112 protein-coding genes are annotated in these 107,379 nt (G+C 58.7%); 61 read left to right on the top strand and 51 right to left on the bottom strand.

The window, feature by feature from the left end:
- The 3 genes from E2L05_RS07040 to E2L05_RS07030 all read left to right on the top strand — a co-directional run.
- On the top strand, positions 1-734 hold a 734-nt coding region (locus tag E2L05_RS07040), incomplete at its 5' end, for an IS256 family transposase (protein WP_133342215.1).
- Positions 695-1,552, top strand: coding sequence for an SDR family NAD(P)-dependent oxidoreductase (locus E2L05_RS07035; protein WP_341776738.1), 858 nt, complete (start codon positions 695-697; stop codon positions 1,550-1,552). The genes E2L05_RS07040 and E2L05_RS07035, both read left to right, overlap by 40 nt.
- Before the next feature lie 104 nt (positions 1,553-1,656).
- Positions 1,657-2,160 (top strand): hypothetical protein, encoded by a 504-nt coding sequence (locus E2L05_RS07030; RefSeq protein WP_133342214.1) that lies wholly within the window; start codon positions 1,657-1,659, stop codon positions 2,158-2,160.
- Between the two features lie 413 nt (positions 2,161-2,573).
- On the opposite strand, the gene yghX is transcribed toward E2L05_RS07030, so the two are convergent.
- Positions 2,574-3,470, bottom strand: a complete 897-nt coding sequence (gene yghX / locus E2L05_RS07025; protein ID WP_133342213.1) for a YghX family hydrolase — start codon at positions 3,468-3,470, stop codon at positions 2,574-2,576.
- A gap of 176 nt (positions 3,471-3,646) precedes the next feature.
- On the opposite strand from yghX, the gene E2L05_RS07020 reads away from it, so the two are divergent.
- The 11 genes from E2L05_RS07020 to E2L05_RS06970 all read left to right on the top strand — a co-directional run bounded on the left by E2L05_RS07020 (position 3,647) and on the right by E2L05_RS06970 (position 12,778).
- Positions 3,647-4,519, top strand: a complete 873-nt coding sequence (locus E2L05_RS07020; protein ID WP_133342212.1) for a TIGR01459 family HAD-type hydrolase — start codon at positions 3,647-3,649, stop codon at positions 4,517-4,519.
- A 67-nt stretch (positions 4,520-4,586) separates the two neighbouring features.
- Positions 4,587-5,021 (top strand): MaoC family dehydratase, encoded by a 435-nt coding sequence (locus tag E2L05_RS07015; RefSeq protein ID WP_133342211.1) that lies wholly within the window; start codon positions 4,587-4,589, stop codon positions 5,019-5,021.
- Between the two features lie 15 nt (positions 5,022-5,036).
- Positions 5,037-5,966, top strand: a complete 930-nt coding sequence (locus tag E2L05_RS07010; protein WP_133342210.1) for a bifunctional riboflavin kinase/FAD synthetase — start codon at positions 5,037-5,039, stop codon at positions 5,964-5,966.
- Between the two features lie 21 nt (positions 5,967-5,987).
- Positions 5,988-6,458: a YcgN family cysteine cluster protein gene (locus tag E2L05_RS07005; protein ID WP_133342209.1), complete on the top strand. Its 471-nt coding sequence runs from the start codon at positions 5,988-5,990 to the stop codon at positions 6,456-6,458.
- Entirely contained in the window at positions 6,458-7,504 is a 1,047-nt protein-coding gene (locus E2L05_RS07000; RefSeq protein ID WP_133342208.1) for a threonine aldolase family protein, read from the top strand. The genes E2L05_RS07005 and E2L05_RS07000 overlap by 1 nt, the downstream gene beginning before the upstream one ends.
- A gap of 124 nt (positions 7,505-7,628) precedes the next feature.
- The gene (locus tag E2L05_RS06995; protein WP_133342207.1) at positions 7,629-7,940 is read left to right on the top strand and encodes a co-chaperone GroES; all 312 of its coding nucleotides are present in this window, start codon (positions 7,629-7,631) and stop codon (positions 7,938-7,940) included.
- A gap of 54 nt (positions 7,941-7,994) precedes the next feature.
- Positions 7,995-9,638, top strand: coding sequence for a chaperonin GroEL (gene groL, locus E2L05_RS06990; RefSeq protein ID WP_133342206.1), 1,644 nt, complete (start codon positions 7,995-7,997; stop codon positions 9,636-9,638).
- 158 nt (positions 9,639-9,796) lie between these two features.
- Positions 9,797-10,153, top strand: coding sequence for a hypothetical protein (locus tag E2L05_RS06985; RefSeq protein ID WP_133342205.1), 357 nt, complete (start codon positions 9,797-9,799; stop codon positions 10,151-10,153).
- Positions 10,154-10,167: 14 nt separating this feature from the next.
- Positions 10,168-11,316, top strand: a complete 1,149-nt coding sequence (locus E2L05_RS06980; RefSeq protein ID WP_133342204.1) for a hypothetical protein — start codon at positions 10,168-10,170, stop codon at positions 11,314-11,316.
- 101 nt (positions 11,317-11,417) lie between these two features.
- Positions 11,418-11,903 (top strand): GNAT family N-acetyltransferase, encoded by a 486-nt coding sequence (locus E2L05_RS06975; protein WP_133342203.1) that lies wholly within the window; start codon positions 11,418-11,420, stop codon positions 11,901-11,903.
- Positions 11,900-12,778: a DMT family transporter gene (locus tag E2L05_RS06970; protein ID WP_133342202.1), complete on the top strand. Its 879-nt coding sequence runs from the start codon at positions 11,900-11,902 to the stop codon at positions 12,776-12,778. The genes E2L05_RS06975 and E2L05_RS06970 overlap by 4 nt, the downstream gene beginning before the upstream one ends.
- Here the strand turns inward: E2L05_RS06970 and E2L05_RS06965 are convergent.
- Complete coding sequence (locus E2L05_RS06965; RefSeq protein WP_133342200.1) at positions 12,744-13,199, bottom strand: NUDIX domain-containing protein; 456 nt, start codon at positions 13,197-13,199, stop codon at positions 12,744-12,746. The two genes, E2L05_RS06970 and E2L05_RS06965, sit on opposite strands and share 35 nt — an antisense overlap.
- A gap of 62 nt (positions 13,200-13,261) precedes the next feature.
- On the opposite strand from E2L05_RS06965, the gene E2L05_RS06960 reads away from it, so the two are divergent.
- The gene (locus E2L05_RS06960; RefSeq protein WP_133342198.1) at positions 13,262-14,410 is read left to right on the top strand and encodes an alpha-D-ribose 1-methylphosphonate 5-triphosphate diphosphatase; all 1,149 of its coding nucleotides are present in this window, start codon (positions 13,262-13,264) and stop codon (positions 14,408-14,410) included.
- Here E2L05_RS06960 and E2L05_RS06955 read toward each other — a convergent pair.
- The 3 genes from E2L05_RS06955 to E2L05_RS06945 all read right to left on the bottom strand — a co-directional run bounded on the left by E2L05_RS06955 (position 14,407) and on the right by E2L05_RS06945 (position 16,260).
- Complete coding sequence (locus E2L05_RS06955; protein ID WP_133342196.1) at positions 14,407-15,480, bottom strand: 5-(carboxyamino)imidazole ribonucleotide synthase; 1,074 nt, start codon at positions 15,478-15,480, stop codon at positions 14,407-14,409. The two genes, E2L05_RS06960 and E2L05_RS06955, sit on opposite strands and share 4 nt — an antisense overlap.
- Positions 15,473-15,961, bottom strand: coding sequence for a 5-(carboxyamino)imidazole ribonucleotide mutase (purE, locus tag E2L05_RS06950; protein ID WP_133342195.1), 489 nt, complete (start codon positions 15,959-15,961; stop codon positions 15,473-15,475). The genes E2L05_RS06955 and purE overlap by 8 nt, the downstream gene beginning before the upstream one ends.
- An 80-nt stretch (positions 15,962-16,041) precedes the next feature.
- Positions 16,042-16,260, bottom strand: coding sequence for a YdcH family protein (locus E2L05_RS06945; protein WP_133342194.1), 219 nt, complete (start codon positions 16,258-16,260; stop codon positions 16,042-16,044).
- Between the two features lie 171 nt (positions 16,261-16,431).
- Between E2L05_RS06945 and E2L05_RS06940 the strand changes: the two genes are divergently transcribed.
- Complete coding sequence (locus tag E2L05_RS06940) at positions 16,432-16,851, top strand: Hsp20 family protein (protein WP_133342193.1); 420 nt, start codon at positions 16,432-16,434, stop codon at positions 16,849-16,851.
- Positions 16,851-17,093, top strand: a complete 243-nt coding sequence (locus tag E2L05_RS06935) for a DUF1150 family protein (protein WP_133342192.1) — start codon at positions 16,851-16,853, stop codon at positions 17,091-17,093. The genes E2L05_RS06940 and E2L05_RS06935 overlap by 1 nt, the downstream gene beginning before the upstream one ends.
- A gap of 39 nt (positions 17,094-17,132) precedes the next feature.
- On the opposite strand, the gene E2L05_RS06930 is transcribed toward E2L05_RS06935, so the two are convergent.
- The gene (locus E2L05_RS06930; RefSeq protein WP_133342191.1) at positions 17,133-17,408 is read right to left on the bottom strand and encodes a hypothetical protein; all 276 of its coding nucleotides are present in this window, start codon (positions 17,406-17,408) and stop codon (positions 17,133-17,135) included.
- 114 nt (positions 17,409-17,522) lie between these two features.
- Positions 17,523-18,473: a thioredoxin-disulfide reductase gene (trxB, locus tag E2L05_RS06925; RefSeq protein ID WP_133342190.1), complete on the bottom strand. Its 951-nt coding sequence runs from the start codon at positions 18,471-18,473 to the stop codon at positions 17,523-17,525.
- Positions 18,474-18,660: 187 nt separating this feature from the next.
- Here trxB and E2L05_RS06920 point away from each other — a divergent pair, with 187 nt between their 5' ends.
- Complete coding sequence (locus E2L05_RS06920; protein ID WP_133342189.1) at positions 18,661-19,161, top strand: Lrp/AsnC family transcriptional regulator; 501 nt, start codon at positions 18,661-18,663, stop codon at positions 19,159-19,161.
- 262 nt (positions 19,162-19,423) lie between these two features.
- On the opposite strand, the gene pgeF is transcribed toward E2L05_RS06920, so the two are convergent.
- The 3 genes from pgeF to lgt are packed head-to-tail and all read right to left on the bottom strand — an operon-like array spanning position 19,424 to position 22,139.
- Positions 19,424-20,182 (bottom strand): peptidoglycan editing factor PgeF, encoded by a 759-nt coding sequence (pgeF, locus tag E2L05_RS06915; RefSeq protein WP_133342188.1) that lies wholly within the window; start codon positions 20,180-20,182, stop codon positions 19,424-19,426.
- Entirely contained in the window at positions 20,179-21,249 is a 1,071-nt protein-coding gene (locus E2L05_RS06910; protein WP_133342187.1) for a class I SAM-dependent methyltransferase, read from the bottom strand. The genes pgeF and E2L05_RS06910 overlap by 4 nt, the downstream gene beginning before the upstream one ends.
- A complete protein-coding gene (lgt, locus tag E2L05_RS06905; RefSeq protein ID WP_133342186.1) occupies positions 21,246-22,139 on the bottom strand; it encodes a prolipoprotein diacylglyceryl transferase in 894 nt (297 codons plus the stop codon). Before lgt ends, E2L05_RS06910 begins: the two co-directional genes overlap by 4 nt.
- 93 nt (positions 22,140-22,232) lie before the next feature.
- Between lgt and E2L05_RS06900 the strand changes: the two genes are divergently transcribed.
- Both E2L05_RS06900 and E2L05_RS06895 read left to right on the top strand, forming a co-directional pair.
- Positions 22,233-22,478 (top strand): accessory factor UbiK family protein, encoded by a 246-nt coding sequence (locus E2L05_RS06900; protein ID WP_133342185.1) that lies wholly within the window; start codon positions 22,233-22,235, stop codon positions 22,476-22,478.
- A 53-nt stretch (positions 22,479-22,531) separates the two neighbouring features.
- Positions 22,532-23,767 carry a TIGR03862 family flavoprotein gene (locus E2L05_RS06895; protein WP_133342184.1) on the top strand — a complete coding sequence of 412 codons (1,236 nt, stop codon included), beginning with the start codon at positions 22,532-22,534 and terminating at the stop codon, positions 23,765-23,767.
- Positions 23,768-23,773: 6 nt separating this feature from the next.
- Here the strand turns inward: E2L05_RS06895 and E2L05_RS06890 are convergent, their stop codons facing one another.
- Positions 23,774-24,388 (bottom strand): enoyl-CoA hydratase/isomerase family protein, encoded by a 615-nt coding sequence (locus tag E2L05_RS06890; RefSeq protein WP_133342183.1) that lies wholly within the window; start codon positions 24,386-24,388, stop codon positions 23,774-23,776.
- Positions 24,385-25,140 (bottom strand): SDR family oxidoreductase, encoded by a 756-nt coding sequence (locus E2L05_RS06885; protein ID WP_243721897.1) that lies wholly within the window; start codon positions 25,138-25,140, stop codon positions 24,385-24,387. The genes E2L05_RS06890 and E2L05_RS06885 overlap by 4 nt, the downstream gene beginning before the upstream one ends.
- Positions 25,141-25,244: 104 nt before the next feature.
- Between E2L05_RS06885 and E2L05_RS06880 the strand changes: the two genes are divergently transcribed.
- On the top strand, positions 25,245-26,693 hold the full coding sequence (locus E2L05_RS06880) for a DUF2125 domain-containing protein (RefSeq protein ID WP_165971705.1): 1,449 nt from the start codon (positions 25,245-25,247) through the stop codon (positions 26,691-26,693).
- Between the two features lie 34 nt (positions 26,694-26,727).
- On the opposite strand, the gene E2L05_RS06875 is transcribed toward E2L05_RS06880, so the two are convergent.
- Entirely contained in the window at positions 26,728-27,657 is a 930-nt protein-coding gene (locus E2L05_RS06875; RefSeq protein WP_133342178.1) for a transferrin-binding protein-like solute binding protein, read from the bottom strand.
- A gap of 206 nt (positions 27,658-27,863) precedes the next feature.
- Here E2L05_RS06875 and E2L05_RS06870 point away from each other — a divergent pair, with 206 nt between their 5' ends.
- Both E2L05_RS06870 and E2L05_RS06865 read left to right on the top strand, forming a co-directional pair.
- Entirely contained in the window at positions 27,864-29,210 is a 1,347-nt protein-coding gene (locus tag E2L05_RS06870) for a TldD/PmbA family protein (RefSeq protein WP_133342176.1), read from the top strand.
- A complete protein-coding gene (locus E2L05_RS06865; protein ID WP_133342175.1) occupies positions 29,197-29,988 on the top strand; it encodes a 3'(2'),5'-bisphosphate nucleotidase CysQ in 792 nt (263 codons plus the stop codon). Before E2L05_RS06870 ends, E2L05_RS06865 begins: the two co-directional genes overlap by 14 nt.
- Here E2L05_RS06865 and E2L05_RS06860 read toward each other — a convergent pair.
- Complete coding sequence (locus E2L05_RS06860) at positions 29,985-30,893, bottom strand: VPLPA-CTERM sorting domain-containing protein (RefSeq protein ID WP_133342173.1); 909 nt, start codon at positions 30,891-30,893, stop codon at positions 29,985-29,987. The two genes, E2L05_RS06865 and E2L05_RS06860, sit on opposite strands and share 4 nt — an antisense overlap.
- Positions 30,894-31,341: 448 nt before the next feature.
- Between E2L05_RS06860 and E2L05_RS06855 the strand changes: the two genes are divergently transcribed.
- From E2L05_RS06855 to lpxK, 3 genes are read left to right on the top strand one after another with little or no spacing between them, the layout of a single operon-like run.
- Positions 31,342-31,578 (top strand): DUF4170 domain-containing protein, encoded by a 237-nt coding sequence (locus E2L05_RS06855; RefSeq protein WP_133342172.1) that lies wholly within the window; start codon positions 31,342-31,344, stop codon positions 31,576-31,578.
- 8 nt (positions 31,579-31,586) lie between these two features.
- Complete coding sequence (locus E2L05_RS06850) at positions 31,587-32,882, top strand: 3-deoxy-D-manno-octulosonic acid transferase (protein WP_133342170.1); 1,296 nt, start codon at positions 31,587-31,589, stop codon at positions 32,880-32,882.
- The gene (gene lpxK, locus E2L05_RS06845; protein ID WP_133342168.1) at positions 32,882-33,877 is read left to right on the top strand and encodes a tetraacyldisaccharide 4'-kinase; all 996 of its coding nucleotides are present in this window, start codon (positions 32,882-32,884) and stop codon (positions 33,875-33,877) included. The genes E2L05_RS06850 and lpxK overlap by 1 nt, the downstream gene beginning before the upstream one ends.
- A 3-nt stretch (positions 33,878-33,880) precedes the next feature.
- Here lpxK and E2L05_RS06840 read toward each other — a convergent pair whose 3' ends face one another.
- Together E2L05_RS06840 and E2L05_RS06835 are read right to left on the bottom strand one after the other, a co-directional pair.
- Positions 33,881-34,507 carry a DsbA family protein gene (locus tag E2L05_RS06840; RefSeq protein ID WP_133342167.1) on the bottom strand — a complete coding sequence of 209 codons (627 nt, stop codon included), beginning with the start codon at positions 34,505-34,507 and terminating at the stop codon, positions 33,881-33,883.
- 13 nt (positions 34,508-34,520) lie between these two features.
- Positions 34,521-35,042 (bottom strand): DUF721 domain-containing protein, encoded by a 522-nt coding sequence (locus tag E2L05_RS06835; RefSeq protein WP_133342165.1) that lies wholly within the window; start codon positions 35,040-35,042, stop codon positions 34,521-34,523.
- An 80-nt stretch (positions 35,043-35,122) separates the two neighbouring features.
- Here E2L05_RS06835 and mutY point away from each other — a divergent pair, with 80 nt between their 5' ends.
- A complete protein-coding gene (gene mutY / locus E2L05_RS06830) occupies positions 35,123-36,196 on the top strand; it encodes an A/G-specific adenine glycosylase (RefSeq protein WP_133342164.1) in 1,074 nt (357 codons plus the stop codon).
- Here the strand turns inward: mutY and E2L05_RS06825 are convergent.
- Positions 36,177-37,112, bottom strand: coding sequence for a pirin family protein (locus E2L05_RS06825; RefSeq protein ID WP_133342162.1), 936 nt, complete (start codon positions 37,110-37,112; stop codon positions 36,177-36,179). The genes mutY and E2L05_RS06825 overlap by 20 nt on opposite strands.
- A gap of 25 nt (positions 37,113-37,137) precedes the next feature.
- On the opposite strand from E2L05_RS06825, the gene E2L05_RS06820 reads away from it, so the two are divergent.
- Positions 37,138-37,356 (top strand): hypothetical protein, encoded by a 219-nt coding sequence (locus E2L05_RS06820; protein WP_133342160.1) that lies wholly within the window; start codon positions 37,138-37,140, stop codon positions 37,354-37,356.
- Between the two features lie 48 nt (positions 37,357-37,404).
- On the opposite strand, the gene E2L05_RS06815 is transcribed toward E2L05_RS06820, so the two are convergent.
- Positions 37,405-38,856, bottom strand: coding sequence for an aldehyde dehydrogenase family protein (locus tag E2L05_RS06815; RefSeq protein ID WP_165971704.1), 1,452 nt, complete (start codon positions 38,854-38,856; stop codon positions 37,405-37,407).
- A gap of 126 nt (positions 38,857-38,982) precedes the next feature.
- Between E2L05_RS06815 and serB the strand changes: the two genes are divergently transcribed.
- Together serB and E2L05_RS06805 are read left to right on the top strand one after the other, a co-directional pair.
- Positions 38,983-39,858 (top strand): phosphoserine phosphatase SerB, encoded by an 876-nt coding sequence (gene serB / locus E2L05_RS06810; protein WP_133342157.1) that lies wholly within the window; start codon positions 38,983-38,985, stop codon positions 39,856-39,858.
- A gap of 156 nt (positions 39,859-40,014) precedes the next feature.
- Positions 40,015-40,545: an invasion associated locus B family protein gene (locus E2L05_RS06805; protein WP_133342156.1), complete on the top strand. Its 531-nt coding sequence runs from the start codon at positions 40,015-40,017 to the stop codon at positions 40,543-40,545.
- Positions 40,546-40,599: 54 nt separating this feature from the next.
- On the opposite strand, the gene E2L05_RS06800 is transcribed toward E2L05_RS06805, so the two are convergent.
- Positions 40,600-41,265, bottom strand: coding sequence for a VPLPA-CTERM sorting domain-containing protein (locus E2L05_RS06800; protein WP_133342154.1), 666 nt, complete (start codon positions 41,263-41,265; stop codon positions 40,600-40,602).
- Between the two features lie 195 nt (positions 41,266-41,460).
- Here E2L05_RS06800 and rlmN point away from each other — a divergent pair, with 195 nt between their 5' ends.
- The 3 genes from rlmN to E2L05_RS06785 all read left to right on the top strand — a co-directional run bounded on the left by rlmN (position 41,461) and on the right by E2L05_RS06785 (position 46,265).
- A complete protein-coding gene (rlmN, locus tag E2L05_RS06795; RefSeq protein ID WP_133342152.1) occupies positions 41,461-42,642 on the top strand; it encodes a 23S rRNA (adenine(2503)-C(2))-methyltransferase RlmN in 1,182 nt (393 codons plus the stop codon).
- A 178-nt stretch (positions 42,643-42,820) separates the two neighbouring features.
- Positions 42,821-45,793 carry a hypothetical protein gene (locus E2L05_RS06790; protein ID WP_133342151.1) on the top strand — a complete coding sequence of 991 codons (2,973 nt, stop codon included), beginning with the start codon at positions 42,821-42,823 and terminating at the stop codon, positions 45,791-45,793.
- Positions 45,783-46,265 carry a hypothetical protein gene (locus E2L05_RS06785; protein WP_133342149.1) on the top strand — a complete coding sequence of 161 codons (483 nt, stop codon included), beginning with the start codon at positions 45,783-45,785 and terminating at the stop codon, positions 46,263-46,265. Before E2L05_RS06790 ends, E2L05_RS06785 begins: the two co-directional genes overlap by 11 nt.
- Here E2L05_RS06785 and E2L05_RS06780 read toward each other — a convergent pair.
- The 3 genes from E2L05_RS06780 to E2L05_RS06770 form a co-directional block, all read right to left on the bottom strand.
- Positions 46,262-47,584 (bottom strand): ABC1 kinase family protein, encoded by a 1,323-nt coding sequence (locus E2L05_RS06780; RefSeq protein ID WP_133342148.1) that lies wholly within the window; start codon positions 47,582-47,584, stop codon positions 46,262-46,264. The genes E2L05_RS06785 and E2L05_RS06780 overlap by 4 nt on opposite strands.
- 75 nt (positions 47,585-47,659) lie before the next feature.
- Positions 47,660-48,592 (bottom strand): VOC family protein, encoded by a 933-nt coding sequence (locus E2L05_RS06775; RefSeq protein ID WP_133342146.1) that lies wholly within the window; start codon positions 48,590-48,592, stop codon positions 47,660-47,662.
- A gap of 161 nt (positions 48,593-48,753) precedes the next feature.
- Positions 48,754-49,644, bottom strand: coding sequence for a LysR family transcriptional regulator (locus tag E2L05_RS06770; RefSeq protein ID WP_133342145.1), 891 nt, complete (start codon positions 49,642-49,644; stop codon positions 48,754-48,756).
- A gap of 103 nt (positions 49,645-49,747) precedes the next feature.
- Between E2L05_RS06770 and E2L05_RS06765 the strand changes: the two genes are divergently transcribed.
- From E2L05_RS06765 to E2L05_RS06725, 9 genes are all read left to right on the top strand, one after another.
- Positions 49,748-50,245 carry a lactoylglutathione lyase family protein gene (locus E2L05_RS06765; protein WP_133342143.1) on the top strand — a complete coding sequence of 166 codons (498 nt, stop codon included), beginning with the start codon at positions 49,748-49,750 and terminating at the stop codon, positions 50,243-50,245.
- Between the two features lie 107 nt (positions 50,246-50,352).
- The gene (locus E2L05_RS06760) at positions 50,353-50,934 is read left to right on the top strand and encodes a hypothetical protein (protein WP_133342142.1); all 582 of its coding nucleotides are present in this window, start codon (positions 50,353-50,355) and stop codon (positions 50,932-50,934) included.
- A gap of 76 nt (positions 50,935-51,010) precedes the next feature.
- A complete protein-coding gene (locus E2L05_RS06755; RefSeq protein ID WP_133342141.1) occupies positions 51,011-51,622 on the top strand; it encodes a ribonuclease D in 612 nt (203 codons plus the stop codon).
- A 5-nt stretch (positions 51,623-51,627) separates the two neighbouring features.
- Positions 51,628-52,593, top strand: coding sequence for a KpsF/GutQ family sugar-phosphate isomerase (locus tag E2L05_RS06750; protein WP_133342140.1), 966 nt, complete (start codon positions 51,628-51,630; stop codon positions 52,591-52,593).
- A gap of 3 nt (positions 52,594-52,596) precedes the next feature.
- Complete coding sequence (lptC, locus tag E2L05_RS06745; RefSeq protein ID WP_133342139.1) at positions 52,597-53,196, top strand: LPS export ABC transporter periplasmic protein LptC; 600 nt, start codon at positions 52,597-52,599, stop codon at positions 53,194-53,196.
- Entirely contained in the window at positions 53,193-53,726 is a 534-nt protein-coding gene (locus tag E2L05_RS06740; protein WP_243721896.1) for an LptA/OstA family protein, read from the top strand. The genes lptC and E2L05_RS06740 overlap by 4 nt, the downstream gene beginning before the upstream one ends.
- Positions 53,723-54,475 (top strand): LPS export ABC transporter ATP-binding protein, encoded by a 753-nt coding sequence (lptB, locus tag E2L05_RS06735; RefSeq protein ID WP_133342138.1) that lies wholly within the window; start codon positions 53,723-53,725, stop codon positions 54,473-54,475. Before E2L05_RS06740 ends, lptB begins: the two co-directional genes overlap by 4 nt.
- Before the next feature lie 239 nt (positions 54,476-54,714).
- A complete protein-coding gene (gene hpf, locus E2L05_RS06730) occupies positions 54,715-55,290 on the top strand; it encodes a ribosome hibernation-promoting factor, HPF/YfiA family (RefSeq protein ID WP_133342137.1) in 576 nt (191 codons plus the stop codon).
- Positions 55,291-55,321: 31 nt separating this feature from the next.
- Entirely contained in the window at positions 55,322-55,786 is a 465-nt protein-coding gene (locus tag E2L05_RS06725; protein WP_133342136.1) for a PTS sugar transporter subunit IIA, read from the top strand.
- A 97-nt stretch (positions 55,787-55,883) separates the two neighbouring features.
- On the opposite strand, the gene galU is transcribed toward E2L05_RS06725, so the two are convergent.
- The 4 genes from galU to E2L05_RS06705 all read right to left on the bottom strand — a co-directional run bounded on the left by galU (position 55,884) and on the right by E2L05_RS06705 (position 59,267).
- On the bottom strand, positions 55,884-56,780 hold the full coding sequence (galU, locus tag E2L05_RS06720) for a UTP--glucose-1-phosphate uridylyltransferase GalU (protein WP_133342135.1): 897 nt from the start codon (positions 56,778-56,780) through the stop codon (positions 55,884-55,886).
- Between the two features lie 133 nt (positions 56,781-56,913).
- Positions 56,914-57,708: a 3-deoxy-manno-octulosonate cytidylyltransferase gene (locus E2L05_RS06715; protein WP_133342134.1), complete on the bottom strand. Its 795-nt coding sequence runs from the start codon at positions 57,706-57,708 to the stop codon at positions 56,914-56,916.
- A 2-nt stretch (positions 57,709-57,710) separates the two neighbouring features.
- Positions 57,711-58,508 carry a 3'(2'),5'-bisphosphate nucleotidase CysQ gene (gene cysQ, locus E2L05_RS06710; protein ID WP_133342133.1) on the bottom strand — a complete coding sequence of 266 codons (798 nt, stop codon included), beginning with the start codon at positions 58,506-58,508 and terminating at the stop codon, positions 57,711-57,713.
- Positions 58,509-58,601: 93 nt separating this feature from the next.
- Positions 58,602-59,267 (bottom strand): alpha-ketoglutarate-dependent dioxygenase AlkB, encoded by a 666-nt coding sequence (locus tag E2L05_RS06705; RefSeq protein WP_133342132.1) that lies wholly within the window; start codon positions 59,265-59,267, stop codon positions 58,602-58,604.
- Between the two features lie 356 nt (positions 59,268-59,623).
- Between E2L05_RS06705 and dnaK the strand changes: the two genes are divergently transcribed.
- From dnaK to radC, 3 genes are all read left to right on the top strand, one after another.
- Positions 59,624-61,537 (top strand): molecular chaperone DnaK, encoded by a 1,914-nt coding sequence (gene dnaK, locus E2L05_RS06700; protein WP_133342131.1) that lies wholly within the window; start codon positions 59,624-59,626, stop codon positions 61,535-61,537.
- A 74-nt stretch (positions 61,538-61,611) separates the two neighbouring features.
- Entirely contained in the window at positions 61,612-62,766 is a 1,155-nt protein-coding gene (gene dnaJ, locus E2L05_RS06695) for a molecular chaperone DnaJ (protein WP_133342130.1), read from the top strand.
- A gap of 49 nt (positions 62,767-62,815) precedes the next feature.
- Positions 62,816-63,586 carry a RadC family protein gene (gene radC, locus E2L05_RS06690; protein WP_133342129.1) on the top strand — a complete coding sequence of 257 codons (771 nt, stop codon included), beginning with the start codon at positions 62,816-62,818 and terminating at the stop codon, positions 63,584-63,586.
- 18 nt (positions 63,587-63,604) lie between these two features.
- Here the strand turns inward: radC and E2L05_RS06685 are convergent, their stop codons facing one another.
- The 5 genes from E2L05_RS06685 to dapD form a co-directional block, all read right to left on the bottom strand.
- Positions 63,605-64,888 (bottom strand): lytic murein transglycosylase, encoded by a 1,284-nt coding sequence (locus E2L05_RS06685; RefSeq protein ID WP_243721895.1) that lies wholly within the window; start codon positions 64,886-64,888, stop codon positions 63,605-63,607.
- Between the two features lie 99 nt (positions 64,889-64,987).
- A complete protein-coding gene (rnr, locus tag E2L05_RS06680; RefSeq protein WP_133342127.1) occupies positions 64,988-67,267 on the bottom strand; it encodes a ribonuclease R in 2,280 nt (759 codons plus the stop codon).
- 163 nt (positions 67,268-67,430) lie between these two features.
- The gene (gene dapE / locus E2L05_RS06675; protein WP_133342126.1) at positions 67,431-68,609 is read right to left on the bottom strand and encodes a succinyl-diaminopimelate desuccinylase; all 1,179 of its coding nucleotides are present in this window, start codon (positions 68,607-68,609) and stop codon (positions 67,431-67,433) included.
- Positions 68,610-68,646: 37 nt separating this feature from the next.
- Positions 68,647-68,973: a hypothetical protein gene (locus tag E2L05_RS06670; RefSeq protein ID WP_133342125.1), complete on the bottom strand. Its 327-nt coding sequence runs from the start codon at positions 68,971-68,973 to the stop codon at positions 68,647-68,649.
- A 72-nt stretch (positions 68,974-69,045) separates the two neighbouring features.
- Complete coding sequence (gene dapD / locus E2L05_RS06665; protein WP_133342124.1) at positions 69,046-69,873, bottom strand: 2,3,4,5-tetrahydropyridine-2,6-dicarboxylate N-succinyltransferase; 828 nt, start codon at positions 69,871-69,873, stop codon at positions 69,046-69,048.
- Positions 69,874-69,959: 86 nt separating this feature from the next.
- On the opposite strand from dapD, the gene E2L05_RS06660 reads away from it, so the two are divergent.
- Positions 69,960-70,790, top strand: a complete 831-nt coding sequence (locus tag E2L05_RS06660) for an LOG family protein (RefSeq protein WP_133342123.1) — start codon at positions 69,960-69,962, stop codon at positions 70,788-70,790.
- 218 nt (positions 70,791-71,008) lie between these two features.
- Here E2L05_RS06660 and E2L05_RS06655 read toward each other — a convergent pair whose 3' ends face one another.
- Positions 71,009-71,350, bottom strand: a complete 342-nt coding sequence (locus tag E2L05_RS06655; protein WP_133342122.1) for a DUF2853 family protein — start codon at positions 71,348-71,350, stop codon at positions 71,009-71,011.
- Positions 71,351-71,526: 176 nt separating this feature from the next.
- Here E2L05_RS06655 and msrA point away from each other — a divergent pair, with 176 nt between their 5' ends.
- Positions 71,527-72,195 (top strand): peptide-methionine (S)-S-oxide reductase MsrA, encoded by a 669-nt coding sequence (gene msrA / locus E2L05_RS06650; protein ID WP_133342121.1) that lies wholly within the window; start codon positions 71,527-71,529, stop codon positions 72,193-72,195.
- 60 nt (positions 72,196-72,255) lie between these two features.
- Here msrA and E2L05_RS06645 read toward each other — a convergent pair whose 3' ends face one another.
- The gene (locus E2L05_RS06645; protein WP_133342120.1) at positions 72,256-74,514 is read right to left on the bottom strand and encodes an NADP-dependent malic enzyme; all 2,259 of its coding nucleotides are present in this window, start codon (positions 74,512-74,514) and stop codon (positions 72,256-72,258) included.
- A 106-nt stretch (positions 74,515-74,620) separates the two neighbouring features.
- Between E2L05_RS06645 and E2L05_RS06640 the strand changes: the two genes are divergently transcribed.
- Together E2L05_RS06640 and mutS are read left to right on the top strand one after the other, a co-directional pair.
- Positions 74,621-75,124 (top strand): GNAT family N-acetyltransferase, encoded by a 504-nt coding sequence (locus E2L05_RS06640; RefSeq protein ID WP_133342119.1) that lies wholly within the window; start codon positions 74,621-74,623, stop codon positions 75,122-75,124.
- Positions 75,125-75,284: 160 nt separating this feature from the next.
- Complete coding sequence (gene mutS / locus E2L05_RS06635) at positions 75,285-77,900, top strand: DNA mismatch repair protein MutS (protein WP_133342219.1); 2,616 nt, start codon at positions 75,285-75,287, stop codon at positions 77,898-77,900.
- Here the strand turns inward: mutS and E2L05_RS06630 are convergent.
- Together E2L05_RS06630 and hrcA are read right to left on the bottom strand one after the other, a co-directional pair.
- Positions 77,897-78,499, bottom strand: a complete 603-nt coding sequence (locus E2L05_RS06630; RefSeq protein ID WP_133342118.1) for a nucleotide exchange factor GrpE — start codon at positions 78,497-78,499, stop codon at positions 77,897-77,899. The genes mutS and E2L05_RS06630 overlap by 4 nt on opposite strands.
- 11 nt (positions 78,500-78,510) lie before the next feature.
- On the bottom strand, positions 78,511-79,581 hold the full coding sequence (gene hrcA / locus E2L05_RS06625) for a heat-inducible transcriptional repressor HrcA (protein ID WP_133342117.1): 1,071 nt from the start codon (positions 79,579-79,581) through the stop codon (positions 78,511-78,513).
- Between the two features lie 90 nt (positions 79,582-79,671).
- Between hrcA and rph the strand changes: the two genes are divergently transcribed.
- From rph to E2L05_RS06605, 4 genes are read left to right on the top strand one after another with little or no spacing between them, the layout of a single operon-like run.
- Positions 79,672-80,385 (top strand): ribonuclease PH, encoded by a 714-nt coding sequence (gene rph, locus E2L05_RS06620; protein WP_133342116.1) that lies wholly within the window; start codon positions 79,672-79,674, stop codon positions 80,383-80,385.
- Complete coding sequence (gene rdgB, locus E2L05_RS06615; RefSeq protein WP_133342115.1) at positions 80,382-80,990, top strand: RdgB/HAM1 family non-canonical purine NTP pyrophosphatase; 609 nt, start codon at positions 80,382-80,384, stop codon at positions 80,988-80,990. The genes rph and rdgB overlap by 4 nt, the downstream gene beginning before the upstream one ends.
- A complete protein-coding gene (hemW, locus tag E2L05_RS06610) occupies positions 80,950-82,152 on the top strand; it encodes a radical SAM family heme chaperone HemW (protein ID WP_133342114.1) in 1,203 nt (400 codons plus the stop codon). The genes rdgB and hemW overlap by 41 nt, the downstream gene beginning before the upstream one ends.
- A gap of 2 nt (positions 82,153-82,154) precedes the next feature.
- Positions 82,155-82,508, top strand: coding sequence for a YbaN family protein (locus tag E2L05_RS06605; RefSeq protein ID WP_133342113.1), 354 nt, complete (start codon positions 82,155-82,157; stop codon positions 82,506-82,508).
- Here E2L05_RS06605 and E2L05_RS06600 read toward each other — a convergent pair.
- The 7 genes from E2L05_RS06600 to hemJ all read right to left on the bottom strand — a co-directional run bounded on the left by E2L05_RS06600 (position 82,483) and on the right by hemJ (position 89,839).
- Positions 82,483-83,388, bottom strand: coding sequence for a ParB/RepB/Spo0J family partition protein (locus E2L05_RS06600; RefSeq protein ID WP_133342112.1), 906 nt, complete (start codon positions 83,386-83,388; stop codon positions 82,483-82,485). The two genes, E2L05_RS06605 and E2L05_RS06600, sit on opposite strands and share 26 nt — an antisense overlap.
- Before the next feature lie 10 nt (positions 83,389-83,398).
- Positions 83,399-84,199 (bottom strand): ParA family protein, encoded by an 801-nt coding sequence (locus E2L05_RS06595; RefSeq protein WP_133342111.1) that lies wholly within the window; start codon positions 84,197-84,199, stop codon positions 83,399-83,401.
- A complete protein-coding gene (rsmG, locus tag E2L05_RS06590) occupies positions 84,192-84,806 on the bottom strand; it encodes a 16S rRNA (guanine(527)-N(7))-methyltransferase RsmG (protein WP_133342110.1) in 615 nt (204 codons plus the stop codon). The genes E2L05_RS06595 and rsmG overlap by 8 nt, the downstream gene beginning before the upstream one ends.
- Entirely contained in the window at positions 84,799-86,670 is a 1,872-nt protein-coding gene (mnmG, locus tag E2L05_RS06585) for a tRNA uridine-5-carboxymethylaminomethyl(34) synthesis enzyme MnmG (RefSeq protein ID WP_208016234.1), read from the bottom strand. The genes rsmG and mnmG overlap by 8 nt, the downstream gene beginning before the upstream one ends.
- A 3-nt stretch (positions 86,671-86,673) precedes the next feature.
- A complete protein-coding gene (gene mnmE, locus E2L05_RS06580; RefSeq protein WP_133342108.1) occupies positions 86,674-87,960 on the bottom strand; it encodes a tRNA uridine-5-carboxymethylaminomethyl(34) synthesis GTPase MnmE in 1,287 nt (428 codons plus the stop codon).
- Between the two features lie 19 nt (positions 87,961-87,979).
- Positions 87,980-89,263 (bottom strand): transcription termination factor Rho, encoded by a 1,284-nt coding sequence (gene rho / locus E2L05_RS06575; RefSeq protein WP_394346538.1) that lies wholly within the window; start codon positions 89,261-89,263, stop codon positions 87,980-87,982.
- A 123-nt stretch (positions 89,264-89,386) separates the two neighbouring features.
- Positions 89,387-89,839 carry a protoporphyrinogen oxidase HemJ gene (gene hemJ, locus E2L05_RS06570; protein ID WP_133342107.1) on the bottom strand — a complete coding sequence of 151 codons (453 nt, stop codon included), beginning with the start codon at positions 89,837-89,839 and terminating at the stop codon, positions 89,387-89,389.
- 391 nt (positions 89,840-90,230) lie between these two features.
- Here hemJ and E2L05_RS06565 point away from each other — a divergent pair, with 391 nt between their 5' ends.
- From E2L05_RS06565 to dnaQ, 4 genes are read left to right on the top strand one after another with little or no spacing between them, the layout of a single operon-like run.
- Positions 90,231-90,842 carry a Maf family protein gene (locus tag E2L05_RS06565; protein WP_133342106.1) on the top strand — a complete coding sequence of 204 codons (612 nt, stop codon included), beginning with the start codon at positions 90,231-90,233 and terminating at the stop codon, positions 90,840-90,842.
- Positions 90,839-91,672, top strand: coding sequence for a shikimate dehydrogenase (locus tag E2L05_RS06560; RefSeq protein WP_133342105.1), 834 nt, complete (start codon positions 90,839-90,841; stop codon positions 91,670-91,672). The genes E2L05_RS06565 and E2L05_RS06560 overlap by 4 nt, the downstream gene beginning before the upstream one ends.
- Positions 91,669-92,262 carry a dephospho-CoA kinase gene (gene coaE / locus E2L05_RS06555; RefSeq protein ID WP_279512627.1) on the top strand — a complete coding sequence of 198 codons (594 nt, stop codon included), beginning with the start codon at positions 91,669-91,671 and terminating at the stop codon, positions 92,260-92,262. Before E2L05_RS06560 ends, coaE begins: the two co-directional genes overlap by 4 nt.
- Complete coding sequence (gene dnaQ, locus E2L05_RS06550) at positions 92,255-92,962, top strand: DNA polymerase III subunit epsilon (RefSeq protein WP_133342104.1); 708 nt, start codon at positions 92,255-92,257, stop codon at positions 92,960-92,962. The genes coaE and dnaQ overlap by 8 nt, the downstream gene beginning before the upstream one ends.
- A gap of 20 nt (positions 92,963-92,982) precedes the next feature.
- On the opposite strand, the gene secB is transcribed toward dnaQ, so the two are convergent.
- Positions 92,983-93,483 (bottom strand): protein-export chaperone SecB, encoded by a 501-nt coding sequence (secB, locus tag E2L05_RS06545; RefSeq protein ID WP_133342103.1) that lies wholly within the window; start codon positions 93,481-93,483, stop codon positions 92,983-92,985.
- Between the two features lie 62 nt (positions 93,484-93,545).
- Positions 93,546-94,046 carry an FxsA family protein gene (locus tag E2L05_RS06540; RefSeq protein ID WP_133342102.1) on the bottom strand — a complete coding sequence of 167 codons (501 nt, stop codon included), beginning with the start codon at positions 94,044-94,046 and terminating at the stop codon, positions 93,546-93,548.
- Between the two features lie 107 nt (positions 94,047-94,153).
- On the opposite strand from E2L05_RS06540, the gene E2L05_RS06535 reads away from it, so the two are divergent.
- The 4 genes from E2L05_RS06535 (at position 94,154) to E2L05_RS06520 (ending at position 98,155) form a co-directional block, all read left to right on the top strand.
- On the top strand, positions 94,154-94,822 hold the full coding sequence (locus E2L05_RS06535) for a Tim44/TimA family putative adaptor protein (protein ID WP_133342101.1): 669 nt from the start codon (positions 94,154-94,156) through the stop codon (positions 94,820-94,822).
- A 21-nt stretch (positions 94,823-94,843) separates the two neighbouring features.
- On the top strand, positions 94,844-95,476 hold the full coding sequence (locus tag E2L05_RS06530) for a Smr/MutS family protein (RefSeq protein WP_133342100.1): 633 nt from the start codon (positions 94,844-94,846) through the stop codon (positions 95,474-95,476).
- A gap of 62 nt (positions 95,477-95,538) precedes the next feature.
- Positions 95,539-96,840: an ATP-dependent protease ATPase subunit HslU gene (gene hslU / locus E2L05_RS06525; protein WP_133342099.1), complete on the top strand. Its 1,302-nt coding sequence runs from the start codon at positions 95,539-95,541 to the stop codon at positions 96,838-96,840.
- Positions 96,841-96,922: 82 nt separating this feature from the next.
- Positions 96,923-98,155, top strand: a complete 1,233-nt coding sequence (locus E2L05_RS06520) for an MFS transporter (RefSeq protein WP_133342098.1) — start codon at positions 96,923-96,925, stop codon at positions 98,153-98,155.
- A 1-nt stretch (position 98,156) separates the two neighbouring features.
- Here the strand turns inward: E2L05_RS06520 and hslV are convergent, their stop codons facing one another.
- The 7 genes from hslV to E2L05_RS06485 form a co-directional block, all read right to left on the bottom strand.
- Complete coding sequence (hslV, locus tag E2L05_RS06515; RefSeq protein ID WP_133342097.1) at positions 98,157-98,717, bottom strand: ATP-dependent protease subunit HslV; 561 nt, start codon at positions 98,715-98,717, stop codon at positions 98,157-98,159.
- A 64-nt stretch (positions 98,718-98,781) separates the two neighbouring features.
- Positions 98,782-99,396, bottom strand: coding sequence for a response regulator transcription factor (locus E2L05_RS06510; RefSeq protein WP_133342096.1), 615 nt, complete (start codon positions 99,394-99,396; stop codon positions 98,782-98,784).
- A 112-nt stretch (positions 99,397-99,508) separates the two neighbouring features.
- Positions 99,509-102,133 (bottom strand): hybrid sensor histidine kinase/response regulator, encoded by a 2,625-nt coding sequence (locus E2L05_RS06505; RefSeq protein WP_133342095.1) that lies wholly within the window; start codon positions 102,131-102,133, stop codon positions 99,509-99,511.
- A gap of 23 nt (positions 102,134-102,156) precedes the next feature.
- Positions 102,157-102,663, bottom strand: coding sequence for a molybdopterin-dependent oxidoreductase (locus E2L05_RS06500; protein WP_243721893.1), 507 nt, complete (start codon positions 102,661-102,663; stop codon positions 102,157-102,159).
- 202 nt (positions 102,664-102,865) lie between these two features.
- On the bottom strand, positions 102,866-103,186 hold the full coding sequence (trxA, locus tag E2L05_RS06495) for a thioredoxin (RefSeq protein ID WP_133342094.1): 321 nt from the start codon (positions 103,184-103,186) through the stop codon (positions 102,866-102,868).
- Positions 103,187-103,235: 49 nt separating this feature from the next.
- Entirely contained in the window at positions 103,236-106,649 is a 3,414-nt protein-coding gene (gene addA / locus E2L05_RS06490) for a double-strand break repair helicase AddA (protein ID WP_133342093.1), read from the bottom strand.
- Positions 106,646-107,379: PD-(D/E)XK nuclease family protein (locus E2L05_RS06485; protein ID WP_208016233.1), on the bottom strand; the 734-nt coding region annotated here is incomplete at its 5' end. The genes E2L05_RS06485 and addA, both read right to left, overlap by 4 nt.

The following is a 107,379-nucleotide window of genomic DNA, read 5'->3' as shown; positions in this document are numbered from 1 at the left end:
TCTACATCTGGGCTGATGGTGTCTACTTCCGCCCACGAATGGCTGAAGAAAAACAATGTGTCCTGGTGTTGATCGGCGCGGATGAATGGGGTCGAAAGGAAATCATCGGCCTTGCTGATGGCTACCGCGAAAGCACCCAAAGTTGGCGAGAACTGCTGCTTGATCTGCAACGACGCGGGCTCACCCACGCGCCTGACCTTGCCATTGGTGACGGTGCTTTGGGGTTCTGGCATGCGCTACGCGAGGTCTTTGGTGCCACGAAAGAACAGCGCTGCTGGTTCCACAAGACCGGCAATGTTCTGAACGCGATGCCGAAGTCCGTTCAGGCCAAAGCCAAAGGTCATCTGCACGATATTTGGCAGGCCGAAACCCGCGTGGATGCCGAGGCGGCCTTCGACTTCTTCGTCACAACCTACGGCGTAAAATACGACAAGGCCGTCGCTAAATTGACCAAAGACCGCGACGTGCTCTTGGCATTCTATGACTTCCCCGCTGAACATTGGAAGCACATCCGCACAACCAATCCCATCGAAAGCACCTTCGCCACGGTGCGGCATCGCACTGGTAAAACCAAGGGGTGCCTCAGCCGTAAAACCGGGCTCGCCATGGCCTTCAAGCTGATGATGTCAGCCCAGACAAAATGGCGCAAACTCGATGGTGCCAACCGCATGCCCGAAATCATCGAAGGGATTGAATTCAAGGACGGGATCAAGCAACTTCAAAGTGCCGCCTGATCACGCCGTCACCAACTTTCGGGCATAGCTCGGAGAAATCCGTCGCCGCCGTGAAGGAGCTGAAGCAGGAGTTCGGCGCCGCAGCGCCCGTGCGCTTCGTCCGCATGGACCTCGCGGAGCAGGCTTCCGTCCGCATGGCCGCCGAAGAGGTGTTGAAGACCACCCCGCGCATCGACGCGCTGATCTGCAACGCCGCCATCGCACAGGTGCCGACCCGCAAGCTGACGTCTGACGGATTCGAGAGCCAGCTCGGCACCAACCACTACGGCCACTTCACTCTGTGCGGCATGCTGTTCGACCGCATCGAAGAAACGAAGGGCCGGATCGTCGTCGTCGCCAGCCTTGGCTACAACATGGGACTGAAGACCATCCGCTTCGACGACATGAACTGGGACAAGGGCTATGGCGCAAATACCGCCTACAGTCAGAGCAAGCTGGCGCAGATGATGTTCGCCTACGAACTTCAGGACCGGGCGAAGGCCGCCGGCCGGAATGTGGATATCTATGTCTGCCACCCCGGCTCATCCGCGACCTCGCTGATCTCGACCAGCGGCAGCCGGACGATGCGCTTCGTCTGGTGGCTGATGACCAAGACGCCGATGGTCCAGACCGCCGAGCGGGGCGCCTATCCGGAGGTGATGTGCGCGACCGAGGAGGCGCTCACCGAGCAGCGCGCGCTCTACGGTCCTACTGGGGCCAGAGAGTTCGTCGGCCCGGTCGGCCGCGGCACGCTGAACGCCCACGCTTACGACAAGCCGGTCATGGTCAGGCTGTGGGAGCGGTCTGAGAAGGACACCGGGTTCAGCTGGAGCCTGTAAGGGCTTCGCATTCCACCGAGACTGATGAGGCGGGGCATGGGCCGATAGGCACATCGTGCCGACCCCTCCGATACCTGAAACTGCATTTGGCGAGGGCCGAGAACGTGGACATCGTGAAAACGGTAACTGATTGGACAAGAGCCGAAATGCTCTCCTCCGGTTTCTTCATCCTGTTTGGCCTGTCCTTTCTCGTGGCGAGCTTGGGGTTCTGGCAACTGGGTAGGACCGACATGGCAAGGGCTTATGTCGTCCCTATGCTGGTGGCGGGCACACTGATCCTCATTATAGGGGTCGGCCTGTTCTTCCCCAGCCAAGCCCGGTTGAAGAGCGTCTCAGCGGCATACGCTACCGATGCCACCGGATTCATCGCTGACGAAAGCGCGCGCGCCGATAGGGTCTTGAACGCGTATCGGATCGCGGTGTTCAGGGTCATCCCACTGATCATCGCCGCCTGCGGGCTGGCGATCCTCTACTTCGAGACGCCCCTTTGGCGGACAAGTCTGATCACGACCATCGCCATGATGGCGGTCATCCTGGTGGTCGACACCAACGCCAATGCGCGGCTGGAAGGCTATCGGGGGCAGCTCGCCTCGACCGAAAAACCCTAACCGCTCGCGATGTAAAGCGGACGTCTGCACCACGTTCAGCTACGGTCTGGTATCCACCACCGGATTTCTCGATCCCAAGGTCGCACTACAGGTGGCCACTGGGCTTGCTCCGACCGCAAAGCGTTCGATACCGCAGGACGGACACGGTTTCTCATGACTTGCGCGCGCTTCCATCTCGGAAATCGCCTCCTTCTTTCGCCCGAGATTCATGGGCATCACCTGGGCGCGCTGGACTTGGGCAAGGTTCAGATCTACGAGCGCATCCAGAGACGTTGGAAGTTGTGATGTAGCAATAGGTATCTTCCCATAGGCTTCACGGAAGAAGGTTGGCCTATTGTCTGAAACAACAAACGCGCCAACACGGTTTGCGGACACCCCCTTTAATTTTGCGTCAAACTCACACCGCGCCAGCCTCAGTTCAGGGTGTCAGCAAAGAAATTGAGCGTCCGGTCCCAAGCCAGTGTTGCCGCTGCTTCGTCATAACGGGGCGTCGTGTCGTTATGAAAACCGTGATTCACATTTGGGTAGAAATGCACACTGAACTGTTTTTGGTTGGCCTTCAGCGCATCTGAATACGCCTCCCACCCTGCGTTGATCCGCTCATCCAACCCAGCATACTGGATCATCAGCGGTGCTGAAATTGCCGGAACATCCTCGGCAGCGGGTTGGCGACCGTAGAATGGAACAGACGCGGCAAGATCAGGATACGCAACGGCCAGCGCGTTGCATACACCGCCACCGTAGCAGAACCCTACCGCCCCGACCTTTCCCGTGCTTCCCGAATGATCACGAAGATGCTCAAACGCTGCGAAAAAATCTTCCATCAGTTTTGCACCGTCTAGGGTGCGCTGCATCTCGCGCCCCTCTTCATCGGTGCCCGGATACCCGCCCAACGGGGTCAGCCCATCTGGGCCGAAGGCAAGATAACCGGCCTTGGCCGCACGCCGCACCACATCTTCGATATAGGGGTTCAGGCCGCGATTCTCGTGAACGACCAAAACAGCGGGAAGCGGCCCGGTCGCGCCTGCCGGTTTGGCCATCAGACCGCGAATCGTGCCATGGCCATCCGGGCTTTCATACTCTTCGATCATGGTTTCGATGTCTGGATCATCTGGCGCAACCTGTTGTGCCAAAGCATAATTGGGCGCCAGCTGTTCCAAGAGCATTGCCCCGGTCACACCTGCGGCAGCGTATTTTCCGGCCCTGCTGATGAATTCGCGCTTGGTCATCTTGCCATGAACATAGCCGTCAAAAATTTCGAGGATCCGGGGGTCGAAATCACTGGCTTTCTTGCGAGTCGGTTCGGTCATTATTGGCTCCCATGCTGTGCTTTGAGCACGCTAGCACGGGACCGTCGCGCATCAAGTTGACATTCCCGTGCAGAGTCCGATCGCACGGCACGGCTGGTCACCGGCTACCGTCTTTGGCATAGAGGGGCCGGGCGGCACTATTTGCCCACCCGGCACCCTACCGACCAGAGGCACGCATGACCCGCATCATCGATTCCCTGTCCGACATATCCGCCAGCTATGACGCCGTCTTTTGCGACCTTTGGGGTTGCCTTCATAATGGGGTAAACGTGTTTGACAGCGCCGTGGCCGCACTTCAGGCGTTCCGCGCCAGTGGCGGCAAGGTGATCCTGGTAACGAACTCACCCCGCCCGCGCGATCAGGTTGCGGCACAACTCGACGGTTTGGGCGCGCCACGAGATTGCTGGGACGATATCGCCACCTCGGGGGACAGCGCTCAAGCGGCGATGGTGCATGGGATCGTGGGGCAAAAAGTGTTCCACTTGGGACCAGAGCGCGACATGAGCTTTTTCACCGATCTGGCTGAGGATCTTCCGACACCGGAATTCACACTTGTACCGCTGGACGAAGCCGACGGAATTGTGTGCACGGGCCTGCTGGATGACACCACCGAAACGCCCGACGACTATCGCGGACAACTTCTTTTGGCCAAAACGAAGGGCTTGAAGATGCTCTGCGCTAACCCTGACATCATTGTAGATAAGGGGGATAGCCGGATCTATTGCGCAGGCGCTTTGGCGCAACTTTACACGGAAATGGGCGGTGAAAGCCTGTATTTCGGGAAACCGCACCCACCGATTTACGACCTGGCGCGGCGGCGCCTGTCGGCTTTGGCCAAGGTATCTGACGACCGCATTCTTGCCATAGGGGACGGGCCGGGCACTGATCTGGCCGGCGCCATGGGCGAAGACATTGATTTCCTGTTTGTGACCGGCGGCATTGTGGCCGAGCAGACCGGCACTGACCGGCAACCCGACCCGGATAAGCTCAAGGCGTTCTTGCAGCAGGAACGCCTTGCCACAACATTCTCTGTCGGGCACCTGCGCTGACTGGCCGCGTGTTCGCACCATCCTGCGCGCAATAATGATGCGCCAAACTAAGCTGGAGCGTACGAATATGAGTAGCAGTGAAATTGGCACCGTATTTCTTGAAGATCTGGAAATCGGTATGTCGCGCAGCATCAGCAAGGTGATGGATGATGCCACCGTTCGCGCCTTTGCCGAGGTTAGCGAAGACCGCAATCCGATTCATCTGGACGATGCGGCAGGCGCCGCCTCTATCTTCAAAGAACGCATTGCACACGGGATGCTGGTCAGCAGCTTGTTTTCGGCACTGCTTGGTGAACGGCTGCCCGGTCAGGGGTCGATTTATCTGGGCCAGTCCCTGAAGTTCCTTGCCCCCGTGCCGCTTGATTCTGAAGTTACGGCAACTGTCACCGTGACCGAGATCAAGGAAACACGCCGTCGCGTCACTTTGGATTGCGAAGCGTGGGTTGGCGATACGCAGGTGATTTCTGGCAGCGCAACGGTGTTGGCACCGTCGCGGGGATAGGATACGCCACCGGCGATGCGGACCTTCACACGCCATACGAACCTGCCACCAGATGCTCGCGGAGCAAGTGCCGCGATCGGCAATTTCGATGGCGTGCATTTGGGACACCGGGCTGTGATCGACCTTGCTCTCAAAGAAGATACGCCCCTTGGCGTCGTGACGTTCGACCCCCACCCACGTGAGTATTTCCGTCCGGACACCCCTGCGTTCCGGCTGATGACACCCGCAACCAAAGCACACCGGCTGGACAAGATCGGCGTCGATCTGTTGTACGCGTTGCCGTTCGATGCCGACCTTTCCGCCCTGACTGCCGAAGAGTTTGCCCGCGACGTGATCAAGGGCGGCCTTGGGCTTAAGCACGTCGTTGTCGGGGCGGATTTCTGCTTTGGAAAAGGTCGAATGGGCACCGCCGCTGATCTGGTGCGGTTTGGCAAAGAGTTGGGCTTTGACGTCACCATTGCCGAGCTGCAGAGCTTTGAAACAGGCGAGCCGGTTTCTTCAACCCGGATCCGTGATGCGCTGAGTGATGGCAAGCCGCGTGATGCCGCCGCGATGCTCGGTCACTGGCACAGAATCGAAGGACCGATTCTGCATGGCGAGAAACGGGGCCGGACCCTTGGGTATCCGACGGCAAACATGTCTCTCGCCGGACTGCATCCACCTGCCTTTGGCGTCTATGCCGTGCTGGTGGATGTGCTGGATGGCCCGCATGCGGGGCTGTATCACGGCGTTGCGTCGCTGGGCGTACGCCCGATGTTCGGCGTAAACACCCCCAATTTTGAAACCTTCATCTTTGATTTCTCGGGCGATCTTTATGGGTCAACCCTGTCCGTTGCCTTGGTGGATTTCCTGCGCCCGGAATTGAAATTTGACGGTCTGGACGCACTTGTTACTCAGATGGATGATGACAGTGCGCGCGCGCGTCTGATACTTGCCGCGCTATGACGCGTGAGCTTTGGGGACAGGATGACAGATGACCCGATAGATCGCCGCGGCCTGCGTCCCCGTTTTTGGGAACGTCACCCTCTGCACAAGCTCACGAGCCAAGAGTGGGAAGCTCTGTGCGACGGCTGTGGAAAGTGCTGCCTGAACAAGCTGGAAGACGCCGATACCGGAGATGTCTATTTTACGCGCATCGCGTGCCGCTTGCTTGACGATCAAACCTGCCGCTGTGGTCAGTACGAGACCCGCAAACAGTTTGTGCCTGAATGCGTGGTGCTTAAACCAGAGACACTAAAGGACGTGGCGTACTGGCTGCCCTCCACATGCGCCTACAAGCTGCTGCACGAGGGTGGCAAACTGTACGACTGGCACCCACTTATTTCTGGAACGCCGGACAGCGTGCATGACGCCGATGTGTCAGTTAAGGGCTGGACCCTCCCCGAATACGAGGTGCCAGAAGAAGACTGGGAAGAGCATATCATCGAGGATCTGTAATGCATTTCGCTTCTGACAATTCAGGGCCCGTGCATCCACGCGTGATGGCCGCTCTGACTGCCGCAAACCAAGGGTATGCGGCTTCCTATGGGGCCGATCCGATCATGGACCGGGTCCGGGACCGAATTCGCGAAACGTTCGAAGCCCCCGATGCAGCGGTGTATCTGGTTGCAACGGGCACGGCTGCTAACGCGCTGATCCTTGCGTGCCTTACGCAGCCCTGGCAAACCGTGTTTTGCGCACGGCACGCCCACATCCAAGAAGATGAATGCGCCGCACCAGAGTTTTACTCAAATGGGGCAAAGCTGACCCTTGTTGATGGCGGCGACGGCAAGATGGACCCGGACTCTTTGCGCGCGACCATCACCGCAGAGCAATCACGCGGGGTGCACGGGGTACAACGCGGGCCAGTGTCAATTACTCAGGCGACCGAAGCGGGCACCGTCTATAGCTTGGATGAAATTCGCGCGCTCACATCCATCGCCAAGGATTTCGGCTTGCCCGTACATATGGATGGCGCACGCTTTTCCAACGCGCTGGTCAGGCTTGGCTGTTCGCCAGCAGATATGACGTGGCGCGCGGGTATCGACGCGCTCAGCTTCGGCGGCACCAAGAATGGGTTGATGGGCGTCGAGGCTGTCGTTCTATTCGATCCGGAAAAGGCATGGGAATTCGAACTACGCCGCAAACGCGGGGCGCATCTGTTTTCCAAGCATCGCTACCTTTCGGCCCAAATGGACGCCTATCTTGAAGACGGACTGTGGCTTGACCTTGCCAGCAAGGCGAACGCTGCCGCTGACCGGCTTAGCAGCATGCTAAAAACCCTTGGCGTGCAACCGGATCACGCGGTTCAGGCCAATATGGTCTTTGCCCGCTGGCCGCGTGCCACCCACCAGCGGCTTCAAGATGCCGGAGCGAAGTACTACCTCTGGTCTGGATCGCTTGAAGGGGCCGACCCGGATGAGCAGTTGAGCGCGCGACTCGTGTGCGATTGGTCCACACAAGACAGCAGCATTTCGCAATTTGCCGAACTATTTCGCGGCTGACCCGATTTTTTTGATCGTGATGCTTCTTGACGCCTGAATGTGCGCTGTCTATCTACCCCTCGTTAGCACTCACCCCGTGTGAGTGATAATGGTAGAGAAACACTGAGCTAAGGAGCCTCAGAAGATGGCATTCAAACCGCTTCACGATCGCGTTCTGGTCCGCCGCGTCGAATCCGACGAGAAAACCAAGGGCGGTCTGATCATCCCCGACAGCGCCAAAGAAAAGCCAGCCGAAGGCATCGTCGTCGCATGTGGCGATGGCGCACGCAAAGATAGCGGCGAGCTGATCGAAATGGCTGTCAACGCTGGTGACAAAGTTCTTTTCGGCAAGTGGTCGGGCACGGAAGTGACCGTCGACGGCGAAGAGCTGCTCATCATGAAGGAAAGCGACATCCTTGGTGTAATCACCGACGATGCAGCGGCTGCCGCAGCCTGAAGGCCAGCGCGCATTATCCCCTTTCCACAATCGTAATCCTGAAAGGAATTTTTCATGGCCGCTAAGGAAGTGAAATTCGACATCGACGCCCGGAACCGGATGCTGAAAGGCGTCAACATTCTGGCCGATGCCGTCAAAGTGACGCTGGGCCCCAAAGGTCGTAACGTCGTTATCGACAAATCGTTCGGCTCGCCCCGGATCACCAAGGACGGTGTCAGCGTCGCCAAGGAAATCGAACTGGAAGACAAGTTCGAAAACATGGGCGCGCAAATGGTCAAAGAAGTGGCCAACCGCACCAATGACGAAGCAGGCGACGGCACCACGACTGCCACCGTTCTGGCACAAGCCATCGTCAAAGAAGGCATGAAATCGGTTGCCGCTGGCATGAACCCGATGGACCTGAAGCGCGGCATCGATATGGCGACACTCAAAGTCGTCGACGCGATCAAGGCAGCGGCACGTGACGTGACCGGCACCGACGAAGTCGCACAGGTTGGCACCATCTCCGCCAACGGCGAAGCGGAAATCGGTCGTCAGATCGCAGACGCAATGCAAAAGGTTGGCAACGACGGCGTAATCACCGTTGAAGAAAACCGCGGCACCGTGACCGAGACAGACGTTGTCGAAGGCATGCAGTTCGACCGTGGCTACCTGAGCCCCTACTTCGTGACCAACTCTGACAAGATGATTGCAGAGCTGGAAGATTGCCTCATCCTGCTGCACGAGAAGAAACTCTCCTCGCTGCAGCCAATGGTTCCCCTGCTCGAGTCCGTGATCCAGTCGCAAAAGCCGCTGCTGATCATCGCGGAAGACGTAGAAGGCGAAGCACTGGCGACCCTCGTGGTCAACAAGCTGCGCGGCGGCCTGAAAATCGCAGCCGTAAAAGCGCCTGGCTTTGGCGATCGTCGCAAGGCAATGCTTCAGGACATCGCAATTCTGACCGGCGGTCAGGTCATCAGCGAAGATCTGGGCATGAAGCTTGAGTCCGTGACCATGGACATGCTGGGTTCCGCCAAGAAAGTTTCCATCACCAAAGACGAAACCACCCTCGTCGATGGTGCCGGTGACAAGGCAGAGATCGAAGCACGCGTCAGCCAGATCCGTCAGCAGATCGAGGAAACAACCTCGGACTACGACCGTGAAAAGCTGCAGGAACGTGTTGCCAAGCTGGCAGGCGGCGTTGCAGTCATTCGCGTTGGCGGCATGACCGAAACCGAAGTGAAAGAGCGTAAAGACCGCGTCGACGACGCACTGAACGCGACACGCGCAGCGGTTCAGGAAGGCATCGTTGTCGGCGGCGGCGTGGCTCTGGTTCAGGCTGGCAAAGTTCTCGAAGGTCTGACCGGCGAAAACTCCGACCAAAACGCAGGCATCGCGATCATCCGCAAGGCACTGGAAGCACCGCTTCGTCAGATCGCTGAGAACGCGGGCGTCGACGGCGCCGTCGTTGCCGGCAAGATCCGCGAAAGCAGTGACGCCTCCTTCGGCTTCAACGCACAGACCGAAGAATATGGCGACATGTTCAGCTACGGCGTGATCGACCCCGCAAAGGTTGTCCGCACCGCGCTGGAAGATGCTTCGTCGGTTGCAGGTCTGCTGATCACGACCGAAGCCATGATTGCAGACAAGCCGTCCAAAGACGGCGCACCTGCAGGTGGCGGCATGCCCGACATGGGCGGCATGGGCGGCATGATGTAATCATCGCCCCTGTGACACGTGTCACAAGGTTTAGGGGTCGCCTTCGGGCGGCCCCTTTTTTATGGCCGTGCAGCTTGACCGCGCAGACCAAACCGGCGCCATTAAATTTAAACGGTGCCCGTTTTCCCCATCGCAGTCAGCCACATTGAAGCGTATGCTTGACCGGAACCCCACATCCAGTTGGCATCATGTCCCGCAAAGACCCACGTCGCGCCTATTCCGTCCGGCTTCCGCCGCCTGTTCTGCGACGTATTCGGGCGCGGCAGGCGCATAGCCGGGGCCGCCGCCTCATGGACACAGCCCGCGTCATGCTTGTGAAAGCACTTTCTCAAGACACGCCCATGCGTGCGACCTGCGGCGCAATTGCGGCCACTCTTCAACCCCGCTTGCTTCAACTTCCCGCCGCAGACCGCGCAAAACTTACCGCATTGGCGCAAGAAACCGGACTTCGGGAAGAGCAGTTGATCTGCGAATTACTGTTGGCCAGCGAAGACCCAGCAACGCCGGACCGCTGACAAAGGAGCCTACAATGCGTCATCTATCCATCGCCCTGATATGCCTTGCCATGGCGCTGCCTGCCTCCGCACAATCAACAGACAGCAGCACGTTTGAACTTGGCGGCGACCGCTTTATGGCGGGTCAAAGCGTGGTTTCCACCGATCAGGTTGAAAGCGATATTTTCGCCGCCGGTGAACGGGTCAGTTTACGCGCGTCTGTTGGCGGAAACGCTCATACTGCCGGGCGGATCGTGTCAGTGGACGCCCCCGTCCAAGGCAGCGCCTATGCTGCGGGCTATTCGGTGAGCATCACAGGCAGCATTGGCGGCAATGTGAGTGTCGCGGGCGCAGAGCTTCGCCTTCTTGGACCCATCTCAGGCAATCTACGCGGTTCAGGGTCTGAAGTGACGGTCTCGGGGGATGTCGGCGGCAGCGCGCTTCTGGCCGCAGGCGACCTGAGGCTGGATGCAGAGATCGGCGGCGATCTGGTTGCCATGGTGGACACGATCGACTTCACAAACGGCGCGACCGTTGCTGGCCTGGTCACTATCTATGCCGAAGATCCCGGCTCTGTAGCCGTGCCTTCCTCCGTCGCTTCCGCTGATCGGGTCACTATTCGCCACAACGATCACCCCGACGTGGATGCCGAAATTCCGCAAACACTCAAAGACATGGGGCGCCGCAGTATCGGTGCGGCCATTGGTGGGTTCCTTGTCGGCGTGCTGATCGTGGCTGCCACTGCTGCCGCAGCCGTTGCTATGGCACCCAACGCCGTCGCCGCCGTGCGCGCCCGCGCGCTGGCCCGCCCACTCGCCTGCATGTTAACCGGCTTCATCGCAATGTCCGCTCTCGCCGGATCGGTGCTCGTACTGGCCATCACCGTGATCGGATTGTTGCTTGTACCGGTTGCGATAGCGCTGCTGGCCGGAATGATTTTTGCCGGGTATGTGGCTGGGAGTTACGTGCTTGGTGTTGGCCTTTGGCGCGCACTCGGCCGCGACATACCGGCAGAAACGCTTCACAAGGCCGGTCTGGCGGTGCTTGGTGCCGCAGCCGCAGGTGTTGCAGCGCTTATCCCAGTCATCGGCTGGCTCGGCTGGTTTGCCTTGGTGTTCTTGGGTCTTGGCGCTGTGACTGCACCCTTTCTTGCCCGCACAACGACCCTTGCGACCACTCGGTGATCTAAGAATTGGGCGGCGCGCAAAGATCGCCCCCTTTCCTTCGACTTTCCTTGAAAGGCCGTTCAGGCGACCCTACAAAAAGTAAACAGAGAAGTGATGACATGCTGAAGATCAGGCCCCTGCAATCAGACGACAAGACTGATCTTTCAGTTCTTCTGATATCCACATTCGACCAACCCAACGAGTTGAACCTTGTGCGGGCCCTCCGAGAGCAAGACAAGTGCGCGCTGGAACTTGTGGCCGTCGATGACACCGGTCTCGTCGGTTACATTTGCCTATCGAAGCTTGATGCACCGCAAGGCTGGCTTGCTCTTGCCCCGATGTGCGTCAGAAACGAAAATCAGGGCACAGGTGTTGGGCGGGAAATGGTTCTCTATGCCTTGGATCAGGCCCGCCAAATGCACTTCGACGCGGTCGTAGTCGTGGGTCACCCGGACTATTACAAGCGTCACGGGTTCGTGTTTGGTGGCCCTGTTCACTTGTCCTCGCCGTATCCAGAGGACTATACGGGGCTCTATCTTATCCACCCGGGCATCACTGAGACAGAGCATCGGCTGGTTTACCCAGAGCCTTTTGACAACGTATGATCCGCCCACCACAATCTGCCCTGCAACTCGCACCCATCTGTGCGGTCATTCTGATCGCCTTTGCGGCGAATTCGGTCCTCAACCGGATGGCGCTTGTTTCGGGTGACACTGGTCCCGCCGCGTTTGCAGCGCTTCGCATCCTGTCTGGCGCTGCGATGCTCGTCTTTCTGGTGATGCGCGGGAAAGGCGGCGTGCGGCGCCTCGCAACAGGGCTTCGCTGGCAAAACGCCGCCGCTTTAGCGACCTATGTTCTTGGTTTTTCGTTTGCCTATGTGACGCTGGACGCCGGTCTGGGAGCATTGATCCTGTTTGGCGTCATTCAAATCACCATGTTCGCCGGAAGCATTTTGGCACGCGAAGACATTCCCCCGCGCCGGTGGCTTGGTGCAGGGTTGGCGTTTTTCGGACTGGTCTGGCTTCTGCTGCCATCGGGCAGCACCGCCCCACCCCTTGCCGGCGCTGCCATGATGACCGTCGCGGCCATAGGCTGGGGTGTCTTTTCACTTCAGGGGCGGGGCGCAAAAGATCCGCTTGCGATCACCGCGGGCAGCTTCACGCTTGCCATAATTCCCGGCTTGGCGGTGCTTGCCTTCACTGGTCTTGACGGGATCAACGCACAAGGCGCGGCACTGGCTGTTGCGTCCGGCGCGATCACCTCTGGGCTGGGGTATGCGTTGTGGTACCGGCTTCTGCCCCAGATCGACTCCAGCATTGCAGCCGTTCTTCAACTGACCGTGCCGGTCATCGTGATGGTGGGCGGGATGATCTTCCTGAGCGAGGCGATGACCCTGCGCCTATTGATTGCCACCCTACTCGTTCTGGGCGGTGTCGCCCTTGCCGTCACCTCGCCATCCGCTCCAGCGCGCCGGGGGTAATCGCGGGTGCGTCCCCGAATGCCAGATGCTGCAATACATCGGGCTTGAATCGCACCGAAGGCAGGGCCGCCTCGGAAAAGAACTGGCGTTTCGTCACAATCCCCTCTGGATCACGCCAAGCGCAATCAAGGGTTCCCGAAACAATCCCTGCCCGAAAGAACATCTCGACCTGATGAAACCCCGTGTCCGGATTGTGAAATTCGGACACGTGGCAGAGCGTGCCCACGGCGATGATCAGACCCGTTTCCTCAGCCACCTCGCGGCGCAGATTGTCGGCCAATGATGCGCCGCACTCCACGCCGCCGCCGGGCGCGCACCACAAATCGCTGACTCCCCCTGGATACGCATTCACCAGCAGTAGCTTGCCGTCTTGAACGATAACGGCACGCACGGCGAGGCGGGGGGGAGCGACTGAAAGCATCTGCAATCATTGGCCACAGATCCGGGGTTGCGCAAGCCGCCTGCACGAGGCAGATCGCAGGGATGAGCGTTACGGACTTCACATTTCACGGCGGTACGGTGCTGCGCCCCGCAGGGCCGGACGGCGACCCGTTGCACGTGGCTGGCGGGCTTATAGCCGACACCGCAAACGAGCGCTCTGTGGATTTGACGGGCTGGACCCTGTGCCCCGGTATTGTCGACGCCCATGGCGACGGGTTCGAACGACACGTGGCAGTGCGGCGCGGCGCACTGACCGCAATGGATCACGGCCTGATCGCGACAGAAGCAGAACTGGCCGCAAACGGGATCACGACCGCCTATCTCGCACAATTCTTCAGTTGGGAGGGAGGGTTGCGCAGCCCCGACTTTGCGGCACGCGTGATCGCGGCTTGGAAAATCGCGGCCCCGCAGGTGGCCACGGATTTGCGCCTGCAACTCCGCCTTGAAACGCACATGATCGATGAATACCCCCAAGCCGAGGCGCTGATCGACGATGCCGGGATCGACTATGTCGTGTTCAACGACCACTTGCCACATGACCGCCTTGCCGCAGGGCGAACGCCGCCGCGCCTGACCGGACAAGCCCTGAAGGCCGGGCGGAACCCTGACGCGCATCTGGCGTACCTTCGAAAACTGCACAACCTGCGGGACGATGTGCCAGAAGCCTTGGCTGCGCTGGCAGACAGGCTGATCGCGCGCGGCGTGCGGATCGGCAGCCACGACGATCGAACCGCGCAAGCACGGCAACGAGCCCGCGACATTGGTGCCTCCGTAGCCGAGTTTCCCGAAACCCATGACGCCGCAGCAGCGGCGCGTCGGGGCGGTGACGGGATCGTTCTGGGCGGGCCAAACGTGGTGCGCGGGGCGAGCCATGCAGGAAACATCAGCGCGCGAACGCTCGTGGCCGAAGGGCTGTGCGATGCGCTGGCGTCTGACTATCACTATCCGTCACCGCGCCATGCGGCGCTGACCTTGGCGCGGGAAGGGATCTGCGACTTGGCGAACGCGTGGCGCCTTGTGTCAGACGGCCCGGCCAAGGTGCTTGGCCTGAACGATCGCGGAAGGTTGGAAACCGGATTGCGGGCCGATCTGGTCATTCTTGATCCCGAAACGGGCCGCGTCGGCGCAACATTGGCGGCGGGGCGCATCACATACCTTGCAACGCCCCTCGCCGAACGGTTCTTCGCTTAACGCAGCGGCGTGACCCGGTTCACATGGCCCATCTTGCGACCTGTGCGCGCTTCGGCCTTGCCATAAAGATGCACGGCCGTGCCGGTCTCGCCAGCCAAGGCCAGCCACCGATCCGCATCGTCTCCGATCAGGTTCTCCATCACCGCGTCTGCGTGGCGCGCACCATCGCCCAATGGCCAACCGGCCACCGCACGAATGTGCTGCTCGAACTGGTCCACGGTGCAGGCGTTTTGGGTCCAGTGACCGGAATTGTGCACGCGCGGTGCGATTTCATTCACAACCAGCCCCGCCTTGGTCACGAACAGTTCCACCCCCATCACACCGACATAGTCGAGCGCATTCAGGATACGCGCTGCCAAAAGGACGGCATCGGTGCGTTGGCTTGGCGTCAGGCGTGCGGGCACTGTCGTGGTGCGCAAAATGCCGTCTTCGTGCAGGTTCTCGCCCGGATCAAAGCAAGCAACAGAGCCATCCAGCCCGCGCGCACCAATCACTGACACTTCGTGCGAGAAGTCGACGAACCCCTCAAGGATCGCGGGGGCGCCTTTCAGACTGTCCAGCGCAGCCTGCGCATCACCGTCAGCCATGATCCGCGCCTGCCCCTTGCCGTCATAGCCAAAGCGCCGTGTCTTGAGGATCGCAGGCGCGCCCACCGCCGCCAACGCAGCGGTCAGATCGTCCGGCCCGGCCACATCGTGAAACGGCGCAGTGACAAGACCAAGCTGGTTCAGAAACTGCTTTTCGGTCAGCCGGTCCTGCGACACGGCCAGCGCCTTGCGGCCTGGATGCACGGGCCGAAGCCCTTCGAGGATATCCAACGCGGCGGTCGGGATATTCTCAAACTCATAAGTAATCACATCGACCGCCGCGCCAAAGGCCGCCAAAGCTTCCGCATCATCATAGGCCGCGATGGTGGCTGCATCGCACACCTGCTGCGCCGGGCCGTCCGCGACCGGATCAAAAACATGAGTGCGCAGACCAAGCCGCGCGGCGGCAAGTGCCAGCATCCGGCCAAGCTGACCGCCGCCAAGAATGCCGATGGTCGCGCCGGGGAAAAGCGGATCAGTCATCAGTGGGTTCCTCAGGAATGGAGGCGGCAAGATCTGCACGCCATTCGTCCAGCCGCACTGCAAGCTCTGCGTCTTGCGTGGCCAGAATTCCGGCAGCCATAAGCCCCGCGTTCGTCGCCCCGGCCACACCGATCGCCATGGTGGCGACGGGAAATCCGCGCGGCATCTGCACGATGGAATAAAGCGAGTCCACCCCGCTCAGCGCACGGGTCTGGATCGGCACACCCACAACCGGCACCCGCGTCTTTGACGCCATCATTCCCGGAAGATGGGCCGCGCCGCCGGCACCGGCAATGATTACCTTCAATCCTCGATCCACGGCCGTTTTGCCGTACTCCCACAACCGGTCCGGCGTACGATGCGCAGACACGATGCGCGTCTCGTAGGACACGCCAAGAGCATCAAGAATATCAGCCGCATGCTTCATGGTCGGCCAATCCGATTGACTGCCCATGATAATACCCACGTGTACTTGTGCCATTCGCGCCCCTGTTCGGTACGTCCCAATTCAGGACGCCGACTATACTGACTGATTGGGGGGCTGCAATCGCGGCAGGGCCGTCAGGCGATGATATCTGGCAGAAGCTGATCCTCGATCGCGCTAATCCGGTCTTTCAGTTGCAATTTCTGCTTCTTCAGACGGCGCACGGTCAGATGGTCACTCCGCCCGGATTCTTGCAAGGCGTGGATCGCCTCATCAAGGTCGCGGTGTTCCCGGCGCAGCACCTCAAGCTTTACCCGCAAGACGTCATTATGTGTCATCTGCCCGAAAGCGTTCATTCACGATGTCCCACATCCATGCCAACATATGCGAGGGTACTCAATAATCGGCTGCGTGAAAAGCCTTGTCGCAGCCCGTAATCTTGCAACGCGATGGCAAACTGCCCATATCTAAACCTCGCCGCTGATCTTTCGGGGCAAAAACACAGTCGCTTTCTCAAGGACGTGTCCATGACAAAACTCACTTTGGGGACTCACCCCTTTCTGCTCGGGTTCGAGCAACTTGAACGGCTGGTCGAACATACCGCAAAGACGGGAAATGACGGCTATCCGCCCTATAACATCGAACAGACGTCTGAACGGTCTTACCGCATCACTCTGGCAGTTGCCGGCTTTGGGGAAAGCGACCTCGCAATCACCGTGGAAAACCGCCAACTGGTGGTCCGCGGGAGGCAACAGGATGACGGAAGCGACCGGACCTTCCTGCATCGTGGCATTGCCGCGCGCCAGTTTCAGCGCAGCTTTGTCTTGGCCGATGCAGTAGAAGTCGAAGGCGCTTCGATGGAGAACGGATTGTTGCACATCGATTTGCATCGCGCCGTGCCGGACACGGTCATGCAGCGGATCGAAATCAGAAAAGGAGCATCGTGATGGACACACCTCATGAAACCGCCAACACACCTGTAATCGACGCAGCGCAAGACCGCATCGTTTACGTCAGGCCCGTCGATATCGACGATCTTCCTGACGAGGTCCGCGAGCAGGTCACTGGATCGGAAAACATTTTCGCGGTCCACGCCACCAACGGGGATCGGCTGGCATTGGTAAGCGGGCGCGACCGTGCGTTCGTTCTGGCGCGCCAAAACGACATGCGACCAGTGCACGTACACTGATTTCGTGCGCCGCCGTCATGCAGATGGCGGCCACAAACCTTAGCGATCAGGCTGACTCAACAGATCCGAAGCCGCATCGGCTTTGCCGTCAACTGTCGCAGGCCCTTCTATATCCCCAAGAAATTCTTGCTCGGCTTCAAAACGAGGTTGAAGGATTTCATCGTCTTCGTCCGCGCCATCCATTGCACTGCCGGGAAGATCAACCTCAATACACTCTAGGCCGCAGGTGGTTTCCCCCGGCATGAGCGACGCGGCCCGCACAGGTGCCGACAGCCCCCAGATCACAAGCCATACAGCCGCCAGAGCTGCACCCATCGCACACATTCTCTGGCAAAACAGATTAGTCATGGAGCAGCGGTAAAGGCTCAGGCGGGGGCCTGTCAAATGACTTGATCTGTATTCACGCCATGATTGTGTGGGTCGTCCGGATCAGCCCTCGGCATCGGCTTCGGCCAGAAACCTCTCCGCCTCCAGCGCGGCCATACACCCCATCCCGGCACTTGTGACGGCCTGGCGATACACGTGATCCGTGAGGTCCCCTGCTGCGAAAACCCCCGGAATGGACGTGGCCGTGCTGTCAGCCTTGGTGACAACATAGCCGCCCGAATGCAGTTCGAGCTTGTCAACGACAAGCTGCGAAGCCGGGGCATGACCAATCGCGATGAACACCCCTTTGCACGGAACTTCGGTGATCTCCCCGGTGGTCACATGCTTTGCTCTGACGCCCTCAACGCCAAGCGGCTCATCCGTCCCGGTGATTTCGTCCACACCGTGATCCCAAAGAACTTCAATCTTGGGGTGCTTGAGCAGCCGGTCCTGAAGGATTTTTTCCGCCCGTAGACTGTCACGACGATGAATCAGGGTCACTTTCTCTGCGAAATTGGTCAGAAACAACGCTTCTTCAACGGCTGTATTTCCGCCGCCAACAACAACGACCTGCTGCCCGCGATAGAAGAACCCGTCGCAGGTGGCGCACGCCGAAACGCCGAAACCTTGGAATTTCTGTTCGGATGGCAGACCAAGCCATTTTGCTTGCGCGCCCGTGGCAAGGATCAGCGCATCAGCAGTGTATGTTGTGCCGCTATCGCCCTGCGCTGTGAAAGGGCGCTTTGACAGGTCGACCGACGTAATGATGTCACCGATAATTTCTGTGCCAACGTCGCGGGCGTGCGCCTCCATGCGGACCATCAGATCGGGACCCATGACGCTTGTGTCGCCCGGCCAGTTCTCGACATCGGTGGTTATGGTCAGCTGTCCACCCGGCTGGATGCCTTGTACCAGAACAGGGTTCAGCATCGCACGTGACGCATATACAGCGGCGGTATACCCGGCAGGGCCGGACCCGATAATAAGCACGCGGGTGTGTTTCGTCTCGGCCATGTGGCTTCCCTTTCACTTCGGACTGCGGGGATATAAGCAGTTCGGCGCGTCAGGAAAAGGTGAAAGCAAAAGCAAACGTAAATTGACGATATCGTGAATTTTCACAAAGGCACCCCGCGTCACAGCGAAAGAATATTGCGCCCGCCCGCACGATTGATTACGGTCCCACCAACAAGGAGAGGCAAAAATGGCCGTAACGAAGCTTGATCCAATAGACCGCAAAATCCTTGCAGAGCTTCAGGCCGATGGCCGGATGACGAATGTCGAACTGGCAAAGCGCGTTGGCATCTCTGCACCGCCGTGCCTGCGCCGCATGCGGACGCTGGAAGAAGCAGGATTCATCCGCGGCTATCATGCCGATGTGGACAGTCGGGAATTGGGATTCGAAGTTCAGGTCTTTGCAATGGTCGGCTTGCGCAGCCAAGCCGAGGTGGATCTATCTGCATTCGAGACCCGCTGCCATGACTGGCCATTGGTCCGCGAATGCCACATGCTGAACGGCGAGGTGGATTTCGTCCTGAAATGCGTCGCCCCTGACTTGAGCAGCTTTCAGAGCTTTCTGACAGGTGAACTGACCTCCGCCGATAACGTGGCCAGCGTGAAAACATCGCTTGTGATCAGAACAGCAAAAGACGATCCTGGCGTTCCATTTGAAGTTCTTGAGAGCCGCCTGAGCCGAAGCGCGTGAACGCCGGCAGAATCGGCACTGTACGGCGAAACAGAAAAGACCGTCCGACGGCGGTCGGACGGTCCCTATACCTGAACTTTTTACTCACACCATCAGAAACAACCCGGTACAAAAACACACGACTGGGTAACCAATAGTTAACGCTGACACATCATCCTACATACTTTGGACTATGTGTTTCCCGCTCTTCTGATAACCAAGCATTACGACAAAAGTAAGACAAAATTGCTGCGGCGCAGAAGTTTTTTGCGAGAAAACCGACTTAAAGCCTAATTGTTGATATCAATCTGCCGTAATCTGCCTGTTTATTGTGCACACTTCGTCTGAAAGAGTAAAACTGGCTTGGATTGGCATAGGTGCAGTGGCGCAACCATTCCGCTTCGGCAACCCCAGCCTGCCGCAAACGATACAGGGCGAATCCCGGCAAATCGAAATGCATCCGATCGCCATTACCCCCCGCAAAAAAGCGACCATAGTCGGCATTTTCCGCCATGAACGTTTCAAAAAACTCAGGCCCAACCTCATAGGCGCTTTGCGATATCGTCGGGCCTACAACTGCGACAGTGCGGTCCGGTCGCGCGCCAAGGCTGCCCATGGCATCCAGTGTCGCCTCCAGAACCCCGCCTATCGCACCTTTCCAACCCGCATGGGCCGCCCCGACAACACCCGCGTCGATATCGGCGAAAAGAACCGGGGCGCAATCGGCTGTCAGGATCGAAAGTACCAACCCGGGGTTCGACGTTACGATCGCATCCGCCTTTGGGGGCACCATCGGCTTTTCGTCTTCTGCGACAACTGCAATCGCCGAATGAAACTGGTGCACACCGCGCAGATCACACAAATCGGCCTGCATCGCCTGAGCAACGCGGCGGCGATTGATGGTCACTACCTCTGATTGGTCAGATGATCCGCGCCCGCAATTCAACCCCTCGAACACCCCCGAAGACGCGCCCCCACGTCTTGTGAAGAACCCGTGTCGCAACGGAGACAAAGTATCGGCCGTGATGATTTCAAGGGTCATGGCGTCAATCCGGGGAAAGGCGGCGCTGTGGTCGGTGTAAAGGCAATCGCTTTAAAGAGTGATCCCATTTCTTCCGGATGCGTCAAGCGTCGATGTGCCGCCACATGCCCCGCAAGTGCGTCACCGGTCAGCGGACCGGCAAGTGCCTGCGCACGAGGCGTCATGCCTAAAGATTCAAGAAACACACCTTGCGGCACCATCCGGCTCGCCTGCACGCCCTGCCCGACTGCAGCCAAGGCCAACGCTTGAAAATCCACATGCGCCGTCAAATCTGCCTCGCCCGGCGCTGCCAGTGGGTTCACGGGCTGGTGCCCTTGCACCGCCTGAAACGTGTCGCCCTTTGACTGCCAATCGCCATAGTCCACAATCAAGGCAGCCCCGCCCTGTGCCGCAATTCGCGCCGAAATCTCACCCGCTATTGCCGTTGCCGGGGCACACGTCTCGACAATATCGCCCACGCCAGTGTCGGCCAGCCGATGCGCCAAAGCCTCCAGCGACACGGGGGAAGTCAACCCAAAGCCCAGCCCCTCTGGCCCCGCCGTAACCTGCCGTTCGGACCAGCCCTTTGCCATCCGTTCGAATTGGCGGATCGGCAAAGCATCGAAAAACTCGTTCGCAATCAGGAATAAAGGCAAATCCGGCAGGCCGCTTATGTCGTCGTGCCACTTGGGTCTGGCATCTTTCAGCGTTTCTGCCTGCCGCGCGCGCAACACTGGCGACGCCTCGACCAAGTGCACCTCTGCCGCCTGTATGAAGCCCGGAACAGCCCGGCCTACGCGCAAAATATCAGCCATCAAGGTTCCGCGCCCCGGCCCCAGCTCAGCTAAGGCAAAGGCAGTCGGCGCGCCCTGATCCAACCACGCCTGCGCCAATGCCAAGCCAATCATCTCGCCAAACATCTGAGTGATCTCAGGCGAAGTGGTGAAATCTCCCGCTGCTCCCAAAGGGTCGCGCCCCGTGTAATACCCATGCTCGGGATGCAGCAGGCATTCGGTCATGTATTCGGCAATAGTGATCGGTCCCGTTGCCGCGATCCGCCGCTGCAGCATATCCCCCAAAGCCGTCATGCCGGACGCCGCGCCAACGCAAGACCCAGCACAATCAGCCCCGCCGCCACCATCGGAAGCGACAAAAGCTGCCCCATCGTTATGCCGGCATCCCCGAACCGGAACACGTGACCCCAAGGGTTATCCGGCGTCACGAATTGCGCATCGGCTTGGCGGAAATGCTCAACCGTGAACCGCGCAAGGCCGTAGCCCGTCAGAAACACGCCCGTCACCTGCCCCGGCACCTTGAGGGCGCCTCGCGCAAAAACCAGCCCCACAAGAACCGCCCCCAAAAGCAGCCCCTCAAGCCCCGCCTCATAAAGCTGCGAGGGATGGCGCGCACACGGGCTATCCCAACCCGGCGGGCAGGTCTGCGCCGCATCACCGGGAAAAACCACGCCCCACGGCAGTGTCGTCGGTCGCCCCCAAAGCTCTGCGTTGATGAAATTCGCGATCCGGCCCAACAGCAGCCCCGTCGGCGCCGCAAGAGCCATGGCATCAGCCACCTGCGCCGCCCGAAGTCTGTGATGCCAACAAAACAGCGCCCCGGCGACGATCACGCCTGCCAAACCGCCGTGAAAAGCCATACCGCCTTGCCAAACCTTCAGAATTTCAAGTGGATTGGAAAGGTAATATCCCGGCTGATACAGCAAGACGAACCCCAGCCGCCCGCCAAGCACGACGCCCAGCACGACCCAGGTCAGCAGCGCCTCGGCCTGCTCGCGGCTCATGGGCGGGGTGTTTGCTGGCCATAGTTCGGGCCGGGCCAGCACCCGCCTCACGATCCACAAACCGATCAAAAGCCCCGCGATATACGCCAACGCATACCAGCGCAGCGCCAGCGTAAAGCCGCCAAGTTCGATCGAAAACAGCTCGGGCCCGATGTCGGGAAAGGGGATCGAATAAACCATGTGCGGCACATGGCAATCGGCGCACCGGGAAGTCAACCTTGAGGTTTGGCCCTTGGCGCTCCATATGTTTCACAACAACGTATGGAGCCGAATATGCAGTCCCAGAACAAGATTCTCGATGACCTGTCGCAATTGATGACCAATGCCATGGGAGTCGCCCAAGGTGCCCGCGAAGAGGCGGAAACAGCCCTGAAGGGTATGTTGGACCGGTGGCTTGCCGACCGCGAATTCGTCACACGCGAAGAATTCGACGCAGTGCGCGCCATGGCCCAGAAGGCCCGCGAAGAAAACGATGCTCTCAAGGCCCGGCTTGACGCGCTAGAAGCCGACAAGTCTTAAGCCTTCAACGACCGCATCCAGCGCGCGGGCGCAAACAACAAAGGCGGCGCAGGATGACGACCCAAAACGAACAAACCGGCGCGCTGGTCATCGGGGCTGGCCCTGCCGGGCTCATGGCGGCAGAAGTGCTCGCAGCAACTGGTCGGCCTGTGCTGGTCGTCGATCGCAAACCGTCGGTGGCGCGCAAGTTCCTGATGGCCGGGCGGTCCGGCCTGAACCTGACCAAGCACGAAGACATCGGTGACTTTTCCGCCGCCTATGGCGATGCGGCAAGCTGGCTCGACCCGATGCTTCGCGTCTTTGGCCCCGCTCAAGTGCAAAGTTGGGCAAAAGGGCTGGATCAACCCCTGTTCACTGGCTCAACCGGCCGGGTCTTTCCACAAGCCATGAAAGCCTCGCCGCTTTTGCGCGCATGGCTGGCGCGACTCGACGGCGCCGGGGTCACGATCAGACCCCGCTGGCGCTTTGACGGGTGGGATGGCACCGCCGCCCGCTTTGACACGCCGGGCGGCCCGGCGCAGGTCAGTGCCGATGTCACCGTACTGGCCATGGGCGGGGCAAGTTGGGCGCGGCTGGGATCAGACGGCGCTTGGACAAACGCTCTGGAACAGGCTGGCGCGGCGTGCACACCCTTCGCCGCTTCCAATGTCGGCCTGCGCGTCAATTGGTCCGACCACATGCGCCCCCATTTCGGCCAGCCCGTCAAAGGGGTCGCGCTTGACGCGGGAAACGCCCGTCATCGCGGCGAATTCGTCATCTCGGAACGCGGCCTCGAAGGCGGCGGCATCTACGCCGTGTCTGCAGCGGTGCGCGCGGATACCCCGATAACCCTTGATCTTCTCCCTGATCTGGACGTTGACACCGTGACAGACCGGCTGTCGCGCCCGCGCGGCAAGCAAAGCCTGACAAGCCACTTGCGCAAGACCCTGCGCCTGCACCCCGTCTCGCTTGCTCTGGCTCGCGAATGGGCAAGCCCGCTCCCATCGGACCCGGCTGCCCTTGCCCGCACCCTCAAGGCCGTGCCCCTGCGCCATAACGGCCCCCGCCCCCTGGACGAAGCGATCAGCACCGTGGGCGGCCTGCCCAAAACCGCGCTGACCGAAGGGTTGATGCTGAAAGCGCGCCCGGGCGTGTTTTGCGCGGGCGAGATGTTGGATTGGGATGCCCCGACCGGCGGCTATCTGCTGACCGGCTGTTTCGCGACGGGCCGTTGGGCGGGGCTTGCGGCAGCCGATTGGCTTACCGGCGAAACAGTGACAGGCGCAGCGCACAGCCCGCGCCTGCACTGACACCGCTCAGGCCCGCGTCAGCGCCTTGATCCCGGCAATATGCGACGGCTCGGCCTCCAGCGCCGCCTGTGACAACTCTGCCACCTCAGCATCCAGATCATCCCGCGCAACGATTCGATCCACCAAGCCAAACGTAAGCGCCTCGGGCGTGGTCAGTTTGGCCGCCCCCATCAGGATCAGCTTCGCGCGCGCCGGGCCAACCAACGCCGCCAATCGCGCCGGGTCCGACGGCTGCGGCAGAAACCCCAACTTCATCACCGGGTAAAAGAACTTCGCGCCCTCAACTGCGATCCGCAAATCACAGGCCAAGGCCATGCCAAACGCACCGCCCGCCAACGTTCCGTTCAGCGCCGCAATAGAGAGCCCGTCGAACCGCGCAATCGCCGCCGACAGCCGTTCCCACACAGGGTCAGTGGCCAGCCCCGCCTTTGCCGCCTCCAGATCAGCGCCAGCGCTGAACACCTTGCCAGTCCCGCTCAACACCAGAACTTTTGCGTTGCCCTGCGCCGCTTCGGCGAAATCGGCCAGCTCTGCCAACATCGCCCCGGTCACAGAATTGGCTTTGTCCGGCCGGTCGATGATCGCCTGCCACAGCGCACCGTCGCGCGCGGTGCGGATCATGTGCCCAGCCCCATGGCCGCCCTGATACTGGCATCGCGCAACGACACTTCCTGACCCAGAAACGCATCGCCCCCCGACCCAGCCAGCCAGACCAACGCCTGCGCGGGCCAGTCCGGCGAAATATGCTCTGACCGGTCCATCTGCGAAATCGCCCCGATCCCGCTGGCGCGAATGTCGCCCTGCATGTCAGTGTCCACGGTGCCGGGGCTCAGCCCGATGGCCCGAATTCCCAGCGCGCGCCCCTCCAGATCGGCAGACCGCGTCAGCATCGCCGCCGCCGCCTTGGACGCGCAATAAGCGCTCCACCCCTCCAGCGGGCGTGACGCCGCGCCAGACGAAACGGTCAGGATCGTGCCGCCACCCTGTTCGGCCATCACATCCCAAGCCGCACGCATACCATGATATACACCGTTCACGTTTATCTCCTGTGTCTTTGCCCATGCCTCGGGGTCCGTGTCTCCAAACGGGGCGATCGGATCGATCACACCGGCATTGTTGACCAAGACGTCCAGCCGCCCAAACGTGCGCACCGCGACCTCGACGGCGGCTGCAACCTCGCGGTACCGAGATACATCACACGGAATCGCCAAAGCCGCACTGCCCAGCGCGCCCGCCAGGTCCGACAGTGCACCGCTTGACCGCGCCACAAGCGCAACCTGCGCCCCTTGTGCTGCAAAAGCACGCGCAGTCGCAGCGCCAATTCCCCTGCTTGCGCCTGTGATGAGAACAGTTTTTCGTGATCCTTCGCTCAAGTGCTCTTTCCTCTGCGGGCCGTATGGGCCAGTTTCGCGACAACAGCGCAACCTTGGCCCAGCCGACACGCGCATGCAACGCACCCGCCGGAAAGGATGCCAAAATGATTTCCACCCGCTCCCTGCTGCTCGCCACGACGATGGCCCTGCCAGTTCCCGCCTATGCCGACCTGACCCCCGAAACCCTGTGGCAGGACTGGCAAGACCGCGCCGCCGCAGCAGGGCGCAGCCTGTCCGCCGAAGTTGAACAGGGCGCTGCGCTGACCCTGCGCGGCCTGACCGTGACACGCCCGCTCGGGGACGGAACAGTCACCGCAACCTTTGACCGGATGGACCTGACCCAAGCCGGGCCAGACGTGCAAGTATCCCTGCCGGGCAACCAGGAAATCACCGTGACAGCCAATCCCGGCGAAGGCGGCGAAAGCATTGCAGTCTTCTCGCTTGGCGATGGCCCTCTGACCGCGCTTGCCAAGGACGCAACAGGCGAGCCGACCTATACGCTCAACGCAGACACTCTGACGGCTACCCTTTTGTCACTTACCCAGAATGGCGAAGAGGTCGACGCGGACATGCGCGCAGATCTGTCCGGCCTTGGCGGCACAGTATCGGGCCTGTCCGGTGGGGACGCACCGCTTGTGGCGGACCTGACCGCAGATGCCGTCGCCAGCGAACTGATCGTGCGCGACCCGGCAACCGGCGGTGAAGTCCGCAACACCGCCACTCAGCAAAACGTCGCCATGCGGGCGGAACTGTCCGGCTCCCAAGGCGATTGGTCAATGATTGCCCGCCTTGAAAGCACCGACAGCACATCGGTGAGCCTGCAATCCAGCCCCGAAGGCAGCTTTGAAACTGACAGCAAGCAGGACACCAGCCGCCTTGCTCTCACGCTCACCGACCTGCGCGCCGATTACACGGCGGCCCTGACCGGCATGGTAACGACCGTGAGCGGCTCAATCGTGCCGATGGGTCCGCTTTCGATTGTGATGGGCGCGGCGAACCTGAGCCTTTCCCTTCCGACCGGCCCTGCCGATGGCATCCAAACCGCACGCGTCGCCATCGACCTCAAGGATGCCACCATGGGCGACTCGATCTGGGCCATGCTTGACCCACGTGGGGCATTGCCCCGCGATCCGGGACAACTTTCCCTAACCGCCGAGGCAGACCTTGAAATGATCGATGTACTGGCACCCACCGCGCTGCCAGGCGACGAATCCGTTCCATCCCTCGCACCGCGGGCTGTGCGGATTGAAACCCTTGCGCTGGATCTGGCCGGCGCAACACTTGGCGGCACCGGAGCCTTCACCATCCCCGAAGGTCCGGGCGGCGTTCCGAACATCGCTGAACCAATCGGCGCGCTGGACCTTCAGGCCACAGGTCTCGCAGGTCTGTTGCAGCAAGCCATCGCAGGCGGGATCGTGAGCGCCCAACAGGCAATGGGAGCACAAATGATGCTGGGCATGTTCGCAGTTCAGGGCAACGGCGACACCTTTACCAGCAAGGTCGAAACCGGCGCCGGTGGCACGCTGTTCGTGAATGGCAACCAACTGCGCTAAGCCTGCGGGGGGGCGGCGTATCCGCCCCCATTCGTCATTGCGCCTGCCGGACCGCGCCAAATGCCCCGAAATACTCGCCCAGTTCGACGCCATCTCTGGCACTGAACGTCCCTCCGACCTCGTCGGCATTGGGACCATAGAAGTGACCGGTCACATCGACCACCCCGACAGATTGAACCTCACCCTGACCCGAGGTGACCGAACCGGAAAGGCCTGTACCGGTCACGGTCAAGGTCCCGCTCAGGTCAAGCTCCTCCGCGGATATCGGGCCGGTGACGTCAAGACCGTCACGCATTGTATTGGTCGTTGTAAAATCGGCCGTTGCGAAATCTGTTGTTATTGTCAGATCCGCCGCCGTATTCGAAACAGCTCCGCCCAAATTTGAAAATCCACGCGCCTGCCCTTTGAATTCGGCCGTCGCGGACCCCGGCGAAGGCATCCCGCCAAGCGGCGTTTGGCTACCACCACTGACTGCGCCCGCAAGCCCTGCGTCAGGGCCTTCCTGCCACAAGCCAAATGTCTGATAGGCGAATCCGCCCGCAACAGGATCGTTGAAACTGACCAACGCCCCCGTCGACACGTCTTTGGCAGTCACGATCCCATCCGAGATGCTGATCGTGTCGCCCTGCCGGGTATCGACATCCATGGAAAACCCACCGATCGTGCCACGCGCGGCAATCACCGCGCCGTTCAGCACGTCGAAAGACACGGTGCCATTCTGCACCTCGGGCGATCCCAACGTGCTGCCGCCCGAGTTCGGTTGAGATACAAAATTGGCGACACGCGCATCAACCGGCACTGTAAACGTCTGGATCACAGGGGCCGTGGGCACGCTGTCCCTTTCAGCCTCTGGCAGATCTGTTCCGCTGTCGCTGCGCGTCGTCGAACCGCCACACGCCGTCAACGTGGTCAAGACGATCAACACGATCACGCCGCGTTGCGCTATGTCGTTTCCAGCCTTCATGCCAAGCTCCCAAGTTAGTCTGCACCGCACGTCTTGCGGATCACCCTTACTGCGACCTTCGGAACGAATTTACTGGAAAAGATGAGGTGCCCACCGCAGAACTGTATGTCTCCGTGCGGCAAACGCAATGGAAAGCCTTCACCGCCCCATGCTTGCACGCCCTTCCCAGCCGGTCTACCTGTTATGAACACCAAGCGGAGCTGCGCATGACCTCTACTCTTCAGGGCTTGACCCAAGCCCTTCTCGATGCCGCCAAAAAGGCAGGCGCAGATGCAGCAGACTCATTGGTCGTCCGCGGCACATCTGTCGGAGTGGGAGTGCGCGACGGACGCCTTGAAGAGGCGGAACGCTCCGAAGGTATCGATCTGGGCCTGCGCGTCATGGTTGGACGCCGCCAAGCCTGCGTGTCTGCCTCGGACAGCTCTCCTGACACAATGGCCTCCATGGCCGAACGCGCTGTGGCCATGGCCCGAGAAGCGCCAGAAGATGCGACCATCGGCTTGGCCGAACAAGACCAACTGTCGCCCCTGCGCGACGCCGCCGGGCTGGACCTTGCCGATACCTCACCCGAGCCGGACCCAGAAACGCTGAAAGAGGCGGCACTCGCGTGCGAAACCGCCGCGAAAGACATGCCCGGCATCAGCCAAATCGACCAATGCAGCGCCGGCTATGGCCGCCGAGAGATGTTTCTTGCCGCCACCAATGGGTTTTCTGGCGGCTACGCCCGCACCAATCACAGCATGTCCTGCGTGGCGATCACGGGTACCGGCGCCGATATGGAGCGGGACTTTTTCGGCGATGCACGGCTGCACCGCGCCGACCTGCTGTCTGCGGACGTGATCGGGCGTACTGCCGCCGAACGCGCCTTGGCCCGTGCCGGTGCGCGCCAACCCAAGACGGGACGCTACCCGGTGCTCTACGATGAGCGCATCTCGGCATCGCTGATCGGGCACCTTCTATCCGCAATCAACGGCGGCACCATCGCGCGCGGCGCAAGCTGGCTGCAAGACGGCATTGGCCAATCCGTGCTGCCCGACGGGATGGACCTGATCGAAGACCCGCACCGCCCCCGAATATCTGGCTCGCGCCCGTTCGACGCCGAAGGCCTGCCAACCGCCCGCCGCGCCATCGTTTCAGACGGCATCCTGACCGGATGGGTGCTTGATCTCGCCACGGGGCGCAAACTCGGGATGCACAGCACCGGCAACGCCACCCGCAGCGCCGCAAGCCCGCCAAGCCCCGCGGCAGGAAACCTTGCTCTCACGCAAGGGCCGAAATCTCAGGCCGACCTGATGAAAGACATGGGCACCGGCCTTCTTGTCACCTCCATGATCGGGGCAACCATCAACCCCACCACCGGGGACTACTCGCGCGGCGCATCAGGGCTTTGGGTCGAAAACGGCCAGCCGGTCTATCCGGTCAATGAATGCACCATCGCGGGCAATCTGCGCGATATGCTGCGCGCCATGATCCCCGCCAATGACGCCCGCAAACACCTGTCTCGCGTTGTGCCATCTCTGCTTGTGGAAGGAATGACCATTGCAGGCGCGTGACACGGATCAAGCCCGCGCCGACCTTGCCCTTTTACTTGATGCCGCCCGCGCCGCCGCCGACCTTGCGCTTGGCTTTCACGGCAAGGACCCGCAAGTCTGGCACAAACCCGACGAAGCTGGCCCTGTCAGCGAAGCCGACCTCGCTGTCGACACGCTGCTGCGCGACCACCTGACCGCAGCGCGCCCGAGCTATGGCTGGCTCTCTGAAGAAACTCCCGACAGCCCAGCGCGCCTGTCGTGCCCGGCCAGCTTTATCATCGACCCGATCGACGGCACGCGCGCCTTCGTGGCTGCCGAAAAAGGCTGGGGGCATTCGCTTGCCATCGCCCATGGCGGACAGGTCACCGCCGGCGTCGTTCTCATGCCGCTTTTGAACAAATGCTACACGGCGGCGCTGGGCTGCGGCGCCCACCTCAACGACACCCCCCTCACCGCCAGCACAAACACCGACCCGGATGCCGGTAAAATGCTCGCCCGCCGCCCGCAGATAACCGACGATCTCTGGCCCGGCGGCCCGCCCGCCATGAAACTGGAGCATCGCTCCCCCATGGCCTACCGGCTCGCCTGCCTGGCCGAAGGGCGCTTTGATGCAACCTTCGTGCCCAAACCAATCTGGGAATGGGATCTGGCCGCCGGCGCACTTCTACTGACCGAAAGCGGCCACGCTGCGACCGATCCGAACGGCGCACCGCTTCAGTTCAACGCAAAACACCCCCGTGCGCCCGGCCTGCTCGCCGCCAACCCGGCCCTGCACGCTCAGCTTCTGGCCCGGCGCTAACGGTTGTCCGCGCGCCGCAGCACCGCAAGACCCACCAGCCCCGCAAACAGCATCGGCAACCCGGCAGGCAAGGGCACAGCCGCCATCTGCGGCGCAAACCCAACCGCATTGCTCTGGCGGAACCCGGTCGCCATCGTCACAGACTGCCCCGCCGCCACCGTCACAGTCATTACATAGCGGCTCTGGGCGGTCAGCCGCGCCACCGTATCGCTTCCGTCGCCAATGGCCGTCGCACTCCCCCCGAAGAACACACCGTCAATGCCCCCCGAATTGGGCAGGAACAGCTCTGACACCTCCGCCCCCGGCGCACTGTCCTCCCGCGTCACCAGATACGGCGCCACCGGAAAATACGTCACCGAAGACCCGACCCCCAAATCAAACAACATCTCAAACCCGCCCGATGTACGCGCAAACCCGTCATCCCCATCGAACGACGCCACCATCTCTGCCTCGAATAGACCGGCAATATTAAAAGAGATCGTCCCAATCGTCGTGTTGTCGAACCGATACGACCGCCCGTGTACATGGCTTGACGATCCCGACGCCGCCACCGGATCGTTCGCAAGAAACACCTCCGCATGACCGTCCTGCACAACCGCCCGCCGCGTGATGTCAAACTCGCCTTCGTCCGGGTCATCCTCCACCGTGATCGAAAAATCCAACCGGCCCACCGCGAAATCACCATTGCCCAGATTGACGGTCGTATCGCTCTGCGTTGACAAAACCGGCAGCGGTGGGTCCGCAAACGGGTTGCCCACCTGAAAACTCGACCCGGTGCTGTTGGTGAAACCGGGGTCATCCACCGCGCTGGCCACGTCACTTTCAATCACCAGCGTCGACGACAAGTTCGCAATGTCGATCCCGGTTGGCGACTGCCCGCTGTTAATCACAAAACTATGACTCATACTCAAATCAGAGATCGCCGAAACCGGCGCAGCCTGCGCAGCACCAGAAACAAGTAACACCATCGAGCAAAGGAAAATACCGTGTCGGGTCATGGGGGCTTACCCTCTCTATTGATCTAGAAAATGGAACGGCCCTCAGGGTCGACGGCCAAATTATTGACCTTGGGTAACACAAAACAGCCCAAAACGGCAGCTTTCTGAAAAGCCCCCAACTCTACGACGTGCCCTGCCGCGCCCGCCGCACCTGACCCGCGCCATGTTGTGCACCTGCGCACAGCGATCTTGGCCCGCCTTACGCCGCGCCCAGCGCATCCAGACTCCTACGCGATTCCTACATAACTCTTACGCATGTCATACACCGCCGCCTCGCCGAAATTCGTGCTTCCTTGACCCGATGCCGCAAATGCACAATGGTCCCCGCATAACGCCCATTTGAAAGGTCACGCCCATGCCCCAGCGCCTTCACCTCGTCTTCGGCGGCGAACTTGTGGACCCCGCCAAGACCGTGTTCAAGGACACGGATGCCATTGATATCGTTGGGATGTTTCCCGACTACGCCTCGGCCCACGAAGCGTGGAAAGCCGCCGCGCACCGCACTGTGGACGACGCCCATATGCGCTATTTCATCTCGCATATTCACCGGATGCACGAAGACGCCGATGATGACGCGGAAAACGAAGCGTAATCAATAAGATGGGCCGCAGTTTCGCCCTTTGGGCCTACCTCTCCCTGACCTCTCGCGCCGCCGCGGCGGGCGAAAGACGGCTGGCCAAACGGCTGGCCGAGGGCAAAGAGGATCCGGCCCGCATCGGCGAACGCCGCGGCCTGCCAAGCCTGCCCAGACCGGACGGAAAACTGGTCTGGTTCCACGCCGCCTCGGTCGGAGAAAGCTTGTCTTTGCTGGAGGTTATCCGCCGCCTGCGCGAGTCCGATCCAACGCTGAAAGTGCTGGTGACAACCGGAACGGTTACCTCATCCGATCTGCTGCGTCAGCGCCTTCCCGACGGTGCGGTGCACCAGTTTATCCCTCTCGACATCGGCCCCTTCGTGACCCGCTTCCTGGATCACTGGAAACCAGATCTCGCAATCTGGACCGAAAGTGACCTCTGGCCGGGCCTGATCACACAGACCCACGCCAGAAATATCCCCCTCCTTCTCATCAACGCCCGAATGTCTGATCGCAGTGCAAAACGCTGGCGGCGCTTTCTTCCGGGTGCCGCCCATTCGCTTTTGCAACGATTTCAGGCAGTTCAGGCACAAGATCGCGCGACAGGGCGCGCACTTTTGAAGCTGGGTTTGCCCCGCCACCGGCTGGAAGTGACCGGCACCTTGAAGGAAGGCATGCCCCCGCTGGAGTGCAACGAGTCTGATCGCGCTCGCTTTACCAAGCTGCTGGAAGGGCGTCCGGTTTGGGCGGCGGCCTCCACCCACGAAGGCGAAGAGGAGATCATCGCCGAAGCCCAGATCACCGCTGCGCGCGGGGCGCTGCGCCTGCTGTGCATCCTCGTGCCGCGCCACCCGGACCGGGGCGATGGCATCGTCGACATGCTCAAGGCGCGCGGCCTGCAAGTGGCACAAAGATCCAAGGGTGAAGAGCCAGGACCAAACACGTCGATTTTCGTGGCCGACACAATGGGCGAGTTGGGCCTTTGGTACCGGCTTGCACCGCTGAGTTTCGTGGGCGGTTCCCTGACCGAAATCGGCGGACACAACCCATTTGAGCCTGCCTCGCTTGGCTCTGCCATTATCCACGGGCCCTTTGTTGCGAACTTCAGAGATGTCTATGACAGGCTGAGCGCGGCAGGCGGATCGCGGCAAGTCACCGACGCGGCATCGCTTGCTTGCGCTGTTGCAGAGTTGTCCCAACCGGACCGCCGCGCCCCAATGGCATTTGCAGCGTGGGAGTTGGGATCAGCGGGCGCCGAAGTCACGGACAAAGCCCTGAAGCTGATCCAGTCGACACTCGCCGATACGCGGCAGGACGCCTGATGCAGCCCCCCGTCTTTTGGCTGAACCCACCTGAAAGCCCCGGTTTTGCCGCGCGCCTGCTGACGCCACTTGGCGCGCTGTATGCCGCAGGGACTGCGCGGCGCTTGGCGAAGGGAACACATTGGCGGGCGGATATTCCCGTGATTTGCGCAGGAAACCTGAACGCCGGCGGAACAGGCAAGACCCCCACGGTTATCGCTCTTTTGGAAAAATTGCGCGACAGGGGCATTGCCGCTTGGGTCGTCTCGCGGGGCCATGGCGGGCGCCTCGAAGGTCCGGTTCAGGTTGATCCAGCGCAGCACAACGCCGACGATGTTGGCGATGAGCCATTGTTGTTATCAGCCTTCGCGCCTGTGATCGTTGCCCGCGACCGCGCTGCTGGCGCGCGCATGGCGCAAGACAATGGCGCACAGGCGATCGTGATGGATGACGGGTATCAGAACCCCGCTCTTTTTCAGGATTTGTCGATTGTCGTGGTGGATGCGGCCAGCGGGTTTGGCAATGGCCGTGTCATCCCGGCGGGCCCTTTGCGAGAGCCGGTTCAAACAGGCCTGGCCCGCGCAGATTTGGTGCTGTCCATAGGAGGGAGCGCCGCACAAACCGCTTTTTCCGAACGATGGGGGAAGGTTCTACCCTGTGCGCATACTGTGGCGGAACTTGCACCGCTGCAGACCGGGATGGACTGGAAAGGTCTGCGCACACTGGCATTTGCGGGGATCGGCATGCCGGAAAAGTTCTTTGCCACGTTGCGCGGGCTTGGGGCCGATGTTGTGCAGGCAGTCCCGCTGTCTGACCATCAGGAACTGCGCCCTTCGCTTCTGTCGAGGTTAGAGCAGGACGCGCGCACCAAAGGTCTGCAACTTGTGACGACCGAGAAAGACGCGGTGCGCCTTCCCCCAGAGTTTCGGCCAAAAGTGCTCACCCTGCCCGTGAGGCTGACCAGTCCCGATTGGTCGCTGATCAATGCCGAATTGGACAGGGTTTTGACGCGTTAAAACTCAGCCGTCTTCGCCAAGCTTTTCATCGAGCAATTCGGAAAAGTCGGCGTAAGACATGTTTGAATAAAGCTCGCCATCAATCACGAAAGACGGCGTGCCCTCGATCTTGTCCTTCTCGACATGCTCTTGGTACCATGCAACCAGCGTCTGCGCCTTTTCGCCATCGCTCAGGCAGGCATCAAGCTGCTCTTCGTTCAGCCCTGCACTCAACCCGATGCGGCGCAGGTTGCCAGCCACGGCGGCAGGATCGCTTCCTTGGGTCCAGTCGCGCTGACGTTCGTAAATCTGGTCCGCGACGCCAAAATACCGCATCTCACCGCCGCAGCGCGCCACCATCCCGGCCCAAAGACCGTAGCGGTCGAAATACACCTCGCGATGGACAAATTTGACTTTGCCCGTGTCGATGTAGTTTTCCCTGATCTGTGGAAGAACTTCTTTGTGGAATGTCGCGCAGTGCGGGCACGTGAACGACGCATACTCAACCACGGTCACAGGCGCATCGGCCTGCCCCATCGTCATGTCGACAATCGTGCTGGTATCTACGTCCTGCGCCGGCGCTGCCAGCGGGACAAAGGTCATCGTGGCCGCAACAAGCGCGGGCAGCACGGGGGCAAAAAGGTTGCGCATCAGAAAGTCTCCTTCAGGTGTTCTTTGTCATCACGCGCGCGCCAAGACCGGCAAGCGCGGCCCGCAGGGCAGGATCGCTGACATCTTTTGTCATCGCGGCGCCGACCTGCGTTGCGCCCTCTGACGGGGCGTCTGGATGTTTCGGTTTGGATTCGAACGGGGTCTGGCCTTCGGCAAACCCGTCTGCGGCTGTTTGTGTAATCCGGATTTGCGCTACTGCGTTGTAACCGTAGCACGCGTTGACCCTGTCTCGAATAGCAGGCAATTGCGCCTGCACCATCGGGCCAGCCGCTCCGCGCGCCAAAAGCGTCAGCGTCGCGCCAAGGCCGCCTTTGCCATAATTGATCCGAACAGGTCGGCACAGCCGGGCGATTTCAGGTCCGGCCACGTCTGACCAATGGGTCACCAACCGGCTGACAGCGAAACCACGCGCCTCGCCAGCTTTCTTGATCTGCGGTTGCACCAACCCGCCAGCACGGGCAAAGCCCTTTGCGCGGCGCTTGGGCCGAAAAGATTGTGGTGCGGTTTTTGCCATGAACTCGTGCCTTGGGATGGTGTGCACCCTATCTGACAGGTGGGCAGGGACCAGAGAAATGTTGCCGGAGAACTTAAAACTTGCGTGATCTAGAAAAGACCGCTCCGGCGCGTTTGCTGGAATGGTATGACAGCCATGCCCGCGACCTGCCGTGGCGCATCCCGCCGAAACAAGCTTTGAACGGCGTTCGCGGCGACCCGTATCGGGTGTGGTTATCTGAAGTCATGTTGCAACAGACCACGGTTGCGGCTGTGCGCAGCTATTTCGCGGCATTTACCACCCGCTGGCCCACGGTGCAGGCATTGGCTGCGGCTGATGATGCGGATGTGATGGGGGAATGGGCCGGGCTTGGATACTATGCCCGCGCCCGCAATTTGCTGAAGTGCGCCCGTGTCGTGGCGTCAGACTATGATGGCGTGTTTCCGGATACCGTTGATGGGCTGCGCGCATTGCCGGGGATTGGCCCGTACACAGCCGCCGCCATCGCCGCCATCGCGTTTGATCGGCCCGCCGTTGTGGTGGACGGCAATGTTGAACGTGTGATGGCCCGGCTGTTTGATGTGCATACGCCCTTACCAAGCGCCAAAGCTGAATTAACCGACTTGGCTGGGCGGCTCACGCCCGACACCCGCGCAGGATGTCATGCCCAAGCTGTTATGGATCTGGGCGCGACCATTTGCACGCCGCGCAACCCGGCCTGCGGCATTTGCCCCCTGATCGCCGACTGCGCGGCAAAGGCAGCAGGCACAGCGCAAGACTTGCCGCGCAAGACGCCGAAGAAGCCGAAGCCGATCCGTTTCGGTGTCGCGTATATTGTCCGGCGCAGTGATGGCGCGTGGCTTTTGGAAACCCGACCGGAAAGGGGCCTGTTGGGCGGCATGCTCGGGTGGCCTGGAACAGGGTGGGCCGAAACACTGCCCGACCCTGTGCCCCCAATCGCCGCCGACTGGCGCGACCTGTCGGGCGAAGTGCGCCACACATTCACCCACTTCCACCTGCGCCTTGCCCTGAAGGTCGCCGCGGTTGGCATGGACGCGCGCCCATCGCGCGGCGCGTTTGTCGCTGCAACGGATTTTCGTCCAGCGGACTTGCCCACAGTCATGCGCAAGGCGTTTGATCTGGTGCGGACAGAGGTCAATCAGGAGCCGGAATAAACTCTGCATCATCACCGGGTGGCAATTGAAACCGCCCGTGCGCCCAATCCCCAGCTTTCCACGCCTCTTTTGCAGCGTCGATCTTGTCACGCGAGGATGCGACGAAGTTCCACCAAATGTGACGGGGTCCGCCCAACGTTGCGCCGCCCAAAAGCATCAATCGTGCGCCGCGGTCCCCCGCCGTCAGACCCAACGCGTCGCCGGGACGAAACACCATCATCTGCCCGGTTTCAAACATCTGCCCCGCCACTGTGATGCTGCCGTCAACAACATAGACGCCCCGGTCTTCGTGATTATCCGGAAGCGGGATCACGGCTCCCGGCTCAAGCTGCGCATCCGCGTAGAAAAGTTCGGACATGGTCCGCACCGGCGCATGCTCCCCCCATGCATCCCCAAGGATCAGCCGCACTTTCTTGCCCTCCCCTTCAAGAAACGGCAACGCGTCTTGCGGCTGATGCTCAAAACTGGCGGGGGCGTCTTCGGCACTTTCGGGCAAGGCCAGCCACGTCTGGATGCCAAACAAGCTTGACGGATTTTCACGTGTCTTTTTGCTGGTTCGTTCAGAATGCGTCACGCCGTGCCCGGCCACCATCCAGTTCACCGCACCGGGATGGATCATCTGGTTCGTGCCAAGGCTGTCGCGATGCTGAAATTCGCCCTTGAACAAGTAGGTCACCGTTCCGAGCCCGATATGAGGGTGAGGGCGAACATCAATCCCTTTGCCGGTCAAAAACTCTGCCGGGCCGACTTGATCGAAAAAAATGAACGGGCCGACCATCTGGCGCTTTGGGGCCGGCAGGGCGCGGCGCACCTCGAACCCGCCCAAATCGCGGGCGCGGGGGATGATCAGCGTTTCGATAGCGTCTGCCTCAACGCCCGTCGGGCAGATCGGGGCAATAGTCGGGTTCCAGCTCATGGTCAGTCCTTTCAGGGCTTAGAGTTTGGCTGATAAATTAGCCGGCAAGCGCATCGTGCCCGTTCGGGCGCCAACAGACTTGCGCGGCAACAGGGCAAAGCGGGTAAATTTCAATCCGGCATTCCGCGTATCGGTCGCGCAGATACACCGCCCTTTGGTCGCTGTAACTTTGCACAGGATCGAGGTGGAAACATCGTTCATCATTGGCCCCTTTGATGAGGTCAACGATATCGGATCTGCGTAAATTCACATATAAGAAGTTATGATCACTTTGTGTGCGTGAATGCACCAATTAAATCGAAGCGTCGCTTACCGCCCCGGAAATCGATTTCACATCCTGAAAGGCGCGAATACCCCACAAGCCAGCCTCGCGGCCCACGCCGGATGCCTTTACGCCGCCAAAGGGCGCACCGGGTGCCCGGCTTTGCCCATTGACCTGGACCATTCCGACGCGCAGCGCACGCGCCATACGGTCAGCGCACGCAGCATCAGCGGTCTGCACGTACCCCGCCAGCCCATAGGGTGTGTCATTGGCAAGCGCGATGGCTTCGGCTTCACTGTCAAAAGGTGTGACCGTCAACACCGGTCCAAAAATCTCTTCTCGGAAGACCCGCATTTCTGGCGTCACATCAGCAAGTACGGAAGGACGCGTAAAGTATCCCCGCGTGTATCCCTCGGGGCGGCCCGGGCCGCCGACCACAAGGCGCGCGCCCGCGTCGATACCGCTTTGCAGCAGGTGCTGCACATGAGCGTGTTGTGCCGCACTGACCTGCGGACCAATGTGATCACCCGGTTGATCCGGCAGCCCGATGTGGATTTCGGCAACGATCTGGGCAGCCTTTTCCAACGCCTTCTCATAGATACCCCGCGCCACCAGCATGCGCGATGCCGCATTGCATGACTGGCCATTGTTCCGGAAGCAGTGGGCCAGACCTTGGCGCATGGCGGTGTCTACGTCACAATCTTCGAACAGAACGTTCGGGGATTTGCCGCCCATTTCAAGGATCGTACGCCGAAACCCCTGCGCCGCCGCGATGGCTATGGATTGGCCAGCCCGGGTCGAGCCAGTGAACGACACGGCTGCAATTGCCGGGTGCGCAACCAAAGCCGCGCCTGTGTCTGCCCCGCCCATTACAAGATTGAAAGTACCCGGCGGAAGGTCGATATCTTCCATGCAAATGGCGAACAGCATGGCCGTGTCGGCTCCAAGCTCAGACGGCTTCAGCACCATGGGGCACCCCGCCAAAAGTGCCGCGCCAACTTTCAGGACAATTTGGTTGAGGGGCCAGTTCCAAGGCGTGATCAGCGCGGCGACACCCACAGGCTCATAGCGCACACGATCAGCCGGGCAGTCTGGCGCGACCGGCATGTCATCTGGCGTAGCATCATAGGCCACTTGCATAGCCCGCAGGTGATTTAAGGCCGCCTCGACCTGACTGCGACGAGCGAAGTCGATCGGCACACCGATCTCTCGGCTGATTGTTTGCGCGAAGCTTTCGGCGCGCGCCTCAATCCCCTCAATCATCTGGGCCAGCGCAGACAGACGATGGGTGCGGCCGCTTGTTTGCCAGCCCGATGCCTCAGCCGCCCGAACAGCGTGCAAGACCTGCGCATCGCTTGCTGCGATCACGGGCAAGCGGGCCGCTTCGGTCGCTGGGTCACAGCGCGGCAACGAGTGCCCTTGGGCGACCTCCCAGGCCCCGCCAATCAAAAGGCGGTGCGGCACGGCAGTGTCATATGGCATCGGCACCCTTTCCAAGTCAGGCCCTGTTGTGCTGTGTTCGGGCCAAAGCGTCAATCGACGCTCTGGCCTTGGCGCGCTTGGCATGTTTTACCGCGCTCGACGTGACCAGCCTTGAGGACTCAACATATGTATGCCGTAACGCTTCTGACCAGCCCAAAGGCTCCGACGCTGGATCGCGCAACTGTTGAAAACCTGCGCAACGCGCTCGGCGGCGGTGAAGCGCAGTGGCTTTCAGTTGGCGAGGCCGCGGAATTCGCGTTGGCGCAGCATCCATGCAATTTCGAAGAGATCTGGCAAGCATTGCAGGATCGCGGCGTTGATATTGCCATCCAACCCGCCGAAGGGCGCGCGAAAAAAATGCTGTTGGCCGATATGGACAGCACCATGATCCAGCAAGAATGCATCGACGAGTTGGCTGATATGGCTGGCGTTGGCGATCACGTTAAGGAAATCACCGCGCGCGCGATGAACGGCGAGTTGGATTTCGATGGCGCCCTGCGCGAACGAGTGGGTCTGCTCAAGGGCCTTGATGTGTCCGTGATTGACCGCGTGCTGGCCGAACGGATTACGCATATGCCGGGTGGGCGCACCCTGATCGCCACAATGAAATCACGCGGCGGATACGCAGCGTTGGTGTCGGGCGGGTTCACCGCCTTCACTCAAGCCGTGGCCAAGGCATTGGGGTTCGATGAACATCGCGCGAACACATTGCTTGCGAAGGACGGAAAACTGACAGGAGAGGTTGCCGATCCGATCTTGGGACGCGAGGCAAAAGTGACAGCCCTAACCGAAATTACCGCTCGTTTGGGTATCACGGCTCAAGATGTGATCGCTGTTGGGGACGGGGCAAACGACCTTGGGATGCTGGGCCTTGCCGGAGCCGGGGTTGCCCTTCACGCCAAGCCATCTGTCGCGGCACAGTGCGACTTGCGGATCAACCACGGCGACCTGACGGCGCTGTTGTACTTGCAAGGTCTGTCCAAGTCGGAATTCTCAGACTAGGCGCTGTTCACGATCCCGATGGTCGGTCGGGTTTACCCTTTCGAAACCCTGCCGATTTGCGATATGCTGTTGCATGAGGTTTGCGTCATGTGCAGCATGCCGGGCGAACCGGCGCAACATGACCATAAAGCAGTTATTCCGGAGGCACGGCGCGACATGAAACGCAGCTTAACCACAGGCATTCTCGCAGGTCTGGCCTTTTCCCTGTCTGGCGGGGTCAGCAATGCGCAGGATACGGCAAACAGAGTGGCCGCAAAGACGGACTGGAGTATCTTTGTTGAAGACAGTCCAAAGCAGTGTTGGGTCGTTTCAGCGCCAAAGAACACGGTAAACACGCAAAACGGGCGTGTCGTTGCCGTGCGGCGCGGCGATATATACATGTTTGTGTCGTTTTGGCCGGAAAGCAATCAACTGGGCGAAGTGTCGTTCATGGGCGGCTACCCATTCGCCGAAGGATCAACCGTGTCGCTGTCCGTCGGCGACAGCGATTTCGAGTTGTTCACGGATGGCGAACTGGCATGGGCGGCTTCAGAAGAGGAAGATCGCCGCATCGCAACGGCACTCAAGCGCGGCGTTGAGGCGGTTGTGTCCGGAAGATCGGCCCGCGGCACAAATACCAAAGACACCTTTTCGCTGATGGGATTCACCGCAGCGTATGAAGACGCGCAGAAACGCTGCGAGCCCTGAACAGACATGGGGCCGGTCAAAACCAGCCCCATATTTGATAAATCAGGTTTGGGCTCAGCCCTTTCGGCGTGACCGAACAAAACCGAGTGCGCCAACACCGGCTATTGCAAGCGGCAAAGCCGCGGGCAGAGGCACGGGTGTGGTCGTGTCCAGAGTGGTGTTAAAGTTGTCGAACGCGATCCCGATTTTGCGGGTGCCGCCAAATGTGGTCCCGGTAATTTCGATCTTCGAGATCAGACCAGACAAACCACTGAAGCCGATTTTTGTCACTGCAGCGTCGCCTGCGTCAGCGTCATTGCCGTCGACGAATTGCGACGACAGAACATTGCCAAATTCGTCCTTCGCAACGAATGTAAACTCTTCCAAGTCGCTGCCCGACCCGTCAATGTCACCAACTTCAAAAGACGCTTCGGAAGCGCCCAACGTGTAATCGATCACAAGTTGGGTCACGGTACCGAAGCCCGACGTCAGGAAGTAGCTGCCAAAAGCATCAACCGGATCAGGCGTATCACCGGGGACAAAACCGTCGGCTGGGCCACCCACTTCTACAATGTTCAGTCCGCCCGCGCTGCTGAACGTCACGCCGAATGCAGCTTCAAATTCATCACCGACAATGGCTGTCTTGTTGCCGGCATAGCCAGTTTCAAAGTCAAGCAGTGCCGCCTGCGCCGTGCCTGCGAACAAAAAGGCTGCGGCTGCGATAAAAAATGTCTTATTCATTAGTCTTAAACCTCGGTTGCTAGTTAAGTTCTCAGCCCGGACCTACCAACTGCGCACCGTAAAGATCGACTCATTCTGTACCCCTTAGTTAACACCCGCAGGTGGTCGGGTCCGAATATCACGAGGTGTTTCAACCTGCGCCGTCCTGCTGTATGAGAGTCGCTTGATCCCTCAGCTTTGATCCGAGTGCTTACGATGCCCGCAACGACACCGATTACCCAAGACGTGCTGACCTTCCCGCGCAAAATGCCCGAGACGGACCGGTTGAACCTTGTTGGGCTCACGCGCGACGCGCTTCGTGATGCGCTGATCGCAGCCGGAACGCCGGAAAAGCAATCCAAGATGCGTACCAACCAGGTTTGGCAATGGATCTATGAAAAGGGTGTGCGCGATTTCGATCAGATGACGAACCTTGCCAAGCCGTTTCGGGCCTTGTTGGCAGACAATTTCAGCATCGAGATTCCCGAAGTCGTGCGCCGTGAAGTCAGCGAAGACGGCACCCGCAAATACTTGGTGCGTATCGCCGGCGGGCACGAGGTTGAAACAGTTTATATCCCCGAAGAAGACCGCGGAACCCTGTGTATCTCCAGCCAAGTTGGCTGCACGCTAACCTGTTCGTTTTGCCACACAGGCACACAGCGACTGGTCCGCAATCTGACAGCCGGTGAAATCATCGGGCAGGTGATGCTCGCACGTGACGATTTGGGCGAATGGCCATTGCCGGGGCGCAACCCGAAGGTTGAATCGCGTCTGCTGTCGAACATCGTTCTGATGGGCATGGGCGAGCCGCTATATAACTTTGATGCAGTTCGGGACGCGATGAAAATTGCAATGGACCCGGAGGGGATAAGCCTTTCGCGTCGACGTATTACACTGTCGACCAGCGGGGTGGTTCCAGAAATCGCGCGTACGGCAGAAGAGATCGGCTGCCTTCTGGCCATATCCTTCCACGCCACCACTGACGACGTGCGCGACCAGTTGGTTCCGATCAACAAGAAATGGAACATTGCTGAACTTCTTGAGGCGCTCCGCACGTATCCCAAACTAAGCAATTCTGAGCGAATCACCTTTGAATACGTGATGCTGGACGGGGTGAACGACCGGGACGAAGACGCGCATCGTCTGATTGAGCTGATCCGCGGCATTCCGGCAAAAATCAACCTGATCCCATTCAATGAATGGCCCGGTGCGCCCTATAAGCGGTCGTCAAACAACCGGATCAGAGCCTTTGCCGACATAATTTATAAGGCCGGCTATGCAAGCCCGATCCGCAAGCCGCGCGGCGAAGACATCATGGCCGCCTGTGGTCAGTTGAAGTCGGAAACCGAACGCGCACGCAATCCGCGCCGTGCCCAAACGCCTCCAGACAGCGCCTGACACGCCACAACAAGCGCGAGTTGTTGCGACACCCGACGCAGAACGGCCCATCACAGGGTCGGTTGTTCTGCGACTCAGGCATGGATTCCCGCCATAGGTGAACAACTTTTCCGCGATTAGGCTTTCCTCCGACCGTCTTTCCCGCGCTCCGCGCGCATTTTCTGGGAGGAACCAAGCCATGCCCGATCTGACACAAGCCGTTAACGCCTTTTCGTTTTCGTCCATCGCGGACGTTGGGTCTCAGTTCCGAAGCGCAGGGTTCGGCAGCGACGATATCGCTCCGGCCCTCGGGGCTGCTCAGGCGCTTTCGGCAACCCGCGGGTTGCGACTGGCCAAGGGGGTTCTGGCAACCGCCAACACACGCGCGCAGCTTTTGGACGAGAGCGACAAGATCATTGCCTGGGCACGCACCGGCGATGCGGCAACACGGAAGACAGCTGCGCAGGCGTTTCGCCAACAGGCCGGACGCGGGGGCGAACTTCTCTTTATTCACAAGATTGCCTCTCTGCCACGGGCCGATGCGCGTGCCTTCATGCGCGCCCATCTGGACAGCGGCGGGGATCTTGGGCCCGCGCTTTATTGGCTGCAAATGGCCGGGGCGGAACTGCGCCGCAATCCTAAACGGCACGATACCGCCGGATTTCTGGACGATGTCGGGGATTTTTTCTCGGACGCCGTAGACACAGTTGGCGGCGCGATTGTCAGCGTCGGCGAAGCCGTCGCAGAAGGCGTCTCTGGCGTTGTCGATGCGATCATTGACGCTGGCCGCTCCATTGCCGAAATGGCCGGCGCCGTTGTGTCATGGACCATCGACCAAGTCGCCGATCTTGTTGAATCGCTGATCGAGGCAGGCGAAACGATTGCGTCGATCATGGCGGGAGCCCTGTCTGCGGGACTTGAAGCGCTTCGGAAATTTGCACGCGCCATGATCGAGGCCGGGCGCACGTTAGCTGACTTGGGTGCGTGGGCTTTGACGCAGGCCGCGGGTGTTTTGACCGACGTCTTCGATGCGGTCGTAGAGACACTGTCAGACGTGGCTGACGTCTTGGTTTGGGCCGCGAACCTCGCAGCGGCAACGGTCAGCCAAGTTGTGCAAGCGCTGTTGGATGCAGGGCAAACAGTTGCGCGCCTGCTGGCATCGGTTTTGTCCGCAGCAGGTGATGTGCTGATTGCCACTGTGCGTGCCCTTATGGATATTGGTCAGTCTCTCGGCGAATTGCTGGTCGCGGTGGTCACACGCCCCCTGTCGGCTTTGACAGCGCTGGTTCGGGCGCTGCGCGACATCGGCCAAAGCGTTGCGCAGCTTTTGACCGCAGCCATCAACGCAGCCATCGACGTGCTGGAGGCAACAGTGCGCGCGCTTGTGGCGCTAGGTGAAACCGTCCTTGATTTGGCGGCGTGGGCCGCAACCCAAGTCGCGTCGGTCATGCGCCGTGTATTGGACCTTTTGCTGCGCACCGGGCTGCGCTTGATCGACGTGTTCGCCTCTCTTGCCGGCGCAGCGGTGTCCATCATCCGCAAGACCGTGCAGGCCGCGTTTGATCTGGGCAGAACATTTGCAGGCCTGATCGTCGAATTGTTCGGCCTTGCAGTGGACGTCCTGTCGCAAGTGATCGCCGCAGCCATTGCACTTGGCCGCACGGTCGCGGAATTCGTGGGTGCTGTTCTGACATTCACCTATGAAAACACCGTCAGCCTTGTCCGCGCGGCGATGGACGCAGGCATCGCCATCGCTGAATTGTTGGGCGCGGTGGTCGCTGATGGCTATTTCGCGCTGCGCCGGATCGTGTTTGGCATTCTCGAAGCCGCCGGACCTGTGGGCGATGTTCTGCAATGGGCGCTTGAAACGGCCGAAGACATGGTCAGTGACGTGTGGCACGGTGTGTTATCGGCTGTGCGGTACGTAAATGGCAAAATTACCGAAGCTCTGGACTGGGCGATTGGCATTTCGCGCGACGCCCTCGCGTCGGTTCTGTTTGCGTGGGAAAGCATCGGCGAGCGGTTGATCGATGCCTACCGCCACCTTGGCGCATTGGCCGCACGGCTTGGTGACGTGGTGTGGGACTTCCTTGGATGGGCAACATTTGTTCTGGAAAATCAGGTGGATTACTTGCTGGTTTATCTGGAAAAAGACTTCATTGAAGGTGTCGCAAAAGTCACCGAAGGGCTGCTTCGCGCCGGCCATGCGCTGGCCGATCTGGTTGTGACCATCGCCGATGAAAGCGCGCAGCTTGTGTTGGAAGTTGTGCGCGGCATCCTGCACGTGGGCGGCATCGCTGGGGATCTTCTGGTGGCGACTTTGCGCGAACCCGATGCCTTCCGCGATCACGTGGTCGCGGCAATGCGGGCGCTGAACAATACCGTCGGCGACATTTTCCGCGAAATAGAGGCGCGCGGGGATGCCATCATCCAAGCGGTGACCCTTGCACTGGACCGCCTGGGCGAGGCCGCCGCAGACATCATCGACGGAGCGATCGAAATCGGTGGCGGGTTGCTGGGTGTGGTCATTGCGTCGCTTCTGACCCTGTTGCCCAGTTTCCGCCCACTGGTGGCGGTCGAACGCGCCGATGCTCAGTTGGTCTTTGGCAACACAATCGACCTAGATCGGGTGTTCATCTCGAGCGAGGGGCCGGACAACGAAATCCTGTTCAATGCGCAACAAGCCCTGTCTGGCAGCCCCGACAGCCGTGCATTTGTCGGCATGAACTTGATCAATTTCGACGTGGCAGGCGGTGTGCAGATCGACGACGCGGGCACCATCGGGCTGGAGCGTTGGACCTTCATCCACGAAATGACCCATGTCTGGCAGGGGGAAACCGAAGGGCCCGTCTATATCGCACACGCGATGGCCCTGATGCCGCAGGGGAATGCCGCCTATAACTATGGCTATACCGACACGGCGAACATTTCGCTCACTCAGGACCATCAGACACCCCCGACAGTCCTGACATTCATTGATGCCAACGGGGTTTTGGCCGGCGCGGGGGCAGAGACGGCCCTGAATAACGCAAATGGCGACATTCGCGCGTTCAATGTCGAACAGCAGGGTCAGATCGTCATGCACTGGTTCGTCCGTGCGCATCTGGCTGTGCCGCCGCTGCCCACGACAGAGTGGGACCCCTATATCAACGCTGTACGCAATGCCGCGTGACGGTGCGCTGATCGTTGCAGCGCAATGGGACCGACAATTCATGCGCGAGGCCGCCCTGTGGCGGGACGGACCTTGCCGCGCGACTTATTTCGACGGGGCCGACAGCACGCGTGACGACCTGTTTGCCGCCCTTAAACCCGGCGCGTCGCTGGTTTACTTGGGTCACTCGACGCCGCGTGCATGGCTTGGGTTTCGCGGCATCCGGGCAGATCACATCCCCAACGATGTGCCGCCCTTGGCGCGAGTGATCGCCCTGACCTGCCACGGAGCGGCGGCTGACGGACTGGGTGCAGCGTGGCTGGACGCTGGGGCACGTTCAGTCACTGGACCACAGGGAAGCTTCGAAATCGATGCCCTTCTCAAAATCTCAGCGATTTTGAGGGCCGGCTTTGCAAGCCCCAACTGCCTTGATCCGATGGCTTGCCTAGACGGGCTTTCTGGCTTTCGCACGCTCAGCCAGCAGCCCGCCTAAAGGTACGGACGAACGAGATCAGACACAGGCACACGTGCCTGTAGCCGCGTTGCCAGCAGAAACATCCCCGCGATCTTGCGTTGAAGGTAGAGCGTGTCCATGGGCGGGATCGTCCAGAAATCGCGCCCCTCCCCCAAAACCATACCTTCGGCACGCAGCCGCGCCGCCAAATCAGAAGCCCCAAAGTCGTAAATGCCCGGCTTGCGAAGCGGCACCATCACCATGTCGAACATGTTCAGCAAAATGTCCTCGTGCGCGGCAGTCGTTCGCGCGTCGATGAAACCCACGTCGCGCCCGGCATCGGCCATTGCGAGCTTGTCTTGAGCAACGCCGGCCTTCAACAGGCGAAGATAAGCATCGGTCACGGCGGCGGGGAACTCCCGTGTCGCACCAAAATCCAAAAGCACAACGCGGCCCGTATCTGCGCACCACCGATAATTGGCAAAGTTCGGATCAGTCTGCATCATCCGAAATTCGAAAAGCTCGCGCAGCACCAACGCAACAAGCCGCGTCATTACGGTATCCCGTGTCTCTTGCGGGGCTGTGATCAGATCCTCCACCGCGACGCCGGGAATGAAGCTCATGGCCAGCACATCTTTCGTGCTCAGCTCTGCATGGAGCGATGGCACAGCGAATTCTGGCGCATTCGACAACACCGCGCTGAATCGGCCAAGGAACCGGCCCTCGCGCTCGTAATCTGCTTCCTCGTGAAGTTGCCTCTTGGCCTCGGCGAGCAAGGGCGCGATGTCCAGATCGCTGGGCAAAAGCCCGGTCAGGCGGATCAGGCTTGCCACGTTATCCACGTCCGCATCGATGCTGCGCCGTACGCCGGGATACTGCACCTTGATCGCAAGGTCAGCCCCGTCTTTTGTACGGGCGCGGTGCACTTGACCGATGGAGGCCGCCGCGATGGGGCGCACATCAAACCGGTCAAACCGACCCGTAAAATCACGCCCCCAAGCTGACGACAGAACCGTGCGAAGCTGCTTGGGCGGCATGAAATCGGCCTGTGCACGCAGTCGAGACAGGATATCAGCCAATTCAGGCGGCAGGAAGTCGCCCGTTTCCATGGACACGAGTTGGCCCACCTTCATCGCTGCCCCGCGCATGCGTGCCAACTCGCGCGTGATGCGGGTCGCATTGGCTGGCGTCATTAGAAGCTGTTGAAGAGTGGGGCGTCGCCCGCTGATCGCCTCTTTCGCGCCAGTGACAGCCATATTACCAGCGACACCCCCCGCCATACTCCCGAACCGGGCCAGCCGGACAAATCTGCCGCTGGGCACCGCAAGGCTGCGCGAAGGGTCAGGTCGGTTGGTCATAGGTTCACCTGTGTGCTGGGCCGAAAAGGTAATCCCAGCCGCGCACCCGGCAATGGGTGTCGCGCCAAGACCGCTTTAATCCACGATTGGGACAAGCTTCCTTTCCAACTGCCCGCGTAGCTTTTCATGCTGTGTCGGCAATTTCAGCGCCTCACCCAAATGATCGGGAGCTTCGTCCCTGTCGAAACCCGGCTCGTTTGTCGCGATTTCAAATAGGATTCCGCCCGGCGTGCGGAAATAGATGGCCCAAAAATAGTCGCGATCAATGACAGGGGTTACCTGATACCCGGTCGCAAGAAGCGCATTGCGCACCTCAAGCTGGGCATCCCGGTCAGGCACGGCAAATGCAATGTGATGCACCGACCCAGCGCCATGATGCGCCATGCCAAGACTGGGCGCGCTCTGCAGGTCGATCGTGTTGGCACCGTTTCCGTGATCCATGACCAGTCGAGTTACGCCGTTCGCGGTTTCCGATGTCTGATAACCCATGAAACGCAATAATTCTGCTTCAGGCCCGGAATCACGCAAACGCAGCCTTGCCCCGAAGAATCCTCTGATCCCCACACCTTGCGGAATGTTGGCGCCCGTCCACGCGATACGCGCGTCTTCGGCATGGGTTTCGACCAACGCGAACCGCTCGCCATCAGGGCCATCAAATTCAAGACGTGCATCCCCGAAAATCTCGGTACGCGCTATGGATTTGACACCAAAATCTGCCAATCGAGCCGTCCAATAAGCAAGAGAGCCGGTCGGCACTGCATATTCTGTGATGCCGACTTCGCCCGTGCCAGACTGCCCTGCCGGCATGTTTGGAAATGGGAAGTAGGTCATGACTGATCCCGGACTTCCGGCCGCATCACCATAATACAGATGATAGACGTCGGGCGCGTCAAAGTTCACCGTTTTCTTGACGCGCCGAAGCCCTAGCACCTTTGTGAAGAAGTCGCTGTTCACTTGCGCATCTTTCGCCATCGACGTGACGTGGTGCAGACCTTTGATCTGGTTCATTTCAAATTCTCCCTCCCACTACCGGCGCGCCCACGCAGGGGTGCTTTGCCATCAATATCACTCGTTGGTGGATAGATGGGGCGCGCGTACCCACGCTGACAGGCGGACAGCCGCGCAGACCGTGTGTGAATTCGCGCACCAGCGCCCGTTTTTATCTGGGCTCAACTCAGCCCTGCGGCGACCTGCGCGATGATTTCCATCATACGGGTCAAACGGGCCGATGCCGGGCGACCGCGACGCGCCACCATCCACAAGTCCAGCCATCGCCGTTCGGGTAGATCGGCAATGCGCAAGTCACCGCGACGTGCATAAGAATCGATCCCACTACGCGGCAGCAAGGTGTACCCTACGCTATGCGCAACAGGCGCCGGTATCTGGCCAATTTGATTCACATAGGCCCTTACACGAAGTCGATCTGCGCCCGAATATTCGTTCGGAAAATTCACCTGCAACAGATCGTCGGCATATGCGTTTCCGTCTGGGTGGGCAACGAAGCCACGCGCCTCAAGGTCTGCAAATGTGATTGGCACATCAGGCGCATCCGCAGGAAGCACGAGGCAAAGCTCTTCTCGTCCAAGATATCGTGCGTCTAGTCTGGCGTGGGCAGGATCGTCACTGAGTATGCCAAGGTCAAACCGCCCGTCCAAAACGCCCTCTTGGATGGCCCGATTTGGTCCAGCTTCCAGATGAATGGCGAGTTTCGGGGCTGACTGCATCCAAGGCAAAAGCTGTGGGTACAGTAGGGTCGCGAAACTGCCCGAGCAGGCAACATGCACCCCGCCACTGTCGGGATCATCAATCCCAATGACGTCGCGCAGTAACTTTTCTTCCGCACGGCGTGCGCGCCCAAGGGCAAGCACAGCCTCGCCTGCGCCAGTAACAGCAAAAGTTCTGCCATGTCGGGCGATCAATGGCTGGCCGATCTGCTCTTCGAGTTTACGCAAGTGTTGGGACACGCCCGGCTGGGTCATGTTCAACAACCGCGCTGTTCGCGTGAAGTGCCCTGTTTCGCAAAGGGTTGTAAAGGTTTCGAGCCACGTCGCATTTAACATTCCATGATAATATCAGGTTATTCTAACTATGAAATTTGATAATTTATAATTCGGATAAAAGCGCCCTATGTGATCGGTATCAGTCAAACAAAGGGACTCAGCCATGACACCGACACCTCGCACGTTTTCCCATATCGGCCTGTCCGTTCCTGACCTGGAAAAGGCAGTGGCGTTCTATTCCGAAGTTCTGGGGTTTTATGTCGTGATGCCGCCAAGCGAGGCGGTTGAAGATGACAGCGCCATTGGCATCATGTGCACCGATGTATTTGGCCCCGGCTGGGGCAGCTTGCGCATCGCACATCTTTCCACCGCCGACGGGATCGGGATCGAGATTTTCGAATTTCCGGGCAACTACGCCCCCGATGAAAAGCTCGAACACAAGCGGCACGGGACGTTCCATTTCGCAGTCCAAGACCCGGATGTCGAAGGCCTGACCGCCCGGATTGTTGCCGCCGGCGGCAAACAGCGGATGCCAATCCGCGAGTATTTCCCCGGCGAGAAGCCGTATCGCATGGTTTATGTCGAAGACCCTTTCGGGATCGTGTTCGAAGTATACAGCCACGGCTACGAACTGACGTATTCCGCCGGGGCCTATGCCTAGTCGGGTAGTTTCGGATCTTCGGTGAAGCACAGACCAACGGCCGACAAGTCTGGGTTTCACCCCTGAAGTGTTTGCTGCATCCGATATACAATTCGGGTGCAGCGAAAGTGAAAGGGATCGGCATGCACTCACTTGGGGAAGAGATAAAACTGTCATCCATGAGGCACTGGAGCCTGGAAGGCCGTAGTCGTTTGGTGAAGGTCCTCAGTGTGTCCGCCGCGAAATACGCGATGGAGTTTAACGGTGGTGCGCTATCTGGCTACATCACAGAAGAACGGTTTCTTTGGGGGCTGAACAGCCATCAGATTGAACGGTTTCTGGGCCTACGTACACACGAATTGCGCCCGCTGGCACAGATTCATGCGCTTTCCAGATTGCCCAAGCCCAATGAGGTAGAATTTAAGTTCTCTGCGGCATTCCCGGACGGCGATGTTTATACGAATAAAGATCACGACAACCTTCTGGCGGCGCGGCGGGCTTTTTTGGACGGCTCGGATCGGCACACCCGATCCATGACGCCCGTCGTAAACGCTTATCCGCCAGGTTCAGGCATGATCCCCCAATGGCGATTGACTGTTGAAATTCCCTCCGGAGGGTTAATCTCTACGGTGATGCCAACGCTCCCGTTTGCGCGCGAAAACGGGTCCATAAAGCTTTACACGCCCCACAACCGTGGCCCGATCCGCTAAACCTCTTTTTGAGGCTGGGTTTTGACACCGGCCGCAGCGTGCTCTACCCAAGCGAAAACATCGCAAGAGGCCGGACGTGACCAATCATCTGCACAAAGGCGACCTTCCCGACTCGCTGGACCTTGGACCAATTGTGGCCATCGACTGCGAAACGATGGGTCTGAACCCCCACCGTGACAGGCTGTGTGTTGTACAGCTTTCCGCCGGGGATGGTGATGCGCATCTCGTCCAAATCGCCAAAGGTCAAAGCTCGGCCCCGAACCTGTGTCGGTTGCTGCGCGATCCGTCGGTTTTGAAGCTCTTTCACTTCGGTCGGTTCGACATCGCGGCGATGTACAAGGCGTTTGGCGCCCTGGCCACGCCCGTCTATTGCACGAAAATCGCCAGCAAGCTCGTTCGAACCTATACCGACCGGCATGGATTGCGGAACCTTGTTCAGGAGTTGCTGTCGCAGGATATTTCAAAGCACCAGCAGTCAAGCGATTGGGGAGCAAAAGAGCTTACGCAGGCACAGATTGACTACGCGGCATCAGATGTTCTTCACCTTCACGCGCTTCGCGTCGAACTGAACCGCCGACTGGAACGTGAAGGACGCATGAAGATTGCACAATCATGCTACGACTTTCTTCCCACCCGCGCCCGCCTTGATCTTGAAGGTTGGCCCGATATGGACATTTTCAGCCATTGACCCCCATGACACATGATCACGAAAAATTCCTGGAAGTCGGCCGACGCGTAATATCCATTGAAGCCGCAGCGCTGTCGCGGCTTGGCGAAGCGCTTGACGATAGCTTTGCCGCAGCAGTTGCAATGATGCTCGACGCAACAGGCCGGGTGATCCTGTCCGGCATGGGAAAATCGGGGCATATCGCACGCAAGATTGCCGCAACGCTCGCCTCAACTGGGACACCTGCGCATTTCGTGCACCCGGCCGAAGCAAGCCACGGCGATCTTGGCATGCTTGCACATGGCGACGTCGTCATGATGCTGTCAAATTCCGGCGAGACGCCGGAACTGGCAGACATGATTGCCCATACGCGCCGCTTTGGAATTCCACTGATCGGTGTCGCATCAAAACCCGCAAGCACGCTGTTGCGGCAGTCAGATGTCGCGTTGGTTCTTCCCCCAGCGGAAGAAGCCTGTGGAACGGGTGTTGTGCCCACAACATCAACGACGATGACGCTTGCTCTTGGCGATGCTCTTGCCGTCGCCCTGATGGAACATCGCGATTTCAGCCCACAGGATTTTCGCAAATTCCATCCGGGTGGAAAGCTTGGTGCACAACTGTCGAAAGTCGCCGACCTCATGCACACCGGGTCGGAACTTCCACTTGCTGAAATGGCCGACCCGATGACCGAAGTTCTGGTCACCATGAGTCAAAAGGGGTTCGGGGTCGTCGGTGTTCAGGACGAAGCGGGACAATTGGCCGGGATCATCACTGACGGTGATTTGCGGCGAAAAATGACCGGACTGCTTGAACGCAGCGCGAGCGATGTGATGACAGCCGGGCCAAAGACGATCAACCCCGGTGCGCTGGCCCAAGAAGCGGTTGCCATCATGGAAGCGCGCAAGATCACCTGTCTTTTTGCCGTGGATGACACCGGTGAATTGGTCGGGATCATCAATATCCACGACTGCCTGCGTGCAGGTGTGGTCTGATCAGTGTCAGCCGGGCGCCGTTATACACAGGCCGTTGTGGCCACCAAGTACATGCTGCCCCTGATCGCTTTGGGACTGCTGTCAACGCTTGTGTTTCTCGCCCGCTCCCAGCCCGAAGGAGAACCGCTGCGCTTTGTCGATCAGACAATTGAGGATCTCGCCAAGACGCAACGCCTTGGCACGCCGCGCTATTCCGCAGTGACCGATGATGGCGGAGAGCTTTCGATCACCGCAGAAATTCTGGTCCCAGACACGGCGCGTGACCACGTGACACTGGGCGAGACGATGGCAGCAACATTGGCCATGCCCGACGGCGTGTTCTACGATATGACCGCCGATCACGGCGAGTTGGACGAACCGGCCATGCGCTCAACCCTGCGGGACAATGTTGTTGTAGTAAGCTCTGACGGCGCTGTTTTGCGCACCGATGCGTTGCGGTTACGCAATGACCGTAGTTATCTGGAAACTCTGGCGCCCGTTCAAATTGATGGGCCGAATTGGTGGATCACGTCCGACCGCATGGAAATTTTCACGGATCCAAAGGATGAGATGCAGACGCGAACGGTGTTCACCGGAGACGTTAGGTTGTTATATACACCATGAGACATGTTGAAGGGGCGGCCGTGATGCGCAGTGTGGTGACTGGTTTGGCGATGGCAGCAGCCTTACCTTTGTGTGCGCTTGCACAAGGGACGGAAACCGGCGGGTTTCGAAACTCCGACCCGGATGCACCGGTTGAAGTGACATCCGACCGCCTTGATCTTGCGCGCGCCGAGGGCACAGCCCTGTTTACGGGCAATGTGCTGGCCGTTCAGGGCGACATGCGCCTGACCGCGCAGTGGGTTCTGGTGACATACCTGCTGAACCCTGACGGAACATTAGGCGACGATATCGACACGATCACCGCGCGCGACGATGTCCTGCTGATCACCCCCGAAGAGGCCGCCGAAGGTAACGAAGCCATTTATACCCCCCTGACCAATTCAGTGGTGATGACAGGCGATGTTTTGCTGACCCAAGGCGGCAACACGGTGGCCGGGGATCGTTTGATTGTTGATCTGGAAACCGGGCTTGGCGAAGTGCAGGGCCGTGTGCGCACAGTGCTGCAACCCGGCACCGATGAAGATCAATGACTGAACTGAACGTCACTTCAGGGGATGCCGGACTGCGGGTCGTGGGCCTGCGGAAAAGCTATCGCAAGCGCCCGGTTATCCGCGATGTATCCCTAGATTTGCATCGGGGTGAAGTTGTTGCCCTTCTCGGGCCGAACGGGTCCGGCAAAACAACCTGCTTTTACTCGATCGCCGGGCTCGTGACACCAGAAGGCGGCCAGGTAATCCTTGATGGGGTCGATGTCACGATCTTGCCGATGTACCGCCGCGCACAGATGGGGATTGGCTACCTTCCTCAAGAGGTCAGCATCTTTCGCGGACTAAGCGTCGAAGACAACATCCTCGCCATTCTTGAAATTGCCACGCCAGACCGGACCACACGCAGTGAGCGTCTCGAAGAGCTTTTGTCCGAATTTTCCATCGAACACTTGCGCCGCGCACGCGCCTTGTCGCTGTCTGGTGGCGAGCGTCGGCGAGTCGAAATCGCCCGCTGCCTTGCCGCAAACCCGCGATACGTTCTGATGGACGAACCTTTTGCTGGCGTCGATCCAATTGCGGTTGGCGATATTCGGGCGCTTGTATCTGACCTGAAAACACGCGGAATTGGCGTGCTGATTACAGACCACAACGTGCGCGAAACACTAGAAATTGTTGACCGTGCGTACATCCTGCATGACGGCAAAGTGCTTATGAGCGGCACAACCAAAGATGTTGTGGAAAACGAAAATGTGCGCCGCGTATATCTCGGGCAAGGCTTCAAGATAGACTAGCGTCACGCGTGAGAAACATTGACATGGGGCAAGGTTGTAGAGCCAAATGAAAGGTATGCAGTCAGGATCGAGTGTCAGAATGCTCACCCCGGACCCGGGACAAGTTGGCGAAGAGAGCGGTATCTTCGGAAAGAGGGCCGGTCGTGCGCTTTCGCCTAAATGATTAATGGTTCCTTAGGAACCCGGCGTCACACACCGGGACTTGAGGCGCCGAAAGTTCAACGCGCACAGGAGGACTCATGCGTTACCAGATCACCGGAAAACATATCGACGTTGGCGAAGCGCTTCAGACATACGTACAGGACGAATTGACCGTCGTTGTGCAGAAATATGCCGAGCGCCCGACAGAAGCGATGGTGACATTCTCCAAGTCCGGAGCGGAGCATGTCTGCGAAGCAACGGTCCATCTGTCGACAGGACTTACCGTCAGCGCCAAAGGGCAGGCGTTCGAAATTTACCCATGTTTTGATTCATGCTGCGAAAAGATGGAAAAGCAGCTGCGCCGGTACAAGCGTCGATTGAAAGACCACCACAAGGATCGCGCACAACCGGTTGAAGCTTCCGGCGCTTCGTCATATGTGATCGCCACAAACGAAGCAGAAAGCGACGACGAACCCGATAGCCTGACTCCTATCATCATCGCTGAGATGCAAACGCGCATCCCATCAATTTCGGTCGGTGAGGCCGTGATGCAAATGGAACTGGCCCAAAGTCCCGTGCTGGTCTTCAAGAACGAAGGCAGTGATGGTGTGAACGTGGTGTATCGCCGTGACGACGGAAATATTGGGTGGATTGAGCCCGAGCGGACCACCTGACGGCCTTAACTGAAGGCAGAAAGTGCTTGATATGACACTGGGTTCTCTTCTGAAGCCGGAAGCCGTAAAGACTCTTGGTAGTGTAACAAGCAAAAAGCGCTTGATGCGCGATTTGTGCGATATTGCCTCGAGCTGTTATGGCCTCGACCCAGAGGAGGCCCTGTCTGCACTTCAGGACCGCGAGAGCATCGGCCCAACCGGTGTAGGTGGCGGCGTTGCGCTTCCGCACGCTCGGATACCGGGCCTTGAAACGGTGTCGGGCGTGTTTGTGAAGCTTGACCGACCCGTTGCGTTTGAAGCGGTAGATCGTCAGCCGGTAGACTTGGTGTTTGCTCTGTTCGCGCCAGAAGACAGCGGCGTGCAGCACCTGAAGGCGCTGGCCTTGGTGTCGCGGGCACTTCGCGGGAACAAAGTACAAGCAAAGCTGCGCGCCAATGATGACCCCATGATCCTGCACGCCATCCTCATTGGCAGCGAGGAATCACAGGCAGCCTGATCTGCTTTGGCAATGGTTGCCGTTGCATATACTTCATGAAAAAGGGGCCGCCGAATATATCGGAGGCCCCTTTTTTAGAACGAAACGCTAGATAAAATTAGCTAGCCGCCGTCGACATGCTTAGAATATCGCGCATGAAGTGCTCAAGCTCTTCTGACAGTTCTTCGCGGGCAAGGCCAAATGCAACGCTTGCCTGCAAATAGCCCGCCTTTGATCCGCAATCGAACCGCTGCCCTCGGAAGCGATAGCCGTGAACACCTTCGGGACCGCCAATTTCATGCGCGATGGCGTCCGTCAGTTGGATTTCACCGCCAGCGCCAGCTTTCAGGTTATTAAGATTATCAAGAACATTCGGGGACAGAATGTACCGTCCAATGACGGCAAGATCAGAGGGCGCATCTTCGGCCTTGGGCTTTTCGACCATACCCTTCGCCGTCACGATCGGCCCGTGTTCTTTTTCGACATCGAGAACGCCATAAGATGAAATCTTGTCATGAGGCACTTGCATTGCAGCAACCATGCAGCCTCCGGTTTCCTGATAGGCATCAACCATCTGTGCGAGACATGACCGTTCATCCGATGCAATCACGTCATCAGGAAGCAGAACCGCGAAGGGCTCGTCCCCGATCAAACGCCGGGCGCACCACACAGCATGGCCCAGCCCCAACGCTTCGCGCTGGCGAACGTACGCGATCGCGCCGCTGGGCATATCGGTTTTCTTCAACTCCTCCAAAAGAGCCGTCTTGTTTTTCGCACGAAGCGTTTCTTCCAGGTGCGGTGCCGCATCGAAGTAGTCTTCCAATGCAGATTTCCCGCGCGAGGTTACGAAAATAAACTCTTCGATGCCCGCGTCGCGCGCTTCGTCGATCGCGTACTGGATGAGCGGTCGATCAACCAGCGTCATTATTTCCTTCGGGATGGATTTCGTTGCGGGGAGAAATCGAGTCCCAAGCCCTGCAACCGGAAAAACTGCCTTAGAAACCTTACGTGTCATGGTGTGGCTCTTTTCGTAATATTGGTAACGCAAAAAAAGCATGGCCCCATGCCAGCCTTCTAGCAACCTTAAGCAGTGCTTTAGCGACTGAACGCCACGTACGCACTCATGTGACTATGCCAATCTGTTTGCCTTACATCTCGTCGCGCAGCATTGCCTCTATCTTTGCAACGTCCTCCGGGTTGTTAAGTTCCCAAAAACTTCGTCCTTTTGCTTGAACTTCCACGCATTTCACAGACAGCCCATTTTCCATGAAACGCAACTGTTCGAGGCCCTCGAGTTGCTCCAAGGGTCCAACAGCAAGCGAAGTGTATTTCATCAGCGCCGCAGGCCTGTAGGCGTAAACACCCACATGATGGAACACCGGGGTTGGCGCGGCCTCGTCGTAGTCCCGCCCGGTGTAGGGCACAACTTCCTTGGAAAAGTACATCGCCCGATGGTTCGCGTCGAACACCGCCGTTGTCCCGCCGACCCGCCCCTCCAAACGGTCCTGCCGAAACCCCGACAACGCGCGCCCATCGCACCGAAGAACAGGCGTGGCAACATCGGCGTCGGGATCTGCCCGCAACGCAGCGACAAGATCCTCGACAAACCACGCAGGGGTGAGCGGCGCATCACCCTGAAGGTTGACCACGATATCGGGCGTATCGCTAAGGTGCCGGAGCACGTCAGCACACCGCTCTGTTCCGTTGGCGCAGCTCTCCGCGGTCATGACCACGTCAGCACCAAAGCCCCGTGCTGCATCCGCGATACGGTCATCATCCGTTGCGACCACGACCCGATCAACACCCCGCACTGCCATTGCGGCTTCCCAAGAACGCTGGATCAGAGTTTTTGCGACCCCGTCAGCCCCGGTCAAAGGAACCAAAGGCTTACCGGGATACCGGGTCGACGCATAGCGCGCTGGGATGGCAATCAAGACGGACATGATCAGGCCGGTTTCAGGTCCACGCCGGGCGCATAGGCGATGAAAAACGGGTTTTCATAGCCGGACTTCCCATAAACCAACGGCGAATGATCGTCGTACCGGACCATCGCGCCACCGGCGCCCATCAATACGGCTTGTCCTGCTGCGGTATCCCATTCCATCGTGCGGCCAAGACGCGGATAGATATCTGCCTCACCCGTCGCAACAAGGCATAGCTTGAGCGATGAACCGGCGCTTGTCATATCCTTCACCGAATACTTGGCAATATACTCGTCCGTCGCGGCATCGCGGTGACTTTTGGATGCGACCACCATCAAAGCAGAGTTGTCAGGCGTGCCGACCTTCATTTCTTTAACCTCGCCGGGCGTTGCCTTGTCGAACGGGCCAGTTTCCTCGACCGTTTGACCATCAGCGCGGGTGTAGAAAAGACGGTCTTTCGCAGGCGCATAAACAACGCCGCGCACCGGCACACCGTTTTCCACATAGGCAATGTTGACCGTGAATTCGCCGCGACGCTTAACAAATTCTTTTGTGCCATCCAAAGGATCGACAATCAGGAAGTCTGTGGCCGTCTGCGTGTGCGATCCGGCCTGTTCTTCCGTGACCAGCAACGTGTCAGGAAATGCTGCCCGCAACCCAGCGGAAATATGCGCATCGGCAGCTTCGTCCGCCTCTGTTACAGGGCTGTCATCGCTCTTGGCACGCACATCGAAATCGTCGCGCGCATAAATCGCCATGATAATATCACCTGCTTCAAGCGCAAGGCGACGCATTTCAATTTCCAACTTGTTATGATCCATCACGCGGAACCCCATTTAAAACGTCACTATACTTATCTACTCGCCTTACAGGAGGGGCAAGCCTTCAATCCGACGCACGCCCACAAGGGCTTTTTAGGTCACAACGCGCATCGTGATGTTTATTCTGCCGCCGCTGTGTAAGAGTTTCGATGACTTGAATCGGATTCTGTCCACCCCGTGAAATGCCAACCTTGACGGCCCTTCGAGGACCGCAGCGTCCCCCGATTTAAGCCAAACAGATTGTGTTGGGGCCTTACGGGTCGTTCCACCCACACGAAACAAGCCATCGTCGCCCAAAGACAGCGAAACCACCGGCTGCGCCATGTCCGCCTCGTCACGGTCCTGATGCAGCCCCATGCGCGCACCTTCGCCATAGAAGTTTACAAGGCAGCTTTGCGGCGCACGGGCTTCAGGAACCAGAGCCGCCCAGATTTCAAGCAGTTGGTCCGGGATAGGAGGCCACGGGTGCCCGTTTGGGTGGTTCGGTTCGTACCGGTATCCCCGTTGATCCGAAACCCAGCCCATCGCCCCAGCGGCTGTCATCCGTACACTCAGTTGCCGGCCACGACGCGTCGTTTGCCGCAAAAGTGGCGCGGATTTAACCATCAGGCGCAGCGACTGAACAAGATTGGCCTGCGCTTGCGGACCCAAAAGTCCGGGCAGAACACGCACGCCGCCCAGATCAAGCGCGACGTGATCTGCCGCCGTTTCTTTTGCGCCCAAAGGAAACACATGCGGCCGGGTGTCCCTCACACGCATACTTCGCTCCATCACAACGGCCTGCTCAAGATCCGGTTCTTACAATCTAAACAGACAACGCTCATTTGGTTTATCGACACCCTACTTCACCGCACAGCCGATACCAGCCCTTCGACGACATCACTTGGCTGATTGAATCGCGACTCATGCGCAACGGAACACAATTTGCGCGCCTGCCGATCGGAAAATGCGAAAAAATCTGCAAAAACGATGGGCGGGGGCCGCTTGCAGGCCCTAGGTGCCGCCCTTATATACTCCGCAGTTCGCTGGGTAAGCCCGGCAAGATTATAGACAAGGGATAGGGGACAGCGCCGCAATGGGCTCTCCCCCATGATCGCCAGAAAGAAGGTACGACAATGGCCAAAGTTATCGGTATCGACCTCGGAACGACCAACTCCTGCATCGCCATCATGGATGGGTCGCAGGGTCGTGTCATCGAAAACGCCGAAGGCGCACGCACAACACCATCCATCGTCGCGTTCACGGAAAGCGAACGCCTCGTTGGTCAGCCTGCAAAACGGCAGGCAGTAACCAACCCAGACAACACCATTTTCGCTGTTAAGCGCTTGATCGGTCGTCGCTTCGACGATGCGGACATCGCCAAAGACAAGAAGAACCTGCCCTTCGACGTGGTCGATGGCGGCAATGGGGACGCTTGGGTCGAGGCGCGCGGTGAAAAGTACTCCCCCAGCCAGATCAGCGCCTTTATCTTGGGCAAGATGAAAGAGACCGCCGAAAGCTATCTTGGCGAAGACGTGACGCAAGCGGTCATCACCGTTCCGGCGTATTTCAACGACGCTCAGCGTCAGGCCACCAAGGATGCCGGCAAGATTGCCGGGCTTGAAGTGCTGCGCATCATCAACGAACCAACCGCTGCGGCACTGGCCTATGGCCTCGACAAGAAAGAGGCGCGCACAATCGCCGTGTATGACCTTGGCGGCGGCACATTCGACGTCACCATTCTGGAAATCGACGACGGCCTGTTCGAAGTTAAATCCACCAACGGGGACACATTCCTCGGCGGTGAAGACTTTGACATGCGCATCGTCAGCTACCTCGCCGGTGAGTTCAAGAAAGAGCACGGCGTTGATCTGACTCAAGACAAGATGGCGCTTCAGCGTCTCAAGGAAGCTGCGGAAAAGGCCAAGATCGAACTGTCTTCGGCCAGCCAAACCGAAATCAACCAGCCCTTCATTTCGATGGGTCCGAACGGCCAGCCACTGCACATGGTCATGAAGCTGACCCGCGCCAAGTTGGAAAGCCTTGTCGGTGACCTGATCAAGGCGTCGCTCAAGCCATGCCAAGCCGCGTTGAAAGATGCCGGCCTGACGGTCAACGACATCGACGAAGTTGTTCTGGTCGGCGGGATGACCCGCATGCCGCGCGTGCACGAAGAAGTCACCAAGTTCTTCGGCAAAGAGCCGCATAAGGGTGTGAACCCCGACGAGGTTGTTGCACTGGGCGCCGCCATTCAGGCCGGCGTTCTTCAGGGCGACGTCAAGGATGTGGTTCTGCTGGACGTGACACCGCTCAGCCTTGGTATCGAAACACTTGGCGGCGTGTTCACTCGTTTGATCGACCGCAACACCACGATCCCGACCAAGAAATCGCAGATCTTCTCGACCGCCGAGGACAACCAAAGCGCCGTGACGATCCGCGTTTTCCAAGGCGAGCGTGAAATGGCGACGGACAACAAGATGCTGGCCCAGTTCAACCTGGAACAGATCCCGCCCGCGCCGCGCGGCCTGCCGCAGATCGAAGTGACTTTTGACATCAACGCCGACGGTATCGTTGCCGTAAGCGCGAAAGACAAAGGCACTGGCAAAGAGCAGAACATCACGATCCAAGCATCGGGTGGTCTGTCGGACGACGAGATCGACCAAATGGTCAAGGATGCCGAAGCGAACGCCGAAGCAGACAAGGGCCGCAAGGAGCTGGTCGAAGCCAAGAACCAGGCAGAAAGCCTCATTCACTCGACCAAGAAGTCGATGGAAGAGCATGCCGACAAGGTTGACCCGACCACGGTCGAGGCGATCGAGTTTGCAATGGCCGCTCTGGAAGAGGCGCTTGAGAAAGAAGACACCGGCAAGATCAAGTCGGGCATCCAGAACGTCATGGAAGCCTCGATGAAGCTTGGTGAAGCGATCTACAAATCGCAAGCCGAAGCCGGTGAGGGGTCGGACAACGACGAAGACGGCCCCGCAGGTGCCGATGAAGACATCGTCGATGCGGACTTCGAAGATTTGGGCGACAACAAGCGCGCGTCCTAAGCGCGGCGACATGTACGAACCGGCCCTGACAAAGAAAGCGGGGCCGGTTCTGCGTTTCCAGGGGACACGTGCGAATGGCAAAACGAGATTATTACGAGATTCTGGGCGTGGGGCGCGGTGCGTCGCCGGACGAGGTAAAGAAAGCCTATCGTCAGAAAGCCAAGGAACATCATCCAGACCGCAACGCTGACAACCCGAATTCGGAAGCGTTGTTCAAGGAAGCCAACGAAGCCTACGAGGTCTTGAAGGACGCCGATAAAAAGGCCGCTTACGACCGTTTCGGCCATGCAGCGTTTGAAGGCGGCATGGGCGCAAGTGCGCGGCCCGGCGGCGGCGGTGCTGGACAGGCAGATTTCGCATCGGCCTTTTCAGATGTTTTTGATGATCTTTTCGGCGACTTTATGGGCGGTCAACGCGGCGGTGGCGGCGGTCGGCAACGGGCTGCCCGCGGGTCTGACCTGCGATATAACCTTCGGATTTCCCTCGAAGATGCGTATCGCGGGATGCAAAAGACCGTCAAAGTTCCATCAGCTGTGTCGTGTACGTCGTGCAACGGAACCGGCGCAGAGGGCGGATCAGAGCCTGTCACTTGCCCCACCTGTTCGGGCATGGGCAAGGTCCGTGCACAGCAAGGCTTTTTCACAGTCGAACGCACGTGTCCGACGTGCTCTGGTCTTGGCCAGATCATCAAGAACCCTTGCGAGGCATGTCGCGGCGCCGGGCGGGTTGAAAAAGAACGCACACTTTCGGTAAACATCCCGGCAGGCGTTGAAACCGGCACACGTATCCGTTTGGCGGGCGAAGGCGAAGCCGGTATGCGCGGCGGACCAACAGGTGATCTGTATATCTTCCTCGAAGTGACAGATCACGAACTGTTCCAGCGCGAGGGCACCAACCTGTTCTGCCGTGTTCCGGTGTCTATGACGACCGCTGCACTTGGCGGTGACATCGAAGTGCCAACGATTGACGGCGGACGCTCACGCGTGAAGGTCCCGGCAGGAAGCCAATCCGGTCGCCAGATGCGCCTGCGCAACAAAGGCATGCCAACGTTGCGCGGCGGCAATCACGGTGACATGTTCATCGAAATGGCCGTTGAAACCCCGGTGAACCTGACGTCAAAGCAGAAGCAGCTCTTGCGCGATTTTGAGGCTGAATCCGAAGATAATCATCCGGAAGGTGCCAGCTTCTTTACGAAAGTGAAGGGTTTTTGGGACGGCATGAAAAGCTGATGACGCTAGTTTAACTCTAAATTTAGAGACCTGAACCACAGTCCGGGTCATGAGTGACCAAAATTCCTTTCACGAACCACTCCTGCCTCTCTTTGAGGGGCAGGAGTTTATTGCGACGGACCCCAAGGGGAGGAAACTTCCCTCATACATCAAGGACCACCGCAAACGGCTAAGGGAACGGTTTATGACGGGCGGCGCAGCAGCAATGCCCGACTATGAACTGCTTGAGCTTGTGCTATTCCGCGCCCTGCCGCGCTGCGATGTGAAGCCGGTTGCGCGCAGGCTTCTGGAAACGTTTGGCGATTTCGCGCGCGTTTGCTCTGCCCCGCATGACCGTCTTCTCAAGGTACGCGGCGTTGGCGCGGCAGTCATTCTTGAGCTAAAGATCCTAGAAGCGGCAAGCCACAGGCTGGCCCGATCAAAGGTGATGCAAAAGCCAGTAATATCAGGCTGGGATGCCGTTCTGGACTACTGCCACACAACCATGGCCCATTTGGAACATGAACAATTCCGGGTTCTTTACCTCGATCGCAAAAATGTCCTTATCGCGGATGAAGAGCAGGCACGGGGGACCGTTGACCATGTGCCTGTCTACCCCCGTGAAGTCGTGAAACGCGCGTTGGAACTGAACGCTTCGGCGTTGATCCTTGTCCATAACCATCCGTCCGGGGACCCCACCCCATCTCAGGCGGACATCACCATGACGGACCGGATTCAAAGCGCGGCGAATGTTCTAGGGCTAACGCTGCATGATCACCTTATTATCGGCAAATCACAGGAGCTTAGCTTCCGGTCAATGGGGTATTTGGACGACCTTTAGCTGGCGACACCCGGGCGGTCAGCGCAGATGCGTCAGTAAATCGGTTGAGGCATACCCATCAGCCACCAAGCCCATCGCCTTTTGGTACCGACGAATGGCAGCAATGGTATCTGGGCCGACGCGCCCATCAATCCCGTTTGTCGAAAACCCTTTGGCGGTTAGCCGCTTCTGCATCTCTTCCTTTTCACGGCTGCTGAGCGCACGATCGCCTCGCGGCCAAGAGGCCGTGAAATCAGGTGCCCCACGCATCCGCGCGCCCAGATGCCCAACCGCCATCGCGTAACTTGTGGACGCATTATAGCGCTTGATCACGTCAAAATTGCCGAAAGTCAGAAAGGCTGGGCCTCGCGCGCCAGCGGGCAAAAGCAACTGGGCCTTTCCATGGTTTGCTACGTTGCCGCCATCGACTCCGCGGACACCGAGCCGGGACCACGCAGCCACAGTTTTTTCGCCATCCCCAGCGACGGCATAGTCGAACCCCTGCGGCACGCGCACCTCAACACCCCATGGCTGGCCCTTTTTCCATCCGAAGTCATCGAGATACGCCGCCGTAGACGCCAGAGCATCCACAGGATTGTCAGACCAGATGTCGCGCCGCCCATCCCCGGTGAAATCGACAGCATGATCAAGATAAGAGGTTGGCATGAACTGCGTATGGCCCATGGCCCCCGCCCAGCTTCCCTTCATCGCACGCGGGTTCACATCGCCAGCTTGCACAATCTTAAGCGCAGCAACCAACTGCTCCTCAAAAAAGGCACCGCGGCGGCCATCATAAGCAAGCGTCGCCAACGCCTCTATTGTGTCAGTGTTCCCCCGGAAGCCGCCATAAGCGCTCTCTAGCCCCCAGATCGCAACGACAATTTCCTTGTCTACGCCATAGCGCCGTTCGATTTTGTCCAGCGCTGTGGCGTAGCGCGACAGCATCGATCGGCCCGTGTTGATCCGATTCGACGATACGGCACTGTCCAGATATTCCCAAAGCTGTTTGCTGAATTCCGCCTGATTGCGGTCCAGCGCGATGATGTCCGGATCATACCGAATGCCGGTCAGCGATGCCTTGACCACCTCAAAGGGTACGCCCTGCCGTTGGGCCCGCTTGGCGAAGTCCTGTACCCAAGCGTTAAAGCCAGCCGCGCCAAGCGACGCCTGCTGAATCTGCTCCGGCGCGCCGGGTCGCAGCAACGGTCGCGGCGATGTCGTCGCGGCCTGTGCGACAGCGATCCCCGAAGTCGGACGCGGTGTTGGGGTTTGGGCCAGCGCAGGGCTAGCCTGCGCGGCAATGGCAATAGTCAGGGCGGTCATGACGGGACGCATCGGGGCAAACTCCTGCTCGGGCTGGCCGGGGCCTTTGTGGCCCTCGTTTGCCCAAGAATAGCGCAAGCGCAACCATCAGGATAGGGGTCAGCGCCGGGTACGCGCGACCTTTCGCTTGGTCTTTGCCGCCTTTGCCTTGGCCTTACCGGCCTTGCGGCGCGGCGGCTTGCCCTTGCGTCCAGCGCGAGCGCCGCGTGACGGGCCGCGCGGCATGACGGCACCGTCCACCTCCAGAAGCTCCAAAATTACGCCGCCCGTCACCGGCGCGGCCTCGGCCAGCTTTACCGTTACGACCTGCCCCAGACCAAGCGTCAAGCCGGTATCGGACCCCATCAGTGTTTGGGCCTGTGCGTCATGGTGGAAAAACTCGGACCCAAGACTGCGGATTGGCACAAGCCCATCGGCGCCGTTCTCGTCAAGTTTCACGAACAAGCCAAAGCGGGTGACGCCCGAAATCCGACCTGCCATTTCATCGCCGATCCGTTCCGACAAATAGGCTGCAAGGTACCGGTCATTGGTGTCCCGCTCTGCCAGCATCGAGCGCCGCTCAGTGTCGGAAATGTGCTTGGCGGTCGCTTCGATCTGATCGGCCTCTTCTGCGCTCAGCCCATCACGGCCATCCCCCCAACGATGCGCCGAAACCAGCGCCCGATGCACGATCAGGTCGGCATAGCGCCGGATCGGAGAGGTGAAGTGCGCGTATTGACGAAGAGCGAGGCCAAAATGGCTGAAGTTTTCAGGGCTGTAATAGGCCTGTGTCATCGACCGCAACGTGGACAAGTTGATCAGTTCTGCCTCTGCGGTGTCGGCCGCTTGCTCCAAAAGGCGGTTCAGATGCCGCGTCTGAAGCACTTGCCCTTTGGCAAGCGTCAGCCCCGCAGCCTGCGCCGTCTCGCGCAGCGCGTCCAGCTTTTCGACGCTGGGCTCTTCATGCACCCGGTATAGAAACGGCCGTTTCTTGGCTCCAAGGGTCTCTGCCGCGCAGACATTGGCCAGGACCATGCACTCCTCGATCAAGCGGTGCGCGTCGAAGCGGGGTCTGAACGCAACCGAAGACACCTTGCCATCCTCGCTCAATTCGATCCGCCGCTCGGGCAGGTCCAGTTCCAACGGTTGCCGCCTGCCACGCGCCGTCTTGAGCGCCGCATAGGCCGCATAGAGTGGGCGGATCACCGGGTCTAGCAGCGGTCCGGCCCGGTCCGATGGCGTGCCATCAATAGCGCTTTGGGCTTCTTCATAGGTCAGCGAGGCGGCGGACCGCATCATCCCACGCACAAAACGATGCGCGATCTTTTCACCTTCTGCCGTGATGCGCATACGAACTGCGATGCAGGGACGCGGCACGCCTTCGTGCAAAGAACACAGATCGCCCGACAGGCGGTCGGGCAGCATGGGAACCACGCGGTCAGGAAAGTAGGTTGAGTTGCCGCGCTTGCGCGCCTCTCTGTCCAGATCAGACCCAGGCGTCACGTAATGGGCCACATCGGCAATCGCGACCCAAATCACATGCCCGCCGGGATTGTCCGGGTCTTCATCAGGATGCGCCAAAACGGCATCGTCGTGATCGCGAGCATCCGCCGGGTCGATGGTCACGAGTAGCAGATCCCGCAGATCTTCACGCCCGCCCAAACCGGCAGGCTTAGCGCGATCAGCCTCTTCCAGGACGGCGTCGGGAAACGCATCGGGAATGCCATGCTCGTGAATCGCGATCAGAGATACGGCGCGCGGCGCAGATGGGTCACCCAGCCTCGCAACGATACGAGCCTGCGGCAATCCCATTCGCGCGCGGGGGCCTGACTGCTCTGCCTCTACCAATTCCCCATCCTTGGCGCCCTGCGTCGCGCCGGCTTGCACGATCCATTCGCGGTCAGCCTTCTTGTCGATCGGTACGATCCGGCCACCCTCGGCCCCGGCGCGGAATATTCCCAACAGTCGGCGCGGGTTGGTGCCGATCCGGCGGATCAGACGCGCTTCATACGTGTAATCATCCAGCCCCACGTGCGTCAGCCGCGCCAGGATACGGTCACCGGCCCCCAATGCAGGCTCTGCCGGGCGTGGAATATACAGCACACGGGGCATGGCGTCGCTGTCGCCCTCCCATTCGAGCGGCTTGGCAAACATGTCCCCGTCAGAATTCACCGCAAGCATTTCCAGAACCGACACCGGCGGCAAACGATCCGGGTCTCTATACGTCTTTCGGCGTTTCTCCAAAACTCCATCCGCCTCAAGGCCTCGTAGAACGGCCTTCAGGGGAATGCGGTCCGCACCCTTGATGCCGAAGGCTCGGGCAATGTCGCGCTTTGAAGTTTGGGTCGGGTTGTCCGAAATCCATGCAAGGATTTCGTCCTTTGTGGGGATGCGTGCCATACCCCTGACCTAGCACGGCCAAGCAGAAGCGTCATGCGCGAAAAGACCAGTCTCAAGCGCAAGATAACCACCCGCACAACCGCCGCGACGCCCCGCGGCGCGGCCGGGCCCAACGGGATGAGATATCGACAGATATCGAAGACGGGCGGGAGCGCCCCCGCTCCTATGTCGGCTGTGCGAAATACGCCGCAAGCGTCCGATGATAGACCGCCTTAAGCGCGTGAATTTGCGAAACCTCGACCCGCTCATCCACTTGGTGCATTGATTGGCCCACAAGCCCAAACTCGACGACAGGGCAATGCGCCCGCACATACCGCGCATCAGATGTTCCGCCCGATGTCGACAACACCGGGACCACACCGGTTTCCGCCTCGACCGCCTCGGCCACAAGATCGCTAAGTGCGCCGGGTGGTGTGACAAAGCTCTCGCCCGACACCTTCGCCGACATCTGAATGTCGATCCCGGTTTCAGCTGCGACAGCCCCAGCTTGCGCGTTCAACCATGCAATCAGTGACTGCGAACTGTGCGTATCGTTGAACCGGATATTCACCGTAGCCTTCGCTTGTGCCGGGATCACGTTGTTCGCCGGATTGCCCACATCAAAGGTCGTCACGGCAAGCGTCGAGGGGTCGAAATGATCCGTCCCCACATCAAGCTCTGCAGAAGCGAGACGGTCCACCAACCGCGCCAGTGCGGGAACAGGGTTCTTTGCACGATGTGGATAAGCCGCATGCCCCTGAACGCCGGTCGCAGTGAAATATGCCGTCATCGACCCACGGCGGCCAATTTTGATCATCTCCCCAAATGTGTTGGGGCACGTCGGCTCTCCAACAAGGCAAATCGACATCCGCTCGCTCTGCGCATCCATCCAATCAAGGATTGCTGCTGTTCCGTCGACGCCGTCGCCTTCTTCGTCCCCGGTGATCGCAATGACCACCGCCCCTTCAGGCGGTGTGTCCTTAACGAAATCAATTGCTGCGGCAACAAACGCGGCAACCCCGGATTTCATATCACACGCCCCGCGCCCCATCAGCCAGCCATCCCGGATCTCGGCGCCGAATGGGTCACAGGACCAAGCCGCGACATCGCCCAATGGCACCACGTCCGTGTGCCCGTTGAACCCGAAACTGAGCGAGTGACCCTTCGCCCCCCACCGCGCATACAAGTTCGCGATGCCATTGCGGTCGGTCCGGGTGCAGTGAAACCCGGCGGCTTCCAGCAGGCCCTGCAGCAACACAAGCGCGCCGCCCTCCTCCGGTGTGACCGAGGCGCAGCGCACAAGCTGCGCGGTCAGGTCCACAGGATCAACGGGTGTGTTTTTAGCAGTCTGATCAATGGTCATTGCGTTTGCCTTGTCTTCGGGGCAGCGGGCCAGCGCGTTACGCTTCGGTGAAGAATGGTGTCATTTGCGCGACCACAACTGCATTTTCCTCCAGGGCGCGCGCCATCATCGCCCGCTCTTCGTCGTCGATGTCATGGCCCTGTGCGATCCGCTCGTCCAACGTGCCGTAACCGGTGACGTCCAGCGGCGCGAGGTCGGCTTGCTTCAGCACTGCCACCGTTTCACGCACCGCCTCTGCTTCATCCACGCCCGAGGCATAGACCATCAGCGCGGCACCGGTGGCGCCATCGGGCAACCCATCGCCCTGCTTGCGCCCAACTTGGACAAGCAAAGTGTACACCACTTGGCGGGACGGCTTTGCCATGGGTCAAGCTCCTGTGTTGTAAAATGCGGGGGCAAGCGGTGCCCCCGGCTATGCGGTCTGTCGCGGCTTTGGTCAGTCGCGAAGAAGATCGTTGATCGACGTCTTGGAGCGTGTCTTTGCATCCACGCGCTTCACAATGACCGCGCAATACAGATTTACGCCGTTCTTGCTGGGCATGGAGCCAGCAACAACCACTGACCCGCTGGGCACTTCGCCATACATGACTTCGCCGGTTTCGCGATCCACGATCTTGGTGGACTGACCGATGAATACGCCCATGCCCAGAACGGACCCTTCCCGCACGATGCAGCCTTCGACCACTTCGGACCGCGCGCCGATAAAGCAATTGTCTTCGATGATCGTCGGACCAGCCTGCATCGGTTCCAACACACCGCCGATGCCAACGCCTCCGGACAAGTGCACATTCTTGCCGATTTGAGCACAGGACCCGACGGTTGCCCATGTATCCACCATGGTGCCGCTGTCGACATAAGCACCCAGGTTCACAAAGGATGGCATCAGCACAACGCCCGGCGCAATATAGGCCGATTTGCGCACGATGCAGTTGGGAACAGCACGGAAGGCAGCGTCTTTCCAGTCGCTTGCACCCCAGCCTGCGAACTTGCTGTCTACCTTGTCCCACCAGCCGCCACCCTGCGGACCACCGGATTGCGGCTCCATGTCTTTGATACGGAACCCCAGAAGAACGGCTTTCTTGGCCCACTGGTTTACGGTCCAGTTGCCATCTGCGCCCGGCTCGGCAACGCGCAGGCTGCCACTGTCGAGCGCGTGCAACGTGGCTTCGATCGCATCGCGGGTTTCGCCCTTGGTTTCGGGCGTGATGGCATCGCGCGCCTCCCAGGCGGATTCGATGGCGGATTCGAGAGCAGCGTTGGACATGGCGGTTTCCTCTGGTTTGCGGCTGCCGGACGCTATAGTCCCAAGGGGCAACACACGCAATGCCGCCAACAACCCGGAGGCCCCGCATGACAAAGCCGCACACGCCCAACGGCGCCCACCCCCTGCCCCAAGCCCGCGCCGATATGGAACGTGCACGGCAGATCCCGGACACGCCGCAAACCCGGTCGCCGACGCACCGGCTGGCCTATACGGATACGGATTTCCTGTCGCGTGAAGACATGCGGCCCGTGCGGTTTCAGCTTGAGCTGCTCAAGGCCCACACCGCTCTGGACGAAGCGGGCATTCGGTCAACCGTGGTCATGTTTGGCGGCGCACGCATTCCCGCCCCGGACGAAACCGACGGCAAACATGAAGGCCTTGCTGCCTTGGCACCATATTACGCGGAGGCGCGTTTGTTCGCGCAGCACGTGACAGAACGCAGCCTCGCCTCTGGCGCACGCGATAACGTCATCGTCACGGGCGGCGGTCCCGGTGTGATGGAGGCAGGCAATCGCGGCGCAGAAGATGCTGGCGGAAAGTCTATTGGATTGAATATCGTGCTACCGCACGAGCAAGCGCCGAACCTGCACGTGACGCCGGAATTGTCGTTCAACTTCCACTATTTTGCGATCCGAAAGATGCATTTCTTGATGCGTGCAAGCGCAATCACCGTGTTTCCGGGTGGTTTTGGCACGTTGGACGAGCTGTTCGAGGCGCTTACGCTGATTCAGACTGGTCGCATGTCACGCGTGCCGATCCTTTTGTTTGGGGAAAGCTTCTGGCGCAGCATCGTCAATTGGGAAGCTTTGGCCGCAAGCGGCACAATTCACGCCGAAGATCTGGGACTATTCCGGTATGTCGATACAGCAGCCCAAGCCATCGCCGCGTTGGAAGGGGATGACAGCTTCAGCTTCTGACAGGTCTGAAATGCGCCATCATCGTATCAAAAGGGCCCCGACACACCCCGGTCGAGACCCTTTCACCCTACGCGCACGACACCAGGCGCGCTCGGTATTCGGGCCCAACCATTCTGGCAGGCCCGTCACGGTTAGCACGCGCGGCGCGGCGTCGCCAAAGCCTAAACATCTGGCATTTTAGTCAATCGAAGACGTACAGGCAGGCAAATTCGGACACATCAGGCGTAGACGGATTCTTTGCCGAAGTGCTTGACCAAAAGGTAATATACGACCGCGCGAAGCTTGCGGCGCTCGCCTTTGCCATATGTTTCCAGGGCCTTATCGATACCTGCCGTCAATTCATCCCCGTCTGTCAGCCCCAGCTTCTTGACAAGGAAATTAGCACGCACGCGGTCGAGTTCGGCCGGATCGCTGCCGGCAACTGTACTGCTATCGGCATTGTAGATGCTTGGCCCAAGCCCGATGGTCACCTTGGTCAAGAGATCCATGTCCGGCGTGACGCCGCATTTTTCCTTCAGATCAGCAGCGTACTGCGCAATCAGATCGTCGCGTTTGCTCATGTTAATTTGTCCCCATTTCTTGGGCGCTGCTGCGCCTTTGGGCAGGTCAGCATGCACCGACCCGCAAAGCAACCATAAACGAATCGTTCACGGACGCTCAACGCTGCGTGACGTTCGGGTCAGGGTAATTGTGGCATCCCTGAAACGGGCGCATGCTGCGTTCAGGAGGTGGCGACATGTTCAATCGTCTAAATGCCCTAAAACCGCTTTTACTGACCCTTGCCATTTTAGGCGGAGTGTTCTTGCGCGCCGGTGACAGCCATGCCGCAGAACCAGAACAAGCCTTATTGGCCGGTGGCTGTTTTTGGTGCGTTGAGGCGGACTTTGAAAAAGTGCCCGGCGTGCTCGATGCTGTATCGGGCTTTGCGGGCGGCACCGTGGCCAACCCGACCTATAAACAGGTGGTTCGAGGTGGGACCGGGCACATCGAAGCCGTCTTGATTACATATGATCCGGACGTCATCGACTACAGAACAATTCTGGATACGTTCTTGCGCTCCATTGATCCGTTGGATGATGGCGGGCAATTCTGCGATCGGGGCGACACGTATATCCCGGCGATCTTTGCGATGAACGACACGCAAAACAGTATCGCCCAAAGCGCGCTTGCGGCCGCCTCTGAAGACCTTGGCCGCAGGGCGCGCGTAAAGCTTCTGGATGCCGCACCCTTCTTTGAAGCCGAAGACTATCATCAGGATTACTACAAATCACAGGATCGCGTGCTGACACGGTTCGGTCTGGAAACCAAGGCAAGCGCCTATAAGAAGTATCGCCAAGCTTGTGGGCGGGACAATCGGGTCAAACGGGTATGGGGTGACGCAGCAGCATCCTTTATCGGAAACTGATTTTTACAGGCGCCCAACAATGGGGCGCCCGTTTATCGCACTGCCATGGCTTGGCGAACGTCACTTGCCGACATTGGCAGCGGCCAAGACTGCCATGTTCAGAATGTCGTTTTCGGTCGCGCCGGTGCTGCATAGCTGAATTGGCTTGCTGACCCCGGAAAGAATTGGCCCAATAACCGTCGCGCCCGCCATTTCCTGCATGAGCTTTACAGAAATGGACGCCGAGTGGCGTGCTGGCACAACAAGGATGTTCGCAGGGCCAGTAAGCCGGGAAAACGGATAGGCTTTGGCTGCCTCCGGATTCAGGGCCACGTCCACTGTCATCTCGCCCTCAAATTCGAAATCAACGCCGCGTTGTTCCAGGATTTGCGGTGCATGGTGCATCTTTTCCGCCCGCTCTGACACAGGATAGCCGAATGTCGAAAAGCTGACGAAGGCGACGCGCGGTTCAAGCCCAAGCGACCGGGCGACCTTTGCAGAGCCTTCTGCAATATTCGCAAGATCGTGCTCGTCGGGCCACTCATGCACCAGCGTATCGGCAATCATCACAACTCGGCCTTTGTGAAGCAAGGCGGTGACACCAACCGCGCCATGCGCACTGTCCGCGTCAAATACGTGGTTGATCTGTTCCATGACATGCGCTGATTTCCGCGTCGCGCCCGTGACCATCGCATCGCCATGACCATGGGCAAGCATCAGGGCTGAAAAGACGTGCCGATCCCGTGCGGCAAGTCGGTGCACATCTGTTGCGTCAAATCCGCGACGTTGCAACCGGTTGTAAAGGAAAGACTTATAGCCCTCTAGATGATCGGTATTTGCTGCGTTGATGACGCGCAACTCACGCACGGCATCGGCCAGCCCGGCTGCATCCAGCTTTGCCTTCACTTCGTTTTCCCGGCCGACCACGATGGCCTTGCCAAGGCCCGACCGCTGATAGGCAACCGCGGCCCGCAGAACGCGAATATCGTCGCCCTCCGCAAAAATCATCTGTGCCTGTGCCTGCCGCGCGCGGGCATGCAGCCCCTCAAGGATCGACGCGGTGGGGTCCATCCGCGACTTCAGGCTCAGCTCATAACCTTCCATGTCGATGATCGGCCGCCGCGCCACACCGGTGTCCATGCCCGCCTTCGCAACGGCTGGCGGAATGCGCCAGATCAGGCGTGGATCGAACGGCGTGGGAATGATGTAGTCGCGGCCAAAGCTCAGCTTGCGGCCGTAAGCGACAGCCACTTCGTCAGGCACATCTTCACGCGCCAGTTCAGCAAGCGCACGCGCGCAGGCGATCTTCATCTCATCATTGATGGCACGCGCGTTCACGTCCAGCGCACCACGGAACAGATAGGGGAAGCCCAGCACGTTGTTGACTTGGTTCGGGTAATCCGACCGGCCCGTGGCAACGATTGCATCCAGACGGACCTCGTGAGCCTCTTCCGGGGTGATTTCCGGATCAGGGTTGGCCATGGCGAAAATCACCGGATTGTCCGCCATGCTGGCAACCATTTCACGGGTGACAGCGCCCTTGACGGACACGCCAAGGAACACGTCTGCCCCGTTCATCGCCTCTTCCAGTGTGCGCAGCGATGTGCGCGCAGCGTGAGCCGATTTCCACTGATTCATACCCTCAGTGCGACCCTGATAGATCACGCCCTTGGTGTCGCACATGATGCAGTTGTCCTGCTTGGCGCCCATCGACTTCAGCAGTTCAAGACAAGCGATGCCCGCAGCCCCAGCCCCATTCAAGACGATTTTTACTTCTTCGATTTTCTTGCTCGACAGATGAAGCGCATTGATCAGACCCGCAGCGCAGATCACCGCGGTTCCGTGCTGGTCATCGTGGAAGACCGGAATGTCCATTTCTTCCTTCAAGCGCTGTTCGATGATGAAGCATTCCGGTGCCTTGATGTCCTCAAGGTTGATGCCGCCAAAGGTCGGCCCCATCAGACGGACGGCGCGGCAAAACTCATCCGGGTCTTCGGTGTCGAGTTCGATATCGACCGAGTTGATGTCCGCGAAGCGCTTGAACAGAACCGCCTTGCCTTCCATCACCGGCTTGGAAGCCAGCGCACCGAGATTGCCCAAACCCAGAACCGCGGTTCCGTTGGATATGACCGCAACCATGTTGCCCTTGGCGGTGTAGTCATAAGCAGCCTGTGGATCGGCGGCGATGCTTTCGCAAGGAACAGCCACACCCGGCGAATACGCAAGGCTGAGGTCGCGCTGGGTGCTCATGGGCACCGTTGCCTGGATCTCCAGCTTGCCGGGCATCGGGTTCAGGTGAAAGGCCAGGGCCTCTTCCGGGGTGATCTTGGTGCTGGACATAGACGGTTGCTCCTCCTCGCGGTCGGGCGTTCATACGCGACCTGTGGAATGGCCTCAACGTCGCGTTAGCGATATCGCGGACTGGTTCGCCCAATTCGTGACAGAAATGGCGAAACTTAAGGCGGCGATTGCTGTGTTGCGCCCCAAAATGCCCGATGCGGTGCCCCTTTGGCCCGCTGTTCCTGCGCTTGTTTGCGGCGCTGCCCGTCAGCTACTGTGCCTTATGATCGAACCCAAAATCCGACCCGCCACCACCGACGACCTGCGCGCCTTGACGGAATGTATCCGCGCCGCCTATGCGCCCTATCACACGACCATCTTGGATCTTCCGGATGTCACCGGCGGCCTCGCCGAAGATATTGAAGCGGGCAATGTCTGGGTCATGGACAGCAGCGACAGCATCGTTGCAGGGCTTGTGCTGAGTATTGCGCCGCCCGCTGCCAAACTGGCCAACATCGCGGTGTCCCCAAATGCGGCTGGCCAAGGGTTAGGCCGACAGCTGATAGCGCACGCCCAAACGCAGGCCCGCGCCCACGGCTGCACTAAGATGGATTTGACCACACATTCCGAAATGCACGCCAACCGGCGTCTGTATGAAAAACTGGGGTAGAAATTTCTGTCGGCCAACGGGACCAGTGTGCATATGACCAAAGATCTTTGACTGTTCTGCACAGCTAAATTCCGTCTTTCCCCGCGCCGCGCAGATCAGTAGCGTGCCCGCACGCAGAAAGGGGCCCCGCGTGAGCAAGAAACCACAGACCATCACACCAATGATGGCCCAATACCTCGACATCAAAAAAGATCACTCAAACGCGCTGCTGTTCTACCGAATGGGCGACTTTTACGAGATGTTCTTCGATGATGCGGTGGCAGCAGCGGCGGCTTTGGATATTGCGCTGACAAAACGCGGACAGCATGAAGGTGCCGACATCCCTATGTGCGGCGTGCCGGTACACGCGGCTGAAAGCTATCTTCAGACCCTGACGCGCAAAGGGTTCATTGTCGCGATCTGTGAGCAACTGGAAGACCCTTCGGAAGCCAAGAAACGCGGGTCTAAATCTGTGGTCAAACGCGGTGTGGTGCGGCTGGTCACGCCTGGCACCTTGACCGAAGACACCCTGCTTGATGCACGGCGGCATAACTATCTCGCTGCTTGGTCGTTGATCCGTGACGATGGCGCGGTCGCTTGGGTGGACATGTCTACCGGCGAGATGATCGTTGCAGGCTGCGTTCCCGTGTCACTTGGCCCGCTTCTGGCGCGGCTTGGCCCATCAGAAGTGCTTTGCATCGACGCGCAAGAGGCGGATCTGCGCGCCATGGTTGATGGCACCGTCACCGTTTTGGGAACTGCAAGCTTTGACAGCACCAACGCAGCAGACCGGCTGTGCCGCCTTTACGGTGTAAAGACACTTGATGCATTTGGCTCTTTCTCTCGGGCTGAATTGTCCGCGCTTGGGGCGTTAGTCGACTATCTGGATCTTACACAGCAGGGGAACTTACCGCTTCTTCGTCCGCCCGTCCGCGAGCAGATCAGCGGCGCGATGCAGATTGATGCGGCGACCCGTCGAAACCTTGAGATCAGTCAGCGCCTTTCGGGCGGGCGTGACGGGTCGCTGCTGTCGGTGATTGACCGAACGGTGACAGCCGGCGGCGCACGGTTGCTGGACCGACGCATCGCCGCGCCGTCTTGCAACCTGACCGAAATCCGCAGCCGCCACGACGCCGTGGAGGCGCTGACCGATAACGCCCATCTGCGCGAGGATTTGCGCGCTGCGCTGCGCAGTGTTCCTGACATGGACCGCGCACTTGGTCGCTTGTCCCTTGATCGGGGCGGACCCCGTGATTTGGCTGCCCTGCGTGACGGCCTCGCGCAGGCCGAGGTTGTGGCAGGCGTATTGGGGGCCTCGCAGGGACTCCCCGATCGGATGACAGAGGTTGCGCGGGATCTGCTGGGGCACGAAACGCTCAGGGATCTGCTGGATACCGCCCTCGTCGCTGAGCCCCCACATTTGGCCCGTGATGGCGGGTTCATCGCACCGGGCCATGATCCCGATCTGGACGACGCGCGCACACTTCGCGACGAAGGGCGCAGCGTCATCGCCGGGATGCAGGCGGACTATGCCGCGCAAACCGGGATTTCTGCGCTGAAGATCAAGCATAACAATGTGCTGGGATATTTCATCGAAACCACGGCGACCCATGCGACCAAAATGATGGCTCCGCCCCTGTCAGAAACGTTTATCCACCGGCAAACCACGGCCAGCGCAGTCAGGTTCACGACGGTCGATCTGTCCGATCTTGAACGGCGGGTCCTGAGCGCGGGAAGCCGAGCACTTGAGATAGAGAAGCGCCATTTCACTTTGTTGCGCGAGGCCGCTGTTTCGGCCGGGTCCATCATCGGAGCAGCCTCGCGGGCGCTTGCCGAGATTGATCTGACCGCAGGGCTTGCCGATTTGGCCAGTGGCGCGGATTGGTGCCGCCCCCGCATGGACCACAGCCGCGCCTTCGACGTCAAAGCCGGCCGTCATCCGGTTGTTGAAGCCGCACTCCGGCGCGACGGAGGGCAAAGCTTTGTGGCCAATGACTGCGCCCTGAATGCGGGCGACGGAGCCGCCATCTGCTTGCTGACCGGCCCGAACATGGCCGGTAAATCCACATGGCTCCGGCAGAACGCTCTTATCGCCCTGCTGGCGCAAGCCGGCGCGTTTGTTCCCGCACAGGCGGCGCACCTTGGACTGGTGTCTCAACTCTTCAGCAGGGTGGGTGCAGCCGATGATCTTGCACGGGGTCGGTCCACTTTTATGGTGGAAATGGTGGAAACGGCCGCGATTCTGAACCAAGCCGACGAGCGAGCGCTTGTGATATTAGATGAAATCGGGCGCGGGACTGCGACCTATGACGGCCTGTCCATCGCCTGGGCGACACTTGAGCATCTGCACGATGCGAACCGATGCCGTGCCCTTTTCGCGACCCATTACCATGAACTCACCGCGCTGGCCGATAAGCTGCCCGGCGCAAGCAACGCCACGGTCACGGTCAAGGAATGGGACGGCGACGTGATCTTCCTGCACGAAGTGCGCAGCGGCGCCGCAGACCGCAGCTATGGCGTGCAGGTGGCCAAGTTCGCCGGCTTGCCGGACAGCGTCGTTCACCGTGCCCGCGATGTTTTGGAAACGTTGGAAAGAAATGACCGCGAAGGTGGCGGTAAGCGGCCCGTCATTGATGACTTGCCGCTCTTTGCAACGGCACCGGCTCCAGCCCCAAAACTCACACCAAAGGACGATCCCTTGCGCGACAAGGTGAAGAGCATCCAACCAGACCAAATCAGTCCGATGGATGCCCTGACGCTTTTGTACGAATTGAAAGGACTCGCGACACCCGATTAGCCGGGGTTGGACGACACACCAACCTGCGCCGGGCGCAGCAGACGGTCGTGCAGCATGAAGCCAAGAGCCATCACTTCGATGATCTCGCCAGACTTTGTGCCGGGAACGGGCGCTTCGAACATCGCCTGATGCTGCTGCGGATCGAATTTGTCGCCCTTTTGCGGGTCAATCTGCACGATCCCATGCTTGTTGAAAATATTGGTCAACTCGCGAAGCGTCAGCTCAACGCCTTCGAGAACCGCCTTGTCTTCGTCACTGGGCTGCGTTGACGCCGCCGCCAGAGCGCGAGACAAGTTATCGTAAACAGGAAGCAAGTCCCGTGCCAGCTTTGATCCGCCGTAGTTTTCGGCCTCGCGGCGATCCTTGTCGCTGCGCTTGCGCGCATTCTCGGCATCTGCCAACGCCCGCATGAACCGATCCCGCATATCATCGCGTTCGGCGCGTACGGCTTCCAACTCTGCGTGCAAGTCGCTGTCGCGCGCTGCATCGAATTCATCTGCGCCTTCGGCCAGCGCATCAATATCTACGGGCGGCTCATCACCGGCGGCGGACAGGATGTCCTCCAGATCGGTGATGTCTTTCTTGTTCGCGTCCGCCATGTCCACTCCTTCTAACTTCGGTCAGAAATCAACTTACCAACCAGCTGGGCGGTGTAATCCACGATCGGGACAATCCGGCCATAGTTGAGCCGGGTCGGACCGATGACACCCACCGCGCCAATAATCTTACGATCAGCGTTCATATATGGGCTAACCACCAGAGAGGAACCCGAAAGTGAAAAAAGCTTGTTCTCAGACCCAATAAAAATGCGCACACCCTCGCCAGTTTCGGTCAGTTCAAGGAACTCGGCGATATCGCGCTTGCGTTCAAGATCGTCAAACAGCGTTCGGATGCGCGCCAGATCCTCTTCGGACTGCGAATCAAGCAGGTTGGACCGCCCCCGCACGATCAGACGTTCACTGCCCTCGCTTATCTCGCTTCCGCTTTCCCATACGGCCAAACCGGATTCGACAAGTTCTTTGGCCAGCCCATCAATCTCGCGGCGGCGGAGGCCGATCTCGGTCTCTATGACCCCGCTCAACTCGCTCAGGGTGCGCCCTTCAGCAAGGGCGTTGAGGAAATTGGCCGCCTCGCGCATGGAAGACGGCGTCTGGCCGGGCGGCGGAGTGAAAACGCGGTTTTCGACATGCCCATCGCCAAACACCAATACAACCAAAGCACGATCCGCCGCGAGGCTGACAAATTCGATGTGCTTGATCGGCGCCTCGTGTTTTGGGGTCAGAACAAGGCTCGCCCCGTGGGTCACTCCAGACAAGGCTGATCCGATATTATCAAGCATCGCCCCAACATCTGACCCGTTCTTACCCAATGTCGCGTCGATGCTCTCACGGTCTTGAAGGGTCATGTCGTCGACTTCCAAGAAGCCGTCCACAAACATCCGCAACCCTTTTTCAGTGGGAATTCGGCCCGCCGAAACGTGCGGAGAGCCAAGAAGACCCATATACTCGAGATCCTGCATGACATTGCGGATGGTCGCCGCGCTGACCTGTTCGCTCATGCTACGGGTCAGCGTCCGCGACCCGACGGGATCACCGTTATTCAAATAGCTTTCCACGACGCGGCGGAACACTTCGCGGGATCGATCATTCAAGCCTTCAAACAAACCTGGATCGTCATTCATTGTCACCGTCCTTTGCCGCGCTCGTCTCAGGGGTTGAACTACGCGGCCAGTGAAAGATAAGGGACCACGACCCTAACGCAAGGATTTGTCATGCGCCCCTCTGGCCGAAAGCTCAACGAACTTCGCCCTGTGACCATCGAAACAGGCATCACGCGTCACGCCGAAGGGTCCTGCCTGATCAAGATGGGCGACACCCATGTGCTGTGCACTGCGTCGCTAGAGGATCGAGTGCCCCCCTTTCTCAAGAATACCGGGTTGGGCTGGGTTACGGCGGAATACGGGATGCTGCCGCGCGCAACGCATAGCCGCATGAACCGCGAAGCGAAGCGCGGGCAATCGGGTAGAACGCAAGAAATTCAGAGACTTATTGGCCGCAGCCTGCGCGCGGGCTTGGATCGCGTGGCCCTTGGTGAGCGCCAAATTACCATCGATTGCGATGTCATCCAAGCCGATGGCGGCACCCGTTGCGCATCGATTACCGGGGGCTGGGTCGCCCTTCGATTGGCTGTCGACAAGCTGATGAAGGCACGCGAGGTGATCAGCGATCCGCTGGTCGATCCGGTCGCGGCTGTCAGCTGCGGCATCTATGCCGGCCAACCCGTGCTTGACCTGGACTACCCGGAAGACAGCGAGGCTGGCACAGACGGCAACTTCGTCATGACAGGCTCCGGAAAACTGATCGAAGTGCAAATGTCCGCCGAAGGCGCGACGTTCAGCCGGGACCAGATGAACCAACTTTTGGATCTTGCCGAGGCTGGCATCAGCGGCCTTGTCACCGTGCAAAACGAAGCGGTCGGCCGATGAGAGACCTTGGCGACAAAATCATCATCGCCTCGCACAACGTCGGGAAGATTCGCGAAATCGCTGCGTTGATGGCCCCCTATGGGATCACGGTGCAGTCCGCCAAAGAGCTGGGCCTGGAAGAGCCGGATGAAACAGAAGACAGTTTTGCCGGTAACGCACGGATCAAGGCGCATGCGTCTGCCAAAGCATCCGGTCTGCCGGCCATGAGCGACGATAGCGGGATTACCGTTGACGCGCTGGATGGGGCACCCGGCGTCTACACGGCCGACTGGGCCGAAACTCCAAACGGCCGCGATTTCCCGATGGCGATGAAAAAGGTCTGGGACTTGCTGGACGAACGCGGCGCCCCCGAGCCGCGTACGGCGCAATTCAACTGCACGCTTTGTGTGGCATGGCCCGATGGGCGCGACATGCTATTCGAAGGCTCGGTCACCGGTCGATTGGTCTGGCCCATGCGCGGCAACGAGGGTTTTGGGTTTGATCCAATCTTCCTGCCCGATGGCGAGACAGAAACCTTCGGCGAAATGGATCCCGCGCGCAAGCACGCCATGAGCCACCGCGCCGATGCCTTTGCTAAACTCAAGGCCGGACTGCTTGACCGCTGACACGCCGCAAAACGACTGGGAAGCCGGCGGCTTTGGGCTTTATATCCATTGGCCATTTTGCGCGGCCAAGTGCCCCTATTGCGACTTCAACAGTCATGTGACCGCCAAGATCGACCACCTTCGTTGGCGCAATGCGTATTTGGCTGAATTGGCGCGTTGCGCAGAACTGACGCGCGGCCGGGTCTTGCGGACCGTCTTTTTCGGCGGCGGAACGCCCAGCCTCATGGATCCAGACACCGTTGCGGCGATCATGGACCGGATCAAGGCTCTGTGGCCCACTGCGAACGATTTTGAAGTCACCCTTGAAGCAAACCCTACCTCGGTCGAGGCGGCAAAGTTCCGCGCCTTCCAAGACGCAGGGGTCAGCCGCGTGTCCATGGGCATTCAATCACTCCATGACGAAGACCTGAAACGGCTTGGTCGAATACACAGCAGCGCGGAAGCGATTGCCGCTTTTGATGTCGCGCGCAAAATTTTTGAACGGGTCAGCTTTGATCTGATCTATGCGCGCCAAGGCCAGACTTTGGAAGGCTGGAAAGCCGAACTGACCCAAGCGCTTGACCTGTCCATAGATCATTTGTCGCTTTATCAACTAACCATCGAACCCGGTACAGCGTTTGGCGACAGGCACGCCCGTGGCCGCCTCCGCGATTTACCAGATGACGACAACGCTGCTGATATGTTCGACCTGACCCAACAGCTTTGCGCGGCACATGGCATGCCAGCATACGAGGTGTCCAACCACGCGGCAGATGGTGCGCAGAGCCGACATAACCTTATCTACTGGCGGTATGGCGACTACCTCGGGATCGGACCCGGCGCTCATGGCCGTGTCACCACGCCTCAGGGCCGAATGGCGACCGAGACATTCCGACAACCGGAAAAATGGCTGGATGCCGTAGAAAAACGGGGCAGCGGCGAGTCGCTGATTGACCCTCTGGACCTGCCCGCTCAGGCATCAGAATACCTGATGATGAGCCTACGCCTTGATGAAGGGACGGATACAGCGCGGCTGAAGCGGCTTGGGCTTGCTCTTGACCCCGCAAAGCTGTCTCATCTCATTGAGCTTGGGCTTTTGGATGTTCGTGGCGATCAGCTTAGGACAACACTGGAAGGTCGCCGCGTTCTTAATGCAATTCTACGGGATCTTCTTTCGGAGTAGCGATGCGCATATTCTGGACCCTCGCCGGACTGATCTCGGTGGCTGTTGGCCTTGTCGGGATAGTTCTGCCACTTCTACCAACCGTTCCGCTGATGATATTGGCTGCGTTCTGTTTCGGGAAATCCTCGCCCAAGCTGCACGATTGGCTTGTTGAGCATCCGATTTATGGCCCCCACATTCGCGACTGGCGCGACAGGGGCGCAATCCGCCTGCCCGCCAAACGGATCGCGACTGTTTCCATTGCAGCAGCCTTTGGGCTGTCGATTGCACTTGGAGTGAAACCGACAGTCTTGGTTATTCAAGCAATTGTACTGCTCGCGGTCCTGACCTTTATATGGTCCCGGCCGTCGGAGTGAGACTGAGAACGCGACACAACTCATCCAGTTGATCCAAACTCTTGTAACTTATTGTTATTGTACCGCTTTCTTTACCGTCTTTGTGATTGACGGATACCTTCATTCCTAAATTTGCGGTCAAATCCTGCTCAAGCACCCGAGTGTCGGCATCTTTTTCACCGCCATCTGAGGTATGACGCTTGGCCGTCTTGCGCGGGTCTGGCGATTCCGTCTTGGTCAACTTTTCGGTTTCGCGCACCGAAAGGCCCTTCTCAACAACAACACGTGCAAGCTTCAACGGATCATCAGTCGTGATCAGCGCACGCGCATGACCCGCGCTCAGCCGCCCTTCGATCATCATGGACTGCACTTCGGTGGGAAGGTTCAACAGACGCAACAGGTTTGCAATATGGCTACGGCTTTTCCCCAACGCCTCCGCAAGTCGTTCTTGAGTGTGCCCAAATCGGTCCATCAACTGCCGGTATCCTGCGGCCTCTTCAACCGGGTTCAGATCAGCGCGCTGAATGTTCTCAATGATCGCAATCTCTAGAACTTCGGTGTCGTCCATTTCACGAACCAAAACGGGAAGTTCGTGAAGCTGCGCCATTTGGGCCGCGCGCCAGCGACGTTCGCCAGCAACGATTTGAAACACGTCTTCCTGGCCCGGCGTCGGCCTAACAATCAACGGCTGAATGACACCCTTCTCACGGATAGAGTTGGCCAGATCGGTCAGGTCGGATTCTTGAAAACGCCGCCGCGGCTGATCCGGATTTGGCTTGATCTGCTCAATCGGCAAGCGACGCTCACCAGTTGGTCGGCCAACGCCTGTTTGATCTGGAACTGCCACGTCAGCCATCAATGCGGATAGACCGCGGCCCAATCCTCTTTTCTCTCGGTTCATCTGGACCTCCCTAGGCCTTGACTGCGCCGTAGCGCGACAAGATTTCTTCAGCCAAGGCTTGATATGCAAGGCTTCCTTTTGAATTCGGGTCGTAGTCAATCACTGGAATTGCGTAAGACGGCGCCTCGCTGACCCGCACGTTTCGGGGAACGATTGTCTTGAAGACCAGCTCGCCCAGCGTTTCTCGGGCATCAGCCTCCACTTGCTGCGCCAATCGATTGCGCTGGTCGTGCATTGTCAACAACACGCCTTCGATTCTTAAAGCCGGGTTCGCCGTCTGGCGGATTTCGCGGATTGTCAGCATCAATTGAGACAGCCCCTCAAGAGCAAAGAATTCGCTTTGCAATGGGATCAAAATTGAATCTGCTGCAACCATGGCGTTCACAGTCAGCAGATTTAACGAAGGCGGACAGTCGATAAGGATATAATCAACTTCCAACGACGTGACTTGATCACTACGAAGAATGTCTCGCAGCAGAAAACTGCGACGTTCATTTGCCACAAGCTCAATGTCGGCCGAACTCAAGTCAGTTGTCGCTGGCGCAATCAAAATACCAGGAGTAGATGATTGGCGCACTACATCTAGAAGCGAAACACCGTCGATCAACAAGTCGTATGTTGTTGCAATACGATCCTGGATATCGACACCAATACCTGTCGAAGCGTTGCCCTGTGGATCAAGGTCAACAATCAAGCAGCGCTGACCCCTTTTTTCAAGAGCAGAAGCGAGGTTGATTGTGGTGGTTGTCTTGCCGACACCACCCTTTTGGTTTGCAATTGTTATAATCCGCGGGTGGAACTCTTCAGACACGGCGCAGCGCTCCGACCTTGTAAATGACAGCGTTGGGATCGGTACAACTGGTAATCTCTTCGCAGTCAAACTGCCAGTTCTTTTCAGCTTCGGCGCGCTCTTTCTCGTGCTGCGCCCCTTTCATCAGCAGAGCTACACCGTTCGGCGCCAAATGTCGCTCTGAAAACGCCATGAGCTTGTCAAGCGGCGCCAAGGCCCGGGCACTGATGACGGAAGCCTTGAGTGGTTCCGCCTTTTCAATACGTTCACAGACAACCTGAAACGGAACACCTGTTTCACGTGAAACAATGCCGAGGAATACAGCTTTGCGCTGATCGCTTTCAACGCAAACAATCCTCAGTTCTGGGGCAGCGTCAGCAGCGAGGATCGCAACAACCACCCCCGGAAGTCCGCCGCCGGTTCCGAGGTCCGCCCAGATGCCACTGTCAGAAGAGCGATGATCAAAAATTTGCGCCGAATCCAGAATGTGACGGTTATACAATTCGTCAAGCGTAGCTGGCGCAACAAGATTTATTTTCCGCGTCCACTTGGTAAGTAAGGCAGAGTAAATCTCCAGTCGCTCATGTGTTTCACGTGAAACATCTGTCAAAATCCCCAGATCAGGCATGTTTACGCTGTGGTCTGATCTGAGAGAGTAGAAGGGCTAGTGCTGATGGCGTCATGCCCTCGATTCTAGCTGCCTGCGCAAGCGATCCCGGTCGATGACGCTCAAGCTTTTGCCTCAACTCATTGGATAATCCAGTAATCTGAGAATAATCAAAGTTACTCGGAATGATCATACCTTCTTCGCGCTTGAGCGTTGCAACGTCCCGCTCTTGGCGAACCAGGTACTTTGAGTAAAGAGCATCACACCAGAGTTGGTGTTGGATTTCGTCTGAAATGGACGCATGTTCCGGATTGAGTCGGACGATATTCTCAAATGTCACCTTAGGAAATGACAGAAGATCAAGACTGGTCCTACGCCCGCCATCTGCGCTGATCGGAATACCCGCTGCGCGAATTTCCCCGGGGAGCCAATTCTCTCCCTTGAGCTTATCCATGCCTACCTTCAAGGCAGTCATCTTGTCAGAAAAGGCTACTTTGCGTTCGGGACCCACGCATCCCAAAGTCATTGCCTTTGGAGTAAGCCTTTGATCCGCATTATCTGCGCGTAGCGCTAAGCGAAATTCAGCACGAGACGTGAACATGCGATACGGTTCGGCGACGCCTCGCGTGGTCAAATCATCGATCATCACGCCAATATAGCTTTCGCTGCGGCTAAAAATTGCGGGTTCTTCACCTCGTGCTGAACGAGTTGCGTTTATCCCCGCAACCAGACCCTGAGCCGCCGCTTCCTCATAGCCCGTGGTCCCATTAATTTGCCCAGCCAAGAAGAGGCCCGGAAACCCTTTTACTTGTAGATCAGGCAACAAACCGCGTGGATCCATGTAGTCATACTCAATCGCATAACCAGGTTGTAATATCTCGGCCCTTTCCAGCCCCTTCATCGACCGCACGTAAGCCGTCTGCACGTCTTCGGGCAAGGATGTTGAAATGCCGTTTGGATACACAGTGTGGTCATCAAGCCCTTCTGGTTCCAGAAACACCTGGTGACTGTTTTTATCCGCAAACCGAACCACTTTGTCTTCAATTGACGGGCAGTATCGTGGGCCTACACCATCAATGCGCCCGCCATACATTGCTGACTTTTCCAAGTTTTCTTTGATAATTGAATGAGTAAGTTCGTTCGTGTGGGTTATGCCACAGCTCACCTGTCGTGCAGCGACTTCCTTTGTAAGAAAGGAGAAAAACGTCGGATCATCATCTGCTGGCTGCGATTCCAGGACATCCCAATTAATCGTCCGGCCATCCAGCCTGGGAGGCGTACCCGTTTTGAGCCGGCCCATGGGTAAGCCCATAGAACGAAAGCGCTTTGCAAGCTTGTTGGAAGCTTCTTCACCCATGCGTCCAGCCGGGAACGACTTCATACCGATGTGAACAACACCGCCTAAAAACGTACCCGTGGTTACAATAACTGTGGCTGATTGAATCGTTCGGCCGTCCGCAAGTAGAATGCCAGTTGCTTTGTTACCGTCCATGATAAGATCAGCGGCTTCACCCTCAACGATGTCAATGTTCGGCATCGCCTTTAGCTCGGCTTGCATTGCCTCGCGGTATATCTTGCGATCGCTTTGGGCCCTAGGACCGCGCACCGCTGGACCCTTTCGGCGATTCAGTAGTCGGAACTGAATACCTGCCTTGTCAGCGACTCGCGCCATAACCCCGTCAAATGCGTCGATTTCGCGAACCAAGTGGCCCTTTCCAAGGCCACCAATGGCCGGGTTGCAAGACATCACACCAATACTGTCTGCTTTGAGCGTCACCAAAGCTGTGTTGGCTCCCATTCGCGCTGTTACATGTGCAGCCTCACAACCCGCGTGGCCACCACCAATGACAATTACATCGTAGGCTTCATGTTTCACGTGAAACATCCTTCATTTGCCAAGGCAGAACTTTTTGAAAATCGAATCCAGTAGATCTTCAACATCTACTTTACCGACTAACGCATCAAGGGCAGAAACTGCTTGTCTCAATTCCTCGGCGATCAACTCTGCATGTTCAGATCCAGCATCCAACATGGCCAACGCGTGATTGAGACACACTATGGAGCGCGCGATTGCTATGCGGTGGCGCTCCTGAGTGGCCACTCCTGCAAGACTGGCCATACCCCCAAGGCGATCTGAAATACTGCGAAGAAGGTCATGTACCCCCTCGCCAGTCTTTCCTGAGATCCCGTTCACTGCCTTCCGAGAAATATCGGTCTTTCCAACAAGAACAATGTCAGCCTCACGAGAAACGAAACCAGTTGGCATTTGACCATCGGTCAGAAAAACACGCACATCGGCATTCTCCGCGCGGCGCAACGCGCGCTCTATACCTAACGTTTCGACCGCATCACTTGTTTCACGAATTCCGGCCGTATCCAAGAACGTTACAGGCAGGCCATCAATGTCCATACGCACTTCGATTACATCTCGCGTGGTTCCAGCGACTTCTGATGTCAGTGCCGCATCGCGACCGGCCAACGCATTTAACAACGTTGACTTTCCGATGTTCGGTGGCCCGATAATGGCAACCTCAAACCCGTCCCGAACTCTTTCAGCAGCAGCGATGCCAGATAGTTCCCTTTCAAGATCGTCTAAAACCGCAACAAGAAGCGCATGCACCTCGGCGTTCATCTCGTCCGGCACATCTTCATCTGAAAAGTCAATCGTGACCGCAAGCAGAGCCATCGCATCGATAAGCGTATCCCGCCACCGCGCAACTTTCACTCCAAGTGCACCCTCAAATAACCGCAGAGCAAGGCGACGTTGCGCTTCTGTTTCTGCATCTATGAGGTTGGCGAGACCTTCGACTTCTGTCAGGTCCATGCAGCCATTCTCAAGGGCACGTCGGGTGAACTCACCCGGCTCTGCAATTCTCAGACCTTCGGCCAAACCGATCTCTCGCATGACCGCTTTAACGATTGCCCGACTACCGTGCAGATGGAATTCGGCGGATTGCTCGCCAGTAAAACTCGCGCCCTTAGCAAATGTCAGCACAAGCGCCCGATCCAGCAACTTCCCTTGAGCATCCTGTATCCGGCATAGGGATGCACTTCTGAAGGAAGGAACACGACCGCACAGTCGCTTTACCGTGTCATGGGCTTGCGGACCGGACACTCGCAAAACGGCAACGCCTGCCTTGCCTTGTCCAGAGGCTAACGCATATATGGTATCCATATCATGACTACCTACTATATCAGGTATTCATGGAGTCGAAGAATTCAGAATTTGACTTTGTTTGCTTCAACTTAGTCAACAAGAATTCGATCGCATCGGTTGTGCCCATCGGATTCAGAATGCGACGCAGAATGAACGTCTTTTGCAGGTTCATCTTGTCGATCAACAGGTCTTCCTTACGAGTACCCGATTTCATTATGTCGATAGCCGGGTACACGCGTTTGTCGGCAATCTTGCGATCAAGCACCAGTTCAGAGTTACCTGTACCTTTGAATTCTTCAAAGATGACTTCATCCATACGGCTGCCGGTATCGATAAGCGCCGTCGCGATAATAGTCAGCGAGCCGCCTTCTTCGATATTCCGCGCCGCACCAAAGAAGCGCTTGGGGCGCTGCAGGGCATTCGCATCGACGCCGCCAGTCAGGACCTTACCAGAACTTGGAACAGTGGTGTTGTAGGCCCGCCCAAGACGCGTGATGCTGTCCAGTAGGATGACCACGTCACGCTTATGTTCAACCAGACGCTTTGCCTTCTCGATAACCATCTCGGAAACGCCCACGTGACGCGAGGCAGGTTCATCGAAGGTCGAGCTGACAACCTCTCCCTTCACCGAGCGCTGCATGTCCGTCACCTCTTCGGGACGTTCGTCAATCAGCAGCACGATCAGATAGCACTCCGGGTGGTTCCGCTCGATCGAGGCGGCAATATTCTGAAGAATAACTGTCTTACCTGTGCGCGGCGGTGCGACGATCAATGATCGCTGACCCTTCCCGATTGGTGCGACCAGATCGATCACGCGCGCAGTCTTATCCTTGATGGTCGGATCTTCGATTTCAAGCTTGAGCCTTTCATCCGGATAAAGCGGCGTCAGGTTATCAAAGTTGATCTTGTGCCGGGCGCGTTCTGGATCTTCGAAGTTGATCTTCGATACGCGCGTCAGGCAAAAATACCGTTCCGTATCGCGGGGCGATTGGATGACACCTTCTATCGTATCCCCCGTTCGCATGGAAAACTGACGTATCATGTCGGGTGACACATAAATGTCGTCTGGGCCGGGAAGATAGTTCGCCTCGGGCGAGCGCAAAAACCCGAACCCGTCTTGAAGAACCTCAAGAACACCGTCACCCGAGATTTCCCAACCTTCGTCAGCCCTCTCGCGCAGGATCTGGAACATCATCTCGCCCTTACGCATGGTCGAGGCGTTTTCGATGTCGAGTTCCTCTGCCATCGCCAGCAGATCCTTGGGGCTTTTTGCCTTCAGGTCAGACAGGTTGAGACGTTCTTGGGACACAGCAACATTCATAGGTCAGCCTTCACCATGCGGAAAGTGCATGGCCTTGCATAATGGGGGAGAAAAAACGGACGAATGCCCGCAGCAGTCGAATAGTGCGTTTAACCGTCTGAGTCAATTAGGCTCTGGTAGAGGTCAGAATGGCTTCACAATCACTGAGATGACAATCAGCGCCATGAGTAACGTCGGAACCTCGTTCATCATACGGTAATCCCTGCCCGACCGGGTGTTTGCGCCAGCGATAAAGTCTTTGCGCCGCTTCCCACACCAATGATGGAACCACGTCATTCCGGCGATGCCGACAAGCTTTGTGTAAGGCCAGAATGATGCCCAATCCACGACAGCGGGCGTCATAACCAGCAATAATCCGAACACATACGTGGAAATCATCGAAGGATTCATGATCAGTCGAAAGAGCTTCAGCTCCATCGTTTGGAACAACGCATCGGTCGTGGTGTCGGGGTCAACTTGTTCTGTGTGATAAACAAACAGTCGTGGAAGATAGAACAACCCTGCCATCCACGCGATTACCGACATGATGTGAAAGGCCAGGATCCAAAAATAGAACGGAGAGAGAATATCGAACATGCAGTGCTCCGTAAGGTCCGGACCACTTAACAATAAAGAAGAATGAAAGAAAAGATGATGAAGACAGTAGTACAGTGGACAATGTGGATTACGTGTTTTTCCACACCTTTATACCATGTGGACTTTTTCACGTATCAGAAAGACTGACTGACCGAATTTTTAAAATATATCTGTTTTTCATACACTTAAATTCCGAAGCTCATCGCAGGCCTGTGGATAAGTCAGGGGAAAACTCTTGGTGTTAAGTTCTGTACACAGAGCGCGAGTATCCGTTGTCCCCTGTTGATTATTGCTATCTTATAGCTGAAGAATTCGGACTGTTTTGCCAGCCCCACCATCTCGCGAGTGTTCTGCACATGTTGCCGGCCTCCACTCCTATGAGTCGCGCACAATGTTATCCACACCCACCACACCACTGATACTTGCGTCTGCTTCAGAAATCCGAAAGCAGCTTTTGACGTCAGCCGGCGTTTCGGTTGTAACTCAACCAGCCCGTATCGACGAGTTAGCGTTGCGCGACTCTTTGAGTGCTGAAGGCGCGCCGCCACGCGATATCGCCGACGCCCTCGCAGAGGCGAAGGCGCGTAAGATCAGTGATAAATTTCCGGACCGTCTTGTTCTTGGTTGCGACCAGGTGCTGGCGCACGGCGGGGATGTTTTGGGTAAACCCAAGTCCCCTGATGAGGCGCGTGCGCAGCTGTACCGCCTTCGCGGCGACAGGCACACGCTTTTATCTGCCGCAGTGATTTATGAGGGTGGCAAACCCCTTTGGCGTCATGTCGGGATCGTCAGGTTGTCCATGCGCGCCGCAACCGACGCGTATGTCGACGACTATGTCGAACGAAACTGGGACAGTATCCGTCACTCTGTCGGGGGGTATAAACTAGAAGAAGAAGGCGCGCGATTGTTCACCCGAATTGATGGCGACTATTTCACTGTGCTCGGTCTTCCTCTCTTGGAGTTGCTGTCGTATTTGATCCTTCGGGGGGACATTCCGGGATGAAGACAAAGATACCTTTGGCTGGAGTGATCGCGCACCCGGTTGCTCACAGTAAATCGCCCCGACTGCATGGGGGGTGGCTGCAAGAGTACGGGATCACTGGTCACTATATTCCGATGGATGTGCATCCCGACGACCTGCAAGGCGTACTCGAAACTTTGCCGAAGGCGGGCTTTGTTGGGGTGAACGTCACCCTGCCCCACAAGGAAGCCGCATTGAAGCTTGCAACCACAGTAACAAAGCGCGCGAAACGGATCGGAGCCGCCAACACGCTTACATTTCGGCCCGAGGGCGGGTTCGATGCGGATTGCACGGATGGCGAAGGGTTTATTGAAAACTTGCGTCAAACCGCACCGGATTGGTCGGCAGCGGCAGGACCGGTGGCTGTCTATGGCGCCGGCGGTGCAGCCCGAGCTGTGCTAGATGCGCTTCTTTCCGCAGGAGCACCTGAGATCCGTTTGTGCAACAGAACGCGCGCCCGGGCCGAGGCTTTGGCCGATATTTTTGGGCCAACGGTGCAGGTTATCGATTGGGAAAAGGCCGGCGATGTTGCCGATGGCGCGACGACGCTGGTGAATACCACCTCATTGGGGATGCAGGGGCAGCCGCCCTTTGACATCGCGCTTGACGGAATGCACCCGGGGGCCTTGGCAACCGATCTCGTATACATACCGCTAGAAACACCCTTTTTGACCGCAGCGCGTGCTGCGGGCGCAATCACCGTCGATGGACTGGGTATGCTTATTCATCAAGCCATCCCAGGTTTTCAAAAATGGTTTGGAACCCGCCCTGTGGTGTCGGATGCGACGCGGGCGCGGATGCTTGAGGCGTGAGCGATCCGTTCAAACTTGGCCTTACTGGGTCAATCGGCATGGGGAAGTCGACCACGGCCGCCCTGTTTGCTGATCATGGCTGCGCTGTTTGGGACGCCGATGAAGCGGTGCACCGGCTATACGGGCGTAATGGCGCTGCGGTGGACGCGATTGCGCGCCTTCACCCTGATGCCGTAGAGGGCGGTGCTGTGTCCCGCCCTGCCCTAAAAGCATGGATTGCGAAAGACCCGAAGGCGCTTGGTAAAATTGAGGCTATCGTTCACCCGCTCGTCTCGGCAGACCGGGCTGCTTTTTTAGCAGACACTCAAAGCGACATCGCCGTTCTCGACATTCCGTTGCTCTTTGAGGGCGGCACCAAGGACGCATTTGATGCGGTCGCCGTGGTGAGCGCGCCGGCGGACATTCAGCGCGCCCGTGTTCTGGCCCGGCCTGGGACGACCGACGCACATTTTGAACGTATCCTTGCAAACCAGATGCCGGATGCGGAAAAAAGGAAGCACGCGGATTTCATCATTGAAACCTGCGATCATTCGTCAGCGCAAGTGGCGGTCAGTCAAATCGTGAAAGACATCAGGGCTCGAAATGCGTGAACTTGTTCTCGACACGGAAACCACAGGGCTTGATCCGTTTGATGGTCACCGCATCGTTGAAATTGGTGCAGTCGAATTGGTGGGCCATATGCCAACGGGCCGTACCTATCATCAGTACATCAATCCCAAGCGCGACATGCCGCAGGAAGCATTTGATGTGCATGGCATCAGCGCAGAGTTTCTGGCGGACAAGCCGGTCTTTGCGGATATCGCGGCCGATTTTGTGGCGTTCTGCGGTGATGCAAAGCTGGTGATCCACAATGCCAGCTTTGATATGAAGTTCATCAATGCCGAGCTGGGCTGGCTCGACATGCCTGCGATACCTATGGCGCAAGCGCTCGATACGCTGGCGATTGCCCGCAAACGCTTCCCCGGCTCACCTGCGTCACTCGACGCGTTGTGCCGCCGGTTTGGCATCGACAACTCGTCGCGCGAAAAGCATGGCGCACTGCTGGATAGCGAAATTCTGGCCGAAGTGTATCTCGAACTCATCGGCGGGCGACAGCCCGATTTGGTTCTGACGAACAGTCCAGAGCGGAAGTCTGGTGACAGCGCGGCAGATGCTGCATGGCGGCCGCGCCCGCGCGCCAAGCCATTGCCGACGCGTTTATCGGAACAGGAAAAGGCCGCGCATGCGGCTTTTGTTGCGTCGTTGGGCGACGCCGCAGTTTGGCGTAAATTCATGGGCGGGACTGACTGAACAGTCCCGCACCAAGAAAATTATGCGTTGGTTGGTTGAGCTGCTGCCGCATCTTTTTGGCGACGTTCGATTTCGTTGCGATAGATCGCCATGAAATCAACAGTGTCTAGGTTCAATGCCGGGAAGCCGCCGTCGCGCGTAACGTCAGACACGATGCGCCGAACAAACGGGAAAAGCATCCGAGGGCATTCAATCATCAAGAAGGGGTGCAATTGCTGCTCGGGTATGCCGTCGATCAGGAAAACCCCGCCGTAATCCAGTTCCATCGCGAACAGGACATCGCCGGTTTCTTTGTTTTTGGATGTGATCGTGTACTTTGTGATCACTTCGTACTGGTTTTCAACACTTCGCTTTTTCGCGTCCAGGCCAACCTGAACCTGCACATCGGGCTTCACGTCGCCGCCAGTGCCTTTTTGTGCGACAATATTCTCAAACGAAAAGTCACGAATATATTGCGCCAGAACTTGCATTTTGACCTGTGCGGGCTGCTGCGGTGCAGCGCCGTTGGGTGTATCGGCCATAAAGTTTCTCCATCAGATACGAGGTTGGGCATCTGCTACCAGATCAACCAGTGGCTCACAAGTTACCGGTCGTCTCGGGTCCATCTAGAGGGTCGGTCGGTCCTGCGTGGCGGAATACTGTCGGGGTCGACCTCTCGGAATTCGCCATCAATCACGTCGGGCCCGCTGGGGTTGCGTTGTGCGGCCTGACCTGCGGTGTTCATCGTTGCGTGCTGTATATTGACCCGGCTACGCAGGAAGGCGAACACGCGAACGCGGATACCCGGAACCAGCAACGCAAACCCAAGCGCATCAGTGAAAAAGCCCGGTGTCAGCAGCAATACGCCCGACACCAGGATCATAGCGCCATGGGCCAGCGGCTCTGCCGGGTTATCAAGACGATTGATAGATGTCTGAATGTTTGCCAGCGCGGCAAGCCCTTGGGTTCGCACCATAGACGTGCCCAGAATTGCGGTCAGCACCACAATCAGAAGGGTTGGCCAAAGGCCCAAAAGACCGCCGACCTGAATGAACAGCCCGATCTCGATAAGTGGTATGCCGATGAAGGCAGCTAGAAGCCACATAGTGTCCCCTCAGATGACTTGGTTGTGTCAGGTGGACTTGAGCCACCTTGTCACCTACATAAGAGTGATACAGTCTTTTCGCCATCCCAACCCCTCATGAGGCCTAAATGAGCTCTGCCGTGATTCAGTTACTCGTGCTTGCCGGTGTCGCAATCTTCCTGATCTTGCGGCTAAAAAGCGTGCTGGGCACGCGCGAAGGGTTTGAAAAACCGCCCGTCCCTATGGCCGGGAAAAGTGATGCACTTAACGACTCCCGCCCGGAATTCGAAGTCATCGAAGGCGGCCCAGACCACGACATTATCGACAATGTTCCGGCAGAAAGCCCTGCAGCCGCCGCATTGGCCGAAATGAAGAAGGAAGACGCCGACTTTAACGTTACCGGTTTCCTTCAAGGCGCACGCGGCGCGTACGAAATGATCCTCATGGCGTTCAAATCTGGCGACCTGAGTGAAGTGGAGGACTTTATCGCCCCTGACATTCTTGAAAGCTTCAGTGAGGCGATCGAAGAACGCGCCCGTCAGGGTCTGAGCATCGACGCGACATTTGTTGGCATTCGTGAACTCAAGTTGATTACCGCGCACTTTGATCATGCCACACACGAAGCAGAACTGACGGTGCGCTTTGTTGCCGAACTCACATCCGTCGTGCGGAACGAGACCGGCGAGATTGTCGAAGGCAACCCACAAGAGATCGTGCGCCAGCCTGACACCTGGACCTTCGCTCGTGATATGAGCGTCGGCGATCCCAACTGGCTTCTGGTCGCCACTGGCGACTGATCCCAAAGGCGCTTTGCCCCAATGTCGCGCAAACGCCACAAACCCGGGCAGTCGCCTGAAGACCATGACATTTGGGCACGGGTCGTTGAATCTGTGACCCCCCTTACAAATGCGTCGCTGTCAAAGGCGGCGCATTTGCGTGGGTCCGCCCAAGAGCGGCCCCATTCGGAGAAACCCGAAGCGCCCGCCCCAAAGCGGATGGCAGCCAAGAAGCTTTCAAGTTTCAGATTGGGAAGCCGAGCGCAAACGCCGCCGCCCCGACACGACCTGGCCCCGAACATCACGGACGCGCTGCACGCAGCGCCACCTCGGGTTGATGGGCATACACATGGGCGGTTAAAGCGCGGAAAGCTGCGCCCCGAAGCCAGAATTGACCTTCATGGAATGACATTGGCGCAGGCACACCCTGTTCTGGTCCGGTTCCTCATGTCAGCCTATTCTGACGGTAAACGGCTTGTTCTCGTGATAACCGGCAAGGGTAAAGATCGGGACGAAGGCGGCGTGATTCCGGTTCGGCGGGGCATTCTGCGTCATCAGGTGCCGCACTGGGCGCAGACGCCGCCGCTGTCGCAGGTCGTGCTTCAGATAACCCCAGCCCATTACCGCCACGGCGGCGATGGTGCGTATTACGTCTATTTGCGCAAGGCACGGTAAGACCAGCGGTTGCAACTTGCGCTGCCATGCTTAGGTTCGCTTGGCCAAAAGGAAAGAAATCCATGACCACCCTGACACCGCGCGAAATCGTTTCTGAACTCGACCGTTTTATCATTGGCCAAGCCGATGCAAAGCGGGCGGTCGCTGTCGCCTTGCGTAACCGCTGGCGGCGCAAACAGTTGGGCGATGACCTTCGTGATGAGGTGTATCCCAAGAATATCCTCATGATCGGGCCAACTGGGGTTGGCAAGACCGAGATCAGCCGCCGACTTGCAAAGCTGGCCCGTGCGCCTTTCGTGAAGGTTGAGGCAACCAAGTTCACCGAGGTTGGCTATGTCGGGCGGGATGTTGAGCAAATCGTTCGCGATTTGGTGGATGTGGCTATTGCTGATACCCGCGAGTACATGCGCGACGACGTGAAAACGCGGGCGGAAGCAAACGCCGAGAACCGGGTCATTTCTGCAATAGCCGGCAGTGATGCCCGTGAAGGGACGCGTGAACGGTTCCGTGAAAAGCTGCACAGGGGCGAACTTGACGGCCACGAAATTGAAATCGAGGTCGCAGATACGTCAAGCCCGCTGCCCCAGATGGATATTCCCGGTCAGCCCGGTATGGGCATGATGAATATTGGCGATCTTTTCGGCAAAGCCTTTGGCGGGCGGACCGTGAAAAAGCGTATGAGCGTGGCCGATAGCTATGCAGTATTGGTCGCTGAAGAGGCCGATAAATTGCTTGATGACGAAGCGGTCACGCGCACGGCGCTTGATGCGGTGCAGGAAAGCGGCATCGTGTTCCTGGATGAGATCGACAAAGTGTGTGCTCGGTCTGACGCAAGGGGCGGCGATGTTAGCCGCGAAGGCGTGCAGCGTGATTTGCTGCCCTTGATCGAAGGCACCACGGTCAGCACCAAACACGGTCCGGTTAAAACGGACCATATCCTGTTTATTGCGTCGGGCGCGTTTCACATTGCAAAACCATCGGACCTGCTTCCAGAGCTTCAGGGCCGTCTGCCCATCCGGGTGGAGCTTCGCGCGCTGACCGAAGAAGATTTCGTGCGCATTCTGACGGAAACAGACAACGCCCTGACGCGCCAGTACACCGCGCTTATGGCAACTGAGCAGGTCACGGTCACCTTTACCGATGACGGCATTGCCGCGTTGGCAGCGATCGCGGCTGAGGTAAATCGCAGTGTCGAGAATATCGGCGCGCGGCGTCTTTACACGGTGCTTGAGCGCGTGTTCGAGGATCTCAGCTATACAGCGCCGGACCGGTGTGGCGATACAGTCACCGTCGATGCAGCGTTTGTTGAGAAGTATTTGGGCGATCTGGTGAAATCGACGGATATCAGCCGCTATGTGCTGTAAGGGTCTTGGATGACGGGCTGCGTGCTGGACACGGGCCCGTCCTCGTCCTAACGATTTGGGATCGACTTAAGGATCCCGACACATGCAAGCACCTTCCACCGCGTTTTTGCGCGCAAACGCCCCTTGGCTGACAGCCGGGCTGCTTCTTGCGTTTTCCTCTAGCTATGGACAAACCTATTTCATCTCGCTTTTTGCGGGTGAGATTATGGCAGAGTTCGGCCTTAGCCACGGCGAGTGGAGCTCTATCTACGGTGCCGGTACGCTTATGTCGGCGGCGCTAATGATCTTTGTGGGCGGCGTGACGGATCGATTTCGGGTCCGCTTTCTGGGCGCATTCATCATGCTGGGCCTCGCGGCCGCCTGTGTTTCGATGTCTGCGGTCAATACCGCTTGGGTGCTGATCCCTGTGATTTTTGCACTGCGGTTCTTTGGGCAGGGGATGTCGTCGCACCTGTCCTCGGTGGCAATGGCGCGTTGGTTCGTGGCGAACCGAGGCAAGGCGCTTGCCGTCGCGACAATCGGCTTCGCGTTGGGCGAATCCGTTCTTCCCATCACGTTTGTCAGCTTGATGGGGCACGTAGATTGGCGGTTGTTGTGGTTGGTCGCTGCGGTGCTGGCGCTTTTGGCGATTCCTGCGCTGGCGCTGCTGCTTCGGCGTGAGAGAACGCCGCAAAGCTTGGGCGAGCACGAGCAATCACCCGGTATGGGCGGGCGTCACTGGACCCGCAAAGAGGCGATGCACCATCCTTTGTTCTGGTGCGCGGTGCCCCTGATCGTGGGGCCAGCGGCGTTCCTAACGGCTACCTTTTTTCATCAGGTTCACCTGTCAGCGGAAAAGGGCTGGGAGCACCTTCAATTCGTATCTTTGTTCCCGGTTTATACGGCCGCAACGGTCACTGGAATGATCGGATCGGGCTTGCTGATCGACCGCTTTGGCACTGGCCGGCTGATGCAGTTATACCAGTTGCCAATGGCTGCCGCCTTTGTGCTGATGGGCTGGTCTTCGGGTTTGGTTTGGGGTGGTGCGTCCATGGTGCTTTTGGGGCTTGGACATGGCATCGCTGTCACGGTTCCAACGGCGTTCTGGGCGGACTACTTCGGCACACGGCATCTTGGATCCATCCGGGCGCTTGCCACCGCAATCATGGTTTTTGGAACAGCTCTTGGTCCGGTGATAACTGGGTGGGTCATTGATGCTGGCGTCGGATATGATCGGCAGATGCCGGTCATCGCGATCTATTTCATTGCGACATCGGCGTTGATAGGTGTGGGCCTACGCGCCGCAGGCCCACTGGCGCGCTATGTGCGTGGCTGACCTATTCGTCTATGGTTTCGACAGTCAAATTGCCGTTGGTATAGACGCAAATTTCTGACGCGATGGCCATTGCTTCGCGTGCGATTTGTTCCGCGTCGATGTCGGTGTTGGCCATAAGCCCGCGTGCCGCTGCCAAGGCAAAGTTGCCGCCTGACCCAATCGCCGCAACGTCGTGTTCTGGTTCCAGAACATCGCCGGCGCCGGTAATAACAAACAGGTCACGACCGTCGGTAACTATCAGCATCGCCTCAAGCTTCTGAAGGTACTTGTCGGTGCGCCAATCCTTTGCCAACTCTACGCTGGCTCGAGCAAGCTGGCCGGGCGTTGCTTCAAGCTTGGTTTCCAGTCGTTCGAGCAGTGTAAAAGCATCGGCCGTGGACCCGGCAAATCCTGCCACCACATCGGAACCGCCGGGGCTAAGCCTGCGCACCTTGCGGGCACTACCCTTAATCACTGTCGGCCCAAGGCTGACTTGCCCATCGCCCGCTATAACGACGCGACCACCGCGACGAACGCCAATGATTGTGGTTCCGTGCCAACCTGGAAAATTCTGATCTGCCATGAGGCCTCCGTTATCTGTCCGGCCTATATGGCGGCACGAAGGCCAAGCGACAACCGTACGAGACCTAGAACAGGCCGGCTTCTTTCGCGATCATTGCGGCATGGGTCCGGTTCTTGGCTTCCAGTTTGTTGCACAGCGTTTTCACGTGCAGCTTGATGGTCACTTCCTGAAGGTCCAATTCGCGAGCGATTTCTTTGTTCGCCAAGCCCTGGCACAACCCACCCAGAACCTGCATTTCGCGGCTCGAGAGCTTTTCGGCAATCGGATTGACCTCTTCTTCCTCTTCGGTCGTCATAAATTTGACGGGCACATAAGTTTCACCAGCGGCCATGAACCGAACAGCATTCACCAGCGATTTTGCGGGAAGTGTTTTGGGAAGAAATCCGACAGCCCCAGCATCCAGAGCCTCCTGTGCAACTACGCGTGAGGCGGTGCCAGACATAATTGCGACCGGGTTTCCATCGTTCAGCGCAATTGCCTTGTGCAAACCGTCAAGACCGTTCATCCCGGGCATTGTGTAGTCCAGTAAAACCAAATCAAACGAGCCGCGTTCTTCGATCAACTTACAGGCTTGATCAAGATCTTCGACGGTCTCAACATTAATTTCGTTTTCTGCCCCGAGGAACACTGCCAAGGTATCCCGGACAAGATCGTGATCGTCAGCTATCAATACGTTCATAGCAAGCCTCCCCTACCCGAAATGCCGGTAGAATTCTACTTTAGGGGGCGGTTGCGAAAAACTGCAATCGAATTTTCCCGAACTGGGTCAGATAGATGCGTAACGTGGCGTTTTAGCAGCGTCCCGATGAGCTTGATCCAACCCATTCAAAGCTGCTGGCACTATTGAACTCTCTTATCGCCCGATCCCAGATTGCTGGAAGCTCGTGAAGCCGGGTGTTTTCCTCCGTGGCCGTGCCTGCTTTTCCGATTTCCTGTAATTCAAGCAATCGGGCACGAAAGCTATCCGCCCCAAAAACCGCTGCGGTACCAGAAAGCTTGTGGATATCTGCGACTGTTTCGGCTCGGTTGATTGCTTTGGCAGGTCCCGATGCCAGCTTTGCGACAAGGGCGTCGGCATCTTTGCGGAACACTTTGAACATTTTGGCCAAGTGCTCGGGCGCAATCTCGGCATTCAGCTCTTCCAATTGGGACAAGTTGATTGACCCTGTCTTGACGATTGTGCTGCTTTTCGGCGGTGCGAACACTGTCACGCTGTCGCCGGCCAATGCCAACGCATGCTCAATCGACTTGCGCGACAACGGCTTTGTGATGGTCTCGTTCATACCGGCCTGGCGGAACTTCTCGGCCTCATGGCTTAACGCGTTCGCGGTCACTGCCACAATTGGCGTGCGGCAGGATCCGCAACCAGAGCCGCGGATGCGGCGGGTTGCTTCAACACCGTCGAGACGGGGCATGCTGATGTCCATGAGGATCAGATCGTAAGTGTGAGCAAGGGCGTATTCGACCCCTTCGATGCCATCATTGGCTTCGGTGATTTTATGGTTTGCGGATTCAAGCATTTCGCGCATCACGAGGCGATTGATCTCGTTGTCTTCGACGACGAGGATATCAAGCGACCTTTGCGGTTTCTGCTGCTTCGCTTGAACGGGTTTGGGCGAAGCCGTGACTGTTTTCTTTTTGAGCGTTCCAAGTCTTTGTGCAAGCGGGATGCGCACCCAAAACAGGCTTCCTTCGCCGGGTTCGCTTTCGACGCCAATCTCGCCGCCCAATCGCGTTACAAGCCGCTTTACGATACCAAGCCCAAGGCCAGTGCCGGAATTTGACCGGCCATAGGACGCATCAAGCGAAAAGAAATCGTCGAAAATGCGCTCCCGATCGGCATTCTCGATACCAATGCCGGTGTCGCTTATGGTGAACTCCACCAAATCGCCGCGGCCAAGCCGGGCAACGGCCACATCGACTTCGCCATTCTTTGTGAATTTGATCGCGTTACCGATCAGGTTTGACAGTATCCGCCGCAGGGCTGCGGGGTCGCCGACCACGGTCGATACGGGCGGAAGCGAAACGCTGATCCGAGTCCCATTGCGGCGCGCGATGGCTGATTGTTCGGCGACGATATCGCGAACGACCGTTCCGAAATCCATTGGGCGCAAGCTATCTGTGGGCTGGGCGCCCGAATCGATGCGGGAAATGTCGAGAACGTCGTTCACGTGGCTGAGCAGCACATCACCGGATTGCTCGATGACCGAGACATAGCGCGCTTGTTTTTCGGTCAGGCCGGTCTCTTCAAGCAATTCAAGCGTGGCCAGCATCCCGTTCAAAGGTGTGCGCATTTCGTGGCTCATGACTGTCAGCAACCGGTCTTTGGCGCGCTCGCTTTCCAGCGCCTTGTCCCGAACGTGGCGCAGTTCTTTTTCAGCAGTAACCCGGCGCGTCACATCTCGTACAAACGATATTATGATCGCCTCGTGGGTGTTGTTGACGCTGGAAGCCAAAGAAAGCTCCAGGGGAAATTCCTCACCGTTCTTTCGCAATCCGGTCAGGGTGACACGCCCACCGCCCACAAGCTTGCCATTGCGGGTCTCGGCATATCGTTTCATGCCGGCGTGATGCGCTGCCCTTGCGTCCTTCGGGATGATTGTTTCAGAGATCGAGCGACCGATGATTTCATCTCGCGAAAAGCCGAAAATGGTTTCGGCGGCTTTGTTGAAGTCGCGAATTATTCCTTGCATGTCGGCAATTATGACCCCGTCGAGCGCCGTTTCGACAACAGAAGTCATTCGTTCCCCGGTCAGTTCAGCCTTACGGGAGTGGAATTGCGCAGTGAGATAGAAGCGCCAAAGCACAAAAGTAAGCCCGGCAAGCATGGCGATGAGCAACCCGGTTATGATTGAAACCCGTTCCAGCGTCGCGGCCACACTGGCGCCGCTTTCGCTTGCCTGCTTGGCAAAAAACCTCAGGCTGGTCAGTGCGACTTCGCGGATCGTGTCACGGTGAGCAATGAGGTCTTGCTGAAGTTCTGGCAGCGTTCGCTGCAATTCGGGGTCAGGGCCATCAAGCATGGGAATGAGGCGGTCGAGGTCCGCGCGGAGCGTGGCAACCAGCGCGCCGACATTTGTGGACTGGCGCAGTTCTGTAAACATCAATCCGGTGTCGAGGGTCACGATGCGGCTGTACAGAACATCGAACCGCTGCCGCACATCCGATAACCCGGCGACGGGCGGTTGCGCTTGCGCATTGCTGACGTCGTTCACGAGCGAGAGATATTCGACCTCGACCTGCGATAGCTGCCATTCAACATTGTCAGAGGTCGCTCTGTTCAGGGTGTCCAGTTTGCGGACAAGATCCACAGCAAGCAGGCCGATCAAGGCTGTGAGCGCGAGAACGGCCATGCCCACAAGAACGGGCTTTAGCCATTTTTTCTTATTTTTTTCAATGCTATAAAAACTCGTCATACCACGTAACCTAGATCAAAAATTCACTCTAAAACTTGCATCCTGTCGAGCTGCCAGATGCTGCGCGAGTAGATCACCGAGGTCTGAAATTTGGCCGCTGTGTCGTAGGGGTAGATCAGCCAAAGTGGCCCCTTTTCTCGCAGGCTCATATACTCACCGTCCACCTTTTCCGCGATGATCGGGTCATTTTCCAACAGATCGGCAACCGGAATATCAATGGCGTAATCGTTCACGGCCATAAATTTGATTGTTCCGGACCGGACACCCAGCGCGTCAAGAAGGACGCTTATGCGCACACCTTCAAATTCAGAAACGCCCGCGGTCCAGATTGTCGATGTTGTAAAGCTGTCACGGGGCAAACCGCCCAGCCCCACACGGTCAAGCTTGATTGGCGTATCACTACCCAGCGGTACGATTGTCAAAATCACATCACTTTTGGGTTGCGGGAAGTCATATGCCGCTATGGCTGGCTGTGCGGTGATGAGCGCGCCAAACATAAGGGCGCGAGCGAATTTGGCCAAGCGGATCATTCACTTCTCCTAAATTGCTACAAGATTCTTCTAAATTATAGCGAAAGGCAGCGAGCCGCTAAAGAAATCAATGTGAACAATGGACTATGCAAAGTGATTTGGTCTGTATGCTTTGGTATATTTCCGCTTTGTCCACGCGATGCAAAAAAGCCCCACGCGGTTGCGCAGGGCCTTTTGATTTTCTTAAAGAAAAAGCAGGTCTTCAGATAGAATCTTCGATCCAGCTTTGCAGTGCCGCTTTCGGTGCTGCACCGGTCTTGTTTGAAACGACCTGACCGTCTTTGAACATAAACAACGCAGGAATGCCGCGAATGTGAAGCTCTTGAGCGGTTTTCATATTTTCGTCGACGTTGATCTTAACGATCTTTACGCGGCCTTCCATTTCGCCGGCGAGCTCTTCGAGAGCAGGGGCAATCTGTTTGCAGGGTCCGCACCATTCTGCCCAGAAATCCACCAGAACGGGGATCTTGGATTGCTTCACTTCGGTCTCGAACGTGTCATCGGTTACGGCTTGGGTTGCCATGAGTGCCTCCTCGGCGAATTCCTGTTGGAGCAAAGTAAGAACGGGGGGATCAACCGTCAAGGTTAGCTGGGCTTGACGCAGCGTACTGCAGGGCTTGTATGACGAGATCGCGGGGCAAATACATCAGCTTTGTGCTGCGCGTCCATAACAGAGCCGTTTGCACAGGCACGCCGGGATAGATGGCTTCCAGCGCGACGCAATAAGCTCCCATTTGACGCAAAAGACCTTCGGGGACGTTCTCGGGTATGTCGGGGATGCGGGTGTTGGACTTATAGTCGATTGCAAGCACGCCATCGTCAGAAATCAACAGGCGATCCACAATCCCGACAAGATGATCATAGGGGGGTGGCAAGAGGCCGGGCAGGGGACAGGTCAGCCCAACTTCGGCCAATGCGTCGGCGGCGAAAAGCGGGCGCAGGGAAGGGGCTGTCAGCACGCCGGTTGCTTCTGCCAGCAGATCGTCGATCTCGGCCGCTTCGTCGGCAGGCAGGTCTAAAATCTCGGGTGCAAGCGCTGGCCAACTTGCCTCGGGCAGATCCGGCAGGCGTTCAAGCAACAAATGAAGCCGAGTGCCGCGAAGCTTTGCCGCCTCTTCGCTCACGCCGCTGTCTCCGGGCAAGGCTTTTGCGCCGCCAAGCCCTGATGCGGTAATCGTGGTTTGTTCAATTGGGGGGCGCGGGCGACTGGGGCTCACGACCCATTCGGGAAGCGTAACCGGCGCTGTTGTTCGTTCGTCTTCCGCCTGTTCGGGAAGTCCAGCCCAATTGCCGTGTTCATACCGCAAGCCGGGACCTGTCGGAGTGTCGATGTGCCGTGCACCAAGAGCCGACAGGCCGGCTTCGGCCATCGCGTGCCAGCTGGTCCCAGTCTTGTCCGGTTCTCCTGACGCGCAAATCCAAAGCCAGCTTTCTGCGCGGGTCATCGCCACGTACAAAAGCCTAAGGCGTTCTTCCTCTTGTCGCGCGACGCTGTCGGCGCGAAGGGGCGCAAGCGCTTCGGGCATATTCGGTGTGGTCGGTGTCCAGAACGGGACCCCACTGTCTGTGTCCAGCAGAATGCCGGGTGGGGTGGGGGCGTTTCGTTTGCCGCATTCGGGTAAAATCACCAAGGGCGCTTCCAAGCCTTTTGCGCCGTGAACTGTCATCACCCGCAATCGCCGACCTGCGCTTTCAGCTTGCCGCTTTACCTCAACACTGTCGCCGCGCATCCATTCGAGAAAGCCGGTCAGGCTGGGAATATTCGCACGTTCGTAATTCAGCGCCTCACCCAGAAGCGCGTCTATCGCCTCTTCGCAATCGGGGCCCAGCCGGGCGACAAGCTTTTCGCGCCCGCGATGACGGATCAGTACCCGTTCCAAAAGGTCGAAAGGGCGCAGAAAGTCGGCCCTTTGGCCCAGATCCATCAGCATTTGATAGGCGTCACTGTCTGGCGCGGTGGCGCGCAGGGCCTGCCACAAATAGCCGGGTCTGGGCTGCGCCAACCGATACAGCGCATCCTCGGACCACCCCAGCAAGGGCGAACGCAATGCGCAGGCAAGGGACAGGTCATCTTCGGGCAGGGCGAGGTAACTCAATAGCGCCATCAGATCGCGCACGGCCATATCCCGAGTCAACTTGAGCCGGTCAGCCCCGGCGATATCCAGCCCGTGCGCCTTACACGCACGGATGATTGCGCGAAACAGGGGGCCGCGCCGACGCACAAGGATCAGAACATGGCCTTCGTGCAGGGGCACGCGGTTGCCTTTCCCGTCCGGCACCGTCTCGCCCGCGTCAATCAGGCGTCGCAATTCGGCGGCGATCTTTGTGGCCAACACGGCATCTGGGGCGCGCGGGCTGATCCGGTCCACCGGGGCAAACCACTCAACCTCCTCGCATGTGTCGTCTTCCTTTTCCACCCAGTTCCAAAGGTCGACGCGGCCGGGTAGTGTGTCTTTGAACGCGACATGAACCGGCGTGCCGCCGACGGCCGCCCCGTGTTCCGGCGCTGCAAAGGTTTGGTCAACAACATCAAGAACTGCCGCCGAAGAGCGAAATGAATGCGTCAGCGTGGTATCCTGAAGCTGCTCGCCACTTTGTGCCAGCGCTGTTTCAAAATGGCCGCGCAGCCGGTCAAATGCCGCCGGGTCTGCGCCCTGAAAGGAATAAATCGACTGTTTCTTGTCGCCAACGACAAAGATGGTTCGGTTCACGCCATCGCGCGCGCCAGCGCCGGATGTCAATTCCTGTGCCAGCAGGCGGATCACGTCCCATTGTTCCGGGCTGGTGTCCTGAGCCTCGTCCACAAGAATATGGTCGATCCGCCCATCCAGTTTGTACAGAACCCAATCAGCGGCCGCGCGTTGAGAGAGCAACTCGCGCGTGCGCAGGATCAGGTCGTCGAAATCCAACAGTCCGCGGGCGGTTTTCTGAGCCTCGATAGCTGGCAAGAAGACAGCGGCAAAAGCGTGCAGCGCTGCGGAGCGGTGCGCAGACGCAAGCGCAAGTCGGCGGTCGCGCGCGGCCTCTACGCGTTCCATCAGGGCGTCGAGGGCATCTGTCAGGGCTTCGCCCAGCTTTGTGCGCGTCGGTTTGGTTGGGAAGCTTCCAGTCTTCGCCACGTAAGATCCGGCCTTGGTGTCTTTGCCTGAGAGAAGCACCCCCTCAAGCACAGCCAGCCCTGCGAGACTGTCCAGATTATCGAGCAGGGGCGCGATTTTCTCGGCCGCTTTGCCATCATTGCCGCCCTTGGCGCGCAAGATCGGCAGCATGGTGGTGAACATGTCTGTTTCGGAACCATCGAAAACGTCGGCCAAAAGCGTGTCGGCGCAAAAATCTGCGGGAAGTCCATGAGCGGTCAGTAGGTCGGGCAGGGTGCGCGGCGTTGCAAATGCTGCACGGGCTTTTAGCATCTCAGACAGCAGTCCCGACAGTTTGTCGTCCCCGGTCAGGTAATGCGCGAGCCCGTCAAGCAGTGCGCCTTGCTGCCCATCTGACATTTCTTCCAAAACGTCCTGCGCGAGAACAGCCGCGCTGCGTTCGTCGAGTTCGGTAAAGCTGGGCGATACGCCGGCTTCCAATGGAAACTGACGCAACAGAGCCGCGCAAAACGCGTGGATGGTCTGAATCTTTAGCCCGCCGGGCGTTTCTATTGCTTGTGCGAACAGCCGTCGGGCGCCGTTCAGCGCGTGATCATCCAGCGTCCCGGCCAGCCCGAGCTCGGTCAGGGCATCGCGCAACTCTGCGTCGGGCTTCATGGCCCATTCGCCAAGGCGGCGGAACAGGCGGTTCTGCATCTCTGACGCGGCGGCTTTGGTGTAGGTCAGGCACAGAATGTTCTGTGGCGGTGTCCCTGACAGCAAAAGCCGGGCAACCCGGTCGGTCAGAACTCGCGTCTTCCCAGAGCCGGCATTGGCGCCAAGCCAGGTTGATCGGTCCGGGTTGGCGGCGTCGATCTGGCGGCGGGTTGCGTCATTGAGGGCGGTCATTGGCCCACCTTTTCGGGTTTAGGGCTGTCGCTCAGATCCCATTCCCCGGCGCGGGCCAGTAACAGGTAGTCGCCGTCAAAGGCTTCAGACTCTGGTGCTGTCTGGGCGGTATACCCCGTTGCTGGATCATCATATTCGGCGACCAGTTTCCGGAATTCGGCCAGTGTTGTGTCTGGAGGCATTTTGTCCAGCGGCGCGGCGACGTTCTTTGGGGTGCTGCCCAGACCGATATACTCGGCACGCAGAACATCGGCGGCTGGCTGCGTGCCGAAGCCGGCTTGTTCGGCAATGACAGCTTCCAGCAAAAGCTGTTTGGCAAACACCTTTTGCCTGCTCTCGGTGGGCGGCGCGCCTGTCTTGTAGTCGTAGATGACATATCTTCCGTCGTCCGTGAGGTCGATCCGGTCTGCCTTTGCGGTCAAAGTGAAATCAGGTGCGGTGAGCTTCAGCGTGCCCAATTGCTCGCCCTTCAGAGGCAGTGCCACTGCATGACGTGCGAGCTCGTCTGCCAGAAAAATGTCAGCAACTTTTGCAAGTCGGGCCATCCAAAGCCGGCGTGCGGTCGGCCATGGGACTTCTTCAACAAGAACGTCCTGCGCGACCGCCAAAAGGCGCGCCCGTCGGTCTTCGGGCGCGATACTGGAAAATTCGGGCACAAACCGTTCCATCACAAGGTGAAGCACCCGGCCCCGATCACGAGCATCCGGATCACGGTGAAGAGGGTCCAGCC

Origin of the sequence: Meridianimarinicoccus aquatilis, from assembly GCF_004358675.1 — a bacterium.
Taxonomy (GTDB): Bacteria; Pseudomonadota; Alphaproteobacteria; order Rhodobacterales; family Rhodobacteraceae; genus Meridianimarinicoccus; species Meridianimarinicoccus aquatilis.
Note: the sequence above shows the minus strand (reverse complement) of the source record. Positions and strands in the feature narration are given on the sequence as shown.

Bases quoted from the DNA above. Each gene is read 5' to 3' on its own strand.
- yghX (WP_133342213.1), bottom strand. From the start codon at position 3,470: ATGACCGAACCGACTCGCAAGAAAGCCAGTGATTTCGACCCCCGGATC.
- E2L05_RS07020 (WP_133342212.1), top strand. From the start codon at position 3,647: ATGACCCGCATCATCGATTCCCTGTCCGACATATCCGCCAGCTATGAC.
- E2L05_RS07015 (WP_133342211.1), top strand. From the start codon at position 4,587: ATGAGTAGCAGTGAAATTGGCACCGTATTTCTTGAAGATCTGGAAATC.
- E2L05_RS07010 (WP_133342210.1), top strand. From the start codon at position 5,037: ATGCGGACCTTCACACGCCATACGAACCTGCCACCAGATGCTCGCGGA.
- E2L05_RS07005 (WP_133342209.1), top strand. From the start codon at position 5,988: ATGACAGATGACCCGATAGATCGCCGCGGCCTGCGTCCCCGTTTTTGG.
- E2L05_RS07000 (WP_133342208.1), top strand. From the start codon at position 6,458: ATGCATTTCGCTTCTGACAATTCAGGGCCCGTGCATCCACGCGTGATG.
- E2L05_RS06995 (WP_133342207.1), top strand. From the start codon at position 7,629: ATGGCATTCAAACCGCTTCACGATCGCGTTCTGGTCCGCCGCGTCGAA.
- groL (WP_133342206.1), top strand. From the start codon at position 7,995: ATGGCCGCTAAGGAAGTGAAATTCGACATCGACGCCCGGAACCGGATG.
- E2L05_RS06980 (WP_133342204.1), top strand. From the start codon at position 10,168: ATGCGTCATCTATCCATCGCCCTGATATGCCTTGCCATGGCGCTGCCT.
- E2L05_RS06975 (WP_133342203.1), top strand. From the start codon at position 11,418: ATGCTGAAGATCAGGCCCCTGCAATCAGACGACAAGACTGATCTTTCA.
- E2L05_RS06970 (WP_133342202.1), top strand. From the start codon at position 11,900: ATGATCCGCCCACCACAATCTGCCCTGCAACTCGCACCCATCTGTGCG.
- E2L05_RS06965 (WP_133342200.1), bottom strand. From the start codon at position 13,199: ATGCTTTCAGTCGCTCCCCCCCGCCTCGCCGTGCGTGCCGTTATCGTT.
- E2L05_RS06960 (WP_133342198.1), top strand. From the start codon at position 13,262: ATGAGCGTTACGGACTTCACATTTCACGGCGGTACGGTGCTGCGCCCC.
- E2L05_RS06955 (WP_133342196.1), bottom strand. From the start codon at position 15,480: ATGACTGATCCGCTTTTCCCCGGCGCGACCATCGGCATTCTTGGCGGC.
- purE (WP_133342195.1), bottom strand. From the start codon at position 15,961: ATGGCACAAGTACACGTGGGTATTATCATGGGCAGTCAATCGGATTGG.
- E2L05_RS06945 (WP_133342194.1), bottom strand. From the start codon at position 16,260: ATGAACGCTTTCGGGCAGATGACACATAATGACGTCTTGCGGGTAAAG.
- E2L05_RS06940 (WP_133342193.1), top strand. From the start codon at position 16,432: ATGACAAAACTCACTTTGGGGACTCACCCCTTTCTGCTCGGGTTCGAG.
- E2L05_RS06935 (WP_133342192.1), top strand. From the start codon at position 16,851: ATGGACACACCTCATGAAACCGCCAACACACCTGTAATCGACGCAGCG.
- E2L05_RS06930 (WP_133342191.1), bottom strand. From the start codon at position 17,408: ATGGGTGCAGCTCTGGCGGCTGTATGGCTTGTGATCTGGGGGCTGTCG.
- trxB (WP_133342190.1), bottom strand. From the start codon at position 18,473: ATGGCCGAGACGAAACACACCCGCGTGCTTATTATCGGGTCCGGCCCT.
- E2L05_RS06920 (WP_133342189.1), top strand. From the start codon at position 18,661: ATGGCCGTAACGAAGCTTGATCCAATAGACCGCAAAATCCTTGCAGAG.
- pgeF (WP_133342188.1), bottom strand. From the start codon at position 20,182: ATGACCCTTGAAATCATCACGGCCGATACTTTGTCTCCGTTGCGACAC.
- E2L05_RS06910 (WP_133342187.1), bottom strand. From the start codon at position 21,249: ATGACGGCTTTGGGGGATATGCTGCAGCGGCGGATCGCGGCAACGGGA.
- lgt (WP_133342186.1), bottom strand. From the start codon at position 22,139: ATGGTTTATTCGATCCCCTTTCCCGACATCGGGCCCGAGCTGTTTTCG.
- E2L05_RS06900 (WP_133342185.1), top strand. From the start codon at position 22,233: ATGCAGTCCCAGAACAAGATTCTCGATGACCTGTCGCAATTGATGACC.
- E2L05_RS06895 (WP_133342184.1), top strand. From the start codon at position 22,532: ATGACGACCCAAAACGAACAAACCGGCGCGCTGGTCATCGGGGCTGGC.
- E2L05_RS06890 (WP_133342183.1), bottom strand. From the start codon at position 24,388: ATGATCCGCACCGCGCGCGACGGTGCGCTGTGGCAGGCGATCATCGAC.
- E2L05_RS06880 (WP_165971705.1), top strand. From the start codon at position 25,245: ATGATTTCCACCCGCTCCCTGCTGCTCGCCACGACGATGGCCCTGCCA.
- E2L05_RS06875 (WP_133342178.1), bottom strand. From the start codon at position 27,657: ATGAAGGCTGGAAACGACATAGCGCAACGCGGCGTGATCGTGTTGATC.
- E2L05_RS06870 (WP_133342176.1), top strand. From the start codon at position 27,864: ATGACCTCTACTCTTCAGGGCTTGACCCAAGCCCTTCTCGATGCCGCC.
- E2L05_RS06860 (WP_133342173.1), bottom strand. From the start codon at position 30,893: ATGAGTCATAGTTTTGTGATTAACAGCGGGCAGTCGCCAACCGGGATC.
- E2L05_RS06855 (WP_133342172.1), top strand. From the start codon at position 31,342: ATGCCCCAGCGCCTTCACCTCGTCTTCGGCGGCGAACTTGTGGACCCC.
- E2L05_RS06850 (WP_133342170.1), top strand. From the start codon at position 31,587: ATGGGCCGCAGTTTCGCCCTTTGGGCCTACCTCTCCCTGACCTCTCGC.
- lpxK (WP_133342168.1), top strand. From the start codon at position 32,882: ATGCAGCCCCCCGTCTTTTGGCTGAACCCACCTGAAAGCCCCGGTTTT.
- E2L05_RS06840 (WP_133342167.1), bottom strand. From the start codon at position 34,507: ATGCGCAACCTTTTTGCCCCCGTGCTGCCCGCGCTTGTTGCGGCCACG.
- E2L05_RS06835 (WP_133342165.1), bottom strand. From the start codon at position 35,042: ATGGCAAAAACCGCACCACAATCTTTTCGGCCCAAGCGCCGCGCAAAG.
- E2L05_RS06825 (WP_133342162.1), bottom strand. From the start codon at position 37,112: ATGAGCTGGAACCCGACTATTGCCCCGATCTGCCCGACGGGCGTTGAG.
- E2L05_RS06815 (WP_165971704.1), bottom strand. From the start codon at position 38,856: ATGCCATATGACACTGCCGTGCCGCACCGCCTTTTGATTGGCGGGGCC.
- serB (WP_133342157.1), top strand. From the start codon at position 38,983: ATGTATGCCGTAACGCTTCTGACCAGCCCAAAGGCTCCGACGCTGGAT.
- E2L05_RS06805 (WP_133342156.1), top strand. From the start codon at position 40,015: ATGAAACGCAGCTTAACCACAGGCATTCTCGCAGGTCTGGCCTTTTCC.
- E2L05_RS06800 (WP_133342154.1), bottom strand. From the start codon at position 41,265: ATGAATAAGACATTTTTTATCGCAGCCGCAGCCTTTTTGTTCGCAGGC.
- rlmN (WP_133342152.1), top strand. From the start codon at position 41,461: ATGCCCGCAACGACACCGATTACCCAAGACGTGCTGACCTTCCCGCGC.
- E2L05_RS06790 (WP_133342151.1), top strand. From the start codon at position 42,821: ATGCCCGATCTGACACAAGCCGTTAACGCCTTTTCGTTTTCGTCCATC.
- E2L05_RS06785 (WP_133342149.1), top strand. From the start codon at position 45,783: ATGCCGCGTGACGGTGCGCTGATCGTTGCAGCGCAATGGGACCGACAA.
- E2L05_RS06780 (WP_133342148.1), bottom strand. From the start codon at position 47,584: ATGACCAACCGACCTGACCCTTCGCGCAGCCTTGCGGTGCCCAGCGGC.
- E2L05_RS06775 (WP_133342146.1), bottom strand. From the start codon at position 48,592: ATGAACCAGATCAAAGGTCTGCACCACGTCACGTCGATGGCGAAAGAT.
- E2L05_RS06770 (WP_133342145.1), bottom strand. From the start codon at position 49,644: ATGTTAAATGCGACGTGGCTCGAAACCTTTACAACCCTTTGCGAAACA.
- E2L05_RS06765 (WP_133342143.1), top strand. From the start codon at position 49,748: ATGACACCGACACCTCGCACGTTTTCCCATATCGGCCTGTCCGTTCCT.
- E2L05_RS06750 (WP_133342140.1), top strand. From the start codon at position 51,628: ATGACACATGATCACGAAAAATTCCTGGAAGTCGGCCGACGCGTAATA.
- E2L05_RS06740 (WP_243721896.1), top strand. From the start codon at position 53,193: ATGAGACATGTTGAAGGGGCGGCCGTGATGCGCAGTGTGGTGACTGGT.
- lptB (WP_133342138.1), top strand. From the start codon at position 53,723: ATGACTGAACTGAACGTCACTTCAGGGGATGCCGGACTGCGGGTCGTG.
- hpf (WP_133342137.1), top strand. From the start codon at position 54,715: ATGCGTTACCAGATCACCGGAAAACATATCGACGTTGGCGAAGCGCTT.
- E2L05_RS06725 (WP_133342136.1), top strand. From the start codon at position 55,322: ATGACACTGGGTTCTCTTCTGAAGCCGGAAGCCGTAAAGACTCTTGGT.
- galU (WP_133342135.1), bottom strand. From the start codon at position 56,780: ATGACACGTAAGGTTTCTAAGGCAGTTTTTCCGGTTGCAGGGCTTGGG.
- E2L05_RS06715 (WP_133342134.1), bottom strand. From the start codon at position 57,708: ATGTCCGTCTTGATTGCCATCCCAGCGCGCTATGCGTCGACCCGGTAT.
- cysQ (WP_133342133.1), bottom strand. From the start codon at position 58,508: ATGGATCATAACAAGTTGGAAATTGAAATGCGTCGCCTTGCGCTTGAA.
- E2L05_RS06705 (WP_133342132.1), bottom strand. From the start codon at position 59,267: ATGCGTGTGAGGGACACCCGGCCGCATGTGTTTCCTTTGGGCGCAAAA.
- dnaK (WP_133342131.1), top strand. From the start codon at position 59,624: ATGGCCAAAGTTATCGGTATCGACCTCGGAACGACCAACTCCTGCATC.
- dnaJ (WP_133342130.1), top strand. From the start codon at position 61,612: ATGGCAAAACGAGATTATTACGAGATTCTGGGCGTGGGGCGCGGTGCG.
- radC (WP_133342129.1), top strand. From the start codon at position 62,816: ATGAGTGACCAAAATTCCTTTCACGAACCACTCCTGCCTCTCTTTGAG.
- E2L05_RS06685 (WP_243721895.1), bottom strand. From the start codon at position 64,888: ATGACCGCCCTGACTATTGCCATTGCCGCGCAGGCTAGCCCTGCGCTG.
- rnr (WP_133342127.1), bottom strand. From the start codon at position 67,267: ATGGCACGCATCCCCACAAAGGACGAAATCCTTGCATGGATTTCGGAC.
- dapE (WP_133342126.1), bottom strand. From the start codon at position 68,609: ATGACCATTGATCAGACTGCTAAAAACACACCCGTTGATCCTGTGGAC.
- E2L05_RS06670 (WP_133342125.1), bottom strand. From the start codon at position 68,973: ATGGCAAAGCCGTCCCGCCAAGTGGTGTACACTTTGCTTGTCCAAGTT.
- dapD (WP_133342124.1), bottom strand. From the start codon at position 69,873: ATGTCCAACGCTGCTCTCGAATCCGCCATCGAATCCGCCTGGGAGGCG.
- E2L05_RS06660 (WP_133342123.1), top strand. From the start codon at position 69,960: ATGACAAAGCCGCACACGCCCAACGGCGCCCACCCCCTGCCCCAAGCC.
- E2L05_RS06655 (WP_133342122.1), bottom strand. From the start codon at position 71,350: ATGAGCAAACGCGACGATCTGATTGCGCAGTACGCTGCTGATCTGAAG.
- msrA (WP_133342121.1), top strand. From the start codon at position 71,527: ATGTTCAATCGTCTAAATGCCCTAAAACCGCTTTTACTGACCCTTGCC.
- E2L05_RS06645 (WP_133342120.1), bottom strand. From the start codon at position 74,514: ATGTCCAGCACCAAGATCACCCCGGAAGAGGCCCTGGCCTTTCACCTG.
- E2L05_RS06640 (WP_133342119.1), top strand. From the start codon at position 74,621: ATGGCGAAACTTAAGGCGGCGATTGCTGTGTTGCGCCCCAAAATGCCC.
- mutS (WP_133342219.1), top strand. From the start codon at position 75,285: ATGATGGCCCAATACCTCGACATCAAAAAAGATCACTCAAACGCGCTG.
- E2L05_RS06630 (WP_133342118.1), bottom strand. From the start codon at position 78,499: ATGGCGGACGCGAACAAGAAAGACATCACCGATCTGGAGGACATCCTG.
- hrcA (WP_133342117.1), bottom strand. From the start codon at position 79,581: ATGAATGACGATCCAGGTTTGTTTGAAGGCTTGAATGATCGATCCCGC.
- rph (WP_133342116.1), top strand. From the start codon at position 79,672: ATGCGCCCCTCTGGCCGAAAGCTCAACGAACTTCGCCCTGTGACCATC.
- rdgB (WP_133342115.1), top strand. From the start codon at position 80,382: ATGAGAGACCTTGGCGACAAAATCATCATCGCCTCGCACAACGTCGGG.
- hemW (WP_133342114.1), top strand. From the start codon at position 80,950: ATGCCTTTGCTAAACTCAAGGCCGGACTGCTTGACCGCTGACACGCCG.
- E2L05_RS06605 (WP_133342113.1), top strand. From the start codon at position 82,155: ATGCGCATATTCTGGACCCTCGCCGGACTGATCTCGGTGGCTGTTGGC.
- E2L05_RS06600 (WP_133342112.1), bottom strand. From the start codon at position 83,388: ATGAACCGAGAGAAAAGAGGATTGGGCCGCGGTCTATCCGCATTGATG.
- rsmG (WP_133342110.1), bottom strand. From the start codon at position 84,806: ATGCCTGATCTGGGGATTTTGACAGATGTTTCACGTGAAACACATGAG.
- mnmG (WP_208016234.1), bottom strand. From the start codon at position 86,670: ATGTTTCACGTGAAACATGAAGCCTACGATGTAATTGTCATTGGTGGT.
- mnmE (WP_133342108.1), bottom strand. From the start codon at position 87,960: ATGGATACCATATATGCGTTAGCCTCTGGACAAGGCAAGGCAGGCGTT.
- rho (WP_394346538.1), bottom strand. From the start codon at position 89,263: ATGAATGTTGCTGTGTCCCAAGAACGTCTCAACCTGTCTGACCTGAAG.
- hemJ (WP_133342107.1), bottom strand. From the start codon at position 89,839: ATGTTCGATATTCTCTCTCCGTTCTATTTTTGGATCCTGGCCTTTCAC.
- E2L05_RS06565 (WP_133342106.1), top strand. From the start codon at position 90,231: ATGTTATCCACACCCACCACACCACTGATACTTGCGTCTGCTTCAGAA.
- E2L05_RS06560 (WP_133342105.1), top strand. From the start codon at position 90,839: ATGAAGACAAAGATACCTTTGGCTGGAGTGATCGCGCACCCGGTTGCT.
- dnaQ (WP_133342104.1), top strand. From the start codon at position 92,255: ATGCGTGAACTTGTTCTCGACACGGAAACCACAGGGCTTGATCCGTTT.
- secB (WP_133342103.1), bottom strand. From the start codon at position 93,483: ATGGCCGATACACCCAACGGCGCTGCACCGCAGCAGCCCGCACAGGTC.
- E2L05_RS06540 (WP_133342102.1), bottom strand. From the start codon at position 94,046: ATGTGGCTTCTAGCTGCCTTCATCGGCATACCACTTATCGAGATCGGG.
- E2L05_RS06535 (WP_133342101.1), top strand. From the start codon at position 94,154: ATGAGCTCTGCCGTGATTCAGTTACTCGTGCTTGCCGGTGTCGCAATC.
- E2L05_RS06530 (WP_133342100.1), top strand. From the start codon at position 94,844: ATGTCGCGCAAACGCCACAAACCCGGGCAGTCGCCTGAAGACCATGAC.
- hslU (WP_133342099.1), top strand. From the start codon at position 95,539: ATGACCACCCTGACACCGCGCGAAATCGTTTCTGAACTCGACCGTTTT.
- E2L05_RS06520 (WP_133342098.1), top strand. From the start codon at position 96,923: ATGCAAGCACCTTCCACCGCGTTTTTGCGCGCAAACGCCCCTTGGCTG.
- hslV (WP_133342097.1), bottom strand. From the start codon at position 98,717: ATGGCAGATCAGAATTTTCCAGGTTGGCACGGAACCACAATCATTGGC.
- E2L05_RS06510 (WP_133342096.1), bottom strand. From the start codon at position 99,396: ATGAACGTATTGATAGCTGACGATCACGATCTTGTCCGGGATACCTTG.
- E2L05_RS06505 (WP_133342095.1), bottom strand. From the start codon at position 102,133: ATGACGAGTTTTTATAGCATTGAAAAAAATAAGAAAAAATGGCTAAAG.
- E2L05_RS06500 (WP_243721893.1), bottom strand. From the start codon at position 102,663: ATGATCCGCTTGGCCAAATTCGCTCGCGCCCTTATGTTTGGCGCGCTC.
- trxA (WP_133342094.1), bottom strand. From the start codon at position 103,186: ATGGCAACCCAAGCCGTAACCGATGACACGTTCGAGACCGAAGTGAAG.
- addA (WP_133342093.1), bottom strand. From the start codon at position 106,649: ATGACCGCCCTCAATGACGCAACCCGCCGCCAGATCGACGCCGCCAAC.